Annotated in this window: 107 protein-coding genes, 4 tRNA genes and 1 other annotated feature (2 of these 112 cut by a window edge); of the genes, 88 read left to right on the forward strand and 23 right to left on the reverse strand. The window is 51.9% G+C overall.

Features of this window, described 5'->3' with window-relative positions; all coding sequences use genetic code 11:
- The 34 genes from bshC to PAECUDRAFT_RS01740 form a co-directional block, all read left to right on the forward strand.
- Positions 1 to 1,083 carry the 3' portion of a bacillithiol biosynthesis cysteine-adding enzyme BshC gene (bshC, locus tag PAECUDRAFT_RS01575; RefSeq protein WP_006036336.1) on the forward strand. 576 nt of this gene lie to the left of the window's left edge, so 1,083 of the gene's 1,659 nt are visible here — the last part of the coding sequence; its start codon lies beyond the left edge, outside the window; its stop codon occupies positions 1,081 to 1,083.
- A 50-nt stretch (positions 1,084 to 1,133) separates the two neighbouring features.
- The gene (locus PAECUDRAFT_RS01580; RefSeq protein ID WP_006036337.1) at positions 1,134 to 2,405 is read left to right on the forward strand and encodes an adenosylhomocysteinase; all 1,272 of its coding nucleotides are present in this window, start codon (positions 1,134 to 1,136) and stop codon (positions 2,403 to 2,405) included.
- Between the two features lie 214 nt (positions 2,406 to 2,619).
- Positions 2,620 to 3,057 carry a division/cell wall cluster transcriptional repressor MraZ gene (mraZ, locus tag PAECUDRAFT_RS01585; RefSeq protein ID WP_006036338.1) on the forward strand — a complete coding sequence of 146 codons (438 nt, stop codon included), beginning with the start codon at positions 2,620 to 2,622 and terminating at the stop codon, positions 3,055 to 3,057.
- Positions 3,058 to 3,099: 42 nt separating this feature from the next.
- The gene (gene rsmH, locus PAECUDRAFT_RS01590) at positions 3,100 to 4,053 is read left to right on the forward strand and encodes a 16S rRNA (cytosine(1402)-N(4))-methyltransferase RsmH (protein ID WP_006036339.1); all 954 of its coding nucleotides are present in this window, start codon (positions 3,100 to 3,102) and stop codon (positions 4,051 to 4,053) included.
- 80 nt (positions 4,054 to 4,133) lie between these two features.
- A complete protein-coding gene (locus tag PAECUDRAFT_RS01595) occupies positions 4,134 to 4,547 on the forward strand; it encodes a septum formation initiator family protein (protein ID WP_006036340.1) in 414 nt (137 codons plus the stop codon).
- An 8-nt stretch (positions 4,548 to 4,555) separates the two neighbouring features.
- Entirely contained in the window at positions 4,556 to 6,808 is a 2,253-nt protein-coding gene (locus tag PAECUDRAFT_RS01600; RefSeq protein ID WP_006036341.1) for a penicillin-binding transpeptidase domain-containing protein, read from the forward strand.
- A gap of 75 nt (positions 6,809 to 6,883) precedes the next feature.
- Positions 6,884 to 8,860: a stage V sporulation protein D gene (locus tag PAECUDRAFT_RS01605; protein ID WP_006036342.1), complete on the forward strand. Its 1,977-nt coding sequence runs from the start codon at positions 6,884 to 6,886 to the stop codon at positions 8,858 to 8,860.
- Positions 8,861 to 8,921: 61 nt separating this feature from the next.
- On the forward strand, positions 8,922 to 10,409 hold the full coding sequence (locus PAECUDRAFT_RS01610) for a UDP-N-acetylmuramoyl-L-alanyl-D-glutamate--2,6-diaminopimelate ligase (protein WP_006036343.1): 1,488 nt from the start codon (positions 8,922 to 8,924) through the stop codon (positions 10,407 to 10,409).
- Positions 10,406 to 11,836, forward strand: coding sequence for a UDP-N-acetylmuramoyl-tripeptide--D-alanyl-D-alanine ligase (locus tag PAECUDRAFT_RS01615; RefSeq protein ID WP_040710859.1), 1,431 nt, complete (start codon positions 10,406 to 10,408; stop codon positions 11,834 to 11,836). Before PAECUDRAFT_RS01610 ends, PAECUDRAFT_RS01615 begins: the two co-directional genes overlap by 4 nt.
- 15 nt (positions 11,837 to 11,851) lie before the next feature.
- Positions 11,852 to 12,814, forward strand: a complete 963-nt coding sequence (mraY, locus tag PAECUDRAFT_RS01620; protein WP_006036345.1) for a phospho-N-acetylmuramoyl-pentapeptide-transferase — start codon at positions 11,852 to 11,854, stop codon at positions 12,812 to 12,814.
- Between the two features lie 122 nt (positions 12,815 to 12,936).
- Positions 12,937 to 14,406: a UDP-N-acetylmuramoyl-L-alanine--D-glutamate ligase gene (gene murD, locus PAECUDRAFT_RS01625; RefSeq protein ID WP_006036346.1), complete on the forward strand. Its 1,470-nt coding sequence runs from the start codon at positions 12,937 to 12,939 to the stop codon at positions 14,404 to 14,406.
- A 44-nt stretch (positions 14,407 to 14,450) separates the two neighbouring features.
- Positions 14,451 to 15,548: a stage V sporulation protein E gene (gene spoVE, locus PAECUDRAFT_RS01630; RefSeq protein ID WP_006036347.1), complete on the forward strand. Its 1,098-nt coding sequence runs from the start codon at positions 14,451 to 14,453 to the stop codon at positions 15,546 to 15,548.
- Positions 15,549 to 15,555: 7 nt separating this feature from the next.
- Positions 15,556 to 16,665 carry an undecaprenyldiphospho-muramoylpentapeptide beta-N-acetylglucosaminyltransferase gene (gene murG / locus PAECUDRAFT_RS01635; protein ID WP_006036348.1) on the forward strand — a complete coding sequence of 370 codons (1,110 nt, stop codon included), beginning with the start codon at positions 15,556 to 15,558 and terminating at the stop codon, positions 16,663 to 16,665.
- Positions 16,666 to 16,858: 193 nt separating this feature from the next.
- Positions 16,859 to 17,764, forward strand: a complete 906-nt coding sequence (murB, locus tag PAECUDRAFT_RS01640) for a UDP-N-acetylmuramate dehydrogenase (protein ID WP_006036349.1) — start codon at positions 16,859 to 16,861, stop codon at positions 17,762 to 17,764.
- A 15-nt stretch (positions 17,765 to 17,779) separates the two neighbouring features.
- Positions 17,780 to 19,066, forward strand: coding sequence for a UDP-N-acetylglucosamine 1-carboxyvinyltransferase (murA, locus tag PAECUDRAFT_RS01645; RefSeq protein WP_006036350.1), 1,287 nt, complete (start codon positions 17,780 to 17,782; stop codon positions 19,064 to 19,066).
- 70 nt (positions 19,067 to 19,136) lie between these two features.
- Positions 19,137 to 19,904 carry a cell division protein FtsQ/DivIB gene (locus tag PAECUDRAFT_RS01650; RefSeq protein WP_006036351.1) on the forward strand — a complete coding sequence of 256 codons (768 nt, stop codon included), beginning with the start codon at positions 19,137 to 19,139 and terminating at the stop codon, positions 19,902 to 19,904.
- Between the two features lie 220 nt (positions 19,905 to 20,124).
- Complete coding sequence (gene ftsA / locus PAECUDRAFT_RS01655; RefSeq protein WP_006036352.1) at positions 20,125 to 21,375, forward strand: cell division protein FtsA; 1,251 nt, start codon at positions 20,125 to 20,127, stop codon at positions 21,373 to 21,375.
- A 15-nt stretch (positions 21,376 to 21,390) separates the two neighbouring features.
- Positions 21,391 to 22,515 (forward strand): cell division protein FtsZ, encoded by a 1,125-nt coding sequence (gene ftsZ / locus PAECUDRAFT_RS01660; protein WP_040710893.1) that lies wholly within the window; start codon positions 21,391 to 21,393, stop codon positions 22,513 to 22,515.
- A 207-nt stretch (positions 22,516 to 22,722) separates the two neighbouring features.
- Positions 22,723 to 23,664 (forward strand): sigma-E processing peptidase SpoIIGA, encoded by a 942-nt coding sequence (gene spoIIGA / locus PAECUDRAFT_RS01665; RefSeq protein WP_006036354.1) that lies wholly within the window; start codon positions 22,723 to 22,725, stop codon positions 23,662 to 23,664.
- A gap of 35 nt (positions 23,665 to 23,699) precedes the next feature.
- Positions 23,700 to 24,422, forward strand: a complete 723-nt coding sequence (gene sigE, locus PAECUDRAFT_RS01670; RefSeq protein ID WP_006036355.1) for an RNA polymerase sporulation sigma factor SigE — start codon at positions 23,700 to 23,702, stop codon at positions 24,420 to 24,422.
- Positions 24,423 to 24,647: 225 nt separating this feature from the next.
- A complete protein-coding gene (locus PAECUDRAFT_RS01675; RefSeq protein WP_006036356.1) occupies positions 24,648 to 25,049 on the forward strand; it encodes a GntR family transcriptional regulator in 402 nt (133 codons plus the stop codon).
- Positions 25,046 to 25,738, forward strand: a complete 693-nt coding sequence (locus PAECUDRAFT_RS01680; RefSeq protein WP_006036357.1) for an ABC transporter ATP-binding protein — start codon at positions 25,046 to 25,048, stop codon at positions 25,736 to 25,738. The genes PAECUDRAFT_RS01675 and PAECUDRAFT_RS01680 overlap by 4 nt, the downstream gene beginning before the upstream one ends.
- Positions 25,735 to 26,568 (forward strand): hypothetical protein, encoded by an 834-nt coding sequence (locus PAECUDRAFT_RS01685; protein ID WP_006036358.1) that lies wholly within the window; start codon positions 25,735 to 25,737, stop codon positions 26,566 to 26,568. Before PAECUDRAFT_RS01680 ends, PAECUDRAFT_RS01685 begins: the two co-directional genes overlap by 4 nt.
- A gap of 18 nt (positions 26,569 to 26,586) precedes the next feature.
- Positions 26,587 to 27,879, forward strand: a complete 1,293-nt coding sequence (locus PAECUDRAFT_RS01690) for a hypothetical protein (RefSeq protein WP_006036359.1) — start codon at positions 26,587 to 26,589, stop codon at positions 27,877 to 27,879.
- Between the two features lie 211 nt (positions 27,880 to 28,090).
- Positions 28,091 to 28,873: an RNA polymerase sporulation sigma factor SigG gene (sigG, locus tag PAECUDRAFT_RS01695; protein WP_040711307.1), complete on the forward strand. Its 783-nt coding sequence runs from the start codon at positions 28,091 to 28,093 to the stop codon at positions 28,871 to 28,873.
- A 184-nt stretch (positions 28,874 to 29,057) separates the two neighbouring features.
- Positions 29,058 to 29,351 (forward strand): YlmC/YmxH family sporulation protein, encoded by a 294-nt coding sequence (locus PAECUDRAFT_RS01700; RefSeq protein WP_006036361.1) that lies wholly within the window; start codon positions 29,058 to 29,060, stop codon positions 29,349 to 29,351.
- A gap of 151 nt (positions 29,352 to 29,502) precedes the next feature.
- Entirely contained in the window at positions 29,503 to 30,375 is an 873-nt protein-coding gene (gene pgeF, locus PAECUDRAFT_RS01705; protein WP_006036362.1) for a peptidoglycan editing factor PgeF, read from the forward strand.
- Entirely contained in the window at positions 30,372 to 31,088 is a 717-nt protein-coding gene (locus PAECUDRAFT_RS01710; RefSeq protein WP_006036363.1) for a YggS family pyridoxal phosphate-dependent enzyme, read from the forward strand. The genes pgeF and PAECUDRAFT_RS01710 overlap by 4 nt, the downstream gene beginning before the upstream one ends.
- Before the next feature lie 3 nt (positions 31,089 to 31,091).
- Positions 31,092 to 31,559, forward strand: a complete 468-nt coding sequence (locus PAECUDRAFT_RS01715; protein ID WP_006036364.1) for a cell division protein SepF — start codon at positions 31,092 to 31,094, stop codon at positions 31,557 to 31,559.
- A gap of 7 nt (positions 31,560 to 31,566) precedes the next feature.
- A complete protein-coding gene (locus PAECUDRAFT_RS01720; protein ID WP_006036365.1) occupies positions 31,567 to 31,836 on the forward strand; it encodes a YggT family protein in 270 nt (89 codons plus the stop codon).
- 17 nt (positions 31,837 to 31,853) lie between these two features.
- On the forward strand, positions 31,854 to 32,642 hold the full coding sequence (locus PAECUDRAFT_RS01725; protein ID WP_006036366.1) for a YlmH family RNA-binding protein: 789 nt from the start codon (positions 31,854 to 31,856) through the stop codon (positions 32,640 to 32,642).
- Positions 32,643 to 32,722: 80 nt separating this feature from the next.
- Positions 32,723 to 33,229 carry a DivIVA domain-containing protein gene (locus tag PAECUDRAFT_RS01730; RefSeq protein ID WP_006036367.1) on the forward strand — a complete coding sequence of 169 codons (507 nt, stop codon included), beginning with the start codon at positions 32,723 to 32,725 and terminating at the stop codon, positions 33,227 to 33,229.
- Between the two features lie 49 nt (positions 33,230 to 33,278).
- Positions 33,279 to 33,596 (forward strand) — a binding site (T-box leader).
- 67 nt (positions 33,597 to 33,663) lie between these two features.
- Entirely contained in the window at positions 33,664 to 36,759 is a 3,096-nt protein-coding gene (ileS, locus tag PAECUDRAFT_RS01735) for an isoleucine--tRNA ligase (protein ID WP_006036368.1), read from the forward strand.
- A 110-nt stretch (positions 36,760 to 36,869) separates the two neighbouring features.
- On the forward strand, positions 36,870 to 37,238 hold the full coding sequence (locus tag PAECUDRAFT_RS01740) for a DUF5665 domain-containing protein (protein WP_006036369.1): 369 nt from the start codon (positions 36,870 to 36,872) through the stop codon (positions 37,236 to 37,238).
- Here PAECUDRAFT_RS01740 and PAECUDRAFT_RS01745 read toward each other — a convergent pair.
- Positions 37,235 to 37,990 (reverse strand): TraR/DksA C4-type zinc finger protein, encoded by a 756-nt coding sequence (locus PAECUDRAFT_RS01745; protein WP_040711312.1) that lies wholly within the window; start codon positions 37,988 to 37,990, stop codon positions 37,235 to 37,237. The two genes, PAECUDRAFT_RS01740 and PAECUDRAFT_RS01745, sit on opposite strands and share 4 nt — an antisense overlap.
- A 200-nt stretch (positions 37,991 to 38,190) precedes the next feature.
- Here PAECUDRAFT_RS01745 and lspA point away from each other — a divergent pair, with 200 nt between their 5' ends.
- The 16 genes from lspA (at position 38,191) to PAECUDRAFT_RS01825 (ending at position 59,722) form a co-directional block, all read left to right on the forward strand.
- The gene (gene lspA / locus PAECUDRAFT_RS01750) at positions 38,191 to 38,730 is read left to right on the forward strand and encodes a signal peptidase II (protein WP_006036371.1); all 540 of its coding nucleotides are present in this window, start codon (positions 38,191 to 38,193) and stop codon (positions 38,728 to 38,730) included.
- Positions 38,730 to 39,704, forward strand: coding sequence for an RluA family pseudouridine synthase (locus PAECUDRAFT_RS01755; protein ID WP_006036372.1), 975 nt, complete (start codon positions 38,730 to 38,732; stop codon positions 39,702 to 39,704). The genes lspA and PAECUDRAFT_RS01755 overlap by 1 nt, the downstream gene beginning before the upstream one ends.
- A gap of 134 nt (positions 39,705 to 39,838) precedes the next feature.
- The gene (locus tag PAECUDRAFT_RS01760) at positions 39,839 to 41,074 is read left to right on the forward strand and encodes an LL-diaminopimelate aminotransferase (RefSeq protein ID WP_006036373.1); all 1,236 of its coding nucleotides are present in this window, start codon (positions 39,839 to 39,841) and stop codon (positions 41,072 to 41,074) included.
- Positions 41,075 to 41,581: 507 nt separating this feature from the next.
- Positions 41,582 to 42,136 carry a bifunctional pyr operon transcriptional regulator/uracil phosphoribosyltransferase PyrR gene (pyrR, locus tag PAECUDRAFT_RS01765; RefSeq protein ID WP_006036374.1) on the forward strand — a complete coding sequence of 185 codons (555 nt, stop codon included), beginning with the start codon at positions 41,582 to 41,584 and terminating at the stop codon, positions 42,134 to 42,136.
- Between the two features lie 55 nt (positions 42,137 to 42,191).
- A complete protein-coding gene (locus PAECUDRAFT_RS01770; RefSeq protein WP_006036375.1) occupies positions 42,192 to 43,091 on the forward strand; it encodes an aspartate carbamoyltransferase catalytic subunit in 900 nt (299 codons plus the stop codon).
- A gap of 64 nt (positions 43,092 to 43,155) precedes the next feature.
- Positions 43,156 to 44,445 (forward strand): dihydroorotase, encoded by a 1,290-nt coding sequence (locus tag PAECUDRAFT_RS01775; protein WP_006036376.1) that lies wholly within the window; start codon positions 43,156 to 43,158, stop codon positions 44,443 to 44,445.
- A gap of 104 nt (positions 44,446 to 44,549) precedes the next feature.
- On the forward strand, positions 44,550 to 45,695 hold the full coding sequence (locus PAECUDRAFT_RS01780; RefSeq protein WP_006036377.1) for a carbamoyl phosphate synthase small subunit: 1,146 nt from the start codon (positions 44,550 to 44,552) through the stop codon (positions 45,693 to 45,695).
- Positions 45,682 to 48,894 (forward strand): carbamoyl-phosphate synthase large subunit, encoded by a 3,213-nt coding sequence (gene carB / locus PAECUDRAFT_RS01785; protein ID WP_006036378.1) that lies wholly within the window; start codon positions 45,682 to 45,684, stop codon positions 48,892 to 48,894. Before PAECUDRAFT_RS01780 ends, carB begins: the two co-directional genes overlap by 14 nt.
- Positions 48,895 to 49,022: 128 nt before the next feature.
- Positions 49,023 to 49,760: an orotidine-5'-phosphate decarboxylase gene (gene pyrF / locus PAECUDRAFT_RS01790; RefSeq protein WP_006036379.1), complete on the forward strand. Its 738-nt coding sequence runs from the start codon at positions 49,023 to 49,025 to the stop codon at positions 49,758 to 49,760.
- The gene (gene pyrE / locus PAECUDRAFT_RS01795) at positions 49,757 to 50,404 is read left to right on the forward strand and encodes an orotate phosphoribosyltransferase (RefSeq protein ID WP_006036380.1); all 648 of its coding nucleotides are present in this window, start codon (positions 49,757 to 49,759) and stop codon (positions 50,402 to 50,404) included. Before pyrF ends, pyrE begins: the two co-directional genes overlap by 4 nt.
- Positions 50,405 to 50,612: 208 nt before the next feature.
- Entirely contained in the window at positions 50,613 to 52,355 is a 1,743-nt protein-coding gene (locus PAECUDRAFT_RS01800; RefSeq protein ID WP_006036381.1) for a methyl-accepting chemotaxis protein, read from the forward strand.
- A gap of 186 nt (positions 52,356 to 52,541) precedes the next feature.
- On the forward strand, positions 52,542 to 53,324 hold the full coding sequence (locus tag PAECUDRAFT_RS01805; RefSeq protein ID WP_006036382.1) for an ABC transporter ATP-binding protein: 783 nt from the start codon (positions 52,542 to 52,544) through the stop codon (positions 53,322 to 53,324).
- Positions 53,290 to 54,372: an efflux RND transporter periplasmic adaptor subunit gene (locus PAECUDRAFT_RS01810; protein WP_006036383.1), complete on the forward strand. Its 1,083-nt coding sequence runs from the start codon at positions 53,290 to 53,292 to the stop codon at positions 54,370 to 54,372. Before PAECUDRAFT_RS01805 ends, PAECUDRAFT_RS01810 begins: the two co-directional genes overlap by 35 nt.
- A gap of 3 nt (positions 54,373 to 54,375) precedes the next feature.
- Complete coding sequence (locus PAECUDRAFT_RS01815; protein ID WP_006036384.1) at positions 54,376 to 57,309, forward strand: ABC transporter permease; 2,934 nt, start codon at positions 54,376 to 54,378, stop codon at positions 57,307 to 57,309.
- Positions 57,310 to 57,312: 3 nt separating this feature from the next.
- Positions 57,313 to 58,188, forward strand: a complete 876-nt coding sequence (locus PAECUDRAFT_RS01820; protein WP_006036385.1) for an ABC transporter ATP-binding protein — start codon at positions 57,313 to 57,315, stop codon at positions 58,186 to 58,188.
- A 7-nt stretch (positions 58,189 to 58,195) separates the two neighbouring features.
- The gene (locus PAECUDRAFT_RS01825; RefSeq protein ID WP_006036386.1) at positions 58,196 to 59,722 is read left to right on the forward strand and encodes an ABC transporter substrate-binding protein; all 1,527 of its coding nucleotides are present in this window, start codon (positions 58,196 to 58,198) and stop codon (positions 59,720 to 59,722) included.
- Between the two features lie 85 nt (positions 59,723 to 59,807).
- Here PAECUDRAFT_RS01825 and PAECUDRAFT_RS01830 read toward each other — a convergent pair whose 3' ends face one another.
- Positions 59,808 to 60,353 carry a 2'-5' RNA ligase family protein gene (locus PAECUDRAFT_RS01830; RefSeq protein ID WP_006036387.1) on the reverse strand — a complete coding sequence of 182 codons (546 nt, stop codon included), beginning with the start codon at positions 60,351 to 60,353 and terminating at the stop codon, positions 59,808 to 59,810.
- A 120-nt stretch (positions 60,354 to 60,473) separates the two neighbouring features.
- On the opposite strand from PAECUDRAFT_RS01830, the gene PAECUDRAFT_RS26060 reads away from it, so the two are divergent.
- The 6 genes from PAECUDRAFT_RS26060 to PAECUDRAFT_RS01855 all read left to right on the forward strand — a co-directional run bounded on the left by PAECUDRAFT_RS26060 (position 60,474) and on the right by PAECUDRAFT_RS01855 (position 63,358).
- On the forward strand, positions 60,474 to 60,638 hold the full coding sequence (locus tag PAECUDRAFT_RS26060) for a hypothetical protein (protein WP_006036388.1): 165 nt from the start codon (positions 60,474 to 60,476) through the stop codon (positions 60,636 to 60,638).
- A 102-nt stretch (positions 60,639 to 60,740) separates the two neighbouring features.
- Positions 60,741 to 60,817: transfer RNA gene (locus tag PAECUDRAFT_RS01835), tRNA-Ile, on the forward strand.
- Positions 60,818 to 60,837: 20 nt separating this feature from the next.
- Positions 60,838 to 60,926: transfer RNA gene (locus PAECUDRAFT_RS01840), tRNA-Leu, on the forward strand.
- Positions 60,927 to 61,161: 235 nt separating this feature from the next.
- Positions 61,162 to 61,626: a GNAT family N-acetyltransferase gene (locus PAECUDRAFT_RS01845; protein WP_006036389.1), complete on the forward strand. Its 465-nt coding sequence runs from the start codon at positions 61,162 to 61,164 to the stop codon at positions 61,624 to 61,626.
- A 171-nt stretch (positions 61,627 to 61,797) separates the two neighbouring features.
- Positions 61,798 to 62,616, forward strand: a complete 819-nt coding sequence (locus PAECUDRAFT_RS01850) for a hypothetical protein (RefSeq protein WP_006036390.1) — start codon at positions 61,798 to 61,800, stop codon at positions 62,614 to 62,616.
- 115 nt (positions 62,617 to 62,731) lie between these two features.
- Positions 62,732 to 63,358, forward strand: a complete 627-nt coding sequence (locus PAECUDRAFT_RS01855; RefSeq protein WP_006036391.1) for a nitroreductase family protein — start codon at positions 62,732 to 62,734, stop codon at positions 63,356 to 63,358.
- A gap of 200 nt (positions 63,359 to 63,558) precedes the next feature.
- Here the strand turns inward: PAECUDRAFT_RS01855 and PAECUDRAFT_RS01860 are convergent, their stop codons facing one another.
- A complete protein-coding gene (locus tag PAECUDRAFT_RS01860) occupies positions 63,559 to 64,311 on the reverse strand; it encodes a GTP pyrophosphokinase (RefSeq protein ID WP_006036392.1) in 753 nt (250 codons plus the stop codon).
- A gap of 158 nt (positions 64,312 to 64,469) precedes the next feature.
- Between PAECUDRAFT_RS01860 and PAECUDRAFT_RS01865 the strand changes: the two genes are divergently transcribed.
- Together PAECUDRAFT_RS01865 and PAECUDRAFT_RS01870 are read left to right on the forward strand one after the other, a co-directional pair.
- Positions 64,470 to 65,174 (forward strand): uracil-DNA glycosylase, encoded by a 705-nt coding sequence (locus PAECUDRAFT_RS01865; protein WP_006036393.1) that lies wholly within the window; start codon positions 64,470 to 64,472, stop codon positions 65,172 to 65,174.
- The gene (locus tag PAECUDRAFT_RS01870) at positions 65,161 to 65,976 is read left to right on the forward strand and encodes an SPL family radical SAM protein (RefSeq protein ID WP_006036394.1); all 816 of its coding nucleotides are present in this window, start codon (positions 65,161 to 65,163) and stop codon (positions 65,974 to 65,976) included. Before PAECUDRAFT_RS01865 ends, PAECUDRAFT_RS01870 begins: the two co-directional genes overlap by 14 nt.
- 96 nt (positions 65,977 to 66,072) lie before the next feature.
- On the opposite strand, the gene PAECUDRAFT_RS01875 is transcribed toward PAECUDRAFT_RS01870, so the two are convergent.
- From PAECUDRAFT_RS01875 to PAECUDRAFT_RS01900, 6 genes are all read right to left on the reverse strand, one after another.
- Positions 66,073 to 66,687, reverse strand: coding sequence for a LysE/ArgO family amino acid transporter (locus tag PAECUDRAFT_RS01875; protein WP_006036395.1), 615 nt, complete (start codon positions 66,685 to 66,687; stop codon positions 66,073 to 66,075).
- Between the two features lie 157 nt (positions 66,688 to 66,844).
- Complete coding sequence (locus PAECUDRAFT_RS01880) at positions 66,845 to 67,825, reverse strand: S-layer homology domain-containing protein (protein WP_006036396.1); 981 nt, start codon at positions 67,823 to 67,825, stop codon at positions 66,845 to 66,847.
- 88 nt (positions 67,826 to 67,913) lie between these two features.
- A complete protein-coding gene (locus PAECUDRAFT_RS01885) occupies positions 67,914 to 68,570 on the reverse strand; it encodes a LysE family translocator (protein ID WP_006036397.1) in 657 nt (218 codons plus the stop codon).
- A gap of 66 nt (positions 68,571 to 68,636) precedes the next feature.
- On the reverse strand, positions 68,637 to 68,975 hold the full coding sequence (locus tag PAECUDRAFT_RS01890; protein ID WP_006036398.1) for a L,D-transpeptidase: 339 nt from the start codon (positions 68,973 to 68,975) through the stop codon (positions 68,637 to 68,639).
- A 140-nt stretch (positions 68,976 to 69,115) separates the two neighbouring features.
- Positions 69,116 to 69,188, reverse strand: a tRNA-Val gene (locus tag PAECUDRAFT_RS01895).
- Between the two features lie 768 nt (positions 69,189 to 69,956).
- Positions 69,957 to 70,029, reverse strand: a tRNA-Val gene (locus tag PAECUDRAFT_RS01900).
- A gap of 204 nt (positions 70,030 to 70,233) precedes the next feature.
- Between PAECUDRAFT_RS01900 and PAECUDRAFT_RS26065 the strand changes: the two genes are divergently transcribed.
- From PAECUDRAFT_RS26065 to PAECUDRAFT_RS01910, 3 genes are all read left to right on the forward strand, one after another.
- Entirely contained in the window at positions 70,234 to 70,407 is a 174-nt protein-coding gene (locus tag PAECUDRAFT_RS26065) for a hypothetical protein (RefSeq protein ID WP_006036400.1), read from the forward strand.
- Positions 70,408 to 70,481: 74 nt separating this feature from the next.
- A complete protein-coding gene (locus tag PAECUDRAFT_RS01905; RefSeq protein ID WP_040710904.1) occupies positions 70,482 to 70,766 on the forward strand; it encodes a hypothetical protein in 285 nt (94 codons plus the stop codon).
- A 25-nt stretch (positions 70,767 to 70,791) separates the two neighbouring features.
- Entirely contained in the window at positions 70,792 to 71,028 is a 237-nt protein-coding gene (locus PAECUDRAFT_RS01910) for a DUF3892 domain-containing protein (protein WP_006036402.1), read from the forward strand.
- 106 nt (positions 71,029 to 71,134) lie between these two features.
- On the opposite strand, the gene PAECUDRAFT_RS01915 is transcribed toward PAECUDRAFT_RS01910, so the two are convergent.
- The gene (locus PAECUDRAFT_RS01915; RefSeq protein WP_006036403.1) at positions 71,135 to 71,872 is read right to left on the reverse strand and encodes an MBL fold metallo-hydrolase; all 738 of its coding nucleotides are present in this window, start codon (positions 71,870 to 71,872) and stop codon (positions 71,135 to 71,137) included.
- Between the two features lie 196 nt (positions 71,873 to 72,068).
- Here PAECUDRAFT_RS01915 and PAECUDRAFT_RS01920 point away from each other — a divergent pair, with 196 nt between their 5' ends.
- From PAECUDRAFT_RS01920 to PAECUDRAFT_RS01930, 3 genes are all read left to right on the forward strand, one after another.
- Positions 72,069 to 72,275 carry a hypothetical protein gene (locus PAECUDRAFT_RS01920; RefSeq protein ID WP_040710919.1) on the forward strand — a complete coding sequence of 69 codons (207 nt, stop codon included), beginning with the start codon at positions 72,069 to 72,071 and terminating at the stop codon, positions 72,273 to 72,275.
- 174 nt (positions 72,276 to 72,449) lie between these two features.
- Positions 72,450 to 73,013 carry a stalk domain-containing protein gene (locus PAECUDRAFT_RS01925; RefSeq protein WP_006036405.1) on the forward strand — a complete coding sequence of 188 codons (564 nt, stop codon included), beginning with the start codon at positions 72,450 to 72,452 and terminating at the stop codon, positions 73,011 to 73,013.
- 131 nt (positions 73,014 to 73,144) lie between these two features.
- Positions 73,145 to 73,456 (forward strand): DUF1292 domain-containing protein, encoded by a 312-nt coding sequence (locus tag PAECUDRAFT_RS01930; RefSeq protein WP_006036406.1) that lies wholly within the window; start codon positions 73,145 to 73,147, stop codon positions 73,454 to 73,456.
- Positions 73,457 to 73,522: 66 nt separating this feature from the next.
- Here the strand turns inward: PAECUDRAFT_RS01930 and PAECUDRAFT_RS01935 are convergent, their stop codons facing one another.
- On the reverse strand, positions 73,523 to 73,969 hold the full coding sequence (locus tag PAECUDRAFT_RS01935; RefSeq protein ID WP_006036407.1) for a DUF1885 family protein: 447 nt from the start codon (positions 73,967 to 73,969) through the stop codon (positions 73,523 to 73,525).
- Between the two features lie 127 nt (positions 73,970 to 74,096).
- Positions 74,097 to 75,566 (reverse strand): aminotransferase class I/II-fold pyridoxal phosphate-dependent enzyme, encoded by a 1,470-nt coding sequence (locus PAECUDRAFT_RS01940; RefSeq protein WP_006036408.1) that lies wholly within the window; start codon positions 75,564 to 75,566, stop codon positions 74,097 to 74,099.
- A 148-nt stretch (positions 75,567 to 75,714) separates the two neighbouring features.
- On the opposite strand from PAECUDRAFT_RS01940, the gene PAECUDRAFT_RS01945 reads away from it, so the two are divergent.
- Positions 75,715 to 76,989, forward strand: coding sequence for an MFS transporter (locus PAECUDRAFT_RS01945; protein ID WP_006036409.1), 1,275 nt, complete (start codon positions 75,715 to 75,717; stop codon positions 76,987 to 76,989).
- Positions 76,990 to 77,010: 21 nt separating this feature from the next.
- A complete protein-coding gene (locus PAECUDRAFT_RS01950) occupies positions 77,011 to 78,201 on the forward strand; it encodes a tetracycline resistance MFS efflux pump (protein ID WP_006036410.1) in 1,191 nt (396 codons plus the stop codon).
- A gap of 79 nt (positions 78,202 to 78,280) precedes the next feature.
- On the opposite strand, the gene PAECUDRAFT_RS01955 is transcribed toward PAECUDRAFT_RS01950, so the two are convergent.
- Positions 78,281 to 79,312 (reverse strand): ABC transporter permease, encoded by a 1,032-nt coding sequence (locus PAECUDRAFT_RS01955; protein WP_006036411.1) that lies wholly within the window; start codon positions 79,310 to 79,312, stop codon positions 78,281 to 78,283.
- On the reverse strand, positions 79,309 to 80,064 hold the full coding sequence (locus tag PAECUDRAFT_RS01960) for an ABC transporter ATP-binding protein (protein WP_006036412.1): 756 nt from the start codon (positions 80,062 to 80,064) through the stop codon (positions 79,309 to 79,311). Before PAECUDRAFT_RS01960 ends, PAECUDRAFT_RS01955 begins: the two co-directional genes overlap by 4 nt.
- Before the next feature lie 255 nt (positions 80,065 to 80,319).
- On the opposite strand from PAECUDRAFT_RS01960, the gene PAECUDRAFT_RS01965 reads away from it, so the two are divergent.
- Positions 80,320 to 83,352 (forward strand): efflux RND transporter permease subunit, encoded by a 3,033-nt coding sequence (locus PAECUDRAFT_RS01965; protein WP_006036413.1) that lies wholly within the window; start codon positions 80,320 to 80,322, stop codon positions 83,350 to 83,352.
- A gap of 111 nt (positions 83,353 to 83,463) precedes the next feature.
- Here the strand turns inward: PAECUDRAFT_RS01965 and PAECUDRAFT_RS01970 are convergent, their stop codons facing one another.
- From PAECUDRAFT_RS01970 to PAECUDRAFT_RS01980, 3 genes are read right to left on the reverse strand one after another with little or no spacing between them, the layout of a single operon-like run.
- Entirely contained in the window at positions 83,464 to 84,126 is a 663-nt protein-coding gene (locus PAECUDRAFT_RS01970) for a YktB family protein (protein ID WP_006036414.1), read from the reverse strand.
- A gap of 13 nt (positions 84,127 to 84,139) precedes the next feature.
- Entirely contained in the window at positions 84,140 to 84,802 is a 663-nt protein-coding gene (locus PAECUDRAFT_RS01975; RefSeq protein ID WP_006036415.1) for a response regulator, read from the reverse strand.
- A complete protein-coding gene (locus PAECUDRAFT_RS01980; protein WP_006036416.1) occupies positions 84,799 to 85,974 on the reverse strand; it encodes a sensor histidine kinase in 1,176 nt (391 codons plus the stop codon). Before PAECUDRAFT_RS01980 ends, PAECUDRAFT_RS01975 begins: the two co-directional genes overlap by 4 nt.
- A 173-nt stretch (positions 85,975 to 86,147) precedes the next feature.
- Here PAECUDRAFT_RS01980 and PAECUDRAFT_RS01985 point away from each other — a divergent pair, with 173 nt between their 5' ends.
- The 9 genes from PAECUDRAFT_RS01985 to gndA all read left to right on the forward strand — a co-directional run bounded on the left by PAECUDRAFT_RS01985 (position 86,148) and on the right by gndA (position 95,998).
- Entirely contained in the window at positions 86,148 to 87,089 is a 942-nt protein-coding gene (locus PAECUDRAFT_RS01985) for an ABC transporter ATP-binding protein (RefSeq protein ID WP_006036417.1), read from the forward strand.
- Between the two features lie 26 nt (positions 87,090 to 87,115).
- The gene (locus PAECUDRAFT_RS01990) at positions 87,116 to 88,285 is read left to right on the forward strand and encodes an ABC transporter permease (RefSeq protein ID WP_006036418.1); all 1,170 of its coding nucleotides are present in this window, start codon (positions 87,116 to 87,118) and stop codon (positions 88,283 to 88,285) included.
- Entirely contained in the window at positions 88,278 to 89,429 is a 1,152-nt protein-coding gene (locus tag PAECUDRAFT_RS01995) for an ABC transporter permease (RefSeq protein ID WP_006036419.1), read from the forward strand. Before PAECUDRAFT_RS01990 ends, PAECUDRAFT_RS01995 begins: the two co-directional genes overlap by 8 nt.
- Before the next feature lie 253 nt (positions 89,430 to 89,682).
- Positions 89,683 to 90,495: a hydroxyethylthiazole kinase gene (gene thiM / locus PAECUDRAFT_RS02000; RefSeq protein WP_006036420.1), complete on the forward strand. Its 813-nt coding sequence runs from the start codon at positions 89,683 to 89,685 to the stop codon at positions 90,493 to 90,495.
- Positions 90,496 to 90,528: 33 nt separating this feature from the next.
- The gene (gene thiD / locus PAECUDRAFT_RS02005) at positions 90,529 to 91,374 is read left to right on the forward strand and encodes a bifunctional hydroxymethylpyrimidine kinase/phosphomethylpyrimidine kinase (RefSeq protein ID WP_006036421.1); all 846 of its coding nucleotides are present in this window, start codon (positions 90,529 to 90,531) and stop codon (positions 91,372 to 91,374) included.
- The gene (gene thiE / locus PAECUDRAFT_RS02010) at positions 91,371 to 92,072 is read left to right on the forward strand and encodes a thiamine phosphate synthase (RefSeq protein WP_006036422.1); all 702 of its coding nucleotides are present in this window, start codon (positions 91,371 to 91,373) and stop codon (positions 92,070 to 92,072) included. Before thiD ends, thiE begins: the two co-directional genes overlap by 4 nt.
- Positions 92,069 to 93,397, forward strand: coding sequence for a uracil-xanthine permease family protein (locus tag PAECUDRAFT_RS02015; RefSeq protein WP_006036423.1), 1,329 nt, complete (start codon positions 92,069 to 92,071; stop codon positions 93,395 to 93,397). The genes thiE and PAECUDRAFT_RS02015 overlap by 4 nt, the downstream gene beginning before the upstream one ends.
- Positions 93,398 to 93,744: 347 nt before the next feature.
- Positions 93,745 to 94,341, forward strand: coding sequence for a hypothetical protein (locus PAECUDRAFT_RS02020; protein WP_006036424.1), 597 nt, complete (start codon positions 93,745 to 93,747; stop codon positions 94,339 to 94,341).
- Between the two features lie 244 nt (positions 94,342 to 94,585).
- Complete coding sequence (gene gndA, locus PAECUDRAFT_RS02025; RefSeq protein WP_006036425.1) at positions 94,586 to 95,998, forward strand: NADP-dependent phosphogluconate dehydrogenase; 1,413 nt, start codon at positions 94,586 to 94,588, stop codon at positions 95,996 to 95,998.
- Positions 95,999 to 96,036: 38 nt separating this feature from the next.
- Here gndA and PAECUDRAFT_RS02030 read toward each other — a convergent pair whose 3' ends face one another.
- On the reverse strand, positions 96,037 to 96,336 hold the full coding sequence (locus tag PAECUDRAFT_RS02030) for a hypothetical protein (RefSeq protein ID WP_006036426.1): 300 nt from the start codon (positions 96,334 to 96,336) through the stop codon (positions 96,037 to 96,039).
- A 121-nt stretch (positions 96,337 to 96,457) separates the two neighbouring features.
- Between PAECUDRAFT_RS02030 and PAECUDRAFT_RS02035 the strand changes: the two genes are divergently transcribed.
- From PAECUDRAFT_RS02035 to ptsP, 6 genes are all read left to right on the forward strand, one after another.
- A complete protein-coding gene (locus PAECUDRAFT_RS02035; RefSeq protein ID WP_006036427.1) occupies positions 96,458 to 97,018 on the forward strand; it encodes a shikimate kinase in 561 nt (186 codons plus the stop codon).
- Positions 97,019 to 97,040: 22 nt separating this feature from the next.
- A complete protein-coding gene (gene aroA / locus PAECUDRAFT_RS02040; protein WP_006036428.1) occupies positions 97,041 to 98,333 on the forward strand; it encodes a 3-phosphoshikimate 1-carboxyvinyltransferase in 1,293 nt (430 codons plus the stop codon).
- 59 nt (positions 98,334 to 98,392) lie between these two features.
- Positions 98,393 to 98,824 (forward strand): CoA-binding protein, encoded by a 432-nt coding sequence (locus PAECUDRAFT_RS02045; protein ID WP_006036429.1) that lies wholly within the window; start codon positions 98,393 to 98,395, stop codon positions 98,822 to 98,824.
- 123 nt (positions 98,825 to 98,947) lie between these two features.
- A complete protein-coding gene (locus PAECUDRAFT_RS02050; RefSeq protein ID WP_006036430.1) occupies positions 98,948 to 99,541 on the forward strand; it encodes a hypothetical protein in 594 nt (197 codons plus the stop codon).
- 139 nt (positions 99,542 to 99,680) lie between these two features.
- On the forward strand, positions 99,681 to 101,567 hold the full coding sequence (locus PAECUDRAFT_RS02055; RefSeq protein WP_006036431.1) for a glucose PTS transporter subunit IIA: 1,887 nt from the start codon (positions 99,681 to 99,683) through the stop codon (positions 101,565 to 101,567).
- A complete protein-coding gene (gene ptsP, locus PAECUDRAFT_RS02060) occupies positions 101,564 to 103,294 on the forward strand; it encodes a phosphoenolpyruvate--protein phosphotransferase (protein WP_006036432.1) in 1,731 nt (576 codons plus the stop codon). The genes PAECUDRAFT_RS02055 and ptsP overlap by 4 nt, the downstream gene beginning before the upstream one ends.
- A gap of 56 nt (positions 103,295 to 103,350) precedes the next feature.
- Here the strand turns inward: ptsP and PAECUDRAFT_RS02065 are convergent, their stop codons facing one another.
- Positions 103,351 to 103,878 carry a type 1 glutamine amidotransferase domain-containing protein gene (locus PAECUDRAFT_RS02065; RefSeq protein WP_006036433.1) on the reverse strand — a complete coding sequence of 176 codons (528 nt, stop codon included), beginning with the start codon at positions 103,876 to 103,878 and terminating at the stop codon, positions 103,351 to 103,353.
- Between the two features lie 62 nt (positions 103,879 to 103,940).
- On the opposite strand from PAECUDRAFT_RS02065, the gene PAECUDRAFT_RS02070 reads away from it, so the two are divergent.
- The 5 genes from PAECUDRAFT_RS02070 (at position 103,941) to PAECUDRAFT_RS02090 (ending at position 107,122) form a co-directional block, all read left to right on the forward strand.
- Positions 103,941 to 104,393 carry a VanZ family protein gene (locus tag PAECUDRAFT_RS02070; RefSeq protein WP_006036434.1) on the forward strand — a complete coding sequence of 151 codons (453 nt, stop codon included), beginning with the start codon at positions 103,941 to 103,943 and terminating at the stop codon, positions 104,391 to 104,393.
- 154 nt (positions 104,394 to 104,547) lie between these two features.
- Positions 104,548 to 104,946, forward strand: a complete 399-nt coding sequence (locus PAECUDRAFT_RS02075; RefSeq protein WP_324603654.1) for a hypothetical protein — start codon at positions 104,548 to 104,550, stop codon at positions 104,944 to 104,946.
- 44 nt (positions 104,947 to 104,990) lie between these two features.
- Positions 104,991 to 105,347, forward strand: coding sequence for a bacillithiol system redox-active protein YtxJ (gene ytxJ / locus PAECUDRAFT_RS02080; protein WP_006036436.1), 357 nt, complete (start codon positions 104,991 to 104,993; stop codon positions 105,345 to 105,347).
- Between the two features lie 69 nt (positions 105,348 to 105,416).
- Positions 105,417 to 106,424 (forward strand): catabolite control protein A, encoded by a 1,008-nt coding sequence (gene ccpA, locus PAECUDRAFT_RS02085; protein WP_006036437.1) that lies wholly within the window; start codon positions 105,417 to 105,419, stop codon positions 106,422 to 106,424.
- Positions 106,424 to 107,122: a 5'-methylthioadenosine/adenosylhomocysteine nucleosidase gene (locus PAECUDRAFT_RS02090; RefSeq protein WP_006036438.1), complete on the forward strand. Its 699-nt coding sequence runs from the start codon at positions 106,424 to 106,426 to the stop codon at positions 107,120 to 107,122. The genes ccpA and PAECUDRAFT_RS02090 overlap by 1 nt, the downstream gene beginning before the upstream one ends.
- Positions 107,123 to 107,204: 82 nt before the next feature.
- On the opposite strand, the gene PAECUDRAFT_RS02095 is transcribed toward PAECUDRAFT_RS02090, so the two are convergent.
- Complete coding sequence (locus PAECUDRAFT_RS02095; protein WP_006036439.1) at positions 107,205 to 108,386, reverse strand: acetoin utilization protein AcuC; 1,182 nt, start codon at positions 108,384 to 108,386, stop codon at positions 107,205 to 107,207.
- A 65-nt stretch (positions 108,387 to 108,451) separates the two neighbouring features.
- Positions 108,452 to 109,084: a GNAT family N-acetyltransferase gene (locus PAECUDRAFT_RS02100; RefSeq protein WP_006036440.1), complete on the reverse strand. Its 633-nt coding sequence runs from the start codon at positions 109,082 to 109,084 to the stop codon at positions 108,452 to 108,454.
- A 195-nt stretch (positions 109,085 to 109,279) separates the two neighbouring features.
- On the opposite strand from PAECUDRAFT_RS02100, the gene acsA reads away from it, so the two are divergent.
- A complete protein-coding gene (gene acsA / locus PAECUDRAFT_RS02105) occupies positions 109,280 to 111,004 on the forward strand; it encodes an acetate--CoA ligase (protein WP_006036441.1) in 1,725 nt (574 codons plus the stop codon).
- A gap of 136 nt (positions 111,005 to 111,140) precedes the next feature.
- Here the strand turns inward: acsA and PAECUDRAFT_RS02110 are convergent, their stop codons facing one another.
- On the reverse strand, positions 111,141 to 114,326 hold the full coding sequence (locus PAECUDRAFT_RS02110; RefSeq protein WP_006036442.1) for a transglycosylase domain-containing protein: 3,186 nt from the start codon (positions 114,324 to 114,326) through the stop codon (positions 111,141 to 111,143).
- A gap of 166 nt (positions 114,327 to 114,492) precedes the next feature.
- On the reverse strand, positions 114,493 to 115,343 hold the 3' portion of the coding sequence (locus PAECUDRAFT_RS02115) for a TrkH family potassium uptake protein (protein ID WP_006036443.1). 511 nt of this gene lie beyond the right edge of the window; only the last 851 of its 1,362 coding nucleotides appear in the window; its start codon lies beyond the right edge, outside the window; it ends in the stop codon at positions 114,493 to 114,495.

A 115,343-nucleotide genomic window follows, 5' to 3' on the forward strand; every position in this document is an offset into this window, starting at 1 on the left:
CTTACAGGCACGGAATTCAAAGAACCGTTGCTGGAGAAGCTTCGCGCATGGATCGGCGATGGCGTTTCGCTAAGCGACGTCTTCGCGCGAATGATCGCATGGCTATTCGGCCAAGAGGGCCTTGTCCTGCTGGACGCCGACGATGCGGCGCTTCGCCGGGTAGAGGCGCCGATGTTCCGCCGGATGTTAGGCGACAACGATGCGCTCGAAGCGGCTTATGCGGAAGCGGGCGCTCAAGTGCAAGCGCTAGGCTACGCTACGCAAGCGGCTGCGACTTCAGGGTGCGCGAATTTGTTCCTGTTCCGGCCAGAGGATCAAGCGTTTGGCAAAGCGGGCGACCGCGTGCTGCTCTACAAACGGGACGGCGGTTACACGGATAAGAAGGGAGATGCCTTCTGGAGCTCCGATGAGCTGCTGGCTTGGACGGACACGCATCCTGAGCGATTCAGCAACAATGTGCTGACGAGGCCGATTATGCAGGATTACGTGCTGCCTGTCTTAGGTGCTGTGCTCGGTCCCGGCGAAATTGCCTATTGGGCGCAGACAGGCGAAGCGTTCCGCCGATGCGGGATGGAAATGCCGATTCTTGTGCCTCGCATGTCATTTACGCTGGTCGAAGGCACGGCAGCCAAGCACATGGACAAATACGGGCTCACATTCGAAGACATCGCTGTTCGATTCGAAGAACGCAAGCAGGCGTGGCTGGCGGAGCAGGATCGGTTCGATATCGCGAATCGGTTTGCTGAGGTGAAGCGGGAATTTACGGCGTTGTATGAGCCTGTCGTTGAGCTCGCAGCAGAGGTTCAAGCAGGACTTAAAGCGCTTGGCACGACGAATATGAACAAAATCCTTGAACAAATCGCGTTCTTGGAGGCGCGAACGTCGGACGCGTTCCGTAAGAGCAATGAAGCGTCCCTGCGCCACTGGGATCGTATGGAGGCTGCATTGTGGCCAGCCGGGAAGCCGCAGGAGCGCATATTGAACATGACGGCTTATTGGAACCGACACGGCTCCAGTTGGCTGGAGAAGCTGTTGGAGCTGCCGTACGACCCGAATGGCGGTCATCGCATCGTGTATTTATAACGTTATCGTTATTTCTTTAATCCTATAAAAGATGAAGGGCAGTGGAATCATTGAGTATTGATGCTAAACAAACGAGTATTGTAGCAGACATGGCGCTTGCGCCAGAGGGACATTTGAAAATCGACTGGGTTAGCGCCCATATGCCGGTATTGAACCGGATCCGCGAGCAGTTCGAGAAAGACCAGCCGTTCAAAGGCTTGAAAGTAACGATTGCGCTCCACCTGGAGGCAAAAACAGCTTATCTGGCGAAGGTTGTCAAAGCCGGCGGCGCAGATGTGACCATCACGGGCAGCAACCCTTTGTCCACACAGGATGATGTGTGTGCAGCGTTGGTGGAAGACGGCGTAACCGTATTCGCGAAGTACAACCCAGAGCCTGCCGAGTACAAGGCGCTTATGCTCAAAGCACTCGATACGAAGCCGGATCTGATCATCGATGACGGCGGCGATCTCGTCACGATTCTCCACTCCGAGCGCCAAGATCTGATCCCGAACATCCGAGGCGGTGCGGAAGAGACGACGACGGGCATTATTCGTTTGAAAGCGCTGGAGAAAGAAGGCGCGCTGCAATTCCCGATGGTTGCCGTAAACGATGCGTTCTGTAAGCATCTGTTTGATAACCGTTACGGCACAGGCCAATCGGTATTTGATGGCATTAATCGCACAACGAATCTGGTCGTATCGGGTAAAACCGTTGTTGTCGTCGGCTATGGCTGGTGCGGCAAAGGCGTTGCGATGCGTGCCAAAGGGCTCGGCGCTAACGTTGTTGTAACCGAAATCGATGCAATCAAAGCGGTTGAAGCTTACATGGATGGTTTTGCGGTAATGCCGATGATTGATGCAGCTAAGGTTGGCGATATCTTCGTTACCGTAACAGGCAACCGTGACGTGATCCGTGGTGAGCATTATGAAGTGATGAAAAATGGCGCGATATTGTCCAACGCAGGCCACTTCGACGTGGAAGTCAACAAGCCGGAGCTTGAAGCGCTCTCCACGAATGTTCGTACGGTGCGTAAAAACATCGAGGAATACAAGCTGAAGGACGGCCGCAGCATTTATTTGTTGGCAGAGGGACGTTTGGTTAACCTGGCGGCTGGCGACGGCCATCCGGCTGAAATTATGGATATGACGTTCGCGCTGCAAGCGTTGGCGCTTCGTTTCGTGAACGAGCAATATGAGTCGCTGGGCGGCAAGGTAGCGAACGTGCCTTACCATCTGGATGAGCAAGTCGCTCGCTTGAAGCTGGAATCGTTGGGCATTGGCATCGATGCGTTGACGGCTGAGCAGCAATCTTATTTGGACAGCTGGAACGCGCACGAGTAAATTCAAGACCATAGAAGCAGGACTTAAGTCGGATCGTCAATAGACGATCCGATTTTTTGTTGTGACTATCTACGTAATTAATGTTTCATCCCATAAAATTTATAACTTATTCCGTGTTAGCGAGAAGGAATTTTATTTCAGGTGGCGAATAAGTGTGACTTAGTGGTGAAAAGTGGGGCGATGTGGAGGACTTAGGGGAAGAGGTGGAGCGGTCGTGTTCATGGGCGAGCATCAGCACAGCATTGACGACAAAGGCCGTCTCATTATTCCATCGAAGTTCCGTGAATCGCTTGGCGACACTTTCATCGTTACGCGTGGGCTTGATAATTGTTTATTCGTTTATCCTAGAAACGAGTGGAGTGTGCTTGAGCAGAAGCTTAAAGCGCTGCCGCTTATGAAATCGGATGCTCGTGCGATTACTCGGTTTTTCTTCTCAGGAGCTACCGAATGCGAGCTGGATAAACAGGGAAGGGTAAATTTGCCGAAGCATCTTTGCGAGTACGCGAAGCTGGACAAGGAATGTGTCGTGCTAGGCGTTTCGAGCCGCGTTGAAATTTGGAGCAAGGAAACGTGGGCTGGCTACTACGAGCAGTCAGAGGAAGCATTTAACGAAATCGCCGAGAAGCTCGTCGATTTTGATATCAATTTTTAGATGAGCAGCTAGATTTAGCAGCAGGAATGGGAGGTCTACCGCGTGTTTCAACATGTAACAGTGCTCATGGAAGAGGCGATCGACGGCTTAGCCGTTAAGCCGGATGGAATATACGTCGATTGCACGCTTGGCGGTGCAGGCCACAGCTCAGGGATCGTATCCCGACTAGGTGGCGGCGGTCGGTTGATCGCATTTGACCAGGATGATTGGGCGCACGACAATGCGCGTATCAGACTCGCATCCAGCATGGACAAAGTCACCTTGATCAAAAGCAATTTCCGCTATCTGGAGCAGCGTCTGCTCGAATGCGAGGGCGTCCCGCAGAAGGACGGCATTCCACAGGTCGATGGCATATTGTTCGATCTGGGCGTATCCAGTCCGCAGCTGGACGAAGCGGAGCGCGGATTTAGTTATAATCACGATGCCCCGCTCGACATGCGCATGGACAGGGACATTGCGCTCACAGCTGGCGATATCGTCAATACTTGGGACGAGCGCGACATCGCGCGCATCCTGATGGAGTACGGCGAAGAGAAGTTTGCACGGAAAATTGCACGGGAAATAGGTGCGGCAAGAGCGAATGCGCCGATTGAAACGACAGGCGAGCTCGTGGAGTTGATCAAAGCAGGCATTCCTGCCGCTGCGCGCCGAACGGGCGGGCATCCGGCCAAGCGTACGTTCCAGGCGTTACGAATTGCCGTGAATGATGAGCTGGATGCGGAAGAGGATGCGCTGGAGCAAGCGATTCGCTGCCTGAAGCCTGGCGGACGGGCTTCCGTCATTACGTTCCACTCGCTAGAGGATCGCATTTGCAAGCAAACGTTTGCCAAGTATTTGGAGAAGTGCAGCTGTCCGCCCGATTTTCCGTTATGCGTATGCGGGGGGCAAGGCGCGTTGAAGCTTGTAAACCGGAAGCCAATCGTTCCAAGCGAAGAAGAGCTTGAGGCGAATCCTCGCGCGCGATCAGCGAAGCTGCGTGTAGCGGAGAAGCTGTAATTGAACTTTGGACACAATGTTATAAACATATAGAGCAAGTCGTCGATCCAGTTGAACGGGATTTTAAAGGGGGGATCATCATGCCTTACACGAATGGGAATCTGGCTTTGCAGCCCAAACGTAAGCATGAACAACAGAAGCAGGTCGTCCGGGAAACGACACGTACGGTTGTCACGAAACGTACACTGCCAATGGGGGAAAAATTGCGGTATTTGTTAACGATTATCGGTGTTGTCTTCGTCTTGTTTTTCATCGTCTCGCGTTATGCTGATGTGTACAAAATCAAATACGAGACGAAAAAGATGACGGACGCGCAAATGAAGCTGACGACGGACATTCAAGAGCTGCAGCAGCAGGTAGAAACGTTGAAAAGTCCGGATTACTTGGCAAAGCAAGCTGCGAAGAATGGCTATTCTTTTCCGGTAGATGATGCGGGGAAAGAAATAACTGTTCGCAAGAAAAACGCGGAGTCATCGCCGGACGCGAGAAACTAGGTGATACCATGAGAAAAAGAATACAATTGCGCGTGATCTTCATGATCGGAGGGTTTGTTACCCTCCTTTTTGTTATCCTGATCGGGCGGCTCTACTGGGTGCAGGTGGTTAAGGCGGACTTCTGGCTGGGCAATGCTGAGGCTTATTGGTCGGCTTCCGAGAAAATGGTCGCGAAGCGAGGCGAGCTGCTGGATCGTAACGGCAACGTGCTGGCGATGGACGGGAAAGCGTATACGGTGGCAGTTAGCCCGAAGCAGCTAGACAAGCTAGGCATTACAGACAAGGTATCTTCGAAGCTAGCGCAGCTGCTCGGCATGACAGAATCGGATATGAAGAAGATAGCGACGGCCAAAAATGATAAAAACGAGCTATACCCACAGCGCGAGGTTCGTTCGAAAGGCTGGAAGATAGACAAAACGTTGGGCGATAAAATCGAAGCCTACAAGGAAGAGCTGAAAAAAGCGACGAAAAGCGTTGACGTGGGCATTTATTTGCTTGATGAGACGAAACGTTATTATCCAAAAAATATGATGGCCGCGCAGCTTATCGGTTACGTCGATAAAGAAGGCAATGCGAAATATGGGATGGAGTCCTTCCTGGACAAAACGTTGAGAGGCGAGGATGGATATCGAAAGTATCAGAAGGATGGAAACCGCATCCAGATCGATAGCGGAAAGCTTGATTTCAAGCCTTCTCGCGACGGCAAGAACATTACGCTCACGATAGATTCCGAGATTCAGAATTATGTAGAGCAAGCGATCAAGAAAGCGGCTGCGCTCTATCAACCGAAAAGCATCACAGCGATTGCTGTCGATCCAAATACGATGGAGATTTTGGGTTTGGGGAATTTGCCGACGGCGAACCCGAACGTATACTGGACGCAGGATCCAAGCGGGTTCTTTAACCATGCGGCCCGTTCGTTATATGAGCCAGGGTCGACATTCAAAATCGTTACATTGGCTGGCGCAGTGCAGGAAGGGATATTCAACCCGAATGCTACCTACATGTCCGGTCATATCGACATTGGACGCGGCGGCGGTGTTGTTTACGACATCAAACGCGGCGGTTGGGGCCCCATTACGTATTTGGAAGGGCTGAAACGCTCCAGTAACGTTGCTTTCGTTCATCTTGGCTATGAGGGGCTAGGCGAAGAGAAGCTTCGCAGCTATATTACGAACTTCGGATTTGGCGCGAAGACAGGCGTGGATCTGCCCGGGGAGCTCGTTGGATCGATCCGATTCCAATATCCGCGGGAAATCGCAAACGCCACCTTCGGACAGGGAGTTTCCGTAACGCCGATCCAGCAGGTTGCAGCGGTTGCGGCGGTTGCTAATGGCGGCAAGCTGTTAAAGCCTCAAATCATTAAGCAGATTGAAGATCCGGTAACGGGAGCGGTCGAGGTGCGTAAGCCTGAAGTCGTTCGCCAAGTGATTTCGCCGGAAACTTCGCGCAAGGTTGGCGAGTATCTGGAGCAGGTCGTTTCCGACCAAGATATCGGTACTGGTAAAAACGCTTATATCGATGGATATCGGGTCGCAGGCAAGACGGGTACCGCGCAAAAATGGGATAATACGTTAAAAGGCGGCAAAGGGGGCTATTCCAGCGAGAAGTATGTCATGTCTTTCATCGGCTACGCGCCAGTGGAGGATCCGAAAATTCTCGTCTATGTCGTCATCGATGAACCGAATGATAAGAACGCAGGCGGCGGTAAGGCGGCAGCGCCGGTATTCAAAGATATCGTGCAGCAAAGCCTGCGCTACATGGGCGTGAAGCCGCAGTTTCCTGACGGCGTTTCGCAAGAAGCGGTCGAGGCTGGCAAGTCGCCTACGATGTCTATGCCGGATTACAGCGGGATGAATCTTGCCAATGCGAAGTCCAAATTGGACAAAAGCGGACTGCAATACGAGGTTGCTGGCAAAGGAGCGACCGTCCTCCAGCAAATCCCGAGTCCAGGCACCGTCATTTCGTTGTCCCAGCGCGTTTATCTGATTACGGAGAAGCGTGAGCAGCTGACAGTGCCGAACTTGGTCGGCTCATCGCTGCGAGACGCGATGGAAGTCAGCACGCTGCTAGACATTCGTACCGTCACGGAAGGCCAAGGCTACGTCGTTTCGCAGACAATAACGAAGCAGAATGGCGAGCGTGTACTGAAGCTTGTGCTGTCACCGGATGTGAAGGATATTCCAACCAATGGCTCGAATGATGATGGCCAGACGTCTACAGCTGAAGACGATAAATCCAGCAAGCCCGGCAGTCCTTAATCGGACGCGGGCTTGTTCTATTGCTCCCTTGTCCCGAATACGATTTTCGTAAGCGGCGGGAGGAGGGGAACGATAGTGAAAGTATCGAATGTAACGGTGCGTCGGCGCATGTTCATCGCATTGCTATGCGGGATTATCGCATTCGGCGGCTTGATTGGCCGACTAGCCTACGTGCAGCTCGTGAAGGGCGAGGATCTATCGGCAAAAGCGGAAAACTCATGGCGTCGGGAAGTGCCGTTTACGCCCAAGCGGGGCGAGATTTTGGATCGTAACGGGACACGACTTGCTTATAATATAAGCTCGCCGACCATCTGGGCGATTCCTGTGCAAATTAAGGACAAGGAAGGTACAGCCAAAGCGCTTGCCCCTCTGCTCGGCATGACGCCGGAGAGGCTGCTGCCGATGCTCAAGAAGAAAGAAACAAACGTTAAGCTGCAACCTGGTGGACGTAAAGTAACGTTGGATAAAGCGCAGCAAATTCGTGCGTTGGCTTTGCCCGGCATCGTCATTGGCGAAGACAATAAGCGGTATTATCCGTATGGCAGTCTCGCCGCTCACGTTCTGGGGTTCACGGGCATTGACAATCAGGGGCTAACGGGAATTGAAGCGAGATACGATGAGAACCTGAAGGGGATTCCCGGCAACATTGCTTACCTATCGGATGCTGCAGGAAACCTGATGCCAGGCTCAGGCGATACGTATCAAGCGCCTAAGGACGGGTTAAGCCTTCAATTGACCATTGATAAGCAAATTCAGACGATCATGGAGCGGGAATTGGATCAAGCGATGGCGAAGCTGCATCCGGATCATATTATCGCGATTGCGATGAACCCGAAGAATGGGGAAGTGCTCGGCATGTCCAGCCGGCCTACCTACCAGCCGGACCAGTACCGCAACGTGCCTACCGAGGTATACAATCGCAATCTGCCGGTATGGATGACCTACGAGCCAGGCTCTACTTTCAAAATCATCACGCTTGCAGCGGCGATCGAAGAGAAGAAGGTTGATCTTAAAAACGAGCGGTTCTTCGATCCCGGTGCAGTAGAGGTAGGCGGCGCTCGGCTGCGCTGCTGGAAGAAGGGCGGGCATGGCAGTCAGTCGTTTTTGGAGGTCGTGCAAAATTCATGCAACCCGGGCTTCGTCGCGCTCGGCCAACGTTTAGGGAAAGAATCGCTCTTTGATTATATTCGCAACTTCGGCTTCGGCAAAAAAACAGGGATCGATATAAGCGGGGAAGAGAACGGCATCCTGTTTAAGCTGAGCCGCGTGGGTCCGGTCGAGCTGGCAACGACAGCATTCGGCCAAGGCGTATCGGTTACCCCGATTCAGCAGATTACAGCTGTTGCGGCTGCGATTAATGGGGGAACGTTATACAAGCCTCACATCGCCAAAGGCTGGATTAATCCCGATACGGGCGAGACAGTCGAATCGATCGAACCGGAAGCCGTTCGCACCGTTATTAGCGAATCGACATCAAAACAGGTTCGTGAGGCGCTGGAGAGCGTTGTGGCGCAAGGGACAGGCGGGAATGCTTTCATTGACGGGTATCGGGTAGGCGGCAAGACAGGTACAGCGCAAAAGGTTATTAACGGTCGTTATTCGGCGAATGAGCATATCGTCTCGTTCGTAGGCTTCGCTCCTGCAGATGATCCGCAGATCGTCGTCTATCTTGCAGTTGACAATCCGCAGGGCATCCAGTTCGGCGGTGTTGTAGCGGCGCCGATCGTTCGCAATATCCTTGAAGATTCGCTTCATTATCTCGGCGTACCTCCGCGCGCGCAGCAAATCGATAAGGAATATAAGCTTGGCGAGAATAAGATCGTGACGGTGCCGAATTTAATCGGCAAGACGGTTTCGGACCTTTATGAAGATATGAATATGAACTTCAACTTGAGCACGGCAGGCACAGGCACGACGATCATTCGTCAGGCGCCTGCAGCTGGCGCTCGCGTGGAGAAAGGATCGACGATTCGAATCTACCTCGGCAGCGAAGCGAATTTGAGCGAGAGCGGGCAGAAGGAGCAGACGCATCAGCACGAGGACGGACAATAGATTTGAATTTCGGTTCGAATCGCGCATAATAGTGTAATAACGAGACGGAGGGATGCTCATCATGACATTAAATGAAATCGCAAATTGGATTCTTGCCGCGAAGCTTGAGGGCGACGGCAATGTACAAATAACCGGACTAAACAACGATTCTCGCTCCGTTCAGCCCGGTACATTATTTTTCTGTTTGCCTGGCTATAAGGTGGATGGGCATGATTTTGCAGCTGCAGCGGCCTCTAATGGCGCTGCAGCGCTTGTTGTGGAACGCAAGCTGGATGTTGCGATTCCACAATTGATTGTGAAGGATTCGCGCTTGGCGATGGCGATCATATCGGATCGTTATTACGATCATCCGAGCCAAAAGCTTCGTCTCATCGGCGTTACGGGGACGAACGGCAAGACGACAACGACGTATTTGATCGAACGGATTTTATCGGATGCGGGGCAATCTGCTGGCGTAATCGGCACGATCGAAACTCGTTATGCGGGCAATACGCTTCCGATGTCGGGCACAACGCCGGGTGCATTGGAGCTCCAGCAGTATCTAGCGGCTATGGCGGAAGCCGGCGTAGATAGCTGTGCGATGGAAGTGTCTTCCCATGCGCTTGATCAAGGTAGAACGTGGGGCTGCCGGTTCCGCATTGGCGTGTTTACAAATCTGACGCAGGATCATCTCGATTACCACGGGACGATGGAGAAATATGCGGCTGCCAAATCGCTGCTGTTCTCGCGGCTTGGCAACACGTACAGCGAAGCGGAAGCGGAACGCAGCTATGCGGTGCTGAACGCAGACGATTCTGCTTCAGATTTGTTCGCGAATGCAGCGGCAGTGGAGATTCTTACATATGGTATAGATCGTGAAGCGGATGTTCGCGCGAGCGATATTCGGATTACGTCGAGGGGCACGACCTTCCGCTTGGAGACGTTCCGCGGCGGCGCTGACATTTCGATCCGAATGGTAGGCAAGTTCAATGTGTATAATGCCCTCGCTGCCACGTCGGTTGCCTTGCTTGAAGGCATTAGTATCGAAGCAATCAAACAAAGCCTTGAAGCGCTGCCGGGCGTACCGGGCCGCGTGGAATCGGTAGATGCTGGCCAGCCTTACGCTGTCATCGTCGACTATGCGCATACGCCGGACGGGCTGGAGAACGTGCTACGCACCGTTAAGGAATTCGTAGAAGGTCGCATTATTTGCGTCTTCGGCTGCGGCGGCGATCGCGATCGAACGAAACGTCCGATAATGGGGCGCATTGCAGCGAAGTACGCGGATATTTGTGTCATCACGAGCGATAACCCTCGGTCGGAAAATCCGCACGCGATCTTGTTAGATGTAGAAGAAGGGCTGAAGGCGGACGGCATTCCATCCAATCGTTATTTGTTGATTGAAGATAGAAGGCATGCGATTGAAAAAGCGGTTGAAATGGCAAGCCCGGGCGATGTAGTATTGATTGCGGGGAAAGGCCACGAAACGTATCAAATCATTGGACCGAAAACATTCGACTTCGATGATCGGCTCGTGGCGGAAGAAGCGATAAGGGGAACGAAATCGTGATAAGACGAAATTTAGAGCAAATCGCTCGAATGTGCGGCGGAACGCTGGCAAATGAGCAACGAGACTCACAGATTGCAATTAGTGGCATTACGAAGGATTCCCGGGCCGTGGAGCCTGGTCAGTTATATGTGCCGCTCATCGGAGAAAATTTCGACGGGCATGAATTTGCTGCGCAATCCTTAGCGGCAGGCGCAGCCGGATCGCTGTGGGAAGAGGGCTGTCCTGTTCCAGACGAACTGGCCGAAGCGCCGCTAGTGCTTGTGCCGGACACGCTATCAGCGCTGCAGCGGCTCGCATCTGCCTACCGCGAAGAATTAAATGTTCGTATTGTCGGGATTACGGGCAGTAATGGCAAAACGACAACCAAGGATCTGACAGCCGCTGTGCTTGGAACGATTTATCGCGTCCACAAAACAGCTGGTAATTTGAACAATCATATCGGCGTGCCGCTGACGATTCTTCAACTGGACGAAACGATTGAAACCGCAGTGCTTGAGATGGGCATGAGCGACTTTGGCGAGATTGAGCTGCTGTCGACGATTGCTTCGCCAGATGCTGCGATCATTACAAATGTAGGCGACGCCCATATGCTGCAGTTGGGCTCGCGTGCGGGTATCGCGGAAGCGAAGTTGGAGATTGTAGCGGGTTTGCTCCCAGGAGGCGCGTTAGTGTTCAATGGCGACGAGCCGCTCCTGCGGGAACGGCTGGCGCAGATCGAGCTGCCGGAAGGAACGGAGCTCGTGCCATTCGGCGCTGCAGCGGACTGTCAATGGTCAGCTTCCAATGTTCAGATTGGCTCGGACGCCTCTGCGTTTGATGTCGTGTCGCCGTTGTTGAGCGCAGAAGAGGCAGAGCAGCTTCGCGGCATAACGCTGCCGGTTCCGGGCGCCCATAATGTGATGAATGCTTTAGCTGCGATAGCTGTAGCCTATCGCTTTGGCGTGCCAGCCGCTCAAATTCGCGATGGCTTGGCAACCGTCACAATGACGGGCATGCGTATACAACCGGTTGACGCGTTTAACGGCGCGAAGATCCTGAATGACGCATACAATGCGAATCCGACTGCCGTACGAGCAGCAGTCGATCTGGTGGCAGAGCTGACAGGCTACAGGCGGAAGTGGGTCGTTTTGGCGGATATGCTTGAGCTGGGACCGGAGGAGGCAGATCTGCATCGCGGCATCGGGGCATATGTAACGCCGGAAAAGGCGGATGCCGTCCTCACATGGGGACCGCTTGCGCAATATATTGCAGATGGAGCGGCGGTGGCATTCGAAGCTGCTGGCCGTGCGGACGATGTGCGTCATTTTGAGGATAAAGAACAATTAACAGCATGGCTGCGCGAACAGCTGCATGCCGACGATCTCGTGCTTGTGAAAGGCTCGCGCGGCATGCGTATGGAGCAGGTCGTCCAAGCTTTAGAGAATTGACGAGGGGGTGAGAATATGGACATTAAGGTCATTTTGCTGACAATCGGAGCATCGTTTCTACTAGCGGTACTGTTCGGACCTTTGTTCATTCCGCTCCTGCGTCGCCTGAAATTCGGGCAGCAGATTCGGACGGACGGCCCGCAGAGCCATTTGAAGAAGCAAGGAACGCCTACGATGGGCGGCATTATTATCATGCTGGCGCTCCTGCTTGCTTTCTTGAAGTTTGCAGACAAGACAGCCGATTTTTGGGTTTTGCTGGTGGCATCGCTTGGATTTGGACTAGTAGGCTTCTTAGATGATTATATTAAAATTGTGTTCAAACGCTCGCTCGGCTTAACCGCCAAGCAGAAGCTTGCAGGACAGCTGTTGTTTAGCATCATTGTCTGCATTCTGTTTAACCGGATGGGCCATAGTACGGAGATCGGCGTTCCTGGTACGGACTATGCCTTCGATCTCGGCTGGTTCTACTATGTGTTCGTCGTCATCATTATGTTTGCAACGAGCAACTCGGTGAACTTTACAGATGGCCTTGACGGGCTTCTGGCTGGAACAAGCGCTATCGCCTTCGGGGCATTCACGATTCTGGCGCTGAGCGTTAACGAATACGAGTCCGCTGTGTTCTCGGCTGCGATGATCGGCGCTGTGCTCGGATTCCTCGTGTTTAACGTTCATCCGGCCAAGGTATTCATGGGAGATGCGGGCTCGTTAGGCATTGGCGGCGGCTTGGCCGCGGTAGCGATGCTAACGAAGATGGAGCTGATCCTGATTATCGTCGGGGGCGTCTTCGTCCTCGAGATGCTGTCAGTCATTATTCAAGTCGGGTCGTTTAAGCTCAGAGGGAAGCGGGTATTCAAAATGAGCCCGATACACCATCACTTTGAGCTGTCCGGCTGGTCCGAATGGCGGGTCGTTACGACCTTCTGGATCGTCGGATTCCTGCTTGCTGCCGTAGGACTTGTTCTAGGCAACGTGTTCTAACGGTTTGGAATCAGCGATTACGAATGGATATCAAATAACGGCGCCGTCCTTTCGCTTGCCGAGAGGACGGCGAAGCCGTTTTCAGATGATTCTAGAGTTAGCAGAGAGAGAGGTCTTCAGCTATGGAGCATCCGGCATCATACCGGAACCGGCGCGTAGTCGTGCTCGGACTTGCAAGAAGCGGCGTCAGCGTAGCGAAAGTATTTCATGCGCTTGGCGCGAATGTGATTGTGAATGATAGAAAGGAACGGGAGCAAAGCCCGGAAGCGGGCGAGCTTGAAGCATTAGGCGTAACCGTCATTTGCGGCTATCATCCCGAGGATCTTGTTACTGCCGATACGGCCCTGCTGGTCAAAAACCCAGGCATCCCTTATACGGCAAGTCCGGTAAAACAAGCGGAAGCGCACGGGGTTGAGGTTGTTACCGAAGTGGAAGTTGCATATTTGCTTTCGCCAGCTCCGATCATTGGGATTACAGGGTCAAACGGCAAAACGACGACGACGACTTGGATCGGAGAGCTGCTGCAGGCAGCCGGATTGAGGCCGATCGTAGCAGGGAATATAGGGACCCCGCTATGTGAAGCGGCGCAAGAGGCGGATGCCAGTCATACGCTCGTAGCAGAGCTCAGCAGCTTTCAGCTAAAAGGGACGACGTCCTTCCGGCCGCATGTTGCGCTGCTTCTGAATGTCGTCGAGACGCATCTTGATTATCATGGCGGCATGGAAGATTATGTAGCCTCCAAAGCAAAGCTGTTCGCCAATCAGACTGCGGATGATATCGCGGTGCTTAACTGGGACGATGCCATCTGCCGTACGATTGCCGAGCAATTAGAAAGCCAGCTGCTGCCGTTCTCGTTAACCCAGCGTCTGGATAAAGGGCTTTACATTGAACCCCCTTATGAGGTTGAACCTGATCAGCCTGAGCATTCGGCGGCAGGCGCATCAGCAGGTGACGGAGCGTTGGCTGCGCCAATGCGCAATGTCGTATACCGGGATGCGCAGGGAGCCGAGACGGTTGTCATTCCGGTCGATGAGCTGGGCATTCCCGGCAAGCATAATGCGGCGAATGCGATGGCTGCTATTGCAGCTGCCATCGCTTCCGGCGCTTCAATCGAAAGCCTGCAAGCGCCGCTTCGCGAGTTCCGCGGCGTTGAGCATCGGCTCGAATATGTTTGCGAGCGCAACGGCGTCACGTATTACAACAATTCCAAGGCAACGAACCCTGCCGCTACAATCGTTGGGTTGAAGTCGTTCCCGCTGGATCGGATCGTCTTGATCGCCGGCGGCCTAGACCGCGGGTCGGATTATATGGAGCTTTTGCCGTGGTTTGAGCAGCTTAAAGCGGTTGTTTCGCTTGGCGAGACGCGCGGCAAGCTTGCGCATGTCGCGAAGCTGGCAGGTTTAACCGCTGTCGAAACGGTCGAACCTGAAGGTGACGCCGAAGCGACGCTGCAGGAGGCGGTACGGCGCGCATCCGCGCTGGCCGAATCAGGCGACGTCGTATTATTATCGCCTGCATGCGCGAGCTGGGATATGTTTAAATCCTATGAGCAGCGCGGGCGCATTTTTAAGCAATCGGCGCATACCTTGTAATAGGGGGCATGTCCCTACTATTTACGGTTTAGAGGTGTCAGGCGATGGCTAAAGCTCGGTCCGCCCCGGACGTATGGATGATTGGCTCGATTGTTTTGATTTTGACGATCGGAATTATTATGGTGTATAGCGCAAGTGCTGTACTCGCCTTTCATGACTTCGGAGATAAGTTCTATTACGTGAAGCGTCAGCTGCTGTTTGCTGCACTTGGCATCGGCGCGATGATTTTTACGATGAATTTGGACTATACCATATGGAAACGATGGGCGGGCATCGGCTTGCTCATCTGCTTCGGTTTGCTTGCCATCGTGCTTATCCCTGGCATCGGCGTCGTACGCGGCGGCGCCCGCAGCTGGCTGGGCATCAGCTCATTCGGCATCCAGCCCTCCGAGTTTATGAAGCTCGCGATGGTGATGTTTCTCGCCCGCTGGCTGTCGGATAATCATCAGCAAATTACGCAGTTCAAGAGCGGCTTGCTGCCGCCACTCGCCTTTATGGGAACGGCTTTCGGCCTTATTATGCTTCAGCCGGATTTGGGCACTGGGGCCGTTATGGTCGGCGCGTCCTTGTTAATCATCTATACGGCAGGCGCCAGGCTGACCCATCTCGGTTCGCTTGCGCTAGTTGGCGTTGCCGGGCTGGTCGGGCTGATCGCGGTTGCGCCTTATCGGCTGCAGCGCATCACCGCGTTTCTGGATCCTTGGCAGGACCCGCTAGGCGCTGGCTATCAGTCGATTCAATCGCTCTATGCGATCGGCCCAGGCGGCCTTATTGGATTGGGGCTGGGCATGAGTCGCCAAAAATATAATTATTTGCCCGAGCCGCAGACGGACTTTATTTTTTCCATTCTCGCGGAGGAGCTCGGCTTCATCGGCGGATCGCTTCTTATCGGATTGTTTCTTATCCTTGTATGGCGAGGCATTCGGACGGCTATCGCGGCGCCGGATACTTTTGGCAGCCTGCTGGCAGCAGGGATTATTGGCATCGTTGGCGTACAGGTATTAATTAATATCGGTGTCGTCATCGGCATGATGCCGGTTACGGGCATTACATTGCCGCTAGTGAGCTATGGCGGCTCATCGCTAACGCTGCTTCTGACAGCGCTTGGCATTTTATTGAATATATCCCGTTATTCGAGGTGACTCATACATGCGTATCGTTTTGACCGGAGGAGGGACGGGCGGACATATCTACCCGGCCGTCGCCATCGGACGGCAAGCCCAAGAGCAAGCGCCTGGAACGGAGCTGCTCTACATCGGCACGACGCGGGGGCTGGAGAACCGCATTGTGCCTAAGCTTGGCATTCGGTTCGAAGCGGTGGAAATTACAGGATTCAGACGGAAGCTGTCGCTGGAAAATGTAAAAACCGTCGTCCGCTTTCTGAAAGGCGTAAAACGCGCCAAGCGGCTATTGCGAGAGTTTAAGCCGGATGTAGTTGTAGGGACGGGCGGATATGTATGCGGACCTGTCGTATATGCGGCAGCGAAGCTAGGCATTCCAACGCTCATTCATGAACAAAATGTTATTCCTGGCTTAACGAATCAATTTCTAGCGCGGTATACGGATTCCGTTGCGGTAAGCTTCCCGGATTCGGAGCGCCATTTTGCAAAAGCAAAACGGACCTTCTACGCTGGCAATCCTTGCGCGACGAATGTCATGCGGGCGCAATCGGACAAAGGCAGCGCATCGCTTGGCTTGCAAGCTGGAAGCCGCATCGTGCTTGTGTTTGGCGGAAGCCGAGGCGCGAAGGCGATTAATGAAGCAATGCTTGATATGGCGCCGCAGCTCCATAAGCTGGCGGGCGTTCATTTTGTATTTGTGCCCGGCGAGGTTTATTACGAGGACGTGAAACGGCGTGCAGAGCAGCTTCCCGCCTATAAGTCGGGGCAGCTGCAGGTAGTTGCCTATTTGCACAATATGCCGGATGTGCTGGCAGCGTCGCAGTTGGTCGTCAGCCGATCTGGGGCGTCAACGATTGCGGAGATGACGGCGCTCGGCGTGCCTTCTATTCTCATTCCTTCGCCGAATGTAACGAACAACCATCAGGAAGCGAACGCCAGAAGCCTCGTAGAGGCGGGCGCAGCTACGATGGTGCTGGAGCGGGAACTGAGCGGCGATCGATTGTTCGAGGCCGTCTCATCGATGCTGAATGATGAGAAGAAGCTTGCGCAGACGGGGAAAGCGGCTTTAACGCTCGGCATGCCGGACTCCGCCGTCACGATTGTTGATGAACTGAAGCGAATAAGCAAGAAGAAATAACGAACGACAAATTGAACCGCGACAGGTCGTTTAGGCATCTGTCACACTCCATACGCCGGGGGCATAGGATACGTTATAAATCGCGACCGTCACCCATCGGGACGATTTTACGATATCCGAAGCGTCCGGCGGCGCTGTGTCTACGCTCTGGCGTAGGATGCGGTTCAACTGACAGAAGGGGAGGTACGACTTGATGGAAGCCATATTGGCGGAAATACAACGGAACGATTGGGGTCAGGTTCTGTTGCAGGAGCCGCTTGCAAAGCATACAACTTGGAAGATCGGCGGACCAGCCGATTGTCTCATTATCCCACGCGGCAAAGATCAGCTAGTATCGACCATCCTGCTGCTGAAGGAACATGGCATCCCATGGACCAGTCTGGGACGCGGCTCGAATATGCTTGTATCTGACAAGGGCATTCGAGGCGTTGTGATCAAAACTGGAGCAGGGCTGGACTACGCGCGGTTCGAAGGCGCTACAGTCGTTGCAGGGGCCGGATATTCGTTTATCAAGCTGGCAGTCATGGCCGGCAAGGAAGGACTGACCGGATTGGAATTCGCGGGGGGAATTCCAGGAACGGTTGGCGGTGCCGTCTATATGAACGCTGGCGCGCATGGGTCGGATGTGTCGCGCATTTTCAAATCGGCTGTCATTGTTCGGGAGACAGGAGAATTGGTAACCTACGGTCCGGAGGACATGGCGTTCACGTACCGACATTCTGTCCTGCATGAAGAGCGGGGCATCGTCGTCGAAGCGACGTTCGAGCTGGCAGAGGGAAACCGTTCGGAGATCGAATCGGTTATGGCTGCTTACAAAGAACGCAGGTTGAATACGCAGCCTTTGCAGCTTGCATGTGCGGGCAGCGTGTTCCGTAATCCGGCTGGCGATTTTGCCGCACGACTCATCCAGGAAGCGGGATTGAAGGGACTTCGCGTTGGTGCCGCCGAAGTATCGCAGCAGCATGCCAATTTTATAGTCAATACTGGGCAAGCGAAAGCTGAAGACGTCCTCACCTTAATGGCGCAAATCAAGCGCACCGTCAATGAACGCTACGGCATCGAGCTGGTGCCGGAAGTATTGGTGGTGGGTGAGCGGTAATTCGGAGGTGATACATTGGACAAATTGGTGATTGAAGGCGGGAAACCTCTCTCAGGAACCATTGCGATCCAAGGAGCGAAAAACGCCGCTTTGCCTATACTGGCTGCAAGCATGCTAGTTTGCGGTACCGTTACGATTGATTCCGTGCCGAAGCTGCTCGATATCGAAGTGATGCTCAACATCCTTCGCGAACTCGGGTGCAAGGCCGATCATATCGGAGATACGGTCGTTCTCGACACGACGCTGGCGCATTCGCCGCACGTGCCTGAGACGCTCATGCGCCAAATGCGTTCTTCGATTTTCCTAATGGGACCGCTGCTCGCACGTTTCGGCGAAGTTCATGTCTATCAGCCTGGCGGCTGCGCAATCGGCGAACGCAAGATTGATTTGCATTTAACCGGTCTGCAGGCGCTCGGCGCAACGATTACGGAATCGGGCAACCGGATTATTTGCAAAGCCGATAAGCTCATTGGAGCCGATGTGAATCTAAGCTTCCCTAGTGTGGGAGCGACGGAAAATATCATGATGGCTGCTGTGTTAGCGGAAGGCCGGACAACGATCAGCAACGCAGCGAGAGAACCAGAAATTCAGGATTTGCAAAATTACTTGAATGCAATGGGCGCACGAATCATCGGTGCTGGTACGGATACGATCACAATCGAAGGCGTCGAGTCTCTCTCGTCTTGCCGATATAAGGTGATTCCGGACCGCATCGTTACGGGTACATTAATGGTAGCGGCTGCGGCTACTCGCGGGCATGTCGTTCTCCAGAACACGAATCCCGCTCATGTCTCGTCCCTCATTCATGTATTGCGTCGTGCCGGTGTTCAGATTACAGCTGACGGTGATATAATCAAAGTCAACAGCGTTGCACGGCCTAAAGCGATCGAACGAATCGTAACCTCGCCATACCCGGCGTTCCCGACCGATCTGCAATCATTGGTTATGGTACTCCTGACGTTAGCGGATGGCGTAAGTATTATGAAAGAAACGATCTTTGAAGGTCGCTTCAAGCATGTCGGCGAACTGTCTCGCATGGGAGCGGATATTCGAGTCGACATGAATGCTGCGTTTATCCGCGGCGTGCCTAGATTGTACGGAGCAACAGTGGAGGCGACGGACTTGCGGGCGGGTGCTGCGCTTGTTGTCGCAGGCTTGGCTGCGCAAGGAAGAACCATCGTGGAGCAGGTGCATCATATCGATCGCGGTTATGACCAGATCGAGCAAATGCTCAGCCGACTCGGTGCTCGAATTAGCCGCTATACGCCGGTTCCAGACGATCGTGCCGTACCGAATGGTTAATGCTGTAAGACGCCGGCGCTCGCATCATCTATGCGGGGGCCGGATGCTTTTGACGAAAGTAGGGACAAGCATGAAGCAAACGATGCCCGTGCTGCGGGAACCGCAACGCAAGCTTCGCAGCAGCCGCAAGCTGAAAATCGTTCTATTGCTCTTATTTATCGTAGTATTATCGGTTTTGTTTTTTAATTCATCAATTAGTGAAGTATCAACGGTGACCATTGACGGCGAACGTTTTGTAACGGCGGATATGATTCGCAAGACAGCAGGCGTATCGGCTGGCGACGCCTACTTCGGCTTTACGGAGCGTTCGATTGAGCGTAAGCTGCTCGCCAATCCAGCGATCGAGCAGGCGGAGGTGACCAAGCGTTTTCCAGGCGAAATCCATATTCATATTCAGGAGTTTCCAACCGTAGGCTATGAACTTTCTCCTCAGGGGCAAATGACGGCAATCCTTTCGAACGGTTTGGGTATTCAAACGACAAAAGGCGACTTTGTTGTCGATAAGCCGCTGCTCTCGGGCTGGAAATCCAATGATCCGGTCAAAGCAGAGCTCTCCAAAGCGCTTGCAGCGATTCCTGCGCAGCAGCTGTCTGACATCTCGGAAATTCGCCCGGACCCGTCCAAGGCGTATCCGGATCGCATTCGGTTGTATACACGGACGCGATTCGAGGTCATTACAGCCGTTTCGGTGTTTGCGGATAAACTGGAAACGCTCAACGCTGTGACGGAAACGCAGCGGCCAGGTAAAGTGACCATGCTGTTGACCGATACGTATGAGCCTTACGAGCCAGATTCAACAGAAAACTTGGAAACTACTGAAAAAGAGTCTACTCAATAGCAACAAACGATGGTAGAATTTTAGTTATGGATTCGTGAACTAGGGTAGTTTGTTGATCGTCGTATGATGCGATGATTGACTGTTCTTTTGCTGGAAATTGGAAACCGGTATACGGTCGAAAATTTTGTAGAAAAAAGAGGAAAGCAGTCAATTATGTTGAATATGTAGTTTGTTAAGGACTGAAATTCATACTTTTAGTTGGGAATGGAGGTGCCGCACGATGAGCAACAGCGATATCATCGTTAGTTTGGACATCGGTACATCCAAAGTTCGTGCTATTATTGGTGAAGTGACGAATGGAGCCATTAATATTATTGGAGTTGGATCTGCCGACTCGGAAGGAATCCGGAAGGGTGCTATCGTCGACATCGATCAGACGGTACGATCGATCCGCAGTGCGATCGATCATGCTGAACGGATGGTCGGCATTCAAATAAGCGAAGTATTTGTTGGCATCCAGGGCAGTCACATTGCACTGCAAACGAACCATGGTGTAGTCGCCGTATCGAACGAGGATCGCGAGATTGGCGAGGAAGATATCGAACGTGTCATGCAGGCAGCGCAGGTCGTTGCACTACCGCCGGAGCGTGAAATTATCGATGTTGTACCTAGACAATTTTTGGTTGACGGTCTGGAGGGAATTTCTGACCCGCGCGGAATGATTGGCGTTCGGCTTGAGGTGGAGGCTACGATTGTAACGGGGACCAAAACTTCCTTACATAACTTAGCGCGTTGCGTTGAGAAAGCAGAACTGCATACTTCCGGCCGAATTTTAATGTCTCTTGCTTCAGGCTCGATGTCGCTTACGAAGGACGAGAAAGTAATGGGTACAGCACTGGTCGAGATTGGTGCAGGCTCCACGACGATCGCAATATTCGAAGGCGGCGGACTCGTTGCAACGTCTACGCTTCCAGTAGGCGGCGAGCATGTGACGAATGATATTTCGTACGGTTTGCGGACGCACACGGAGCAAGCGGAGAAAATCAAGCTTAAATTCGGATGTGCGCTCGTCTCAGACGCAGCGGAGGACCAGAAGTTCAAAGTGATGCGTATGGGCAGTAATGTCGAAAAAGAATTTTCTCAAGTGGATTTAGCTAATATTATTGAGCCTCGCATGCAAGAAATTTTCCATTTGGTTAGGCAAGAAGTCAGACGCCTTGGTTTTGGCGAGAAGGTAAACGGTTATGTGTTAACAGGCGGTGCGGTATCCTTGCCGGGCACGCTCAGCTTAGCGCAACATGAACTGGAATCTTCGGTACGCATCGCCGTACCTGACTTTATCGGCGTTCGTGACCCTGCTTTCAACAGCGGAGTCGGAATGCTGCAATATGTGCTGAAAAATACACGCAGGGGAAGCACGACGCCTGTTGTGAAGAAAACGGCAAGTCGCAAAGCAAAAACGCCTGCCGCAGCATCGCCGAAACCCGGAATGTTCGAGCGACTCAAAAATTATTTCAGCGAATTCATTTGATCGGGGGAAACGGAGATGTTGGAGTTCGATATGGATATGGAACAACTAGCACAAATTAAAGTCATCGGCGTGGGCGGCGGCGGAAGCAACGCAGTAAACCGAATGATTGAGAACGGTGTGAAGGGTGTAGAGTTTATTACGGTGAACACCGATGCGCAAGCTCTGCATCTGGCACACTCGGAACATAAGCTTCAAATTGGGGACAAGCTGACCCGTGGCCTAGGCGCAGGTGCAAACCCTGACGTAGGTAAGAAGGCGGCGGAAGAATCCCGTGAACTGATCAGCAATACGCTTAAAGGCGCTGACATGGTATTCGTAACGGCAGGCATGGGGGGCGGCACCGGGACAGGAGCTGCGCCAGTCATTGCCGAGATCGCTCGCGAGTGCGGCGCGTTGACTGTTGGCGTCGTGACGCGTCCGTTCACGTTCGAAGGCCGCAAGCGTTCGGGACAAGCCGAGCACGGCATCGAGGCGTTGAAAGAAAAGGTAGACACGTTAATTGTCATTCCAAACGATCGTTTGCTTGAGATTGTTGACAAGAAAACGCCAATGCTCGAAGCTTTCCGCGTAGCTGATACCGTATTGCTTCAAGCTGTTCAAGGCATTTCCGATCTGATTGCTGTTCCGGGTCTCATCAACCTCGACTTCGCAGATGTTAAGACAATTATGACGGAGCGCGGTTCCGCGCTGATGGGCATCGGCACGGCAACCGGAGAAAATCGCGCAGCGGAAGCTGCTCGTAAAGCGATTATGAGCCCGCTGCTTGAGACGTCGATTGATGGCGCACGAGGCGTTATTATGAACATCACAGGCGGAGCGAATCTGTCACTCTACGAAGTGAACGAAGCGGCAGAGATCGTCATCGCAGCTTGCGATCCAGAAGTAAACATGATCTTCGGCGCAATTATTGACGAAGACCTGAAAGAAGAAATTAAAGTGACGGTTATTGCGACTGGATTCGAGCATAAAGGCGCGCCTGAGCCAGTTCGTCGTCCGAGTCAACCGACAGCAGAATCGACGGAATCGCGCAGTACGACTTCTACTGCAGCGTCCAATCTGAAGTCGTTTGGCTCCACGACTTCTAGCGATCAGCTTGATATTCCTGCATTTTTGCGCAATCGTCCGCGCGGCGACCGCTAGGCTGATCCTAACATCGGCTTTTTGAACCGCCCACCATTATTGGTGGGCGGTTCTTTTGCGTGCTAGAAAAGACTGCATTGCTCGACAAAAAAAGATCGTCTCGGGCGTCATGAATAGACAGACATCGAAATACGATTATCCTATACTAGTCTCAATCGTTCCTACCGGATACGGACGTACGGCCGTACAGCAGGAACCGGCGGGCAGGTGAACGTCCTGGCGATCTATGTTGACGTCTTATTCATGAAAGAGTTGTTGATTGACGGAGCACTGCTGCTCGTCACGGCTTGGGTCAGGGGCATTCGCGCTGTCTGGTATCGAATACTAGGAGCGGGCGCTATCGGCGCCCTATATGTCGCTCTGTTGTTTGTTCCGCCGTTGTCGTTTCTGTATACGTTCGTGTTTAAATTTGGTATTTCGTTAATGATGTTGTTCGTTGCATTTGGATTTGGCGGATTACGCGCTTACGGTCGCAATTTAGCTGCATTTTATGCAATTAATTTCATTGCGGCAGGGGCAGTGCTCGGTTTTTATTACCTGATTATGCAGCAGGGCTCACTGGCATTATGGCATGGATTGCAGTTTATTGAAGGCGGCGTACGTACCGAATTCAAGACAGGATTTATTTTCGTAGGGTCAACTGCTTGTATCGGGCTGTACATTGCCCGTTCAGTCGTCGTACAGCGTCGTGAGAAAGCGCTTATTCGAGCGCATGTCGCTCAGATCAAGGTTACGATTGAAGATCGCGAATATGAATGTGAAGGTCTCATTGATACGGGCAACCAGCTGTATGATCCGCTGACGCGGACGCCGGTGACGATCATCGAGGCGTCGCTGCTGGAAGCGGATTTGCCGTCTACATGGCTCAAGCGCATTCGGGAGTCAGAGGTTGATAAGTTGATCGTCGGTGATTCAGAAGAAACATTCGTCTGGCAGGACCGGCTTCGGCTGGTGCCTTACCGGGGCGTGAACCGCGGAACGCAGTTCATGCTCGCATTGAAGCCAGATGCCGTTACGGTTCAGTTTAATGGGGATACCATCGTCACCCGTAAAGCGCTGGTCGGGCTGGATGGCGGACAGCTGTCATCGGACCGCGCATATCGGGCAGTAATCCATCCGTCCATGGCGGAGAGGAGCGGCGGCGCGTAACGGCGTATTTCATCTTAACGGGGAGGCATGAGGCCATGCTCGGTAAATGGAGACTTATACTTCAGTTATATTATTATCGTGTTCTGTTTTTATTCGGGATGAAGAGCGAAGAAATTTATTATATCGGTGGAAGCGAGGCGCTGCCGCCGCCGCTTACGCGAGAAGAAGAAGAATATTTGCTGGAGAAGCTGCCTTCGGGCGATACGGCGATACGCGCCATGCTTATTGAACGGAATCTTCGGCTTGTTGTTTATATCGCTCGTAAATTCGAGAATACAGGCATCCATATCGAGGACCTAGTGTCCATCGGCGCGATCGGCTTGATTAAGGCAGTTAACACCTTCGATCCGGAGAAAAAGATTAAGCTGGCTACCTATGCATCCCGTTGTATTGAAAATGAGATCCTGATGTATCTTCGCCGCAATAGCAAGACGCGGACGGAGGTTTCATTCGATGAGCCGCTGAATATCGATTGGGACGGCAATGAGCTGCTGCTGTCGGATGTGCTCGGAACAGAGAATGATACGATCTATCGCAATATTGAAGAGCAGGTCGATCGCAAGCTGCTGCATAAGGCGCTCGATAAGCTGACGGAACGCGAACGCATTATTATGGAGCTGCGGTTTGGCCTGGCTGATGGCGAAGAGAAGACACAGAAGGATGTTGCAGATCTGCTAGGCATCTCGCAATCGTATATTTCGCGGCTGGAGAAGCGGATTATTAAGCGGCTGCGCAAAGAGTTTAACAAGATGGTATAACGAACGGTTCATAAATATCTCATTCATGTAAAAAGGCTGACTCTTGTCGGGATCGACAAGAGTCAGCCTTTTTTATTGCGTTAACCACTCGTCAGCTTTTTCCAATTAAGGGTTGACGTTGAAGCGTATTAAGGGCATAATACACCTATAGTGTATGAACCACTTAGTACATACAATAAATATTGGAAAATGTTAAAACGAAATAGTCAGGAAAGGGAGGTGCGGATGACGTTGATCTTTAACAATCGAGATCCAGTCTACCTGCAGGTCGTGCGTCATTTCAAGGAACGAATCGCAACAGGGAAGTTAAATGCTGGAGAAACGATTCCATCAAGGCGTGAACTCGCTAGCCAATTGAATATTAACCCGAATACCGCGCAGAAGGCGTATAAGGAAATGGAGGAGCAGGGCTTGATTGTAACAGAAGGAAATTCACCGAGCCGGATTACAGGGGATAACGTTATTTTGGGCCGTATTCGCGAGGAGCTATTGACGGAGGCTGTAGACTCCTTCCTTGCTTCTGTAAGCAACATTGAAGTGCCGATCGAGCAGTTGCTCACGATTATTCGAATTCGTCATGAGAAAGCGGAATCAGCAGGGACAGAAACGGAGGGAGGCATCTCGTGATCGTATTAGACAATGTCACCAAAAGATTCGGCCTTCGCAAAGTGCTGAGCGGTGTCAGCTTCCATGCCCCTCGTGGAGCGATTACCTGCTTAACAGGGATGAACGGAGTTGGCAAGACGACGATCTTGAAGGCGATCATGGGCTTGACGCCAATTCAAGGCGGGAGCATTACGATTGATGGCCGAACGCCGCATCCTGCAATGTATGAAAGGGTCGTTTTTGTTCCGGATCACTTGCCGATGCCAGGCAGCATGAAGGTAGCGGAATGCTTATCCTTTATGAACGATTTCTATCGGAATTGGAATCCGGAGCGTGCCCAATCGCTTATGAAGATGTTTAAGCTGAATCCGAAGGATCGCGTACGCGCGTTGTCCAAGGGAACGGCGGCCAAGCTTAATCTCGTGCTCGGACTGGCGATGGATGCGGAATATATGCTGATGGACGAGCCGTTCTCAGGCATTGATATGTTTAGCCGAGAGCAGATTGCTTCGGTGTTTTCCAGCGAGCTTATTGAAGGACGCAGTGTCATTCTCACCACGCACGAGGTGCGCGAAGTCGAGCATTTGCTGGACCATGTCGTCATGCTTGATAACGGGAAAGTGACGCGGACGTTCGATTGCGAAGAGGTTCGGATTAGAGAAGGAAAGTCGGTCGTTGACGTGATGAGGGAGGTGTATACGACACCATGAGATTAGCACAACTCATTCAGTTTGAACTGAAAAGACTGATGATTCCGTTCGTTGTTATGCTGGCGGTAACGGCAGCGCTTCAGCTCATTGGCGTGTATATAGAGGCCAAAGACTATGTCAGTGGCGTTAAGCAAATAATGGAGTCGCAGCATATTACGAGCTTCGAGCAGTTTACTCAGCTTATTGGAGAAAACACGTATTCGAATGTGATGGGACAGTCCATGTGGATGATCGCTCCGATGCTGTTATGCGCTGCCTTCATGATCCTCTATTTGTTTTTTAGCTGGTATCGGGAATGGCTGGGCCGTAGGCCCTTCATCATTCGGCTTCTATCGTTGCCGGCCTCGAGGATGAATATCTATTTTGCCAAGCTAATCTCATTCCTCATGGTCCTATTCGGCCTTGTGGCGGCACAGCTGCTGCTGCTCGAGCTTGAGCAGGCGTGGTTCTACCAGCTTGTACCGGATGTGTTAATGAGAAAGGTGCCGCTCGATATTGCAATTTCCAGCAATATGCTGCTAAACATGCTCGTACCGCCTGCATTTGTCGATTTTGTATTGTTCTACGGCGTCGGCATTGCGGCAGTTATTGTGCTGACGACGATTATTCTGCTTGAACGCAGTTATCGTATTGTTGGCATTGTTGTTGGCTTTGTGTATGGGGCGGGTATTGTTGTCCTATTTTCGATCCCATTTGTTATGTTAATCGACCGCACAAGCCGTTTCTATCCGAAAGAGCTGTTGGCAATGGGGATCGGAATTGTATTACTCGTAACAGCTTTGTCGATCTGGTGGAGTTCCTACTTGCTTCGCAAAAAAATAACCGTATGATCAGGAGGGCAAGCATTCATGGCGATCGTTAAAAAGTATGGGCTATCACTCCTGCTCGCCGGCATGATCATAGCCTGCATTGGCACATATTATGGCGTTGGTTGGGATAATAGCAAGCGCCCCTCGTTTAAGCTGGTTAATATAGAGGGGGATGCAGGTGCCGTTTCGGAGCTGTCGGTGGTATCCAACTATAATTATTTAGATGAAGGGACCGCGGAACAATCCGAGCAAACCGGTGTGTCATATAGCTACAACAGGTATGTGCGTGATCAAGTCACCATTACGCCAAATGGCAGTACATATGGGATCAAGCAGCCGTACATTACGCGACGCTTGCTTGTCTCGCCGTACGAAGGCGAGGAATGGAAGTTGTTTAAGGCGAAGTATGCTGCGTTCGCACGTGGGAAGTTGAATGCTGGCAATTTTTATGCCGATGAGCACTCCGTTGCTTATGTTGCATTAAGAGTGCCAATGCTTCACGGAGCATGGAAGTTGGATGTATTCACCGGCCAGCCTGATACAAACCACACGGATACGTTCACAGTCGAACTTCCGACAAGTCCAGATACGACAGGCTGGGATGTTTCGGATGTGCAGCGTACTTCGAACGGGCAAATTGCCGTTATGTTGGGAAGGACAAAGAAAACTGCGCAAACCGAGTACACCCGCGAATTTGTAACACTGCGAATCGATGCCAGTAAGCGGTCGATCGTCAGCGAACAGACTATTACAGCCGAATGGGCTGGGAATATGACTTCTAATATTCAGCTTATAAATCGACTAGTTAATTCGCCGCGAAAACAACCGTATTACCTTTTTGTATACAACGAAAACGTGATGAAAGAAACGTCAGCTGATAATCAGTCGCCAAAGCATGTCATCCAGCATTATTACGTGTATGAGGTGGAGAGCGGGCATCTAGAGCCGTTCCCTTTTACGAATGAGACATGTTCCTTCGCAAACACCGTCGGCAGCCACATGAGCTGCGTGAAGGCAAGCAACAGTGTGCTGACGTACCAGTCGTTTGATCTTGCCAATGGCATGAAGCTCGATCGCTCGCTCAAAATCGATGGCTCAGAATGGGGGGCCGTAGTCGTTTATCTTTCAGACGAGAATGAAAAGCTCTTGAGCGTTGTGTATCGCACTGGTCAATCAGGCAGTCAAGCGGTCAAAAACGGCGTTGCTCTGATCGATCGCGCGACAGGTAAAGTCGTCTATCGTGGAGAAGTTGAAGCATCCGGGAATGCTGCGAAGCAGCAGGAGGCTTTACAGAAGCTACAGATCCACCAAGGCATTAACCTCGCATCATAAACATGGCTGTTGCAAGAATCAGAAGATAGCAAGCATCCTGTCATTCAGGGGCTTGCTACTTTTTTTTTGCCGATTAAAAACGTTGCCATTCCTTTCCTGGCCTACGATTAACCGCTTTCACATAATATGTCGAACAATGTCGCGGGGAGGAATATTTCGGGGGGGCGGGGAGATAATGAACATTAATGTTTCTCCTTGGGAGGTAATCACGTTGACCCGAAACAAAGTCGAGATCTGTGGTGTGGATACGTCGAAACTGCCCGTCCTTACGAATGCGGAAATGCGCGAGCTATTCACGGCGCTGCAAACGCGTAATGAGCGGGCAGCAAGAGAGAAATTGGTGAACGGCAATCTGAGGCTCGTGCTCAGCGTGATCCAGCGGTTCAACAACCGCGGCGAATATGTAGATGACCTGTTCCAGGTCGGCTGCATCGGCCTTATGAAGGCGATAGATAATTTCGACCTTAGCCAAAATGTAAAGTTCAGCACCTATGCCGTTCCGATGATTATCGGAGAAATCCGCCGTTACCTGAGGGATAACAATCCGATTCGTGTATCTCGCAGCTTGCGGGATATCGCTTATAAGGCGCTCCAGGTTCGTGACAGCCTGACGAATGCAAACTCACGGGAACCGACGATTTTTGAGATTTCCGAAGCGCTAGGCGTGCCCAAAGAGGATGTTGTATTCGCGCTGGATGCCATTCAGGATCCGGTATCGCTCTTCGAGCCGATCTACCATGATGGCGGAGACCCGATCTATGTGATGGATCAGATCAGCGACGACAAAAACAAGGATATTTCCTGGATCGAGGAAATTGCGCTTCGTGAAGCGATGCATAAGCTCAATGATCGGGAAAAAATGATTTTGTCGATGCGCTTCTTCGAAGGGAAAACCCAAATGGAGGTCGCCGACGAGATTGGCATCTCGCAGGCGCAGGTGTCGCGCTTGGAGAAATCGGCGATCCAGCAGATGCAGAAGCATGTGAAAACATGAATGCACGACTTGCGTCGCCGAGCAGACGGCATGCCGAACATCGCGCAACACCATAGAGAGAAGAAACGGCGCACCGCGCCGTTTTTTTGCGTAAGCAGGACATTTTGCCAAGGCTGGTCATATAGTAATAACAGAAGCCTATAGGCACCTGTCTTCCATCCGGTGTAGAAAGCGGTGAAGCAGCTTGAAAATATCTGACTTTCAGACGAAAGATGTAATCAACATCGTGGACGGGAAGAAGCTCGGCCAAGTTAGCGATCTGGAGCTGGACCTGCGGGCAGGCCGAATTGATTCCATCGTCGTGCCGACGTTTACGCGATTTTTCGGGATGTTCGGAGGCGGCACGGATGTCGTTATCCCTTGGCGGAATATCGTCAAAATCGGCGCGGATGTCGTGCTCGTTCGGCTAGATGAAGCGAAGACGGCGGCATATCGTACGGAAAATGCGGAAGAAGAAGAGCTTCAGGCACGCAACTAACAGCCCCGGCCGCCCTGCGCGTGCCGAGGCCTTTTTTTAATCGGGCGTGGCAGTACCTTATGAGATCGGTTGGATTGCAGGATATCCTTGGATGTTCATCCTTCACCCCCTATGGTAAACTTACGAGAACAGATTAAAGAGGTGAATGGGTATGGAACCGTTTGTATGGGATCAAGCTGCTGGGAGCGGCGTGTCGGCATTCGCGCTATCAAGTTGGACAGCAAGGGACAGCGGGCTGACTGCCGGCTTTACGACCCGTCTTGGCGGCGTAAGCCAAGCGCCCTGGGCTTCCTTAAATATGGGGTTGCATGTCAGTGATCGTGATGAGGATGTCGTCGCGAATCGGCAGCGGCTCGCGGAATCGCTGGGCTGGCCGTTCGAAGCCTTTACCTGTGCAGAGCAGGTGCATGGTGATCATGTCCATGTCGTCACTGCCGCTGATGCTGGACGGGGGCGCGATTCGCGTGCTTCGGCGCTTCAAGATACCGATGCGTTGATTACGAATGAACGCGGCGTTCTGCTGGCATCTTTTTATGCCGATTGCGTGCCCCTGTATTTCTGGGATCCCGTCCATGGCGCTATCGGGCTTGCGCATGCGGGGTGGAAAGGAACGGCCGCCGAAATAGCAGCACGAACAGTGGAAGCAATGCATGCCGAGTTCGACTCGGAGCCTGCTCAGATCAGGTGCGCGATTGGCCCGTCGATCGGCAGCTGCTGTTATGAGGTGGACGGGGTTGTCATCGAACGGATGGAGCAGTTATGCAGCAGCTTCGCAAGCTTGAGCGACACGGACGGAGCACAGCTTGCAGCGGCTGATCTCGTTCGGAAGAAGGATAATGGCAAAGCGATGCTTGACTTGAAAGAAATCAACCGACACATTATGATAAAAGCAGGAATTTTGCCGATCCATATCGAATTATCCAAATGGTGTAGCAGCTGTCGCACCGATTTGCTTTTCTCCCATCGCGCGGAGAACGGATCGACAGGACGGATGGCGAGCTGGATAGGCATGGAGAAGAGGTGAACCTCTTGTCGACGTTAGCAGAACGGATACAAGAAGTAGATAAACGAATTACAGCAGCGTGCGAACGAAGCGGGCGCGATCGGCGCGACGTTAACGTCGTAGCCGTAACGAAGTATGTGTCACTGGAGACGGTACGGGATGTCGTAGCGCATGATGTTCTGCATTTGGGGGAAAACCGGTGGCAGAACGCGAAGCCCAAGTGGGAAGCGTTCAATGAACAGCCGGCAAATGAACAGCCAGTGTGGCATTACATCGGGTCGCTGCAGTCGAAAAAAGCAAAAGACGTCATCGGGAAATTTACATACATTCATTCCCTAGATCGGATTTCCCTTGTAGAGGCTATCGCGGATCGTGCGGATAAGCTTGGACTGGTCGTTCCTTGCTTTATTCAGGTGAACGTGTCTGGCGAAGCCAGCAAGCAAGGCTTGGAGCCGGAGGAGCTGGAGTCGTTTATTCGAACGCTGAAGCAGTTCCCTTCCATTAAGCCAATCGGCTTGATGACGATGGCGCCTTTCGAAGCTGAGCCGGAGGAAACGCGGCCAGTGTTCCGGGAGCTTCGGTTGTTAAGGGACAAGCTGAACGCGCAAGGCATTTTGGACGAGCCTTTGACGGAGCTGTCGATGGGAATGTCCAACGATTTTGAAGTCGCAATCGAGGAAGGCGCGACTTGGGTAAGATTGGGCACAATATTAGTAGGAAAAGAGGAGGCATGAGGCATGAGCGTGATGAATCGCTTTATGAACTTTTTTGGTCTTCAGGAAGAAGAAGAGGTTATCGAGCATGAGAAGGTGACTCACACCCAGCAGACTGCAGACGAGCCGGAGCAAGAATTTGAAACTTCGCCATTCGAAGCGCGTAAACAAGCCAAAGGATCCAATATTGTGAGCATCCATTCGCAGAAGAACATGCGAGTCGTCTTGAATGAGCCGCGCTCGTTCGAGGAAGCGCAAGAAATCGCCGATCATTTGCGCGCGCGCCGCGGTGTCGTCGTCAACCTGCAGCGGGTACCGAACGATGTTGCCAAACGGATTTTTGATTTCCTGCTAGGTACGTTGTATGCGGTGAGCGGAACGATGAATCGGATCGGCCCCGGCATTTTCTTCTGCGCGCCCGAGAATGTGGAAATTCAAGGCACCATTTCTGAGATGCTAGTGGACGAACAGGATTACAAAAGAATGAGGTGACCTCGCGTTGTTAACGACGATTAGTTCTTATGTTTATAATTTGGAACAAATTTACTCTTACATGGTAATCGGGTATGTCCTGTTGTCATGGATGCCGAACGCACGAGACAGCTTTATCGGACAATGGCTTGGTAAGCTTGTGGACCCATACCTTTCGATATTTCGGCGATTTATCCCGCCGATTGGCGGGATGCTCGATATTTCGCCGATCATTGCTTTGTTTGCGCTGAACTTCATCGCGCGCGGCATCGTGTTTGTATTTGACCTATTCATTTAACATGAAGGATTGACGGCATGACCCAGAAGAAAAATATCTATGATCATTTTCATCCGGATGAACGTTCGTTTGTCGTCAAGGTGGAGGAGTGGATCGAACGCTGCTCCGAGCGCCATGAGTGGAAAAGAACCGATTATTTGGATCCGCGCCAAGCGGAAATCGTTCGCGCACTTGCTTCTCGGAACGGGGAGGTGGCGATACGGTTCGATGGCGGATATGAGGAAGCGGAGCGCCAACGCGCTGTAATCGCACCTGATTATGCCGTTCTGGATGATGAGCCGATGGGCGTCCAAGCGATTGCAGTAACGGCGGATTCGCAAGGCCATTTGGATCTCGATCATGGCGATTACCTGGGCGCGCTGCTCGGGCTAGGAGTCAAACGGGAATTGATTGGCGACATTCATGTTCATGAGGATGGCTGCCATTGCATGGTAACCGAAGAAATTGCGGATTATGTCAACATTCATCTGAGGCAAGTTCATCGCGTCCACGTGCTGACGGAGCTCATCCCCTTGTCAGCGCTGCGCGTAGTAAAGTCGAAGCTGGAGGAAATGAGCCTCTCAGTAGCTTCTTTACGGCTCGATGGCGTTGCAAGCGATGTGTATCGATTGAGCCGAGCGAAGATTGTAGATCCGATTCGAGCCGGACGCTGCCGCGTTAATTGGAAAGCGGAGGAAAACCCATCCGCTTTGCTGAAAGCCGGGGACGTCGTTTCGATGAAGGGGCTAGGCCGGTTCAAGGTGCTTGAGGTGGAAGGCGTGACGAAAAAAGGCAGATTCCGCGTCTCAATCGGTAAATATATTTGATGTGATGCAGGATTTTGGACGGTTCTGTCGAAACATTCCAATACTATCAACAAAGAACCGTATCCATAGGAGGTGCGCCAATGCCGCTTACGCCATTGGACATACATAACAAGGAGTTCGGAAGAAGACTTCGCGGTTACGATGAGGATGAGGTCAACGAATTTCTGGATCAAGTCATTAAAGATTACGAGACACTGATTCGCGAAAATAAAGAAATGCAAAATCAGTTGTTAAGCCTGCAAGAGAAATTGAACCATTTCTCGAACATTGAGGAAACGCTTAGCAAAACGATTATCGTTGCGCAAGAAGCGGCGGATGAAGTGAAGCACAACGCGAAGAAAGAAGCGCAATTGATCGTGAAGGAAGCGGAGAAGAACGCTGACCGCATCATTAACGAATCGTTGTCGAAGTCGCGCAGAGTGGCGCTGGAAGTCGAAGAGCTTAAGAAACAAGCTTCGATCTACCGCGCACGCTTCCGCACGCTCGTTGAGGCTCAACTGGAACTGCTCAGCCAGGATGGCTGGGAGGCGCTGGATTCGAGCGCAGCAGCAGCAACTGAAACACTTCAAAAGAGCAGCTTCGAATAGGCGTTTGCTCATTTGACAATTGTGGCAGGTTCGGCTATAACTAGTTATAATAACTTCGTTGACGAGAACAAGTACATCGCGATATCGTTCCTCAGAGAGCTGGCATTTGCTGAAAGCCAGCGTCCGATTCGTTTTGGAATATCCTCTCCGAGAAGCAGCGCAGAACACGCACAGGCGACCAGCCTTATGCCAGTAAGCGTTGACGGACGTCCCCCGTTACCGGGAACGCGATTAGACTCTCTATTACGGAGTTGATCGTGATGAAGGTGCTATTGGTACACCATGGCGATTGCCGATGAGTCGACCGTATGGTTGAAGGTGTGCGGATAGAACAAGGGTGGTAACGCGAGCACGACTCGTCCCTTATGGGGCGAGTCTTTTTTGTGTTTATTTGAACAATAGCAACGTACTGGATATTTGGAAGGGGTAATGATATGCAACGCGTAGATGTCAAGGAGAAGGCGCGGAGCCGCGAGCTTCGCATCCTCGAGCAATGGAAGAAAGACGATACGTTCAAGAAATCGATCGACAATCGGGAAGGCAAACCGAATTTCGTATTTTATGAAGGACCGCCGACAGCGAATGGCGCGCCGCATATCGGGCACGTGCTTGGCCGTGTCATTAAAGATTTTATTTGCCGCTATAAGACGATGTCGGGCTACCGCGTCGTGCGCAAAGCAGGCTGGGATACACATGGATTGCCAGTCGAGCTCGGCGTTGAGAAGCAGCTCGGAATTTCGGGCAAGCAAGAGATCGAGAAATACGGCATCGAAGCTTTCGTGAAGAAATGCAAAGACAGCGTATTTGAATATGAGAAGCAATGGCGTGAACTGACGGAAGGCATCGCTTATTGGACCGACATGGATAACCCATACATCACGCTGCAGAATGAATATATCGAGAGCGTGTGGCATATTTTGTCCACGATCCATAGCAAAGGCCTGCTGTACCGTGGCCACCGCGTCAGCCCTTATTGCCCTTGCTGCCAGACGACGCTTAGCTCGCATGAAGTGGCGCAAGGCTATGAGGACGTGAAGGATCTTAGCGCGACAGTGAAATTCAAGCTCGCAGCATCGAACGAGTATGTGCTCGCTTGGACGACGACGCCTTGGACACTGCCAGCGAACGTTGCGCTTGCAGTTAACCCGACGCTGACGTATGCCAAAGTGAAGCGGGACGAGGAGACGTACATCGTTGCGAAAAACCTGGTGGAATCCGTGTTCAAGGACAGCGCTTATGAGATTGTAGCGGAAGTGCAAGGCGCTGAGCTGGTCGGCTTAAGCTACGAGCCTCCATTCCGTTATGTACCGGTGGAGAAAGGCCATGTTGTCATTGGCGCCGAATTCGTAAGCGATACGAGCGGTACCGGTATCGTTCATATCGCGCCTGCTCATGGCGACGATGACTACAAAGCTGCACGCGCTAACGACATCAGCATGCTGAGCGTTGTGAACGGCGCAGGGCGCTACATCGATGAAGTGACCGATCTGGCAGGGCGTTTCGTCAAGGATTGCGACATCGATATCGTCAAAATGCTGAGCGAGCGCGGACTGCTGTTCAGCAAAGAAAAATACGAGCATAGCTATCCGTTCTGCTGGCGCTGCAAATCGCCGCTGCTCTATTACGCAACGGAGAGCTGGTTCATCGAAACGACGAAAATCAAGGATCAGCTGATCGCCAACAACAACGGCGTAGAATGGTATCCGGGCCATATTCGGGAAGGCCGCTTCGGCAAGTTCCTGGAAGATCTCGTCGATTGGAACATTAGCCGCAATCGTTACTGGGGTACGCCGCTTAACGTTTGGATTTGCGAAGCGACAGGCAAGCAATACGCGCCGAGCAGCATTGCGGATCTCCGCGCACGCGCGGTAGATTTTGTGCCGGAAGATATTGAGCTGCATAAGCCTTACGTTGACGAAATCAAGCTGAAATCGCCGTTCGCTGAAGGCGCCGTGATGACGCGCACATCGGAAGTCATCGACGTTTGGTTCGACAGCGGTTCGATGCCGTTCGCACAGCAGCATTATCCGTTCGGCGACCAAGAGAAATTCGCCGATCAATATCCAGCGGATATTATTTGCGAAGGCATTGACCAGACGCGCGGCTGGTTCTTCAGCCTGCTGGCCGTATCGACGCTGTTTAACGGCAAGGCGCCGTACAAAGCGGTTATTTCGACGGGACATATTCTCGATGAGAATGGCCAGAAGATGTCGAAGTCCAAGGGCAACGTTATCGACCCGTGGGAAATCATCAACGAGTTCGGCACTGACGCATTCCGTTGGGCTTTGCTTGCGGACAGCGCGCCGTGGAACAGCAAACGATTCTCGCGCGGCATCGTAGGGGAAGCGAAGTCGAAGGTCATCGATACGATCGTCAACACGCATGCATTCTTCGCGTTGTATGCTTCGATTGATGGCTACAAGCCAAGCGAGCATACGTATCAGCCTTCGGAAGCGAAGCTGGACCGTTGGATCGTATCCCGCTTGAACAGCTTGATTGCGCAAGTGTCCAAAGGGCTTGAGGTCAACGACTTCCTGAATCCGGCTAAATTGATCGAGACATTCGTCGATGAGCTTAGCAACTGGTACATTCGCCGTTCGCGCGATCGGTTCTGGGGCAGCGGACTGACAGCGGATAAGCTGGCCGCTTACGGTACGTTGCAGCACGTGCTGCTGACGCTCTCGCGCTTAATCGCGCCTTATGCGCCGCTCGTGGCCGAGGATGTGTATGGCAACCTTGGCGGCGAGGGCAGCGTGCATCTGGCGGATTATCCGACAGTGAACGAAGCGCATATTGACGAGCAGCTGGAGCGCGATATGGAGACGGCTCGCCAAATCGTTGAGCTGGCGCGCAACGTGCGCAACGAAACGGGCATCAAGACGCGCCAGCCTTTGTCGGACTTGATCGTATCGTTGGATCGTGACTTTGATGTTGCGGCGTACGAGGATATCATCAAAGAAGAGATTAACGTGAAAGCCATCGTGATTGAAAATAGCGACAGCGGCTTCGTGGATTTCACCTTCAAGCTCAACCTGAAGGTAGCAGGCAAGAAGTTCGGCAAAAACGTCGGACCAATCCAAGGCTATCTCAAAAGCCTGACTGCGGATCAAACGCGTGCCGCGGTTCAAAGCGGGGAATTGACCTTTACGACGCCAGAAGGCGAGGCGATCGTAATTACGATCGATGAGCTGCTCGTGGAGAAGCAAGCGAAAGAGGGCTTCGCTTCAGCGTCGGGCTACTCGCTCACGATTGCGCTCAATACGGACATTACGCCGGAGCTTGAGCAAGAAGGCTGGGTGCGCGAAGTGATTCGTGCCGTGCAGGATACGCGCAAAAAGCTTGATTTGCCGATCGAGAAACGGATCGATCTTGTGTTGGATGTGGATGCGAAACTCCAAGCAGCGCTGCAGTCGTTCGACAACGTGCTGCGTGACAACGTGCTGCTGAGCACGGTTTCGTTCGAAGCTGCAGAGGGCATGGAACGCGTTGAGCTTGGCGGCAAGACGATCGGAATTCAAATTCGCGATTAAGGACAATCTAATACAAACGAAATGAAAAAACGAGCGTAATTTCGATGTGCTTGCCGCATCGAAGCTCGTTTTTTTGTTGATAATCGGATGTAGAAGGGTGTGCCTCTAATATGGATGAGCGAGGAATAAAGGAGTATGGCGCAGCGTCGGAGCCTGAGGAGTCCCAAGAGAATATGACAGCGCTGCGGTATTCCTTGAATGCGGTCGATAAACAGCTTCAGAAGGTTGCAGCGGATATGGAGCGGACGCAAATGGCGGAGTACGTGGCGCTGCTTAATCGACCGCTCAAGCTCATTTGGCGCAATTTCGTCTCCGGGACGGCGCGCGGCGTCGGCATCGCTTTGGGCTTTACCGTTTTCGCCGCGACCATCCTGTATGTGCTGCGATTGCTCGGCGCTCTGAATTTGCCCATTATTGGCGATTACGTCGCTGACCTCGTCCGAGTGGTACAAGCGCAGCTGGAGGGCAAAGCTTATTAGAACAAAGACTGTGAATTCCCATCATCATCATCAAGGGCGGACTGCGTTTCCAGCTCATGATCGCCCTCGCCATGCGATAAATATTCGTGGTATTGGCGATTGCGGACGACGGATACGACGCGTCCTGTAATATCTGTTGCAAGGAAGCTTTCGAGCGGCTCGACGAAACCGTCATTTTCATCCGCTTCGGAGAACATTTCATTGTAGGAGTCAACGTCTCGATTGTCAGACATCGCGGGGGAATTGGAATTGCCCCAATGCTCAACAATCTGCCAAGCGTCTTCGCCATCGAAGCCGTTATACCCTTCATCGTCGTCGCGGTTGCTGCGGCCAAATGCAGGCTTCAGGAAGTCCTCCTCTACAGGCCGTTGGTTGGTCAAATGCTGCCTTGGCGCGTGATCAATGCAATAGGTGGATTCAGGCAGGGCATCAAGCCGGTCCGTCGGGATCGGTTGGCCGCAAGCTTGACATACGCCGTATTTGCCCTCGTCGATCGCTTTGAGCGCCGTATCGATCCGTTCGAGATGCAAATCTTGCTGCTCATGCAGCGCCATGTCCTTGCTTCGCTCGAACATTTCAGTTCCCATGTCACCGGGGTGATTGTCGATAGGAGAAAGCTCGCCGGTTTCATCTTTTAGAGAGAAAGCAAGCCCGTTATGCTCGTTTTCTTGCTGCGCTTGCTCGATTCCCTGCTTCATATCGATCAGCGTCTTGCGGTAATGGCTTACCTGCTGCGGTGTTAGCGGCGTCAAGTTCAGCACCATCCTTTTATCTGCAATACCTATAGGTTGAACCGAGGACGGTTGTTTTAACAGCTGCAAGCACGGAGGATTTCCTCCTGTTTTGGGGGAACTTGTCACGCCACAATGGCACGCAGGTCGGTCTGTGGTCGCTTATTCAACGTTTGTGATACAATAAGCTAGACTGTCAATAAGGGGGAATCAGGGAATCCATGAGATCGATGCGATTATGGTTTTATTTTGTACTTAGTGCGGTAGTGTTTTTTGCGGATATGGCAACCAAAAGAATCATTGTCAAAGAGCTGAACATGAATGAACAAATAAGCGTAATAGGCGATTTTTTCTTGATTACGTCTTATCGGAATACAGGCGCGGCCTTCAGCTTGCTTGAGGATCAACGGGTCTTTTTCCTAATCGTTACAGTCATCGTTACGACAGGTCTCATATGGTATATGGCCAAAATGAGAAAATCGGGCAGGGCGATTTTGTTAACCGGACTCGGAATGGTGCTTGGCGGGGCGTTAGGCAACTTCAGCGATCGTGCTCGCACGGGCGAGGTTGTCGATTTTTTGCAATTTAATTTTGGAAGCTATACGTTCCCAATATTTAACGTTGCAGACATGGGGATTTGCATTGGCGTCGGTTTAATTTTACTTGATGCATTTATTGGTGCACGTGAAGAGAAAGCAGCACAGCTATCGAGCAGCCTCGCGGCTGGTCCAGATTCAGATCGGAAGGAAAGAATAGAATAATGACGGATTTGAACGAATCAACAGAAGTTGAGTACATCATGGAAAATGAAGAGGACAACGCCTCGCTGGAATGGGTAGTCGAGGTAGATGAAGCTGGCGAGCGTCTTGATAAATACGTCACGGAATCGTTCGCTGATTCCGCCGTTTCGCGCACCCAAATTCAAGAGTGGATTAAATCCGGAGCGGTGCTTGTGAATGGAACAGAGGCAAAGGCGAAGCATCGGCTTGAAGCGGGGGACGTCATCACCGTTGAAGTGCCGGAGCCGGAGCCGGCAGAAATTATTGCAGAGCCAATCCCGCTTAACATTGTGTACGAGGATGAAGATGTCATCGTCATCAACAAACAGCGAGGGCTTGTTGTTCACCCTGCGCCGGGACATCACTCAGGCACTGTCGTAAATGCGCTTATGTATCATTGCCAGGATCTGTCCGGCATCAATGGCTCGATTCGTCCAGGCATCGTCCATCGAATCGATAAGGACACGTCGGGGCTGTTAATGGCCGCTAAGAATGACGCTGCGCATGCCTCCTTATCCGCACAGCTGAAGGAGCATACGGTAACGCGCAAATATATCGCATTGGTCCATGGCAACTTGCCGCATGACCGCGGAACGGTTGACGCGCCAATTGGCCGCGATTCTCGTGATCGAAAAATGTTTGCCGTCACCGATAAAAACAGCAAGCATGCGGTTACGCATTTTTCTGTAATCGAGCGGTTGGATGACTATACGGTACTGGAATTGCAGCTTGAAACAGGAAGAACGCATCAAATTCGCGTACACATGAAGTATATTGGTCATCCGTTAGCGGGTGATCCGATGTATGGCAGAAGCAAAACAGTTGCATTGAACGGACAAGCGCTGCATGCCGCTATTCTCGGGTTTAACCACCCGCGAACGAATGAATATTTGGAATTCGAAGCGCCAATTCCGGAAGATATGGAAAACGTTCTGCACAGCCTCCGTCAACGATAGTAACGTAAAAGTACAAATTTTTTGCGTATTCGTATATTTATGTGTTGGTACGCCATACGATATGCTGAATACATTACTATCAATAGGCTGGTGGAGCTTGCTCCAGTAGCTTTCACGGAAAGGTGATTATCGTAATGACGCAAATGAATCCATACTACTCGGAGCTTCAAGGCAGCTATTTGTTCTCCGAAATTGCTAAACGCCGTACCAAATTTGTGCAAGAGAATCCTAACGCTGAAATTATTAGCCTAGGAATCGGCGACGTAACGCGCGGCCTTCCAGAAGCGATCGTTAAAGCGATGCATGCTGCAGTGGACGAGCTTGCTCAACCGGAGACGTTCCGCGGTTACGGCCCGGAGCAAGGCTATGACTTCCTGATTCAAGCCATTATCGAGAATGATTACAAAGCGCGCGGCATTGACATCCAATCGAACGAGGTATTCCTCAGCGACGGATCCAAATGCGACGTAGGCAACATTCAAGAGATTTTCAGCCAAGATAGCATTGTAGCTGTACAAGACCCGGTATATCCGGTTTATGTCGATACGAATGTCATGGCTGGCCGCTCCGGTAAGTTCAACAGCGAGACGAACCGTTATGAGAACATCGAGTACCTCGACTGCACAGCCGAGAACAACTTCAAACCGAGCTTGCCAAAGCGTAAGGTTGATATTATCTACCTGTGCTACCCGAACAATCCGACGGGCATGACGCTTTCGAAAGCAGAGCTTAAAAAATGGGTAGACTACGCGAAAGAAAACAATTGCATTATTTTGTATGACTCGGCTTATGAGGCGTTCATCACAGAATCGGACGTTCCACGCAGCATCTATGAGATCGAAGGGGCGAAGGAAGTCGCTATCGAGTTCCGCAGCTTCTCCAAAACAGCTGGCTTCACAGGCGTTCGCTGTGCTTATACAGTTGTGCCTCGCGAGCTCAAAGGCTTCGATAAAGACGGCAAAGAGCTGCTCGTTAACGATTTGTGGAATCGTCGCCACACGACGAAATTCAACGGCGTATCGTATGTAACGCAACGCGGCGCTGCGGCAGTTTACTCGCCAGAAGGCAAAGAGCAAATCAAAGCGCTTGTTGATTTCTACATGACGAATGCTCGTATCATTCGCGACGGTTTGGCTTCGATCGGCATTGAAGTATTCGGCGGCGTTAACGCGCCTTACATCTGGCTGAAAACGCCAAACGGCATGGATTCATGGGCATTCTTCGATAAATTGCTTTCCGAAGCAAACATTGTCGGCACGCCTGGCGTAGGATTTGGCCAAAGCGGCCAAGGCTACTTCCGCCTGACGGCATTCGGCACGCGCGAAAACACGGAAAAGGCAGTCGAGCGTATTCGCAACATGTCTTTGTAATAGATCTCCGATGTATGTTAAACCGCTCTCCATTACGGAGGGCGGTTTTTTCGTCGATTTCATGTGGGAAAATGCGTATTGGCAGCGCCATATTGGCTAATTCCATTCCGGTTAAAAACATGCCGAATCATCAATAGTAACGATATAGAAAAAGCGGGCGATTCGCGTGGCGGAAGGGGCTGCAGGTATTGACATCTCGTGTCGAACATGGGATAATTCCTTTGATACAGCAGTACCTTTAAATCAGCCCTGTGAGGCTGGCAAGGTAGCGTGATAACATGAAGTCTCAGTCGGCCCGCAGCCGGCAAGACAGGGTGTCTGCATATGCCAATTCCTTAGTACGGAGTTTGGGTTGCGGATGGCTTGTCTTCGCTGACGGAGCCACTGGGTTATCAGCTAACTCCTTGCCCAACAGGCAAGGAGCTTTTTTATGCGCTCACCTGTAAAAACATACGATAAAGACGAACGATGTCGTCTGATGCGGTATGAGAGGGGGAAACGGTTTCCATGATGGCCGAACAGCGGATTTTGATGGATGAAACAGCGATACGGCGCGCATTAACGCGAATCGCCCATGAGATTGTCGAGAAGAACAAAGGGATCGACAATTGCATGCTGGTCGGGATTCGGACGAGAGGCATTTACTTGGCTGAACGTCTTGCGGCTTTGATCGAAGAGATTGAGGGAAAGCCGGTGGAAGTAACGGATCTGGACATTACCGCTTATCGGGATGACCGCAGATCGAACGCTTCAAGCCAGGCACGCAACGAAACGGCAGCTGCCAAGCAGGAATGCAATCACCTCAACGTCGAAGGGCGCCGAATTATTTTGTTCGATGACGTCTTGTACACGGGCAGAACCATTCGAGCAGCAATGGACGCTGTCATGGACCGTGGGAGACCGGAAATCATTCAACTTGCCGTACTCGTCGATCGCGGGCATCGCGAACTGCCGATTCGACCGGATTATGTCGGGAAGAATGTGCCAACCTCTAAGCAGGAGCAAATTGATGTTTCGCTGTCCGAAGTGGATGGCGACGATAAAGTGACGATCATCCATTAATTACGGCAGCAGCCTAAGCGACTTGTAAACATGCAATAATAAGGGGGCAAGCCGGATGATGACAACGGCATTGAAGCAACGCAGCTTACTCGGATTGAAAGATCTCGACGCGGCGGAAATCGAATCGATTCTCGATCGAGCGGCTTATTGGGAAGGACAAGCGGAGAAGCTTACGCCAGTCCTGCAAGGAAAGTTTGTTGCGAACATGTTTTTCGAGAACAGCACGCGTACGCGCTTCTCGTTCGAAATGGCGGAGAAGCGGCTTGGCGCGGAAGTGATGAACTTTGCAGCGGCAGCCTCCAGCGTAGAGAAAGGCGAATCCATCTACGACACGGTACGGACGCTCGAGTCGATGGGCATCGATGCAGGCGTCATCCGATTGAAGCCGATCGGCATGCTGGCAGAGATTGCTTCGAAGGTGAAGGTGCCGCTCATTAATGCAGGGGACGGAAACAATGAGCACCCAACGCAAGCGCTTCTGGACTTGTTCACGATGCGCAAGCATTTTGGCCACCTGAAAGGTTTGTCGGTTTCGATCATTGGCGACATTCTGCACAGCCGTGTAGCACGTTCCAACCTGTGGGCGCTTCGCAAGCTTGGCGCAGACGTGAAATTCTGTGCGCCAGCCGAGATGCAAGCACCTGAACTGGACGCGCCTTACATCTCCATGGACGAGGCAGTGAAGGCAGATGTTGTCATGATGCTTCGCGTACAGCTGGAGCGGCATGCTACAGGAATGATGAAATCGGCAGCGCTCTACCGCGAAAGCTACGGACTGACGGTTGAACGTGCAGAACGCATGCAGTCGAACGCGATCATTATGCACCCGGCTCCCGTTAATCGGGATGTTGAGATCGACAGCGACCTCGTGGAGCATGAGAAGTCCCGCATCTTCCCGCAGATGGCGAACGGCGTACCGATTCGAATGGCGGTTATGGAACGAGCAATGAGCTAACGGACAAACGACATAATCAAGATCAGCAAGAACATTCGGCAACGACGAAGGGAGATTCGCAACAATGTCAGTATGGATTCTGAATGGCCTCGTTTGGAACGAAGAAGCGGGCACGCTGGTAAAGCAGCATGTGCGCACGGAAGGCGGCAACATCGCAGAAATCGTGGACGGCTCCCAGCAGCCGGATACAGCAGGCAGCGAAGTCATTGATGCAGCAGGCAAGCTTGTGAGCGCGGGCTTCATCGATATGCACGTCCATCTTCGCGATCCAGGCTTTGAATATAAAGAAGACATTGCAACAGGTACTCGCTCGGCAGCAGCAGGCGGTTTTACGACAATCGCATGCATGCCGAACACGCGTCCGGTTACGGACACAGCCGAGACAGTAAAGTACATTCTCGACAAAGCAGCTAATGAAGGCATCGTACGCGTACTGCCGTATGCGGCGATTACGAAAAACGAGCTCGGCCGCGAGTTGACTGACTTTGCAGCATTGAAAGAAGCGGGCGCGATCGGGTTCACCGATGACGGCGTCGGCGTTCAGAACGCGCAAATGATGAAAAACGCAATGGCGCTGGCTAAATCGCTCGATATGCCGGTTATCGCGCACTGCGAGGACGATTCGCTGGTTGAAGGCGCTTGGGCTTCGGAAGGCAACTTCGCGAAGAAGCATGGGCTCAAAGGCATTCCGAACGAGTCGGAAGCCATCCATGTAGGCCGCGATGCGCTGCTTGCAGAAGCAACGGGCGTTCATTATCACGTATGCCATGTCAGCACAGAGCAATCGGTTCGCCTGATTCGCTTGGCTAAGTCGATCGGGGTCAGCATTACTGCCGAGGTTTGCCCGCATCACTTAGTGCTGTCGGACGAAGATATTCCGGGCCTCGATGACGCGAACTGGAAAATGAACCCGCCGCTGCGTACGCCGCGCGACGTTCAAGCGGTTATCGAAGGTCTCGAGGACGGAACGATCGACATCGTCGTAACCGACCATGCGCCGCACAGTGCAGAAGAGAAAGCACGCGGGCCGCAGCTCGCGCCATTCGGTATCGTAGGTTTCGAAACAGCGTTCCCGCTGCTGTATACGAAGTTTGTTCGCACAGGCCAGTGGACGCTTGGCTTCCTTCTGAAGCGTATGACGTCTGATCCAGCTCGGGTGTTCAACCTGCCGACCGGCCGCTTGGAAGTTGGCGCGCCAGCAGACTTGACGATTGTCGATCTGGAGAATGAACGCGAAGTTCGTCCGGAGACATTCGCTTCGAAGAGCAACAATACGCCATTCGGAGGTTGGAAGCTGTACGGCTGGCCAACGGCAACGGTCGTTAACGGCAAGCTCGTGTGGACAAAAGCGTAAGCGAAGCAGCTCCCGAACGAACGTTTAACCCGAATCAAAGCATGACCATTATAAGCAATCGCAGTTATTTCATTAAGATTCAGAACTTCTGAGGAGTGATACGGATGCAAGCGAGATTGTTGTTGGAAGACGGAACGCTATTTACAGGACTCGCCTTCGGCGCTGAGGGCCAATCGACTGGCGAAGTCGTATTTAATACAGGGATTACAGGTTATCAAGAGGTACTCTCCGACCCATCCTACTGCGGTCAAATCGTAACGATGACCTACCCGCTCATCGGCAACTACGGCATCACGCGCGATGACTTTGAAGCAGTTCGTCCTTACATTCACGGCTTCGTCGTACGCCGTCATGAGCCGGTGCCAAGCAACTGGCGCGGCGAGTATTCGCTGGACCGTCTGTTGAAGGAATACGGCATTACAGGCATCAGCGACATCGATACGCGTATGCTGACTCGTAAGCTTCGCAACTTCGGTACGATGAAAGGCCTTCTGACGACTGGCAGCGAACGCATCGAGGAGCTGCAAGAGCGCCTTGGCGTGGCACAATTGCTGCATGATCAAGTGGCGCGCACATCGACGAAGAACATTTTCTCGGCTCCAGGCAACAAAGAGCGCGTCGTGCTGATCGACTTCGGCGCGAAAAGCGGTATCGTAAAAGAGCTGTCGAAGCGCGGCTGCGACGTCATCGTCGTTCCGCATGACACGACTGCTGACCAAATCCGTCGCCTGAACCCGGACGGCATTCAGTTGTCCAACGGCCCTGGGGATCCGAAGGATGTTCCATATGCAGTTGAGACGGTTAAACAGCTGATTGGCGAATTCCCGATTTTCGGCATCTGCCTTGGTCATCAATTGTTTGCTCTGGCAAGCGGCGCTGACACGACTCGCCTGAAATTCGGACATCGCGGCGGCAACCACCCGGTGAAGGAGCTGGCAACAAACCGCTGCTACATTACATCCCAGAACCATGGCTACACGGTACTGGAAGATTCGATCGCTGGCACGGACCTTGAAGTGACGCACATCAACAACAATGATGGCTCGATCGAAGGTCTTAAACATAAGAAACACCCAGTATTCACTGTACAATATCATCCAGAAGCTGCGCCGGGTCCTCACGATTCGAGCTACCTGTTCGACCAATTCCTGGACATGATTCGCGACCACAAGAAGAACAACCCATTGAAGCCGCTTCAAACACGGCTGCAGGAGACGTTGAAGGGAGAGCTGCAGTATGCCCAAAAATAATGAACTCAAAAAAATTCTCGTGATCGGCTCCGGTCCGATCGTTATCGGACAAGCAGCTGAATTCGACTACGCTGGCACGCAGGCTTGCCAAGCACTGATGGAAGAGGGCTTTGAAGTCGTCCTCATCAACAGCAACCCAGCAACGATCATGACGGATACGAACATGGCGCACAAAGTATACATCGAGCCAATCACGCTTGAATTCGTATCGCAAATCATTCGTCAAGAGAAGCCGGACGGCTTGCTCCCGACGCTTGGCGGCCAAACTGGCCTCAACATGGCGGTTGAGCTTGCACGCGCAGGCGTTCTCGAGCGCGAGAACGTGAAGCTGCTCGGTACGCAGCTTGATGCGATCGAGCGCGCGGAGGACCGCGACCTGTTCCGTGAGCTGATGCGCGAGCTGGAACAGCCGGTTCCAGAATCCGTAATCGTCACGACGGTTGAAGAAGCGGTTGACTTCGCCAATGAGATTGGCTATCCAATCATCGTTCGCCCAGCTTATACGCTCGGCGGCACGGGCGGCGGCATTTGCGCCAATGAAGAAGAGCTTCTGGAGACGGTTGCTTCGGGTATTCGTTACAGCCCAATCAACCAATGCTTGATCGAGAAATCGATCGCTGGCATGAAGGAAGTTGAATATGAGGTTATGCGTGATGCGAACGATAACTGTATCGTTGTCTGCAACATGGAAAACTTCGACCCGGTAGGCGTGCACACAGGCGATTCGATCGTCGTAGCGCCAAGCCAAACGCTGTCGGACCGCGAGTACCAAATGCTCCGTTCGGCATCGCTCAAAATCATTCGTGCGCTGAGCATCGAAGGCGGCTGTAACGTACAGTTCGCGCTTGATCCTCACAGCTATCAATACTACGTAATCGAAGTTAACCCGCGCGTAAGCCGCTCGTCGGCACTGGCTTCCAAAGCAACGGGCTACCCGATTGCGAAGATGGCAGCGAAAATCGCAGCAGGCTACACGCTGGACGAAATCGTAAACCCGGTTACGGGCCAAACATACGCTTGCTTCGAGCCTACGCTCGACTACATCGTATCGAAAATCCCGCGTTGGCCGTTCGATAAATTCACGTCGGCTAACCGTAAGCTCGGAACGCAAATGAAAGCGACTGGCGAAGTCATGGCGATCGGCCGTACTTTCGAAGAGTCGATTCATAAAGCGGTTCGCTCGCTTGAAATCGGCGTACACCGCCTGCACCTGAAGGAAGCTTCGTCGCTTGACGACGAGACGCTGACGGCTCGCCTGGTTAAACCGGACGACGAGCGCATGTTCTTGATCGCAGAAGCGTTCCGCCGCGGCTGGAAGCTGCTCGACATTCAAGATCTGACTAAAGTCGACTGGTGGTTCCTTGACAAAATCGAAAGCCTGATCGCATTCGAAGACCGCATTCGCAAGGAAGCGACACTGTCCCGCGAAACGCTGTACGAAGCAAAACGCAAAGGCTTCTCCGACCGTTCGATCGCAGAACTGCGTCGCGAAGGCGCTGCAAAATCGCATACGCATGAAGATGAAATTCGTGCGCTGCGCGTAGAGCAAGGCCTGAAGCCAGTATATAAAATGGTTGATACGTGTGCGGCTGAGTTCGAAGCAACGACGCCATACTACTACTCGACTTATGAAACGGAAAACGAAGTTATCGAAACGAGCAAACAAAAAGTGCTCGTGCTTGGCTCGGGCCCAATCCGGATCGGCCAAGGCATTGAGTTCGACTACTCGACCGTACACGCTGTCTGGGCAATCCAGAAAGCAGGTTATGAAGCGGTTATTATCAACAACAACCCAGAGACGGTCTCGACAGACTTCTCGACTTCTGACCGCCTGTACTTCGAACCGCTCTTCTTCGAGGATGTTATGAACGTTATCGAGCAAGAGCAGCCAATCGGCGTAATCGTGCAGTTCGGCGGCCAAACGGCAATTAACCTTGCAGCTCCACTGGCTAAAGCAGGCGTGCGCATTCTCGGCTCGAGCCTTGAGAGCATCGATGCAGCGGAAGACCGCAAGAAATTCGAAGCGATGCTTCGCAAGCTGAACATTGCACAACCGGAAGGCAGCACGGTAACGAATGTAGACGAGGCTGTAGCGGTTGCTCAAGGCCTTGGCTATCCGGTGCTGGTTCGCCCTTCGTACGTACTCGGCGGACGCGCGATGGAAATCGTATACTCTGACACGGAATTGCTTCTCTATATGAAGGAAGCAGTCAAAATCAACCCTGAGCATCCGGTTCTTATCGACCGCTACATGCTGGGCAAAGAAGCGGAAGTTGACGCGATCTGCGACGGCGAGACGGTTCTGATCCCAGGTATCATGGAGCATGTCGAGCGCGCTGGCGTTCACTCCGGCGACTCGATCGCGGTGTATCCGCCACAATCGCTGTCCGATGATATCAAGCAACAAATCATCGACATTACGATCAAGATTGCGAAGGAACTGCAAGTTATCGGTCTCGTAAACATCCAGTTCGTCATCCATGAAGAAAAAGTTTACGTCATCGAAGTTAACCCGCGCTCCTCGCGTACGGTTCCGTTCTTGAGCAAAGTAACGAACCTGCCAATGGCGAACCTGGCGACGAAAGCCATTCTCGGCACGAAGCTTGCTGAGCTGGGCTACACAGACGGCCTGTGGCCAGAAGACGAATTCGTCTCGGTCAAAGTGCCAGTGTTCTCCTTCGCGAAGCTCCGCCGCGTTGACCCTACGCTGACGCCAGAGATGAAATCGACGGGTGAAGTTATGGGCCGCGACGTGCAATACGAGAAAGCATTGTACAAAGGTCTGATCGGCGCTGGCATGAAAATCCCGACAACTGGTGCAATCGTGGTTACAGTTGCGGACAAAGATAAAGAAGATGCAGTTGATCTGATGAAAGGCTTTGCAGCGCTCGGCTACAAGCTGATTGCTACGGGCGGCACGGCAACTGCGCTTGAAGATGCTGGCTTGCGCGTCACTCGCGTGAACAAGCTGAGCGAAGGCGCGCCGAACATCCTCGATCTGATCCGTACGGGTCAAGCGAACTTCGTAGTGAACACGCTGACGAAGGGCAAAACGCCTGAGCGTGACGGATTCCGTATCCGTCGTGAAGCAGTTGAGAATGGCGCAGTCTGCTTGACTTCGCTGGATACGGTTCGCGCATTGCTCCGCATGCTCGAGACGCTCAACTTCTCCTCGCGTTCGATGCCAGTGTTCAAATAATAGCTAATAGAAGCGGCCAACGGCCGTACAGCCTTGCTTCCAGACGGAGCAGGAATGTACGGCGCGTGGCCGCCTTCCATGTCCGGGTATGGCCAGGATTAGCGAAGCAACGGAGAGGGGAATGAACGATGGGCTTAACGATGGAGCAAGCAGCAGGGCGCGTCATGGTCGCTCTTGATTATCCAAACGCCGAAGCAGCAGAGCGTTTGCTGCAGGAGCTGAACGGAATCCCTTGTTATATGAAAGTGGGGATGCAGCTGTACTTTGCAGCTGGACCAGCTTTTGTCCAAGGGCTGAAGGAACGGGGCTATCATGTGTTCCTCGATCTGAAGATGCATGACATTCCGAATACGGTCAAAGGCGGCGCCAACAGCATTACGAAGCTTGGTGTCGACATGTTCAACGTACATGCCGCTGGCGGTAAAGCGATGATGGAAGCAGCAATGGAAGGCGTAGAAGCTGCGCTTGCAGGTGCTGCCGGCGCTAAACGTCCAACCGTTATCGCCGTAACGCAGCTTACTAGCACAAGCCAGGCGGTGCTGAACGAAGAGATTGGCATCGCTGGGCCGATTGATCAGGCTGTTCTTCGTTATGCAAGACTTGCGCGCGAAGCAGGCCTTCAAGGCGTGGTGGCATCGCCACAAGAGGTGCAAGCGATCAAAGAAGCATGCGGACAATCGTTCCAAACGGTCACGCCAGGCATTCGGCCAGCAGGAGCAGATATCGGCGATCAATCTCGTATCATGACGCCTTCGCAGGCGATTCAGGCAGGAACGGATTTTATGGTAATTGGCCGGCCGATTACTGCAGCGCCAAGCCCGCGTGCCGCGCTCGAAACGATTATTGAGGAGATGATGAGTGTATGACAACGGTATCCGTCGAACAATTGCCGCGTGAAATTGCCAAAAGCTTATTAGAAATTGAAGCGGTTGCGCTTCGCCCCAACGAGCCATTCACTTGGACTTCGGGCTTGAAATCGCCGATCTATTGCGATAATCGCCTGACGATGACTTATCCTGCGATTCGCGATCTGATTGCAGAAGGCTTTGCTGCCGTGATCCGCGAGCGTTACCCGAATGCTGAGGTAATCGCGGGAACAGCGACTGCAGGCATTCCACATGCGGCTTGGGTCGCACAGAAGCTTGGGCTGCCAATGGCATACATTCGCGACAAAGCGAAAGGCCACGGCAAGCAGAATCAAATCGAAGGCCGCATTCAAGCGGGTCAAAATGTTGTCGTCATCGAGGACTTGATCTCGACGGGCGGCAGCTCGCTTAAAGCCGCTATCGCCGTTCAGGAAGCCGGAGCGACTGTGAATGCCGTGCTGGCGATTTTCTCGTACCAGTTCGCGCAAGCGACGGAAGCATTCGCGCAAGCAGGCGTGCCGCTTGAAACGTTATCCAACTATACGGCGCTCATTGACGTTGCAGCCGAGATCGGCAAAGTACAGTCCGATGACATCGCAGCATTGAAAGCATGGCGTGAAAATCCGCAAGCGTTCGGTCAATAATCAGCATTCGTACGGAAAGCCAGACTCGCGTGACGAGTCTGGCTTTTTTGTATGTATCTATATTTACATATCCGAAATCGGTTTCGGGAAGAACTTTGCAAAATTCGACACTTTTTCTTTTGTTTTTCGCTATTTTTTCTTCTTTTCTGACATATGTCCGCCGATGAACTAAGTAATCGTATCATGAAGAAAGAGGAGTTGTTGTTGTATGGCAAGAGCGTCAAGCGCAATATTTCGGATGGACTTGAAAAAGAAAATCATTGGCCTGATCGGAATTCCGCTAGCCCTCTATTTAATCACGGCATTTTATTATCCAGAGGATTTCAAGAAAGATGTTAAGCAAATAACGTCCGACATCTATGATTTAGCCTATATGACAAACAACGATGTAATGAATGCGGATCGAGATCTCTATCAGTCGCGGATGTTTTATGAGCAGCTTCAGGGGGACCGATTGAAGGGAAAAGCGCGCGAGGATGCTGTGAAAGCATTCGAGGAGAACCTGAACCAAGCGACAGAGCGCGTTCAAGCAGCGAAGCAGCTCGTTACGGCGGCTGGCCTTATCAATGTGCAAGCGACGGAAGGCGTTGTGGTCAGCGACCTGTTCAAGGCGTATGAGGGCTTAATCCCACAGTGGGCCGATCAAGCTCGCCAAGTCATTAAGGCCAAAGGCTATGGCACGGCTGCAATGGACAAAATGTTTGATCAAGGACGTGAAGGGCTTAACGCATTTAGCGACCTGGTCGATGCGTACACTAAGCAATCCATTGACGATGTGCGTGCTGAAAATGAAAAAATGACAAAAGTGAACTATAGCGTAACGGTTGTTTTGGTCGTTCTGCTCTTTATTTTGATTTTTGTATCGATCCGACAAATTAATCGAAACGTGACAATTGCAGCGAGCAAGATGTCGAGCGTCATGAACGGCGATTTGACGCCGCCATCGGAAAGCAAGTATGGGAAAGATGAGCTTGGCCATATTCTGAAGGACGCGGATGTGATGATCGAGCGATTGAAAAGCATCGTAGGCATCATTCTCGTAAATACAAAAAAGGTTGCTGCTTCCTCCGAAGAGCTCTATACGGCTTCCAAGGAAACCTCAGACTCGGCCAAGCATGTGGCGGAGCATATCCAGGACGTAACGTACGGCACGGAAGTGCAGGCGAAGAGCGCAGAAGAAACCTCGCGCGCCATTGAAGAAATGACGGCTGGCATCATGCGAATCGCCGATAACACGACCTCGATGGCGGATCATTCGGCAGAAACGACGGATATCGCGGCAGAAGGAAGGCAAGCGTTGGATCTGCTCGGCGATCAAATGCGTGAAGTGGTTAACATCATTACCGAGCTTTCGCATACGATTGAGACGTTGTCCCACCGCTCCGGCCAAATTAACCAGATTGCGGATCAAATTACGGCGTTTTCGTCGCAGACGAACATTTTGTCGCTGAACGCGTCCATTGAGGCAGCGCGAGCGGGCGAGCATGGCAAAGGCTTTGCCGTCGTTGCAGACGAGATTCGGAAGCTGGCGGCACAATCGATCGAATCGGCGGATACCATTCGCGAACTGGTTGATCAGACGCGCAATGATATTACAGGCGCTTCGCATTACATGGGCCAGACGATGCGCGAAGTGGAACGCAGCAGCGAAAGAATGGTTTCGCTTGATGAGAAGTTCAGCGGCATCGCGGGTTCGGTACGTGTTGTAGCGGAGCAGCTTCAAGAGAACGCGGCGATTGCGGAGCAGATGTCTGCTAGCGCACAGCAGGTCAGCGCATCGATGGAGCATTCCTCGGCCGCCGCTGCCGATAACCTTGGCAAAGTGCAATCCGTTGCAGCAGCAACGGAGGAGCAGATGGCGCTGATGGGCAACATGGCCGAGTCAGCGGGGCAGCTGCGCATTATCGTACAAGATTTGAATAACGTCGTTTCCAAATTTAAAGTGGAATAGCACACAAGATAACTTCCCCCTAACGGTTTCGAATGATTGGTTCGATAGCGTTGGGGGGATTTTTTGCTCATTTATAGAATCTTTAACAAAAATGCTGTCGAGAAGCGTAACTTTTCTCCACCATCAGCCGTCTATAGGTTAAATGAGAAAAATGAACGTACATAGGGGGGAGGTGTCCACACACCGATGGGGATGTGGACTGCATTCAAGCGTAAATCCAAAACGTCGGAAGAGGAAATTGCCGCAAGCAATGAGCCGACATTAGAAATTGCTCATCGATCCATTACCCCCCAATCAAGCGAGCCGCTATTAACGGTTAAGGGCGTTGAACGAACGTTTCAAGTTGGGGGGCAGCCGTTGCATGTGCTGAAAGGCATCAACATGGAGCTGCTGCCGAATCAGCTTGTAATGCTGCGGGGACGATCCGGTTCGGGCAAGACGACGTTGCTGAACATGCTGGGCGGGTTGGATCAGCCGAGCAAAGGCGAAATCTGGTTTCATAGCCTCCCGTTTCATGATCTGGGCGATAACGACCGAACGCTGACGAGGCGGAAGGAAATGGGCTTTATTTTCCAAGCGTTTGCCCTTATGCCGCTGCTCTCGGCTTGGGAGAACGTGGAGCTGTCGCTCCGAATGGCTGGCGTGCCGAAGGGGGAATGGAAGCAGCGCGTCGCGCATTGCTTACGATTAGTTGGGCTGGAGAAGCGGATGCATCATCGTCCGTTCGAGCTGTCCGGCGGCGAACAGCAGCGCGTTGCGATAGCGAAGGCGATTGCCCATAGGCCCCGATTGTTATTGGCAGACGAACCGACGGCAGAGCTGGATTCCCAGATGTCGGCGCAAATCATGGCGGTATTTCAAAATATTATCGCAACAGAACAAGTGACAATATGCATGACTACACACGATCCTACGATTTTGGAGGTTGCCGACCATGTTTACGAGATGGTGGACGGGAAATTTGTTTAAGCGATCCGCGGCTGTAGTGCTAAGCGTATCGTTATTAACAGCAGGAGGATGCGGCCTGCTGCCGAAGGAGGCGGAAGAAGAGAAGCTGCCTTCGATTACGCCGCCTACGATATCGAAGAAACCGGAATATGAAGTTACGACGACAACGCTGGAGACGAAAGTTTCGGCGATTGGCAAAATGCTTTCGCTTCAAGAAGAAACGATGTATTTTACGCTCGACGGCAAACGGTTGAAGGAGCTTTATGTGAAACCGGATGGCAAAGTAAAAGCCGGCGATGTCATCGCTGAGCTTGACGTAGATGATCTGCGAAAGGATTTGCGCAACAAGCAGCTTGATTTGCGTAAGCAAGAAGTCGCTATGAAGGAAACGCTTCGTAAGAAGGACGAGATGACGCCGGTCGAATTTGAAGCAGCCGTCATCGTATTCGAGGAATTCAAGCAAGGATTGGCTGACATTCAGACGGAGATCGATAAAGCGACACTGGTTGCGCCATTCTCGGGCAGCATCGTAGGCTTGAACGTGCAGAAGGGCGATCTGATCAAAGCATACGACCCGATCTGCATCGTGGCTGATAATGGCAAACTGACTGCGGCGGCGAAATTGGATAAGGATGAGCTTGCGCAAGTGACGGTCGGCATGCCGGTTATTGCAGATGTGAACGGCGCTGGTCAAGTGAAGGGCGTCGTGAAGCAGCTGCCTTCGCCAAGCGAAGAGAATGGCAACGGCAATGGCAACGGCGGCAATCCCGGCCAGAACGGCGAACGTCCGGAGCGTCCAGAGGATTTCTTGACCGTGCAGCTCGAGAAAATGCCGAAAGGCGCCGTCCGGGGCACGCTGCTGTCGATGGATATTATTATTAAGCGCAAGGAGAACGCCATCGTCATTCCGTTGTCTGCGCTTCGCAGCATTGGCTCTCGCAATTACGTGCAGGTCATCGAAGCCGATGGCACGAAACGGGAGGTTGATATCGAGCTCGGTCAACAGACGGCGACGGAAGCGGAGATCCTGAAAGGGTTGACCCCCGGGCAGAAAGTCGTAGGGCGATAAGCTATGGGGATCCCGTTGTTTCGATTTATTTTTCGCAAAATGTGGAATACGCGCTGGCTGACGATCAGCACGTTCGCCGGTCTAGTACTTGCCGTTGCTTTTGCGACTAGCATTCCGATGTATGCGGATGGCGCGCTGAAGCGCGTTGTCGCTCAATCGCTGCAAGAGAAGAGCGATGGCCTGCCGGCTGGCTCCCTCTTGATTCGCAATCAAGCTGCCGCTGGCGGCAAGACGGATCTGAAGGCGCTGGGCACTGTCGACGAATTCATTGACAAGGATGTGCCTAGACATATCGGATTCCCAGCGAATACGAAGGTGAAGACCTATTCGATCCGCAGCACCGAGATCGTGCCTGTCGACAGCTCTAAGGTCGATGCGAGCCGCGTACGCCAGATGTCGTTAATGACGATGGCGGGCTTGAAGGATAAGGTGGAGCTCACGCAGGGCCGATGGTTTGTGGATTCATCTACGAGCAGCGATGGCGTCATCGAGGCTGTCATGCTGGAAGAAGCGATGTACCGCAACGATATTCATATCGATGATGTATTCGAATATCCGGTTTATGGCGGTTTGGACTTGACGCTTAATGTCAAAATCGTAGGCGCCTATAAGCCGTTATCCGACACCGATCCGTATTGGTACCAAGGCATCGAAAGCTTGATGAGCGGCCTCCAAATTGGCGGCGAGACGTTCACGAAGCAGCTGATGGAGCAGCAAAGCATCCCGCTGCATACGGCAAGCTGGTACTACGCATTCGATCTGAAAGAGATCAAAACGAGCCAGCTGACGCCGCTTGGCCATACGCTTGAACGGTTGAATATTGATTTGAATCAGAAAATGAAGAACACGAAGATTGAAATCTCGTTCGCATCGACGTTAACGGAATTCCGCAAGCAGAGCTTGCAGCTGCAGACGCTGCTCTTTACGCTGGCAGCGCCGATGATCGCGATGGTCTTCTATTTCATTGCAATGAATGCGCGCCAATCGCTCGACAAGCAGCGCTCTGACATTGCTGTGCTCCGCAGTAGGGGGGCCAAGACACGTCAAATTGTATGGATTTACTTGCTTGAAGGGTTAATGCTCGGTGTAGCGGCATTGATTGCGGGGCCGCTGCTGGGCTGGTTCATGGCCAAGAGCATCGGCTCAGCGAATGGCTTCTTGGCGTTCGTGGAACGCAAGTCGATCCCGATCGGCTTCTCGACAGATGCGATGATTGCTGGCGGCGCGGCGGTTTTGTTGGCCATTTTGGCGACAGTCATTCCTGCCGTCATCTACGCACGGTCGTCCATCGTCGGCTATAAGCAGCAGCTGGCGCGATCGGATCGCCGTCCAGGCTGGCAGCGGTGGTTTTTGGATGTATTGCTGCTCGGGGTTGCTGGATATGGCTGGTATCTGTTTAATGAGCGCCAAATGATTACGTTCCAAACCGGCATGACAACCGATCAGCTGAACGTTCAGCCATTCTTGTTCTTCGTGCCAGCTATTGCGATATTTGCGCTTGGGCTGTTCTTCCTGCGCATATTCCCATGGCTGCTCAAGCTGTTTAATTGGCTGGGACGCAAGCTGCTGCCGGTACCTTTATATTTGACGCTTACGCAATTATCTCGCTCTTCCAAGGGCTACTATCCGTTAATGATTTTGCTCATTCTGACGCTCGGCCTTGGTGTTTATAATGCATCTGCCGCGCGGACGATCGACCTGAACTCCACCGAGCGGATTCTCTACAAATACGGGACGGATGTCAAAATCCAAACCGTCTGGGAGGGACGCGCCGAGCTCGTTGACAACGGCCAAGGCGGCAACGGCGGGAACGGCAACGGCGGAGGCAATCAAGGCGGCGGGAATGGAGGAGGAAACGGAGGAAATGGGGGCAACGGCGGAAACGGCGGAAACGGCGGTGGCAACCCGAATGGCGGAGGAAACAAGACGCCAACCCGTATCAACTACTCGGAGCCTCCATTCGAGGTATTTAAGGAATTAGAGGGTGTAGAAGCTGCGGCTCGCGTGCTTCAGACGAAAGGCAATGTAGTCGTTGCGACCCGGTCGATTGGCCAAGGTACGCTGATGGGCATTGATAATGTTGATTTTTCGAAGGTGGCCTGGTTTGGCGAAGGGTTATATCCCGTTCATCCTTACTACTATCTGAACAATCTCGGCTTGTTCGAGCAAGCGGCGTTAATTCCATCCTCTGTGGCGAAAAAATATCAGCTCAAGCTCGGAGACACGATTGAAGTAGGGCTGCAGGACGGCATGATTGAATTCGCTGTCGCGGGCATTTTGCCATACTGGCCAAGTCAGTATCCTGACAAATCGCCGTTCATTATCGCGAATTTGGATTATATCTATGATCAAATGCCGGTCGTTCCTTACGAGGTATGGCTCAAGATGAAGCCGGGAGCGAAGGTGGCGCCAATTATGACGGCTTTGCAGCAAAAAGGGATCGAGCTCGCATCCGTCGAAGACTCGCGCGCGGAGCTGCTCACCCAGTCGAAGCTGCCTACGCGCGGCGGCGTATTCGGTATTTTGAGCCTCGGCTTCCTCGTATCCGTCGTTGTATCTTTAACGGGCTATATTTTGTATTGGTTCTTCAATCTGTCAGGGCGGGTCGTGCAATTCGGCGTCCTGCGGGCGATGGGACTGTCGAGGCGCCAATTGACGGGCATGCTGCTGCTGGAGCAGCTGTTCACAGCGGGCCTATCGATTGGGCTTGGCATTGTAATTGGCAAGATCGCAAGCTTGCTGTTCCTGCCGTTCCTCCAGACGACAGACAATGTTGCGGGCTCTGTGCCGCCGTTCCGGGTCGTCTTCGACTCCAAGGATACGACGCAGCTGTACATTGTCGTGTCGGTGATGATGCTGATTGGCGCCTTGCTGCTGCTTACGCATATTCGCAGGCTGCGCGTCCATCAAGCGGTCAAAATGGGAGAGGAGCGGTAAGCGATGATAGAGTGCGAAGGCTTGGTCAAAATTTACAAAACCGACGATTTGGAAGTCGTCGCGCTGCAAGGCTTGAACCTGCGCGTCGAAGACGGCGAGATGATGGCGATCATCGGCAACAGCGGCAGCGGCAAGTCGACCCTCTTGAACATATTGGGGGGACTTGACCGCCCGTCAGCCGGCTCGGTATCCGTCGGGCCATGGGATTTGCTGAAAATTACGGAAGACCAGCTCGTGGAATACAAACGGGATACCGTCGGCTTCATCTGGCAGAACAATGCGCGCAACCTGCTGCCTTACTTATCGGCGCTCGAGAATGTGGAGATGCCGATGATGCTGGCGGGCAAGGCAGATCGCAACTATGCGAAGCAGCTGCTGGAGTGGGTCGGCCTGAAGGACCGAATGTACAACAAGCTGCATCAGCTCTCGGGCGGCGAACAGCAGCGCGTCGCGATTGCGATCTCGCTGTCCAATCGGCCGAAGATGCTGCTGGCGGACGAACCGACCGGCTCTGTCGATACGCGAACGGCAGACCTTATCATGGATATTTTCCGCCGGATGAATCGCGAGCTTGGCGTAACGATCGTCATCGTCACGCATGACCTTACGCTGGCAGGCAAGGTTGACCGGGTGGTCGCCATTCGAGATGGTTTAACGAGCACCGAGTTTATCAAACGCAATCCGAATCTGGATGATGGCGTAGTAGTTGGCTTGAGTGGGCTGCAAGAGGTTCATGAAGCTTATGTCGTCGTGGATCGCGTTGGGAGGCTGCAGGTGCCCAAAGAATATTTGTCGGCGCTCAACATTACAGATAAAGCTACGATTGAGTTTGATGGCGAACGCATCGTAATCATGCCGCCGAAATCATTGGAGGGGTAAATACAAAATGACAAAAAGAACATGGTTTACACGCGTTGCATCCGTATCCGTCGCATTGACACTGATTGTGCCGATGCTCGCAGCTTGCAGCGGGGGAGACAAGGATACGTCGGCGGAACGCCGCGTACTCCGAATTGGTACGCTGTATGGCGGCAAGGACAATGAGCCTTGGTTCCGCCAGCAATATACCGACACGTTCGAGTTCACGCATTCGAATATCGACCTGGAGATCGTAGGCGCGATCAACTCGGATAGCCAGCGCTACGAGCAGTATGATCCGAAGAAGAAGCAGCCAGACGTATACGAAGAGCTTAAGAAGATGCTGACGGGCCAAAATCCCGTTGACGTCGTCGTAATCGACTATACGCAGCTGAAACGTCTGATCCAAGACAACCTGCTTCAGCAGCTTGATCCGCTTATCACTAAAGATAAAATCGATTTGACGGACTATGTTCCAACCGTAATTGACGGCATCAAACAGATTGGCGACAACAACATTTATGCCCTGACGCCAACCTTCAGCAGCTCGGCCTTATTCTATAATAAGAAACTGTTCAAAGATGCTGGCGTGCCTGTCCCGACGGACAATATGCTCTGGCCTGACATTCTCGACCTTGCGCGTCGCGTATCCAAAGGCGAAGGAAAAGACCGCAAATACGGCTTTACGTTCAATCGCTGGCCGGGAAGCAACGGCATCTGGGACGTTCAAAACTATGCAAGCGCACTTCAGTTGAAAATGTGGGATGACAAGGGCGAGAAAATGCTCGTCAACAAGCCAGGCTGGGAGAAAGCTTGGACGACGGTTGCCGGCTTGTACAAGGACGACATCATTCCGGATCAAGACGATGTGAACAAGGTCAATGAGAGCAAGAAGCCAGCGGCTTCGGATTCGTACAATCCGATGGATGGCGACTGGTTCATGAATGGCAAAGTGGCAATGACGATTTCCGATTTCAGCTTTGTTAACGAGCTGAACGGCGCCAAAGAAAATGCTTCGAAAATTAAAGGCTTCACGCCAGTCGACTGGGACGTAGTAACAGTGCCGCAGCATCAAGAGCAAATGGGCGTTGGCGGCAATATCGGGCTTAACCAACTGATGGGCATTAACGCAAATGCACAAAATGCGGACGATGCATGGGAGTTTATTAAATTCTCGAACAGCCGCGAATGGGCGAAGCTCAAGTCGCGCAGCCAGTACGAGCTGACTTCGCGCAAAGAGTTCCTCAAGGTACCGGACGGCTCCACGCCATTCAACATCAGCGCGTTCTACACGCTGAAGCCTGTGCCTCCGACTTCGACTGACATGGATTCGCTCTATCGCGATAAGCCAGGCATCTGGGAAGCGCAAAACCCTGGCAACGACCTGTTTAATGAAGTGGTCAAGGGCACGAAGACAACGAAAGAGGCGCTCGCCGAGTGGGAAACCAAAGGCAACGCGGTTCTGGAGAAGCTCAAGACGAACCCGACCGGCCAAGCCGAAGGCGGCAGCACGGTTGAAGTGAAGCCAATGGTGAAAGAAGCAGCAAAGGGTTAACTTCTAGTTGCAGCAAATCAAAGCCTCTTGCAATGCACCGTTATCGCGGTGCATTGCAGGAGGCTTTTTTCAATGGTGGAGATACTTAATCATCCTCGTTCGTAGCTGCAGGCTGCCCGCCGAGAAGGGGGAAGGATTCATATAACGTCCAGATTCCGTGATCGGTGCGCTGCAGGAGATGAATTGCCCTGATTTCCATAGGAAAATCAAGGGTGTGCATGCGTAATCCGCCATAGGCGTCGTGAAGCTCGTCAGGCGTCATATTTTGCCCAAGCGTAATGTGCGGGGTAAACGTGTAAGGCGTTGGGCTTGGCAGCGCTAGAGGCCCTGTACAGACGGCGTGACGTAACGCGATCACCGGCTCTGGCTTTTCGAGTGCAAGATAGATGACATTGGACGCCGGGAAAAACGTCGACACCCGATTGATGCGTACCGTTACAGGCGCAAGCTGAGACGTACATTGGCCGAGATGGGCGCGTACAGCCGTCAGCTGCTCGGTGTTCCAGCTCTCGCTTTCGCGAATCGTCATATGCGGCGAGATGTGCTCGTATTTCGGATCCAGCCTTTTACGCCAGCTGTTCGCAAACTGCTGGATAACCTTCGAAGGAAAGAGCGCAAGTCCGTATTCCATCGTAACACCTCCACCTTACAAATTACTCCTTATCTTATTGTATGCGCACTGCTTGTTTTCGCTGATTATGGGTACATTAAAAACAATCTCACATGAGATCAAACATTCGGAGGGATTGCAATGAAATGGATTTATTGGGGGCGGCTTTACGAATCGAAGTTTCAAGCAGGCTGCTTGGTGCGACGCATGGAGAACGATTGGTGGATCTATGGTTATGAGAGCCCGACAGAGGTTGAAGTGTTCCGTTCGCGCAAAGGAAGATACGGCGTCCGCTATTTGCCATAACCGGAAAAAACAAATTCTAAAAAAATGATTGACTTACAAATATAAAATATAGTATATTATTATTTGTCTCGGTCGAGCAATTGCGGAAACGCGATGTGAGAGGGGCCCTTAGCTCAGTTGGTTAGAGCGGTCGGCTCATAACCGATTGGTCGGGGGTTCGAGTCCCTCAGGGCCCACCAGATTTTCTTTTGTTAAACGTGCCGGGGTGGCGGAATTGGCAGACGCACAGGACTTAAAATCCTGCGATGGGTGACCATCGTACGGGTTCGACCCCCGTCCTCGGCACCACTTTTTTTTTATTGAGTATATAAGCAATCGGAAAATAGATTTGATTGTATGGGCGACTTCCTAAACTGGAGGTCGTCTTTTTCGTTGTTCCCGCCCTCTGAACGAAGCTGAGAGATACGACATACAGAATACGAACTTGTGTAGGAGTGGGGTTAACAAGGATAATGGTTTATTGATATAGTAGCTTGAAGCGATTGCGTCTCGTGCTTATATAATGAAAGGAGAGGGTTAGGTTATGGCTTTGTATCATATAAAGAAATTAAATCTCGAAGAATATTATAAATGCAATAACATATGGGATATGGGCAAGCAACCGAAAATGGTGAAGATGTTTTATGATGAATTAGTAACCGGGAATAGAATTACCTTTATTTGTTTAGGAGATAATGAAGAGTTTATTGGTGAAGGTTCATTGGTTTTTAGAAACGATGATCCCGATTATACGATTCCAGATAAGCGAATTTATCTATCTCGTATGATTGTAAAAGAAGAATATCGCAATCGTGGAATAGGTAGCAGTATTCTTGATTTTTTGATTGACTATGCTGAACAACTTGGATATGAGGAAATAGCGCTTGGTGTAGATACAGGTAATTTAAATGCAAGGTATCTCTATGAAAAGAAGGGATTTACAACTGTATTGTTTATCGGAGAAGATGAATATGGTGAATATACAAAACTCCTAAAAAAATTAAGATAGTGTGGGGGATATTGTTGTGGAATCGCTTAGTACGGTATTTGGAATTCTGTATTTAATTTTGTTCATCGCATTTATTATTGGGCTATTTCGCCCTTCGCTCGTTATTCGGTGGGGAAAGCCTGAAACCAGAACTCGTAAAGGGCGGCTTTATATTACTTCCCAACGTTTATCTTGTTCTTTATTCTCTGTGGTGTAGCAAATCCCGGACCAACTCCTGAAGAGAAAGCAGCAATTGCCCAAAAAGCGGCAGCTAAAGCCGAGGCCAAGGCCGAATCAGAGGAAGCTAAACTCGCTAAGAATAAGGCGGAGGAGGCTGCTGATCAGGAAGCAGAGCGTAAGAAGCAAGAGCGGGAGCAGATAGCTGTGAAAGAAGCGGCAGCCAGGGAACAGAAAGATGAGCAGAATGCGGAGGGGCAGCAGAAAGCACAAACACCAGAACAATGGACGGTAGATAACGTAGTTGAGCATTTGAACAAGCTGGATGCATTAAATGGAAAAGGGAAGTTTACGGACCAATACGATTTCCCTTCACAAATTGTTAAGCATGACAAAAGTGCTCATGGAAAGACAAATCTAAGAGACGCCTATGTGGTGCAGCTCTCTATCGTTGATTCTAGTGATGGTTCAATCACTAACGACGAGACGATTAAGGACATGGCTTTTCATATTGTGCAAGAACTACATAACCATCAAAAGAATATAGCTTTCAATATAAGCTTAGTTGAGCTTCATTTTCCGAACACAGACAATGAATATGGTGCTGGAGGAGTCAATTTTATTGTCGGCATGAATGTGGTGCAAGAGTATTTTAAGAAACCACGAACGAGTATGGTAAGTGTAGATAAAGCTACGGGTGAAACGGTAGAGCTTCAGTTTGATGCAGCAAGTTTTTATGAATGGATCGAGGTTCACTTCACAATGCCGGAGGATGAGCGTGTGCTAGCTGAGGATACGGCATGGACGCTAATAAGTGATAAGGCCAAGCCTTAATCGCATTGCTCTAGAGCGAATATGCTTTCGTATCGTGTGTTTATATATTATAATTACCTCAGAGTTATACATAAATTAAGTAAATTATTTTTTTATAGTGTGAGGAGATGTTTAAATGAGTGAGTTTGTATCGATTGTTAAGGATAGAAGATCGGCTAACCGTTTTGTTGAAGGGGTGAAAATACCTCGGGATCAACTGGACGAAATATTGAATTTAACGAAGTATGCGCCATCCGCTTATAACTTGCAGCATACGCATTATTATGTCGTGACGGATCGTGAGCTGATTGAGAAGATTTACGAAGCAGCCTATAAGCAATATAAAGTGAAAACCGCTTCAGCTGTTATTTTCGTTTTTGGCGATACGAAGGCACATTTACAAGCGGCAAGTCTCAATGAAGGTATGAAAACATTAGGCATTATAAGTGAAGAAGAGTACGATCGGACAGTGAATAATACGATTCAATTTTATGAAAGCCGCGGAGAAGCTTTCCAACGCGAAGATGCATTACGAAATGCAGGTCTATCGGCTATGCAGTTTATGTTGATCGCAAAGGAAAAGGGTTGGGATACTTGTCCAATGCATAGTATCGATGAGAGCATACTAAGGGGTTTATTGGATGTGCCTGAACAGTTCGTTCCCGTCATGATGATTACGATTGGCAAATCGGCAACCGAAAGCTTCCGCCCTCGGGGTTATCGTAAGCCTGTTAATGAATTTGTACGGTATTTTGGAGAATAATCGTACGGTTTACAGGGGTTGAATTTCAAAAAGCGTAAATAAACTCCTTTTCATCACTTGCCACAACGAAGTGATTAAAAGGAGTTTTTTTGCATACCCAGGTGATGTGGCCTTCGGACAAGAAAAATGACACTCAAACTCGTTCCGTTTGAGCGCCATATTTTGTCGACCCTATAATGTGTTTCCGTTACACCGAAACTTTACTTCTCATTCAACTTATTCTCACCCATCAAGCTGAGCAGCGCTGAGGGGATCGAAAACTGCTGATTACTGATCATCAGCTTCAGCTGCTCTTCTTCCTCGGCCGCGTTCGCTTCCTTGATCTCGGAGATTTCGCGGTGGAGGCGTTCCATCTGTTGGTCCAGTGCGGTAGCGGAGTTGGCAGCGGCTTTGAGCTCCTGAAGAAGATGAAGCGGGACGGCTTCGTTATATTTGTAGAAAATTTTGTGCTCGAGGCTTGCCCAGAAGTCCATGGCGATCGTACGAATTTGCACCTCTACACACACATGCTCAAGTCCGTCGGACATGTAGATCGGTACTTCAATCAATAAGTGCAGGCTTTGGTAGCCGTTAGGCTTAGGGTTCTTTATGTAATCTTTTACCTCAAGAATTTTGAGATCGTGCTGGTGATGCAGCATGTCGTTGATGCGATAAATATCGGAGATAAACGAGCAGGTAATGCGCAGGCCGGCGATGTCCTTAATGTTATTCCGAATGTTTTCGAGCGACAGGTCGCAGCCTTTGCGGATTAGCTTGTTCATCATGCTTTCAGGCGATTTCAAGCGGGATTTCGTATGCTCGATCGGGTTGTATTCGTGAAGCAGATGAAATTCTTCTTTCAGAATTTCAATCTTCGTTTCCATCTCGTCGAGCGCAAATTTGTACACCATTAAGAAGCGAGTAATTTTATTTTTAAACGTTTTAAAATGATCCATCGGATATTGCGCGTTCATCTCTCTATCTCCCTCCGTCTCCCGTGATGCGCAGCGATAAGCGGCATCACTTCATGAGCATATTACAAGTGATGGTCGTAAAGCAAATCTGCTGCCTCTCGTTGTCACCTTAGAACGTGTCCGGTATACTGAACGGTAATAGAAGATGAGGTGAGAGGATGAGCAAGTTACAGCAGCAAGATTGGTTGGAGAAGCTTGGAGATGAGCTGCTGCAGCCCTACTATGAGCAGCTTCAGCAACGATTAGATGAGCAGTACATGACGGAGACGGTATTCCCGCCGCGCGAGCATGTGTTTAATGCGCTGGAGTATACCTCTTACGCGCAGACTCGCGTTGTCATTCTCGGACAGGACCCTTACCATGGCGAGGGGCAGGCGAACGGCCTGAGCTTCTCCGTGCGCCCTGACGTGAGGATCCCGCCGTCACTGCGAAATATTTATAAAGAGCTGCACGAGGATATCGGCTGTCCGATTCCGGATCATGGATCGCTGGAGTCGTGGGCGAGACAGGGCGTCCTTCTGCTCAATAGTGTATTAACCGTCCGAGAGGGGCAGCCAAACGCGCATAAGGGTCTCGGATGGGAGAGATTTACGGATCGCGTCATTGCAGCGTTGAACGAACGGGAGACGCCGGTTGTTTTCGTGTTGTGGGGCGCACACGCGCAGGAGAAAGCGAAGTCGATTCAAGTGGAAAAGCACGGCATCATCGCTTCTGTGCATCCGAGCCCGCTTGCTGCGCGCAAAGGCTTTTTCGGCAGTCGGCCGTTCAGCCGAGCGAATGAGCTGCTGGAGAGCTGGGGGCTAGCGCCTATCGATTGGCGAATACCGATGAAAGCGGATTTGTCGGAAAATGAGCGAGCCTAAACGTCCGAGCGTGCGTTGGCTAAACCCGGCATCGGGTTTTCTGAATGGCTACAGCCACACGGTGAACCCGTATGTCGGCTGCACCTTCGGCTGCTCGTACTGTTACGTACGGCGAATGCCGATCGGGCTGTTTCATTCTGAGCCATGGGGCGAATGGGTAAAGGCGAAGCCGCTCGATGAGGACAAATTCAGGCGAGAGTGGCGGCGTGAAGCGAGCAAAGGGCCGCTGCGCTTGTTTATGGCTTCAGTGACGGATCCGTATCAGCCGATGGAGCATGAACAGCGGCTCACTCGCCGGCTGCTTGAGCTAATGGCGGAGCAGCCGCCGCACTATTTGCTTCTGCAAACGCGAAGTCCGCTTGTGATGCGAGACATTGACATTCTGCGCGAGTTAGGGAGTGCAGTTCGTGTGAGTATGACGGTGGAGACGGATTTGGAGCCTGTACGGAAGCTGTTCGCACCGCATTCCCCGCCGCTTGCAGCCCGCATGCGAGCGCTTCGCGAGCTGACAGCTGCGGGAGTTGCTGTGCAAGCAGCGGTGTCGCCGCTTTTGCCGGCTTCGCCGGATTTTGCAGAGAAGCTGGGCGAGCTAGCGCCCCGTATCGTCGTTGACGATTTTTTTCGAGGGGACGGGAGCGGGGGCAAGCGAACTTCGCAGCTCAAAATCCGCCAGCTCTATGAGCAAGCGGGATTACAGGAGCGTTATACGGCTGAATATGCCGACCAGTTTGTGCTGGCCTTGCAAGAGAAGCTGCCCAGGCACGAGATCCGGTTTAGCCAGGAAGGGTTTGGGCCGGATTGATGAATGCGAGGCAACGGCCCAGAAACAAGGGAGAAGGAGCATGCCAACAAGGCGTGCTTTTTTTTATGACAGGTTGTTATTTAGGGAGAAAGACATTCAATTGTTCAATAGGTTCTGTGCAATATATAAGGCAGAGCCCCACAGCAAGAAGGCAGATCCTTTATTGGCATATCGCGCCCAGCGCGCAGTCCCTCCGAGTCTAGCGAGCATGCGGCCGATAAATAGCAGCCCTATAAACCAGCTCCAGGATACAGCAATACATGCGATAAGGAACATCCATTTTGCCCCGCCCTCGTAATGCAGTGACGCGGTGCCGATTACCAGCAAAGTATCCATGATGGCGTGGGGATTGAGCAACGAGATGGAGATTGTAAAACCAATTTGCTTTTTGACGCTGAAGTCGCTTGTTGAGCTTGCACTCGCGGTCGATGACTGACGCCATGTCTTGATGCCCATGTAACCCAAGAAAACAATCCCGATGATGCTCATAATCGTTTTCAGTTGAGGGATGGCATTGAAGGTAGCGTTTACGCCCGCCACGGAAAGAAGAATGAGGAAGGTGTCGCATAGCGAAGCGGTGATTGCGGTGGGCAAGCCCTTGGAAACCGAGGGCTGCAGCATGCCGTTGCTCAATACGTACAAATTTTGAACGCCAAGCGGAAGGATGAGACCGAGCGCTAGGGTGAATCCGGCTAGCAAAGCAAGTGTCATGATGGCCCCCTTTAGTTTTTATAGAAAGTTGAAAAAGATATATTACGCTCCAGTATAATCGTCGCTAAGCAGGCACTCAATGAAAGATTGAAACAAAATCAAATTCCGGAACAAAAAAAAGAGAAGGAGCCGTAACGGCGATCCTTCTCTTTTTGCACTAGCTGGCCTTACCTGCAGCGGAGCCTGAATTGCCATCCGAGCTTACCGCGTTATCGCCATCATCCTGTACCTGAAGCTTGGGCTTATAGTCTGAGGATACATATGTTTTGATCGAAACGGTCGTAATGACCTGCGCATAGACGCGATCAGGGTCCGGCGGGATCGCTGCAATCGAAATGATGGCTTGATCGCCCTCGAACGTAATCGATTGAACGCGAATGCCATAGCCGGGATTGGGCACGTCGGCTGTGATCGTTACTTCGTTAACGGCTTTCGTAACCGGCGTTACGGTTAGCTTGGCATCATAGATGGAAGCAGGCCCGTTGTCCACTCCACCTGTCGTTGGCTGCGAATGCTCTTTGACGAATGCGATGCCATCATGCAGCCAAGCTGCGGCTTCGCCGCGTTTGATCTGCTTGGTCGGATAAAATTTTTGGTTGTTATCTAATGCGACAATATGCGTATTCAGCAGCTTTTGAATGCTGTCCATGTAAGCAGGAGTGACGTCCTTCTCGTCCTTGATCATCGTATAGATATCGGTAAATGCGAAATCATGGCCATGCGTGATCGCTTTAAACAAAGGATGAGCGAATTGCTCTCTCGTCATGGCGGCGTTCGGATCGACATCCTGCGGAATATCAAGCCCTGTGTACTCAGCAATGATGAAAGCGGAGGAATACCATTGGTCGTCCTTCACGTTAGGGAAGTGATCGCTGGCTTTAGGCGCTTTGATAAAGCGGATGTTGTCGATGTTCAGCCCGAAGCCTTTGACGAGCAGGGAGACGCCTTCTGCATAGGTCAGATTGCCGTTTGGACGGTACTTGCCGCTGTGCCCGGAGAGTATGCCTTGCTCCTCTAGGGAATTGATTTTCGCCTCGTTCGGATCGCCCTTGGTATCGGAGAAGGCGTACACGGATTGCCCGATCAACAGCAAGCCAGCCAACAGCACCAAGGTAAGGAGGGACATTTTTCTGTTCATTAGTTCATCATCCTTTCTGGAATAGGTATGTACTGTCCTAGACGGCGTAATTGCGATAATGTTGCAGCTAGAGTGTATAAAAAGTTGATTAACCTAGCAGTTCGTGAAGAGCGTTCGTGATAATATGCCATGCAAAATAGAGCAGCAATACCGCAGCGCCTCCCGAAATGATGCGAACGAAGGTTTGTCCGAACGCGGCGCCAGACCACGCGCTTAACGCTGCGATCGTTGCCGACCAGGCTAGTCCCGCACAGAAAAATCCGGCTATGAACCATTCCAGTCCATAACCGAATGTGTATTTCATTCCTCCGGCAATCGGTCCGGCGATGAGCGCGAACCACATGATGGAGGTGGGGGAGGAGAGGGCGAGCAGAAGGCCCGTCAGCCAGTGCTGTTTCAGGCTTTTAGCTGCTGTGCGGGATTGAGCTTGCTGTCCAGTCGACGAGGTCGGCTTTGGCCGAAAGGCGTCCCGTGCCATTTGAATAGCTAACCATATTAAATAGATTGTGCCCACGGTCCAAAGCGGCCATCGGATGAATGGATACTCGAATAAGAAGCCGATGCCGAGCAGCGCTAACGTCAGATAAAGCAAGTCGCCGAAGCAGGAGCCGAATCCGACCATGAACGACCTGCGGAAGCCTTGCTCGACACCAACCTTAATGATCGCGACATTCACGATGCCAAGGTCAAAGCATAAGGATAACGAGAACAAAAATCCTTGTCCGAAAGGGATGAAGCTAGCCATGTCAATTGCTCCTTAGATGATGAATGCAGCGATGTAAGCTGTTGGAAATGAATGGATGAGCTGCGGTTAGTTGCGAATCGTGACCCGCGTTCCGACCGGAACGAGCGCGGAAAGTGCCAGTACGTCATTATTATACATACGGATGCAGCCATGGGATACCACCTTGCCGATAGAGGCAGGCTCGTTGGTGCCATGAATGCCATAATGAGGCTTGGAAAGTCCCATCCATAACACGCCGAACGGTCCGCCGGGATTCTCTTGTTTGTTAATGATGCGAAATTCGCCAGTCGGCGTGCGAGTCAGCATCTTGCCAATCCCGACCGGGTAAGCATTCACCACGATATCGCCATCAAGCAGGTAAAGCTGTCTATCGGATAAGTCGACGATAATTCGGTAATTGGGCATGAGGATCCCTCCGAGTTTATCGTATGCGGTGGTGAGTTGGTTTGACTGGGAGGAGGGGAGAGAGGATAGGATGCCTATGTAATCAGAAAAAACGCGCCAGATGCAACGTTTCCGTTGATCTGACGCGTTTTTTAATGTAATGATCTGTAGTGGGCTCGAACCACTGACCCCTACCCTGTCAAGATAGTGCTCTCCCAGCTGAGCTAACAGATCAAATCGAAGGTACTTGCTATGTCATGCGAAACAAGATAAGAGTGCCTAACTACTATAACATCCTGTAAGGTCCTTTGTCACGTATTTATTGAGATTTTTTATTTTTTCACGTTATACTCTTCTCTATTCTTCTGGTATTTATGATTGTGCTATGCGGATGAACGCAGGTTGAATACGGAAGGACACGATGAGCAATTCGAAAAAAAGGTTGACCCCATGTGAGTCAACCTTAAGTACAAATTATCGAATGTTTCCTATGGAATTTTTAGCGGTATCGTGTCTAGTCTTCAAAACATTAGATTCTGCGAATGCTGATCCAGCGAAAACGGCAATTGATAGTGTTAAAACAAAGACAGTACAAGCAATCTTCTTCAAACTACTCACCCCCCTTAAGGGATATTATACCATGGGCTGCTCAGTTTTTTACTAATACAACTGAATACGGAAGAACCTGAGGAGGCTTTGGCATGTGGGTAGTTTGGGAAAGCGATGAAGTGCGATATGTATTGTCGATGATCAGAAACAGGCATTTTTTAAAGAGTATGAGGATCAAGTTGTGAGAGTAAGGATAATGTTCAAGGCGAGGGTGAGATGCTGCTACAGTGTGGGAGAACAACAAACGGATTGCCGAGCGTATGGGCTGGTCTAGTTTTTCTGCACCAAATCCGCACCAACAGCTAAAATTAATAGAGCTACACATCTGTTCGGAAGACAAATAAAAACCGCAAGCCCCGTAGTATCAAGGCATTGCGGTGTATTGTTTAGGAATGATCTGTAGTGGGCTCGAACCACTGACCCCCACCCTGTCAAGATGGTGCTCTCCCAGCTGAGCTAACAGATCACAATTGAAGCGACGTTTATTAATATAGCATGATGGGGGTGAGATGTCTACTCTTTTTAACGAAATGATTCAATTTAATTTATTCGCCGGTTTTCATTTGATGCGATTAATGGATTAGGGAGTTAATGGTTAAGGGGAAAAATGGTCTAGTTCCAGCTGTCCCTGCATACCGTAGTACAAAGCTAAGAGGAGGCGGATGCTTGGATGGCGGCGGAATACGCCAATTTGGTCGTCTGGTTAATCGGCTTGTTCGGTATTGTCGGGATCGTACTAGTGAACGTCGCACGGTTCGTAAACAAAGATTCTTTGGCTTATGATGAGGCGTTTGTATGGAGACGAAGGCTTCCCAAGGAGGCGCGACCCAAGCGGAACGGTTAGCAGGACTGAATCTCGCCATAAGTGGTTACACTATACAGGAAAGCGTAATGTTGTCACTTAATGGAGGAGTCAAGTTGAAGTTCTCATGGTCGGCATGGGCCGGCGCAGCTGCAGGAGCTCTGGCTGCGCTGCTTCTATGCGTATTGGCATTTGGTGCGGCGCATGAGCAGAGCTGGTTCGGGCAATCCAAATCGGCGCGTGCCGTGCTGTCGGATGTGTACTCGAACAATGTGACGGACAGGGTCTACGGAGAGCCCTCCAGTGAGCAAGGGAACGGGCCTCAATCACCTTCTAATCGGGTGGACGAGCTCTATTCCCCGACGGTTACGGATGAGCAATCCGAGGATTCTACCGACTAACTACGAATGATAAGGGGTAATCATCATGGTACAAGACAACCGGGAAACCTTCGTTGCAGTTCAAAAAAATGGCGATGGCGATTTAACTGGCTTCAAAACCTCAGCGGGACGTGAGCTGGCTTACGCCGAGGCGCTGGAGCTCGTGCAAGCTGGGCAAATTGCAGGCGTCAACGCGTTCAAGGGACGCGACGGTGAAACGTATATTCGCGGAGACGCCGACGGCGATCCAACGAACAATTTGGATCAGCTTCCGCTGTTCTAAATGGCATAAACAATCAAAAGCGGCAGCTGGGCTGCGTGCAATGGACAGGCATTTGACCTAATCCAACACGCGCCCAGGCTGCCGCTTTTTTATGTTTTCAACCGTTTTAGGTAACTTCGTAGGTCTTTCCTTGCTCAATGAACGACATGCTTCCCGTGCGGCCAATGAAATCAGGCATCGTATCACCGTAATGCATAAGCTTCGTAATCGCCTGAATATGCTCCGGAAGCGTCAGCAGCTCGTCGATGCACGCGTGAACAACGCCGGGGGCGATGAGCTGGCAATCGTGGAAAATAAGCTGGACGCCGCGTTCGTCGACAAGCTGCTGCAGCAGCTCTGGATTGAATTTCATATCAGCGCTGTAGAAGAATGTGCCGTTGATAAGGAAGGAATAGCTGAGCCGTCCCTCGATATGCTCCGTCTGAATCGGCTCTACGACGAGGCCGGGCGCGATGGTCGTCGGCTCGCCGACCGGCATTTCACGGACGTCGAAGAAATCATCCAGCGATTGCAGCGGTCCCTGTGTCAAGCCGCCCTTAAGCGTGTGCTCCCACAAGGGCTCCCGCAGCGGCTGCGGGAGGTAGAGCACAGGCTTGCGCTGATGGACGAACATCATTTGGAACGCGAGCTCCTCTAAGCCGCCCACATGGTCGCCGTGGGTGTGGCTGACGAGCACGGCGTCTAAATCGCCAAAACGGATGCCGAGCTGGTGCAGCGCAGCGGGTCCCGTTATGCCGCAATCAAGCAATAGTCGAAAGCTATCGGCGTCGATAATGGCATTGTTATTGTAATAGCGTTTGGCGAATGCGCTCCCTGTGCCGATCATCGTAATGGAAGTGGTCATCGGTCAAGCTCCTTTCAGTCTCGTTTGCAAATCTTGTATATGGTTCACATTAGCATGGACAATATTGCACGCGCAATGTGGCAAGCTTCTTAAAATTAGAGTCTCCTTGTGGCGCTTCAGTGGGTACGCGTCCGCACTTTCATTCATATCATGGGAGAAAAGCTTCATGATACTGCGAATAAAGGTGTGGACCTCCATGAGCAAGGGGAAATCGAAAGCGTCGAAGAAGAAGAAAAAATCAGCATCCGATCGGCGCCAAATGTTTATGAAGCTAGTATTGTCAGACACCTGTGCCGTATGTAAAACGCCATGCGCGCGCGGCATGCAATATTGGGAGCATATGAAAGAGCCGGGATCGATCGGCAAGGGCATTCCTTGTCCCCTGACGAAGACGTACCGCTAGTTCAGCGTTAAGCTTCAGGAAATGAATTGGGCAATTTCCCGGGGAAGCGCACAGTTCTACATGAAATGACAGCGCATGTTTAATGTTGCGTAAAACATTTCATGCATTGGCGCAACTTTGGTTCGTAAGGGGAGTATAACCTTTCATCAGAACTGCGATGGAGGGTTGGCGACCATGAAGTTTAGTAAACTAATCATTGCGACACTGCTGCTGTCCGTATGGGGCGGAAGCATGATTTTTGCTGATAGCGTTGCCCAGAAGGTACGTGTAGTAGTGAATGGCAGCGAGCTCGATGACGCGGGCTTGCTGCAGGACGGCAAAACCTATTTGCCGCTTCGCCAAATTGCGGGAACGCTGCAAGCGCTCGTTTCATGGGATGAGAATTCGAAAAAAGTTACGGTGTATAAGCCAAACGTTCATATGTTCTTATTCCAGGACAATGTCATCTTTGGCAATGTAAATAAAAATAATCGTTACACGTTTAAAGTTTTTGCGCAGATTGACAATTTGCTCACCGATGTTGCGGCCGTGAAGGTATCGATCTCTGACCCGTATGGCTCCGAGAAAGTAATCCAGCAGCAAACCGTTAACGTCACGAAAGACAATTTCTGGTTCCGTACGGAAGATATCAAATACAACTTCGATGCAGCAGGCAAATATTCGGTTCGTTTCTATATGAAAGCGGGCGATTCGGATGAATGGCGTCAAGTATCGGAAAAGCTGATTACCGCACAATAGCGTACAAATGGAGAGCTCTGTCAGCCTTGCAACTGATAGAGCTTTTGGTTTGACCGGATTCCATGAACATGATACGATACGATGGTGTATGTGTATAACAGCGCATTAATGAACGAAATGGGGTAACGTAAATGAGCGAGCATGAGCATCAGCATGGCGATGATTGCGGTTGCGGCCATGATCACGATCATGAAGAGCATGTATTTGTACTGACGGACGAGGAAGGCCAAGAGCGTGAGATGGTAATGGTTTACACGTTCGAGTCCGAAGAGAAAGTATATGCGGTACTGATCGACCGCAACGATCCAGAAGCTGACGGTATCATCTTCCGTATCGAAGAAGAGAACGAGGAAGCATTCCTCGTTGGTATCGAAGACGACGCTGAGTGGGATCGCGTAACGAAAATCTACGAAGAAATCGCAGCTCAAGGCAACGAGGGCTAATTGTGATTTCGTAAAGCCAATAAGACCGCCGCGGAATGCTCCGCAGGCGGTCTTATTTTTTTTATCTTATTTGCGAGGGTTATAGTACATAATGCGGCCATTGAAAAGCTGCAATTCAGCTTTCAGCCGTTCTGCAATGAAACGGCAAAGCTCATTAGCCTTGGCGTGATCGGCATGCGTCGATCCGTCCGGCAGGACAACTTGAATGTAAGGCGTGCTGTTAACCGTTTCGAGGGAAGGGCTGGTATCGGCCGTGCCCACGCCGATGGCAATGTGTCGATATCGCGAAGCTTTGCCGCGCAAGTACAGCCACTGCGGTATTGATTCGTTCGGTGGAGTGACAGGTTCGATCGAATAAGGGAAGGCTGCTTCTTCGTAGTTCCAGTCGAGCTGAAAGCCAGTACGACGTACTGCATCCTGATAAGCGTGCAGCGACAGCTGCAAGTCATCCAGCGTCAATCCATCGGGTGCGGTGGAGCCTTGCACCAAGCGAATGTAAGCGGTCTTGCTCATTCGGACACACCTCCGCCCTCATCATAGCATGGGTGGTAACCCTTTACAATTGGCGCGGTATTGGCACATAGAAAAAAACGACGGCTGTTCGCAGCGCTCACCGCGTGCGAATCAAACCGTCGTCCTTTTAAAAGATAGCTTCTTCCTCAACGATAACTTTAACGAATTGGATGCTGCGATCCTCAGGGCCTTTGACTGGCAGACCAACTTCGACATGATCAACGATATAGTCGATGTTCTGCTGCGAGATCACTTCGCCTGGCAGCAAAATCGGAATGCCCGGCGGGTAGACGTAAATGAACTCGGCGATGATGCGGCCAGCAGATTCTTTGAATGGTACGAGCTCAGTTTCTGCATAGAACGCATCCCGTGGGGTAAGCGAAAGCTGCGGAATCTCGGGAATTTTGACCACGAGCTCTTTTACTTCGCCTTTCTGATGGAACTCATCGGACATGGTCCGAAGCGCTTCAAGCAGCTTGTCCACCGTCTCGCGTGTATCGCCAGTCGTAATCAGGCAAAGAATGTTATACATATCGCTCATCTCGACCTCGAGATTGAAGCGGTCGCGCAGCCAGTTCTCAGCTTCATATCCGGTAATGCCCATATGGCGAACGTGAATCGTTACTTTGGTCGGGTCGTAGTCGTACGTAGCTTCGTCGCCCAAAATCTCCTCGCCGAAACAATATAAATCTTTAATACGGTTAATCTCAACGCGTGCATATTGCGCAAGTTCGATCGCGCGCTCTGCGAGCTGATGGCCGTTTATCGCCAGATGTCTGCGCGAAGTATCGAGCGATGCGAGCAAGATGTAGGAGGTTGACGTCGTCGTCAGCATGCTGAGAATGGTTTGCAGTCGAGTCGGATTCACTCGGCCAGCGCGAACATTCAGAATCGAGCTTTGCGTCATCGATCCGCCTAGCTTATGTACGCTCGTTGCAGCCATATCTGCGCCTGCCTGCATAGCGGACATCGGCAGTTTCTCGTGGAAATGAATAAGAACGCCATGCGCTTCATCCACAAGAACAGGCACATCATAGCTATGCGCAAGGTCGACGATTTCCTTCAAATTGGCGCAGATGCCGTAATACGTCGGGTTAATGACAAGCACGGCTTTCGCATCAGGATGCTTCTCAAGCGCCCGTCGAACGGAGCGGGTCGTAATGCCGTGGTCGATACCTAGGTTGCTGTCGCGTGCCGGCGAGATGAATACGGGCCGTGCGCCGGAGAAAATAATCGCCGCCATAACCGACTTATGGACGTTGCGGGGGACAATTATTTTTTCGCCAGGGCCGCAGACGGCCATGATCATCGTTATGATTGCACTGCTTGTGCCTTGGACGGAAAAAAAGGTATAATCGGCTCCGAAGGCATCCGCTGCCAATTTTTGCGATTGTTCGATAACGCCAGTCGGTTGATGCAAATCATCGAGCGGCGCGATATTAATCAAATCGATTGATAGGGCGTTTTCGCCGATAAATTCCCGGAATTCAGGGTCTGTGCCCATCCCTTTTTTATGTCCAGGAATGTGGAATTGCAAAGGATTGTGCTCCGCATGGCGGCGAAGCGCGCTGAAGAGCGGAGTATTGTGATGATCCATCGCTTCATCCCAGCCTTTCGTGTAGCTTCTAATTAACAAACAAGGTTGAGTATAGCAAAAACAGGGGGGAATGCAAGCGTGTTTTTGGCCTGACAGCAGGTCGCTTCCGGCATTGCATCTCGAACAGCGCTTTCGAAAGGAGCAACACATGTCTATTGGGACCGTAGTAGCGGGGAGAAGAAAGGTGCTTACGTCTCCGTTCGTCATTCAATTGCTTATCATTATGTTTTTCGTGGAGTTCGTCAAAGGGGCGTTGATCGTCTCGATCCTGCCCGTCTATATGGGCACGGTGCTCGGTTTATCCGCTTATGCGATTGGCTGGGCGCTCGCGCTTCAATATATTGGTGACAACGCCTTCCGAAGTCCGCTCGGCTGGATTATCGATCGCGTCGGCTATCGCACGGTTATGCTGTTTGGCGTCCTGCTGACCTTCGCCTCTGTCATTATCGTGACCGTGACGGACGATCTGCCTTGGATTATTTGTGCTTGCGTGCTAATTGGCATGGGGACGTCGCCGCTCTGGCCCTGCGTTATAACGGGGGCGACTGCTGTTGCAGGCAACGAAGCCGGAGGCACGATCATGGGCGTCGTGTATATGGCTTGGCTGACAGGCGTTGGTGCTGGCCCGATCGTCATTAACTTTTTCATCGCCAAATCGAATGAATCATCATCCTCGTACGATACGGCGTTCAAGCTGCTCATTGCGTTAATGGTGATCGTCCTGTTCGTTGCGCTGTTCCTTCCCGGACGAACGAAGTCTCGCGAGCTGGAAGGCAAGGAAGAGCAGGCAAATCCGGAGGAGCACGAGCATCTTCCGCTTGGCGAACGAATCCGAGCTTATCTGGCTAAAGTAAGCAGCTCGATGCATGCGAGCAAAGTGCTGTATCCGGCTATGTTTTTGCAAAATTTTGCGCTTGGGCTTCTTGTCCCGATCCTGACGCTGTATGCGCGCACGGTGCTCCATTTGACCCCGCAGCAGTATAGCTATTATTTGCTTGCAGGCGGAGCTTTCACGGTGCTGGGGCTTATTCCGATCGGAAAAGCGGTCGATAAGTACGGCACGAGCCGGTTTTTACATATCGGATTCCCTGCTGCTGCCATCTCATTGCCGCTGCTCGGCTATACGCGCGATCTCGTTCTCGTGCTGCCGATTGTCGCGTTGGTTGGACTCAGCTACGCTTTCATTATCCCTGCGTGGAATGCGCTCATCGCAGAAGCGATTCCGAAGGAGGAACGCGGCGCGGTGTGGGGCTTCTTCCTCACGATTGAAGGGCTCGGCATGGTGCTCGGATCGATTATGTCGGGCAAAATGTGGGACAGCTTCGGGCCGCATTCGCCATTCCTGGTAAGCGGCGTCGTATTGATTACGCTGTTTGTTCTCCATTTGTTCATCACAAGAAAGCCGAAAGTTATGGTACGATAGGCAAATGGAGGGATTGTCGTTATGAAAGACAAACGTTTGCTAATCGTTATGGCGACGCTGATGATTACGTTCGTCGGCTTCGGCATTATAATTCCGGTTATGCCGGAGCTCATTTTGAAGGTGAGCGCTGGAGATGCGGAGACGCATACCGGATGGATGCTCGCGCTTTACTCAGCGGTATCGTTCCTATTATCCCCGTTATGGGGCGGCTTGTCTGACCGGATCGGTCGGCGGCCCGTTATTCTGATCGGCGTGCTTGGCTTCGCCGTCAGCTTCCTGTTGTTCGGCTTGGCATCGGACAGCCTGCCGCTCATGTACGCTTCTCGCATTTTGGGCGGGTTGTTCTCAGGCGCAGTCACGTCGGTAATCGTCGCTTATGTGGCAGATATTACGCCGCCTGAACAACGGACCAAAGGGATGGGGCTTGTCGGCATGTCCATCGGCCTTGGCTTTACGATCGGCCCTGGCTTCGGCGGATTGCTTAGCCAAATCTCGCTCGCAACGCCATTCTATGTAGCAGCGGCGTTGTCGGGCGTAACCTTTATTCTCGCATTTACGAAATTAACGGAGTCGCTGCCGCCAGAACGCCGTCGTTCGTCGGCAGAGAAGCGGCCTTCGCGCTGGAGCGCCTTTACGGGACCGCTCAAATATTTGTATGTGCTCGCGTTCTTCGTTTCCTTCTCGCTGGCCGGCATGGAGGCGACGCTGCAGTTTTTTGGCATCAAACGATTTGACGTAACGCCAGGGCAAGTCGGCTTCATGTTCTTCGTCTGTGGCCTCGTCGGCGCGCTGATCCAAGGCGGCGTCGTTCGCAGGCGAATCAAGAAAGGACAAGAGCCGGTGTACATTATGCTCGGCCTTACGATTTCGGCGGTCGGATTTTTCCTGCTGCTATACGCGCATTCGCTCGCATGGGCGACGATGGCGCTCGCTGTATTCGGTATTGGCAATGCGCTGATCCGGCCATGCGTCACTTCGCTTATTACGCAGAAGACGCAAGTGGGACAAGGCGTCGCATCGGGCTTGAGCTCGTCGATGGACAGCCTCGGCCGAATTCTCGGACCGCTGCTCGGTGCGTATTTGTTCACGGTCGATATGCAGCTGCCTTACGTGGCAGGCTGTGTCATCTCGCTTGCGGCATTGCTGCTGTTAGCGCAGTTCCGCCGCTTGGATCGGCATTCCGCCGTTAGCAATGAATCGAAGTCGGTTTAACAAGTGAAAAAATGCCTCAGCCCCGTCCTTACGATGGGCTGAGGCACTTTTTAGTTTGATCCTCCGCTTGCTCGATGGCTTACATTCGGCGATGCTTGCGCAGCGCCAGCACATTGAGGATGGCGAATAGGGCAGAAAAACCTAGCAGCACATAAGCATCGGCTTGAATATCCGTCCAGCCTTCGCCCCGAATCATAATGCCTCTCATCGCGTCAGCGCCGTAATACAGCGGCATGATATTGCTTAACTTTTGCAGCCATGGGTTCATCGCATCGAGACTAAACAGACCAGAGAAAAACGCCTGCGGCACGATCACGATTGGAATGAATTGAATGATCTGAAATTCCGTGCTGGCGAACGAAGATAGCAGCGTGCCTAGCGTTAGAGCCGTCAGGGAGAGCAGCAGGTTGATCAGCAGCATGTAGCCGATCGAGCCCGTCATATAAAGTCCGAGCACCTCGACGGAATACCACGCAATCAAGGTTGCTTGCAATAAAGCGAAAATGCCGAAGCCTGCCAAATAACCGGCAACGACCTCATGCCGCCTGATCGGCGAAGCTAGCAGCCGTTCGAGCGTGCCGCTCGTTCGCTCCCGCAAGAAGGAAACTCCCGCTAGGAGGAATACAAAGAAGAAGGAGAAGAAGCCGATCAGCACGGGACCAAAGGAGTCGAACGGCGCCATGTCGGCGCTTCCATGCAGGTAATGGACGGCCGGTACGGCGGCAGGCTGAGCAGACTGGCTTTGCAGCGTATCTTGAAGCAGCAGTAGGACAGCTCGACTAGTGGAAGGGTCGCTTCCTTCTAAGGTGATGCTAGGCTGCGATCCGCTGCCGCCAATCGCGATTACCGCGTCCAAGCTGCCGTTTTGTAGCGCATCCAAGGCGTTCCCCTCATTTGAAAATGAAATAACTTCAGCACCCACATGCTCAATCTGTGCTTGAAGGCCCGAAGGCAATCCAACAACACCAATGGCTGGGGATGTCGATTGGCCATCGAACACTAGCTTCATTAATGTCAATACAAGCAGCGGCGCGAGCAGCAGCAGCGCCAACGTTCGGCGGTCTCGTGCAAATTGTTGGATAATTCGTAAGGCTAACGCACCGATTCTCATGCCCGAGCACCGCCTTCCGTACGTTGGCTGAGCGTGATGAACGCTTCCTCAATGCTGGCAGCCCCTGTATGCTGCAAAATGCCTGCCGGCGTATCGGTCGCGATAAAGCGCCCTTCGCGAATTAAACCCAAGCGGTCGCATTGCTCCGCTTCATCCATCACATGCGTCGTCACGATGATCGTCGTTCCATTGCGGCTAAGCACATGCAGCTCTTGCCAGATCGATTGGCGCAGCACAGGGTCGATGCCGACGGTGGGCTCATCAAGCACGAGAATTTCCGGTTCATGCAGCAAGGCGATGGCAAGCGACAGCCTGCGTTTCATTCCGCCCGAATAGGCGGCGACCGGGTTGCCAAGATGCTCAGCGAGGTCGACGAGGGCTGCGGTTTCCTCGATCCGACGGTTAAGAGCGGAGCGCCGAAGGCCGTAAAGCTTGCCGAAGAAAGCCATGTTCTGCCGTCCAGTCAGCTCCATATAGAGCGCGTCTGATTGCGCCATATATCCGAAGCGGTGAAGCATTTCGAGCTTCGGCATAGGGACGCCCAGCATATGCACCTCGCCGGCATCGGCACGATCAATGCCAGCCATAATTTTGATCAGCGTTGTTTTTCCAGAACCGGATGGCCCTAGCAGGCCGAACAGCTCGCCTCGATGAATCGTTAGCGAAGCACGGTCAAGCACGGTTCGGTGCCCGAATGCCCGTGTCACATTCTTGAGCGCTACAGCGGTGGAATGCTGCGAAACGATGGTCATTACGGTCACTCCTTTATTATAAGAATGTAGACTCACAAGAATTATAAGATGGAAGCGATTACTTGAGAAGGGCATGGATTCGCCTTTGATCGAACTAGACTTTAGTCTAGGTATTTGTCCTTCTATAGACTGAGAGAAACTTCCATCTGAAGGCGAGTTTTAAATACCGACCTTGGACGTTTTCGTCCGTATGCTCCGGCAGGTATGATTACGAAGGGTAGTTGAGAGACGGAAATAAAAGGAGACGGATGGAGAATGAGTAGATTGACGGAGTGGGCATTTCGCAATCGAGCGGCTGTCATACTGTTAATTATTATGGCGCTCGGAATGGGTGCAATGAGTTATGCAAGATTGCCAATGGAATTCCTTCCTAAGATGGATCAGCCGCAGGTTCAAGTGACGGTTATCGCGCCTGGATACGATGCGAAGTCGGTGGAGAAGCTGGTTACTGGCCCGCTAGAGAACGCGGTTCAGTATGCAAAAGGGAAAAGCGATATGTTCTCGACGACCGGCAACGGTTACGCGAGCGTTCAGATCGCATTTGATTCCAAAACAAACATGAAGGACGCGAAGGCTGAGGTAGAAAAAAGCGTTGCCGCTGTACAGCTTCCTGAGCGGGTAATGAAGCCGTTCGTCGTCCAGTTCGATACGTCGATGATCCCGATTTCGTGGGTTGCAATAACGTTCGATGCCGGCATGAGCGATGCGGCTAAAGAACAGCGTGTCAAAGAAATCGAGGCAGAGATCAAGAAAGCGGAAGGCGCGGGCCAAGTATCGGTTAGCGGCCGTTCGGCGCCTGAAGTGAGCATTACGCCAAACGCGAGCAAGCTTGCCGAGAAGCATGTGACGACGCAAGCGATTATGGGCCTGCTGCAGAGCAGAGGCGTTGCCGCTTCGATCGGCGAGCAAAACATCGCAGGCGCAGCGAGCAACGTGAATGTCGATGCAACGATCGGCGACTTGGATACGCTTCGCAAGCTGCCTGTTGCACCGGGTGTAGCGCTTAGCGATGTCGCAACGGTTGAGCTGTCCAAGAAGCAAGAGAGCATTGGACGCGTGAACGGCAAGGATACGATTATGATTACCGTATCGAAAACGGCGAACGCGAATGCCGTTACGGTCGGCAAGAATGTCCAAAAAATTGTCGATGACATTAACAAGGAAGGCAAAGGCGTCGAAGCTTCCGTTATGATCAGCACATCGGATCAGGTCGTCAAATCCGTTAACAGCATGCTGCAAGAGGTGCTGATGGGCGCATTGTTCGCAACGGTTGTTATCCTGCTGTTCATGCGCAATATCAAAGCGACGTTGATTACGATCATCTCGATCCCGTTGTCGCTAGGCATTACGTTGTATTTGCTCCAAATTTCGGGCGTATCGCTTAACATCATTACGCTCGGCGGCGTTGCGGTAGCTGTCGGCCGTTTGGTCGACGATAGCATCGTCGTTATCGAAAATATTTATCGCAGGCTGCAAAAAGAATCGTTCTCGATGAAACTGATCGTAGATGCGACGAAAGAAGTATCGACGGCAATCACATCGTCCACATTGGTTACAGTTGCCGTATTCCTGCCAATGGCGCTGCTTCGCGGCTCCCTGCAGGCGCTGCTGCTGCCATTTGCACTGACGGTCGGCTACTCGCTGCTCGCATCGCTTATCGTCGCATTGACGGTAGTGCCAGTTCTTAGCGCAGTACTTCTGCGCGGTACGAAAATGAAAGAGCATGAAGGCTCCAAACGCTTCGCAGCGTTCCTTGCTTGGAATTTGAAGCACAAATGGGTAACAATTCTCGTAGCAATCGTATTGCTCGTCGGTTCCGTAAGTGCTTATTTCGGAATGCCGAAGGGCGCTTTGGATGCTTCCAACGCAGAAATGCTTAATGTCACGCTGGAATATCCGAGCGATACGACGACGGATAAAGTTCTCGCAAACGGTACGAAGCTGGAGCAATACCTTTCGAAGCATGAAGCGGTTAACTGGGTGTTCATGCAGTACGGCAACAGCGCAGACGGCGCGCAATACGGCAATGTATCCTCGCCGACTGTTGTAACGTACATGATTGACGTGAAGGACGGGGCAGATGCTGAGAAGCTGATGTCGGATACGAAGGCACAGAAAGCAAGCCTGGAGGGCGGCGAAGTTGAAGCGAATGCGACGAGCCTCATGTCCGACGGCGGCGGTTCCTCGGTATTCGTCGACATTACGGGCGACGACGTTGCTCAGCTCGAAAAAACAGCAGGCACGTTGATGGCATCGATCAAAGATGTCGATGGCATCCTCAAAGTATCCAGCAACCAAGAACAGAAGAAGCCTGTTTACACGTTCCAAGTTGATCCGCTGAAAGCGCGCGGTCAAGACGTTGCAATGCAGCTGCAAGGCATGCTGAACCCGATTCCGGTCGGCAGCATTAGCTTGGAAGGCCGTGACTCATCGGTTGTGATGCAGCCAATGATCAAGACAGATTCCGAGCAAAGCTTGAACGGCTTGACGGTCATGACGGACGCTGGCCCTACGCCAATCACGCAAATCGCGAAGCTCGTTAAGAGCGAAGAGCCTAGCTTGTACTACCATAAAGACGGCAAGACCTATGTTCGTGTAACCGCACAAGTGGATTCCGATAAGCTGTCTGTTGTCGGCAAAGACATTCAGACGAAGGTTGATGGCTTGAAGGTTCCTGAAGGCGTGAAAGTTATTGTCGGCGGCGCATCTGTTGATCAATCCGGCGACATGGCAGATCTGGGAATGACGGCGTTGATCTCGATCTTGATCGTTTACTTGATCATGGTTGTGACATTCAAGACGCTCCGCGCTCCGCTCGCTATTCTGGTATCTCTGCCGCTTGCGGCAATTGGCGCGGTCATTGGTTTGATCGTATCCAATGTTACGCCTGATTTTACGGCCATGTTCGGTGCGCTCATGCTCATCGGTATCGTTGTGACGAACGCGATCGTATTGATCGACCGTGTGAAACAAAACGAAAAGACGATGTCGATTCGCGATTCGTTGATCGAAGCAGCGACCACTCGTATGCGTCCAATCGTAATGACGGCTATCGCAACGGTATCGGCGATGCTGCCTCTTGTATTCGGCTCGCACGAAGGCGGAAGCATCGTGTCCCAAAGCTTGGCAATCGTCGTTATCGGCGGCTTGACAGCGGCAACGCTGCTCACATTGGTAGTCGTGCCTTGCGTTTACGAGCTGTTCTTCTTCCGCAAATCGCGGAAGCAGCGTCGCGACGCTTCCACGAACGTGGTGACCGATACGCGCAGCAAGCCAGTAACGCAATAAAATAATGGGAGGCAGATGCGGCGCTAGTCGCCGCATCTGCCCCGAAACTAAAAAAGACCGTCTTAGCGTAACTGCTAAGACGGTCTTTTTGCTCTTAATAAAGGCGATCTATTATTGCTGTACAGCAAGGCGATACAGCGGCATCAACGCCTCATACGTTTTGAGAGCTTCTTCGAAAAGCGACTCGCCATCTTGCAATAACGCTTCTTCGAGCGGGAAGTGGCGACCGATGAGGAGCTCGGCGGACTTTACGTCGCGGAAGCGCACGAGTGCAGCCTGCCAATCCTGCTCGGACATTGTTTTTACAGGCGCAGCCTCTTTTTTCATATGATCCATCGAGATGACATAGTCGGAAGGGACGGTGCTTCGTACCGTATCCAAATGATTCAGCAGCGTTGTCGCCACTTGCGGCTTGGACGGGAGCTCGTAAATAAACGCCAGCCACATAAAGAGATGATCATCGAACAAGCCAAGCTGGAAGTGAGGATGCGCTTTATAGCCGCGCTTGTTTTCGCAGAGCGACATCCAGGTGTCCTTCGGCGGATTTACGGTGCGGCGGGCATGCTTGGCGATATGCAAGAACAGCTCGCCGCCTGCGGCTGGCGCCAATTCAGCGGTGAGCTTTTCGCCAAGCGCGCGGAATTTGGGTTGGATCCGGGATTGAATGGCAGCCATTCGTTCGTCGAGACCGTTCAAATGAAAAACGTTAAAGTCATCGCGAACAAAGCCGGCCTCCTTGATTGGCAGGGTAGGGAGTATCGTTGTATTCGTCATTAGCAGTCGCTCCTTAAGGAAGTTTCAAGTAGAAGATAGCAATTTGCGTTCGGTCGCGCAGCTCAAGCTTATTCAAAATGTCGGAAATATAGTTTTTGACGGTACCTTCGCTTAAGAATAAGGAGGCGGCGATTTCTTTATTGGACAATCCGTCCGCAATATGGCGGACGATCGATTGCTCGGCGGCGGTTAGGCCAAAGGGGGCGAGCTCTCGCTTCGGTTCGACGGCTTGCGCCTCAGGCGCCGGCCTGCTTGCTCCATTGCCGATCATGCCGGCAAGCTTGCGAGCGACGTCGGGGTGGATGAGCAGCGTTCCTTCATGTATCGTTTTGATCCCGCTGACGATTCGGCTCGGCGACACATTTTTAAGCATATAACCGTTAGCGCCGTTCCGGATCGCGGCGGCGATATATTCATCATCGTCGAACGTCGTGAGTACGAGCACCGCGGGCGGCCGTTCCATCAACTTGAGCAGCCTAGTGCCCTCCACGCCGTCACAGCCAGGCATGCGCATATCCATCACAACGACGTCGATTTCGTTCTGTAATGCCATCTCATAGGCAGCACGCCCATCCGCGCAAGTGCCGACCACCTCTAGCTCGGGGTCGAGCCCGAGTATGACTTGCATGCTTTCTCTTATAAAAGGATCGTCATCGACAAGCAGCAGTCGAATCATGAGTTCGTTCTCCTTTCCGCTTCCTCCGATACGTGCAGGGCGCGCTGGAGGGCTGGCAGCCTTGTCATGACGGCAAACTGCTCGTCAGCATGCCAAGTGACGGTTCCGCCGACAAGCGCTGCACGCTCGGACATGCCTCGCAGGCCTAAACCTGATTTGATCGCGCCGCCCGGGATGGCGCCATTATTGGAAACCGTCAGCTGAATGCCCTCGTCCCCGCAAAAACGCAGCAGCACCTCGACGAAGGTGGCGCCGCCATGCCGGACGGCATTCGTGATCGCTTCTTGTGCGTTGCGATACAAAATATACTCCATGCTAGGATATAGCGGTGCCGGATTTCCGTGCAGTGTGAAGCTGACGTCAATGCCGAGCAGATCGCAGGACTCCTGTACGAGTCGATCGATCGCATAGATGCGGCTGTCCTCTTCGGGAGCAGCCAGCTTTCTAACGGTTTTGCGCATCCGTTCCATGCTCTCCTGCAGCTGATCGCGTATTTGCTCTACCGTATGACGTGCCCGCTGCGTATCGATGTCGAACAGGTGCAAGGTAGCTTCCGACATCATTTTGACGCGAATTAAGCGATGGCCCAGATCGTCATGAATATCTCTTGCGATCCGATTGCGCTCCTCGGTCTGAGCATATTGCTCAATTTGTGCCGCATAATCCAGCAAGCGGCGGCGTGCGCCCTCCAGCTCTTCATGCTGGCTAGCCAAGCGCTCATAGAGCAGCTCCGCCCGTTGATGCTTCTCGTTATTCTGTCTTGCAGCGATGAGAATCGCAGCTAGCATAAGCCATAGCAGCGAAGCCGCGGCTATCAATTCCGCTGGTCTCTCGCTTAAGGAAGCGAGCTGAACCGCCAAGCCGCCCATTGTCCATAAGGCAAGGACGGCAGGACGGGCGCTCCTGGAATAGATCGCAATCAAGGTCGAATAGGGGAGCAGGAATAAATAACCTTCCCATCGCTCGGATATGGCGCCAAAGCCGATAAGCTCAACGACAAGCAGCGGCACCGTTAATTTAGGGATGAGCTCGCTTAGCTTCACGGCCAGCAGGCCGAGCAGGATGGAGCTGATGAGTCCGTCGGCAGCGAAGCCAAGCGGCTGCGCGACAAGGGTAAGAATAGCTGGAATCACGATAAACAAATGGCGGAGCCATTTCATTAGGCTGCTCATGCTATGGCGTCTCCTAAGCAACAGTTTGTTTCATTATAGCATAGGAATTCAGCTCGGGCGGCGAATGAAAATGACTTTTGTCACCTCATTCCAATGACTTGAGAGACCTGTTATTCCCTAATGATTCCCTTACAATGAGTACAGGAAGCAAGTTCAGAAGGGATGGATGAGAGATGAAGCTGGTGGAGCTGCGTGAGGTTGTCAAAAAATATGAAGAAGCCGTGACGGTGAATCACCTGTCGCTTGATATTGAGGAAGGCGAGATTTTCGGGCTGTTGGGGCCTAACGGAGCAGGCAAAAGCACGACGATCGGAATGCTGTCTGGCTTGATCAGCGTAACGAGCGGAGACATTCAAGTTGGCGGGCATTCGATCAAGCGCCGTCCGCTTGACGTGAAACGGCAAATCGGGCTGGTGCCGCAGGATCTTGCGATATACGAGTATTTATCCGCTCGCGAGAATGTAACGTTCTTCGGAAAGCTGTACGGCCTTCGGGGCAAAATGCTCCGGGATCGCGTAGATGAGGCGCTCGCATTCGTCGGCTTGCTGGACCGCGCCAAGGATAAGCCGTCTACCTTCTCAGGGGGAATGAAACGTAGGCTGAACATCGCTTGCGCAATCGTTCATCGGCCGAAGCTCATTATGATGGATGAGCCGACGGTTGGCATCGACCCGCAATCCCGCAATCATATTCTGGAGTCTGTCCGCGAGCTCAATCGCCTAGGCTCGACCGTCATCTATACGAGCCACTACATGGAAGAGGTTGAAGCGATTTGCTCGCGAGTCGGCGTAATGGATCATGGCAAGCTGATTGCCTGCGGCACGAAGGAGCAGCTGCTCAGGCAGGCTGGGCAGGAGGAGAAGCTGCTGCTTGAGCTGGATCAGGAGTCGACTGGCGCGATGGACGAAATTCGCAATCATCCGCGCGTAAAACGCGTGACAACAACAGGCGAGCGGCTGCTTGAAGTGTTCGTGAAGGAGTCGACTACCGTCCTGCAGGATTTGTTGTTCATTCTGAACAAGCATGGCATTGCGCTTCGAACGCTGACGCGAGTCGAGCCGGATTTGGAGTCGTTATTTTTGCATCTGACGGGCCGCACGCTGCGCGACAGCTAATTCAAGCGAGAGGGGAGAAGTTCGTAATGGGCGTATGGTGGACGTTGGCTCGATATGAGCTGTTGAAATATAGCCGGATGCGCAGCGTGTTAGCCATTCTGTTTGGCTTGCCGCTCCTGATCATTCTATTGCTGGGCAATGCATTCGGAGGCGAGATGAAATCGGCGAAGGTAGCGCTGGCGATTCAGGATCAGGGTGAGCTCCGCGAGCAGGTCCAAACCTATTGGCACTCGGATGCACTCGGCAAATTCGTGGAAATTGAGGATGCGGCGTCGGAGGAAGAGGTCAAGTCGCTGGTCGAATCGGGCGGAGCCGATTATGGCGTCGTCGTACCAGCAGCTTTCTCCAAAAATGTGATGGCAGCACAGCCAGCGCATTGGGAGCTGCTCCCAGGCAGCAAGGTAGAGAAAAATATAGCGGTTGAGGCGGTCGTCGAGCGTTTCTTGGCCGAGGCGGAATTACGCCAATCAGCAGCGATAGCAGGCTATCCATTGCCCCAGCAGGGAGGGGCAGCTGAGGCGGAAGAAACCCCGAGTGACGAGTCGCTTGTTACGATAGGGACGCTTGGCGCAGGTAGCGATGAAGCGTTCGGCTCCGTCTCGCCCATCCAGTATTATGCGGGCGCTTATCTGATCATGTTCCTTCTCTACGCAGGCATGTCCGGCACAACGGCGCTCATGACCGAACGAGAGCGGGGAACGCTTCAACGGATTTTCTCGCAGCCGGTATCCGGCATTAGCGTGCTGTGCGGCAAATTAGGCGGTGCTTTCTTGTTGGGCATTTTGCAAGCTGTTGTTATTGTAGGCTTTACAGCTAACGTATATGGCGTACACTGGGGCGCTCACATGGAGCTGCTTGCAATCGTCTGCATTCTGACCATCGTGGCAGGCATCGGGCTGGCACTGATCATCGCATCGATTGTACGAACGGTGAAAGCGATGCAGTCCGTGTTCTCCATTTTCTCCTTCGTTGCGGCGTTCGTAAGCGGGAGCATGGTTGCAAACATTGGCGGCATCATCGATAAGATCGGCCGCTTTACGATTAATTTTTGGGCAATGAAAGGATTGAGGGGGATTATGATGGGGACCGGCGGTGCGGAAGTATGGGGACAAATCGGCGTATTGGCTGCGATTGCTGCCGTTCTAATCTCGGTAGGAGCATTACGATTGTCCAAGGTGGTGAACCAGCATGTCTAGTCTCGTTATTGCAGGTCAACTGGTTCGCCGGATGCTGGGCACCCGCAAAGATATATTTTTTTCGCTGCTCCTGCCCGCTATCGTGCTAGCTGTCATCATCGGCTTTGTCGCATCCCAGCAAGATCGCGCTGCTGTGATCGAGGTGACGAATAAGGATCAAGGGTCGTTCGGCAAGGCGGTCGTCGAGCGGCTTCAGCAGGAGAAGAAGTTTACGATCAAATGGCTGAATGACGAAACGGAAGAGCAGCGCAAGGAAAGCGTAATGGACGAGAAAGCAGACGCCGCCATCTTCATACCGGCTAATTATTCCAGCCAACTGCTTAGCGGCAAGCAGCCGAAACTAGCGATGTACCGCATGAATGAGCAATTATGGAATGCGTCGCTTGCCTTGTCGCTTCAAGCCGAGACGGCTCGGCAGCACCATGCTGCGCTGCTGCTGCAGTCCTCCCATGCGCTGAACGAGCATCATTTGACGGCATTGCTGGATAAAAGGGAGCAGCTCATTCGAGCGGACCAAACGCCGACAGCGCTAGGCATTGCCAAAGAACAGCCGATTACAGTCGGCATCATGCTGCTGTTTGTTTTGATCCTTGCTACGCGCTCCATTAGCCTCGTCATGGAGGATCGCGAGAAACGGACGATGGCGCGCATGTTCGCTGCTCCTGTCCGAGCAGTTGACATCGCAGTCGGCAACTTCTTGGGCAGCGTAGCTACTGGAACGATGCAGCTGTTGATCATGGTCGGCTTGTCGTGCTACGCATTCGGCTACGATCCCGGATTTTCGCCAGCGATGCTGTTCCTTGTGCTGGAATGCTTCTTGTTCGCAGCGGTTGGACTGTGCTCCGCGATAGCTGGTTTAGTGCGCAACGGCATTCAGCTTGGCCAGATCAGCAATTTGATCATTACTCCGACTTGCATGATCAGCGGATGCTTCTGGCCGGTTTCGTTTATGCCGGACTATATGCAGAAGCTTGCTAATGCAACGCCGCAGCTGTGGGCGATCGAAGCGATCAATCGCCTGTCGATGGGCCATGGACTTCATAACGCGGTGATGCCGATCCTCATTTTGGTGCTGTTTGCCGCTGTGCTGCTTGCGTTCGGCGCTGTCGTCCTTCGGCCGAGCCGGGGAGCAATTGGAAGCTGATGGCTGCGTCCTCCAGCAGAAGATATGCATTGTAATTTATGGCGAGATGTAATACACTGATCGCAATTGCATATCTCGGGAGCTTGTGGAAGCAGGCTGAGAGTACGGCTAATCCGTCGTAGACCGTTGAACCTGTTGGATAATGCCATCGTAGGGACGCGTATCACGCTAAAGTGATGATTAATAGCGCTTTGCTTGCACCTGCAGGCAAAGCGTTTTTTTGTATTTATATACATAGGGAGAGTTAAAAGAGATGGATATACAGCATGCAGCGGAGCTGCTAGGGAAGGTCAGAGCGCTAAACCCGCTTGTAACGAGCATGACCAACGTCGTCGTGACGAATTTTACAGCGAATGGCTTGCTTGCGTTGGGAGCGTCGCCGATCATGGCCTATGCGAAGGAAGAAGTAGCCGATATCGCACGCATATCGAGCGCACTCGTTCTCAACATTGGCACGTTGAATGAAACGGATGTTGCAGCTATGAAAATCGCAGGCGCTTCGGCGAATGCGCATGGTGTTCCAGTTATTTTTGACCCGGTAGGCGCAGGAGCAACGGCATATCGGACACGCGTATCGCAAGCGATCATGAGCGAGCTGAACGTTGCCGTCATTCGGGGCAACGCGGCGGAGATCGCGAACGTGATCGGCCGCGAATGGCAAATTAAAGGGGTAGACGCAGGGACCGGCGAGGGCAATGCGGCAGAACTGGCGCAGGCAGCGGCACGCCAGCTGAACACAGTGGCGGTTATTACCGGCAAAGACGATGTTGTTTCCGACGGGACGCGGACGATCACCGTCCATAATGGCGATGCGATTTTGACGCGCGTTACAGGAACAGGCTGCTTGCTCACCTCTGTCATTGGCGCGTTCACGGCCGTGGAGCAGGATCGCGTGCAGGCTTCAGCTGCTGCATTGATCGTTTATGGCGTTGCAGCGGAGATTGCGGCTAGCAAGACCAAGGAGCAAGGGCCGGGCAGCTTCCAGATCGCGTTTTTGAACCAATTGTCGCTAGTATCGCCGGAAGATGTGCTGCGGCTTGGCAAGCTGACGAGCCAGCACGAATAGGGCATTGATTTTGCATAGAGTAGGAGAATGGGCATGGCAGCAATTGCAAGAGCATTAACGATAGCGGGCTCTGATAGCGGCGGGGGAGCGGGCATTCAAGCCGATTTAAAAACCTTTCAGGAGCTAGGCGTTTACGGAATGACGGCTTTAACCGCCGTGACGGCGCAGAACACGCTGGGCGTTCAAGGGATCTATCCGATGTCGGTGGAAGCGGTGCAGCAACAAATGGATGCGATCGGCGAAGATATCGGCACGGATGCAGTGAAGACGGGCATGCTGTTCAACAGCGACATCATTCGCGGCGTTAGCGAGAAGCTCGTGCAATATCGTTGGGACAAGGTCGTTGTAGATCCCGTTATGATTGCAAAAGGCGGCTCCGTGCTGCTGTTGGAGGAGGCCGTTCGCGCGCTGCGCGACATCCTTCTGCCGCTGTCGCTAGTCGTGACGCCTAACGTGCCAGAAGCTGAATTGATTGCGGGCATTTCGATTCAAGGGCTCGACGGGCGAAAAGAAGCAGCGCGCATCATAGCTGATCTTGGCGCGAGGCATGTCGTGATGAAGGGCGGCCACGATGAGTCGAATCCGGATGAAGTGATCGACTTGTTGTTCGACGGACGGGACTTTTACGAATTCTGCGGGCCGCGGTTCGTCACTCGCCATACCCATGGCACAGGCTGTACGTTCGCAGCAGCCGTTACGGCGGAGCTGGCCAAAGGGCGCACGGTCGTGCAAGCCGTCGAATTGGCAAAGGCGTTCATTCAGGCCGCCATCGCAGAGCCGCTGCGATTAGGACAAGGCCATGGCCCGACGAATCATTGGGCCTATCGGAAGCAGCACGGATTCGCGCATCCCACTCATGAAAGCGGTGCGGGCGAATGAGTGCTTCGCAATGGCAGCAGGAGGAGCAGCTTCGCCGGCTCCTTTCGGTCTATTTGATCATGGGCAGCAACAACTGCCTGAAGGATCCGATGGTGGTGTTGGAGGAAGCGATACAGGGCGGCATCACGATGTTCCAGTATCGCGAGAAGGGGAGCGGCGCGCTGGCAGGCGACGAGCGTTTTTCCCTTGCAAGCAGGCTGCGCGGCAAATGCCGGGAGCATCATATTCCGTTCATCGTGAACGATGACGTTGATCTTGCGTTGGCGCTTGATGCAGATGGCGTGCATGTTGGGCAAGAGGATGAGAATGCCTCAGCGGTTAGGCGGCGGATCGGCGCCGATCGGATATTGGGCGTGTCTGCTTATGACTTGCCAGAAGCGGAAGCTGCGATTCGGATGGGTGCCGACTATTTGGGCGTGGGACCGCTGTATCGCACGCAAACGAAGGAGGATGCCAAGGCGGCATCCGGCCTTGACGTTATTGCGTCGATGCGAATGCAGCATATACGCATTCCAATCGTAGGCATTGGCGGCATTAGGCCAGACAATGCGGAGCAAGTCATTGGGGCGGGAGCGGATGGCGTTTCCGTCATTACGGCAATCACGCATGCCGGGGACGAACGGTCAGCGACGAAGGCGCTGAGCGATGCCGTTGAGCGAGGCCTTCACAATCGCGCGAAAGGAGGGTATTTCTTATGAACGAGCCAACTTCTACAGCTTCTAATACAGAGGAGCCTGAGCGAAAGCTGGAAGTGGAGCAGCGCATTGGCGGTACGCAGAGCTTCCTTCTAGGTCTGCAGCATGTGTTCGTCTCGAACGTCTGGCTGGACCCGCTCTTCATTGCCGTTATGATCGGCATGACGCCTTTTATGACATCTGGGCTCATTAATGCGGTATTCGTAGTGGCGGGGTTAGTTACGCTGACCCAAGCGACAAGGCTGGCCAAGCTGCCGATCGTGCAGGGGCCGTCCGCTTCCTTCGACGCGCTAATGATCTCAACTGGCAAAACATCAGGGCTGGCAGCCGCTTCTGGCGGCATGCTCGTGAGCGCCATCGTCGTATTCATCCTGTCAATTACAGGCTGGATCAGCAAGCTTCGAAGCTGGTTTACGCCAGCCGTGGCCGGCACGGTCATATGCGTAGTCGGTATCGCCTTATCGCAATTTACGATGTATGAATTTCTTGGCGGAGCACCGGGGGAACCGGGTTTCTTGGCATCGCCTGTCCTCATTTTATCGATTACAACCGCAGCCATCGTCGTTATCCTTGCGAATTTCGGCCGAGGCTGGCTTCAGCGTTATGCGTTTCTTATCGCGCTGCTTGTTGGAGACGTTGTCGCATGCTGCATGGGCAAAATTGATTTTAGCACGGTGGGCGCGCAGGACTGGTTTGCTTTGCCTAAGCTGCTGCCTTACGGTGCCATCAAGTGGGATATGAGCATCATCGTTTCGTTTTTGATCGCTTATTTGGCTGCTATTATGGAAGCGATGGGCGTCTATCAAGCCGCTTCGGAGGTCACGGACGTCAAGCTGGATGATCGCCGCATCCGCCGAGGGTTTGTTGGCGAATCCTCAGGCTCGATCTTATCCTCATTTTTGGGCGGCTTGCCTACAACGGCTTATGCGCAAAATGTGAGCCTGCTTCGACTGACCCGCACAGGCTCCCGATACCCGATTATATGGGCTGGCGCGATTTTTCTAGTGCTGGGCTTCGTTCCCAAAGCAGGAGCGGTGCTTGCGCTAACGCCATCACCGGTAGTGGGCGGCTTATTCCTGCCGGCAGCGGCAGGGCTTATTATGTCGGGCGTATCGCTATTGACGAAAATGGAAAAAACCGAAGCGAACTTTACGATTGTCGGCCTCGCGATTGTGCTGGCGATTGCATTGCCGGGCAACATGTCCGGCGTTTCGGGATTCTGGGGAACGGTACTGACGAACCAAGTGCTCGTCGGCGCGCTAAGCGTACTGCTGCTTCAGCTTCTGCTCGTTTCCATTCCCAAGCGAATTCGCAAATTGAATAAGTAAGTTGATTTCAAGCTGTGCAGCGCCTGCTGCATGGCTTTTTTTGATGCTGGATGCCGCGGCGGACGCGCAGAGCAAGAACTTTTTTGCAGATGATGGATATTGGCATGGGGGGCGTGAATAGGATGACAATACCCCTCTACTTCAGCACGAAGCTATCGCAGCTGGCGCAGGGCGGCCGATCCGTCTACGGCCGAGACAAATCGGGCGCGCTCGCGTTCAAAAATAGTCAATAATCCAAGTTGCCAGAACATAAGATGAAGTATAAACTAGATACAAGAACTAATTGTCAGAACATTTCGTCATTTCGTAAAAAGGATCGCTATTATCGCTGCAAGGGAGGGATTGCCGTGAACAAGAGCCACGAGGTAGAGTATTGTAATTTGGAGCTGCGATTCGACCGCCGGCAAATCCAGAATCTCATTCGGGACCTTATCCAAGAAGGCTACTCTTTGTATTGGAGCGAAACGGAATATCAATTCCTGATCTCGATCCGCACTGGGCGGAAGCTTGTTAAGCTACGCTTCCAACGAATCAAGCAGCGTTACAAAATCGTAGGCGATTATTTGATTAAAGACGAGAAGCTGTCTGAACTGATTGAAAAGCTGATTAATGACACACGGGGCCACGCAGTTGTTAAGCGGATAAAAGACCGTCAAATTGTCATCGAGAACATTATGTTCGGTGAAATTATACGTTTAGTGGAGGTGTCCGGCATGGAACATCGGATTATTTATCAAAAAAAACCTTTTGTAACGATCGAGGAAATGATTCAGGCGTTCCAATCGAAGAGGGCGGAGGAACGGGCTGCGGTGCTGCGTTACGAGCTTGATTACGAGCTGTCGGTGCTTTACGAGGCGTTAACGAACAATGACGAGGAGACGATCGCAGGCTCCAAGGAAAAGCTGATCGGGCTTCGTTCCGAAATGCTGCAGCTTGAGCTTTAAGGGCACTCTCGACATCACCATAATACTGCCGAATAATCGGCTAACAGGAGCGGGATTCGTCGCCAATAAGGGATGAGTCCCGTTCTTTTGGCTGCTATTATAAAAAACCTTTACGGGTATGATTAGAAATTGTGATGAAAGTGTGGCGGTTTTTTCCTTGTCGACAGTTTTCTTCCGTTGCCAAAAAGAGTACAATAATAATTATTACGAACAAACTACCAGAGAAAAGGGATGGAAGAAACGAATGTCTAAACAACAAATCGGCGTAATCGGCCTTGCTGTAATGGGTAAAAACTTGGCCCTCAACATTGAAAGCAGAGGCTTCACAGTATCGGTCTTCAACCGTTCACGCGAGAAAACGGATGATCTCATCCAAGAAGCAGCAGGCAAAAACCTCGTTCCTACGTACACGATTGAAGAATTCGTCGCTTCCCTCGAAGTGCCGCGCAAAATTTTGATCATGGTACAAGCTGGTGCAGGCACTGACGCAACAATCGACTCGCTCGTTCCGCATTTGTCGGAAGGCGATATTATTATCGACGGCGGCAACGCATACTTCCCTGACACAGTTCGTCGCAGCAAAGCGCTTGAGGCGCAAGGCTTCCGCTTCATCGGCACGGGCGTTTCCGGCGGTGAAGAGGGCGCACTGAAGGGCCCTTCCATCATGCCAGGCGGCCAAGAGTCCGCATACAAGCTGGTTGAGCCAATTCTGACGGCAATCTCGGCTAAAGTAAACGGCGATGCATGCTGCACGTACATCGGACCGGACGGCGCTGGCCACTATGTCAAAATGGTGCACAACGGCATCGAGTACGGCGACATGCAGCTGATCTGCGAAGCCTACAACCTGCTCCAATCCGTTCTTGGCCTGGACGCTAAAGAACTGCATGAAATTTTCACAGAATGGAATAAAGGCGAACTCGACAGCTACCTGATCGAGATCACGGCTGATATTTTCTCCAAATACGATCCAGAAACGGGCAAACCGATGGTTGACGTTATCCTGGACTCGGCTGGACAAAAAGGCACAGGCAAATGGACGAGCCAAAGCTCGCTCGACCTGGGCGTTCCACTGTCGATCATCACGGAATCCGTATTCGCTCGCTTCCTGTCGGCAATGAAAGAAGAGCGCGTAGCAGCTAGCAAGCTGCTCAAAGGACCGAAGCCTGCTCCATTCCAAGGCGACAAAGCAGCATTCATCGAAGCGGTTCGCAAAGCACTGTTCGCGAGCAAAATTTGCTCGTACGCACAAGGCTTCGCACAAATGCGCGCAGCATCCGACGAGTATAGCTGGAACCTGCGTTATGGCGACATCGCTATGATCTTCCGCGGCGGCTGCATCATCCGTGCGCGCTTCCTGCAAAACATCAAGGACGCTTACGATCGCGATCCGAACCTGAGCAACCTGCTGCTTGACCCTTACTTCCAAGAAATCGTCGAGTCGTACCAAGGCGCTTGGCGTGAAGTGGTTGGCACGGCTGTTGCACAAGGCATTCCAGTGCCATCGTTCGCAAGCGCAATCGCATACTTCGACAGCTACCGTACAGAGCGCCTGCCAGCAAACCTGCTGCAAGCGCAACGTGACTACTTCGGCGCTCACACGTTCAAACGTCTGGACAAAGAAGGCTCGTTCCACCACAACTGGATGGGTAACTAATACGCTTAACATGAAGAAGGGTTGTCCTCTAGCGAAAGCTAGGAGGACAACCCTTCTACTGCGTCTGTCAGCCATCGGCGCAGGCGGTCGACCTCATGGTCGCCGTTTTTGCGTTGGATCAGGCTCATGGATGCTTCAGCGAAAGAATGGAATGCTTTAATAAGATTCGGCTGCGAGCTATCCATCAATGTAGGATCGATGTCAGCCACTTTCTTTTTGATATATTCAAGCACCCAGATGACATCTTCCCGGCAAAGCGGATAAGAGGGGTCAAGCAGCCGGTTTAATCGTTTGGAGGCAGGGCTGTCCAGTGGCAGCGGACGAGTTGGTTCATACATAGGCCAGTTCTCCTTCATGTTTTTCTCTACTCTCATCCTTACGGCAAAATGAAGATTTTTATACCAGTTTGTCCGGAAAAAATGGTATGATAAGGCGGTATGTAAAGAGGAGGGTTTCATGATGAGCGAATCAAACCATCCTCATTCGGGCGCTTCGAATACGGGAATCACCGATAAAATTGTTCTAGTCGGATTTATGGGAACGGGCAAATCGACAGTTTCCCGGCTGTTAGCCGAGCAATTGGGCTGGCGTCGAATCGATTCGGATGAAGAAATCGTTCGAGTTACGGGCAAAGCGATTAAGGACTTGTTCGCAGAAGGCGGCGAAGCCCATTTTCGCAGCATTGAGACGGATACGCTGAGGAACATTCTGCAGTCGGATGCGCCGGCAGTTGTTGCGACAGGGGGAGGCGCAGTTCTTCGCGAGGAGAATCGCAGCGCGATGCTTGCACATGCGCTAGTCGTTGCGCTTAAAGCGGACGAAGCCCATATTGTAGAGCGGGTTTCTAGCGATTCATCGCGGCCTTTATTGCAAGGGGATACGGCGGCTAACGTGCGCCGATTGCTGGAGGAGCGGCGGACCGCTTATGATTTTGCACCGCTAATTATCGATACGACAGGGCTAACCCCTGAAGCGGTATGTAAAATAATTGTGGAACAGCGATATCAACTACATAAATAATATAAAAGGGGACTCAACAAACATGGACGTTATCGTAACGCCTACACCGAGATTGCAAGGCGACATTCAGGCGCTTTCTTCCAAAAACTACACAACTCGCTACCTGCTCGTAGCTGCACTGGCTGAAGGTACGAGTACGATTTATTATCCTGCACACAGCGAAGATAGCGATGCTATGCGCCGTTGCATTCGCGATTTGGGCGCGGTTGTCGAAGAGGATGAAGAGAAAATTACGATCACAGGCTTCGGCAGCCGTCCAAGCGACGTGAAAGAGCTGAATGTAGGCAATGCTGGCGCAGTTCTTCGCTTCTTGATGGCGATCGCTTCCCTGAGCCCGGAGGTTACATTCGTTAACACGTATCCGGATTCGCTCGGCAAACGCCCGCATGATGATTTGATCGTATCGCTCGAGCAACTGGGCGCATCGATTGAGCATAATGAAGGCAAGCTGCCGATCACGATTCGCGGGGGTCAACTAAAGGGCGGCAAAATTACGGTGTCCGGCAATATCAGCTCGCAGTTCCTTAGTGCGCTGCTCTTCCTGACGCCAATGCTTGAAGAGGATAGCGAGATTGAAGTGCTTCATGATCTCAAATCCAAAATCGTCATTGGCCAGACGCTGGAAGTTATCGAGCAAGCAGGCATTGTGATCCACGCGAGCGAGGATCTGATGCACTACCGCATTCCAGGCCGCCAGAAGTACGAGGCGAAAACATACCGTGTGCAAGGCGACTATCCGGGTTCGGCAGCCGTTCTTGCGGCAGCAGCCGTAACGGAGTCCGATGTGACGCTGCGCGGGCTGGAAGAGAAGAGCAAACAAGGCGAGCGCGCGATTGTAGATGTGCTCCGCATGATGAATGTGCCATTGACGCACGATAATGCTGTTGTGCGCGTACAGGGCAACGGCAAGCTTAAGGCGCTGGAGTTCGACGGCGACGTGGCGACAGATGCTGTGCTTGCAATGGTAGCTGCCGCTGTATTCGCCGAAGGCACTTCCCGTTTCTACAATGTTGAGAATCTCCGTTATAAAGAGTGCGATCGCATTACCGATTACTTGAACGAGCTGCGTAAAGCAGGCGCTAACGTGGAAGAGCGTCAAAGCGAAATCATCGTCCATGGCCGTCCAGAAGGCGTTGAGGGCGGCGTCGAGATCGATGCGCATTACGATCATCGCGTGATTATGGCGCTAACTGTTGTAGGCCTGCGTTCGAAGCAGCCGATCCGGATTCGCGACGCGCATCATGTAGCAAAATCGTATCCGATCTACTTCGATCATCTGAAGGCGCTCGGCGCGCAAGTCGAGTGGGTTGAATAACACTGTGCCGCCCTATTCAGGGCGGCCAGTCTATTTTAGACTACAGGGAGGTTACATTGATGGCATATACGCATCCATCACGCGACGAAATCCGCACCATCTTGGAGCAGTCGAACACGATTGCGGTTGTCGGGCTGTCAGATAAGCCGGACCGGACATCCTACATGGTTTCCGAGGCGATGCAGGCGAAGGGCTACCGGATTATTCCGGTGAATCCGAATGCGCAAACGATTCTGGGCGAGAAATGTTATCCTTCATTGGCCGATATCCCTGAACCTGTTGATATTGTCAATGTGTTTCGCCGCAGCGAGCACACGCCTCCTGTAGCTGAAGAAGCGGTTGCCATCGGAGCGAAAGTATTGTGGCTTCAGCTTGGCATTGCCAATGAAGAGGCGGCAGCGATTGCTACCGCTGGCGGCGTAACCATCATTATGGATCGCTGCATCAAGGTGGAAGATTCCATTTTGCTGCCGGGCGGCAAATCCAAATAGTGTCAGGATAAAATGCGGTGTCGTTTCCTACAATAAGTGAGGTTTCCGATCGTCATCATAGGCAATTGCTTAGGTAACGATCCGGAGCCGAACTACGTAAGCATCCAAGGAGGACGACATCGCATGTATCAAGGGAACCAGCAAGGAACGACGTTTTCGCAGAACGCACAACAGCCATATCATGCAGGCGGCTATGTGCAGTCGCATTATCAAGGCCAACTTAGCCAACCAAGCTTTGGGCAGCCAGGCGTTCTTCCGGGGAGTTACCAAGCCTCCAGTCATCAGTCCTATGCTGCTCCTCAGGCATATAGCAGCACCCAGAACTTCACGCCAGCATCGCAATCGCTTGGTCCTGTGATTTCTCGCGTAGGCTGGCAAGCAGGCCCTGACTTGCACCAGCAGCCAATGCAGCATAGTTTCACACCTAATCAAACATTCAACCAACAGGCGTCGTCCCATTCGTATACTGCAGGTCCTGTCATTTCCCGATACGGTTATCAAGCTGGCCCTGATTCGTTCGGTCCTGTGAACCAATCGTTCCAGCAACAACAGCATGCGTATCAACCGTCCATTCAACAGGCGCATCAGCCAGTATTCTATGGGGCGACTGCAACATCTGCAACGCATCAGCATCCCGTGTATCAAGCGACGAATGCATATGCCGAAGCGGGTCCTGTCATTCAACATTTTGGCGGATGGGAATCCAATCAACGCTAAACGTGTTTTATTGTAAGAAGCAGGGCTGTTTCCGGTCGAATGACCAGAGGCAGCCCTCCTATTGCGTACACGTTATTTTTTGACAAAATACATAATAGCGCTTACGATCGTACTAGATATCGAGGGGAGGACACAGCAATTGAACGTGCTCGGTAGGATGCAACAGCTAGGTAGATCGGTTATGCTGCCCATGATCGCATTGCCTGCAGCATCAATATTTCTTAGCTTGAGCACTCTGCCATGGGAAAGCGTCGGTTTAGGCAATATGGCTCATTATTTAGCTTTGGCGGGCCATGCGATTTTTGCCTTTCTGCCCTATGTATTTGCGCTTGGCGTAGCTGTCGGCATGTCTGGTAATGCTGGATCGGCCGGAATGGCTGCTCTAGCAGGGATGTTTATCTATGTAGGCATAACGCAGACCAGCAATCCCGATATTCAGCCTACCGTATTTATTGGTGCCATCATGGGGCTTGTGTCAGGTTTAAGCTATGAGCGATTCAAAAATATTAAATTGCCGGAGTATATCCAATTTTTCGGCGGACCTCGTTTTGTTCCGTTATTTGTCAGTGTATTCGCCGTTATCTTCTCCGCTATGATGGTAGGAGCAGCGCCGCATATCCAAGATGGATTGTTTCGCCTTGGAGAAATCGTTAGCTCGGCTGGCGGGTTTGGCGTGTTTTTATATGGGTTTATTCATCGAATACTGGTTGTGTTCGGTTTGCATCATTTATTGAATCATGTTTTCTGGTTTCAAGTGGGCGGGTACACAGAGCCTGATGGGACTGTCGCTTATGGCGATCTTCCGCGTTTTTTTGCTGGAGATCCGACGGCGGGCGCTTATATGGCGGGGCTCTATCCGACGATGATGTTTGCGCTTCCTGCAATTGCGTTTGCTATTATTCAAGAAGCGCGCGAGGATTTGAAGCCCAAAATTCGCAAAACCTTTTTGTCCGCTGCGCTTGCGTCATTCCTTACAGGCGTAACGGAGCCGGTAGAGTTTGCGTTCCTATTCGTCGCGCCTTATTTGTTCGTCATTCACGCTTTATTGTCAGGCGTTATGATGTGGGTTACATACGAGCTAGGCATTCGGCACGGCTTTTCGTTCTCGGCCGGTGCGATCGATTATATTTTGAACGAGCATCTTGCCACGCGAGGACTGCTTATTATCCCGATTGGCCTCGTATTCGGAATTATTTATTACGTACTATTCCGATGGGCCATTCGAAGGTTCCGCATTCCGACGCCGGGACGCGAAGAGGGCTCTCAGCTCGATGAGTGGGCAGGCGATATTCCATATCGCGCGCCATTGATTCTGGAAGCGATCGGCGGCAAAGAAAACATCGTACAGATGGAGGCATGCATTACGCGCCTTCGCTTGAAGGTTGCCAACGAGAAGCTGCTTGACATCAATTCGCTCCGAAATCTCGGTGCTGCCGGGGTAATCCGGCTTGGCGGCGGTCATGTACAGGTCGTATTCGGCACCTTCTCTGAACTCATACGCGAAGAGATGAACAAAGTCATTCGCAATGACCAGACACAGCTGCTGTTCTGTTCGCCAGTCCAAGGCCGGATGATGCCGCTGGAGGAAGTGCCTGACCCGATTTTTGCAGGCAAGCTCGTCGGTCAAGGCGTTGCGTTCATGCCGGATAAAGGCGAACTGGTTTCTCCGGTTAAGGGGACCGTTATTCTCATTTATCCGACGATGCATGCTATCGGCATTCGAACCGAGGAAGGAATCGATGTTCTGCTGCATATCGGCATCGATACGTCGAAGCTTACGGATCATGGCTATTTTCAATCGGTTGTCAGCGAAGGGGAGACGGTTTTGCCAGGTCAGTTGCTTATTCGGTTTGATTTGAATCGGATCCGCAAGGCGAGCAAATCGTTAGCGACACCGATGATCATAACGAACTCCGAACTGGTCAAAACCTGGCGCTTCGCTCCGTTCAAAGCGGTGAAGAAAGGCCAGGCATCGGTCATGTCGGTCGTACTACTAGAGAGAGACGCTGGGGGGGAGAAGCGATGATAAACGGGATCGGCGCATCACCGGGAATTGCAATCGGCAAATCATTTGTTCTACCCAATTGGGAATGGGAGCTAACGGATCAAAAAATCGACGTCGCAGATCTCGCGCGCGAGTTCGAACGTTTATATGAGGGCATTCGCACCTCTAAGGTTGAGATCGAGCAGATGAAGGATGAGCTGCGGGAGGTCGTGGGCACGGAGGAAAGCACAATATTCGATGCTCATCTCGCAATCCTTGATGATCCTGCCTTCATGAATGAAATTCAAGGGATGATTCAACGCCAGTATAAAGCGGCTGAAGTTGCCGTGAAGGAAGCGATCGACCATTTTGTGACGATGTTCGATCTGTTGGATGACGAGTACATGAAGGAACGGGCACTGGATATTAAGGATGTCGGCAATCGCTTGCTTAAACATCTGCTGGGCGCCCCAGAGATCACGTTGCCTTCTGATACGCAGCCCTTTATTCTCGTGGCCAAAGAGCTGTCTCCATCGCAGCTGGCGCATTTGAACCCGCAGCATGTACTGGGCATCGTTACGTTGTCGGGCAGCACGACCTCGCATTCCGCCATTATGGCGCGCGCTCTGGGCATCCCTCTCGTCGTTAGTCTGGTCGTTGAAGAGGCGCCGGAAGATCCGATTCAAACGGGCGAAATGCTCGTTATTGACGGCAATGAAGGCATCGTGCTGATCGAGCCGACCATCGAGGAGATCAAGCAATATGCAGAGCTGCAGCGTGTGCAGCGGGAAGCGCGCCAACGGCTTCGCGGCTTTGCCGATGTATTGCCGGTTACGCCGGATGGCAAGGAATTAGGGCTGGGGGCGAACATCAGCTCGCTGAAGGAGCTCGAAGTCGCATTAAGCAGCGGCGCTTATGGCGTCGGGCTGTTCCGAACCGAATTTTTGTACATGGATCGGCAGCGGTTTCCGCGCGAAGACGAACAGTTTGATGTCTATCGAAGTGTGGCTGATCGCCTTGGCGGCAAGCCGCTTATTATTAGAACGTTGGATATTGGCGGCGACAAACAGTTGGACTATTTCGAATTGCCGGAGGAAGATAATCCGTTTCTCGGGTATCGGGCGATTCGCATTAGCTTGGATCGCACAGACTTGTTCAAGACGCAGCTTCGGGCTATTTTGCGCGCAAGCCATTATGGCCAGGTCAAAATCATGTATCCGCTTATTAGCTCTGTCGAAGAAGTGCAGGGGGCGAATCGCCTCCTTGAGGAAGCGAAGCAAGAGCTGTTATTGGAAGGGATTCCATTCGATTCGCAGCTGGAAACCGGCATCATGATTGAACTGCCAGCGGCGGTTCAAATCGCTGAGCTGCTCGCGGAGGAAGTTGATTTCTTCAGCATCGGAACGAATGATCTTGTCCAATTTACGTTGGCAGTCGATCGGATGAATGAACAAATTTCGTATTTGTATGAGCCGTTCCATCCAGCCATTCTGCGAATGCTGAAGATGACGGTAGAAGCCGCGAAGAAAAACGGCATTAAAGTCAGCGTTTGCGGCGAAATGGCAAGCGATCTCGATGCGCTGCCGATATGGCTTGCGCTGGATGTCGATGAGCTTAGCATGTCGGGGCATTCCATTTTGGAAGTCAAAGAGCGGCTGCTTCGCACGAATCAGTCAGAAAGCCGTGAATTGTTCGCTGAATTGCTGCGCTGCAGAACGAGTGCCGACATTCACGACAAGCTCAAGTCGTTCGTCAAAGCGGTTCATTAAAAAACCGGCTGCCCGTTTAACGGACAGCCGGCTATCTTTTATTACGGTACAGAAGGCTAAGCTCTCGCGCGCAACGCTTCTACGAATGCTTGTCCGTATTCGGGCAAGTCGGGCGGTCTGCGAGCGGAAATCAAGTTTCCATCCACAACGACAGCCTCGTCAAACCACTCGGCACCTGCATTTTCCATGTCATCCCGAATGCCTGGCGTAGAGGTTACTTTACGGCCGTTCAAAATCTTAGCAGATACGAGCACCCAGCCCGCATGGCAGATTTGGCCGATCGGCTTATTCTGGTCGTTCATCTCGCGAACGATATCCAATACTTTCGGATAGCGGCGAATTTTGTCGGGCGCCCAGCCGCCTGGCACGAGAAGGCCATCGATTTTTGCACTGTCCAGCTCGTCATAAGACAAGTCAGCTACAGCGGGAACGCCGTATTTGCCGATATGCTTCTTGCCTTTCTCAGGTCCTGCATAAAGAACAGTCGCGCCTTCCTCGCGAACGCGATAAACCGGGTACCAAAGCTCCAAGTCTTCGAATTCGTCATCAAGCAAGCAAATAATCGTTTGGTTATTCAGACTCATAAGTGCTCCTTTCCAATGCGAAAAATCAGTTTTTCTTACCTTATTGTATCGAAGGTGACGTAATGAAGCAAACCGTATATAAAGCCGATCCTCGCGCAAACCAATGGAGAAGCAGCCGATGGATTCGCGTCTTGCCCGCTATTACATGCATGATCGTTATCTTCATTCTGTCGGCACAGCCGGGAAGTGAGCTGGACACTGTATTTTTACCTTGGTTTCAACAGCTGTTTCCTGCGATGGAAGGCTTTGATTGGGGACATTATATTGCTTATTTTGGTTTAGGCGTCACGTTTGATTGGATGTTCGGGTCTAAATACTCGCGATTGGCTGCATGCTGCTTGATCGTTCTGGCATGCACGTTATATGGGCTTACAGACGAGGTTCATCAGCTGTTTGTGAAAGGCAGAACCTTTGATTTGCATGATTTGCTTCATGATGCGGTCGGCGCTGCGGCAGCAGCTTTATTGTTAAGCATTCCAGCGATTCGAAGCGTGTGGAACAGCCTGCTGCGATAGCAAAAATTACAAAGCGATTTGAGAAGGAATTCAGGCGAACGAAGTCGAAACAGTATCCGATAAACCGCCGTTTAGACGGCTTAACGGACTGCCCTTCAGGCGAAGGAGTGACTTTAGTGTGCAAAAGCTGTGTATGTGCGGAGAAATGATGAAAATGAAACTGCGCACAGTCATTTATTCTGGTAAAGTAGAGATTGATAATGTACCTGTCTATTCATGCAAAGTGTGCAGCCGCAGCGAAGTGTTTCCTGTCGTAAAGCCGGATTTGACCGGCCTGATCGGCAAACTTGGCGCGCATCCGGATAAACAAATATTCCGGTTTAACGAATGGAATGAGTGGGCAAATTTATTAGTGGAGGCATGCAACGGGAAACGAAAAGAACCGGATACCTCGGCCGTCGACAAGCTTGTCGCAGAGCGCATCGATATGCTGCTCGATTTGTACTCGCTTGCCGAGAAGCTTGGGGATGCCGACTGGAAGGAAGATCTCGCTAAGCGATTGGCTCAAATTAGCCATTCTGCCTCCTTACATAGACGTGTGCCCACGTTATAACATTCGTTTGATGAATGACTAATTAGAATGGGGAGGAAACGATAATGACTTTGTACGAAACGTTAACTACAGTTGAGCAATGGGAGGGTGCGGAAGCATCTTCCGCTGAGAAGCCGTTATTCGTTTTCAAGCACAGCACGCGCTGCTCGGTAAGCGCAGAAGCAATTGAAGCATGGACCAAATGGCTGGAAGAAAACCAAGATGCAGGCATTCGCCAAACGCTTGTGAACGTCGTTGAGGATCGGCCAGTGTCCAATGCAATCGCAGAAAAAACAGGCGTGACTCATGCATCCCCTCAAGCGCTTCTCATCGTGAATGGTGAAGTCGTGTGGAATACTTCTCACTGGCATATTACATATGCTTCGCTGGAGGAACATCTTCGCGAACATTGCGGAAAGTAAATTTTTGTCGTATCATTACGTTAACATGAAGCGGTGCGATAAAAATTCGGAGCAATGGAGAGAAGGAACGTGACGGTAACCATTTATGATGTAGCAAGGGAAGCAGGCGTGTCCATGGCAACGGTATCTCGGGTTGTCAACAACAACCCGAACGTTAAGCCTCAGACACGCAAGAAGGTATACGAAGCGATTGAACGCCTCGGCTATCGTCCGAACGCGGTTGCACGCGGATTGGCCAGTAAAAAAACGACGACGGTTGGCGTCGTAATTCCTGATATTTCAAACGCTATTTTTGCTGAAGTTGCGCGCGGAATTGAAGATATTGCCAATATGTATCATTATAATATTATTTTGTGTAACGCAGATAAACGGAAAGAAAAGGAAATCCGTGTCATTAACACGCTACTCGAGAAGCAGGTTGATGGCTTGCTCTTCATGGGCGGCGCTGTTACCGAGGAGCATTTGCAAGCGTTCAAAACGGCTAACGTGCCTGTTGTGCTTTGCGCAACCTCCGATGAGAATGGCCAGATCCCAGCGGTAGATATTAATCATGAGGAAGCTGCCTTTGATGCGGTGAAGACGCTTATCGCCAATGGACATCGCAAAATTGCGATGATCAGCGGCACGCTGCAGGATCCATCGAATGGCTATGCCCGTTTCCATGGGTACAAGCGTGCGCTTGAAGCGGAAGGCATCGCGTATGACGAAGATCTTGTCCGCATTGGTAACTATCGTTATGAATCCGGCGTTGAAGCGGCTAAATATTTCTTAGAGCTCTCTGAGCGGCCTACTGCGATCTTCGCAGCCACGGATGAAATGGCGATCGGCGCGATTCACAGCATTCAGGATGCAGGCCTAAAGGTACCGGATCACGTATCTGTCATCAGTGTCGATAACAGCCGGATGGCATCGATGGTCCGTCCTCAGCTGACGACCGTCGCGCAGCCGATGTATGATATCGGTGCGGTATCCATGCGTTTGCTGACGAAGCTGATGAAGAAGGAAGCGGTTGACCAAGCAAAAGTTATTCTGCCGCATGAAGTCATTACTCGTAATTCGGTAGGAGGACTTGCTTAATGGCTTTTGAACGAATCGGTATTATCGGGGCAATGGTGGAAGAGATTGAGCTCTTGCACCGCCATGTTGAAGTGAAGTCTGAGCAGGTACGAGCAGGCATCACTTATTACGAAGGTACGCTCCATGGAAAAACGGTTATCTACTGCAAATCGGGCGTTGGCAAAGTAAATGCGGCGGTATGCACGCAATTGCTCATCGACCAGAAGGTAGATTCCATTCTGTTTACTGGCGTGGCAGGCGCTGTTGATCCGGCACTGAATATCGGTGATATCGTCGTGTCGACAACATGCCTCCAGCATGATATGGATTGCACGCCGCTTGGATTCGCTCGGGGCCAAATCCCGTTCCAAGAGGTATGGGAATTCCACGCTGACGAGCGCCTCGTAGGCTTGGCGTCCTCCGCTGCTGAGAAGCTGTTCTCCGGCCATCACCGGACAGGCAAGGTGTTATCGGGCGATCAGTTCATTGCGAGCCGTGAGGCTGTTCAAGAGCTGTTTGAGAAGCTGGCTGGAACGTGTACGGAGATGGAAGGCGCAGCAGTTGCACAGGTTTGTGCGATGAATGAAACGCCATTTGTTGTTATTCGTTCGATGTCAGACAAGGCGGACGGTTCAGCTCATGTTAATTTTGCAGAGTTTACGATCGTTGCTGCCAACAACTCTTTCGGAATCATCAATGAAATGATTAGCCAAATGTAGCTTAAATAGCAGAAGGACAGATGCGATGCGAATCGCCATCTGTCCTTCTTTGTCGTACCGCCGCATCATGTATTTCTAGCGTCTAAATACGCTGCAAAACACGAGCCTGCGTCAGCCGATTGGATTCCTCGATCTGGCTGCGGCGAGGCATAGGCTCCCACTTGACCATATCGTCGTGCCAATGAGCAGGCAACTGATCGATCCCGCCGGCGCGTTCTGCCCAAGCTTCCTTCCAATCTTCTGCAATAGGGGATGATGGGCCTGATTCATGATGCGTCAACGGGTGACCAATCATCGTCATCCAAACCAGCGACCAAGCGCGAGGGACAACTTTCCAAATGTCATAGCCGCCTCCGCCTAGCGCGACCCATTTGCCGCCGGTGTAGCGGTCCGCGAGACTTTTAATGATGGCAGGCATTTCATGATAAATGCGCATGCTGCAATGCATGTGAGACAACGGGTCGTATGCATGCGCGTCGCAGCCATGCTGGCTGACGATTAGATCCGGCTGGAACATCCGAGCAGCTTCCTCTACGGTCGCCTGGAAGCACTCTAGCCACGATTCATCCTCGGTGTAAGGCTCAAGCGGAACATTCATACAAGCGCCTATACCTGCGTCAACTCCGCGTTCATGCACGAAGCCTGTTCCAGGGAACAGAAATTTGCCGGTCTCGTGAATGGAATAAGTAAATACATGCTCATTGCTGTAGAAGGTCCATTGGACCCCGTCGCCATGATGGACATCGGTATCGATATATAGGATGCGCGAGCCGTATTTGCTGCGTATATGCTCGATTGCGATTGCGGCATCATTATAAATGCAGAAGCCAGTTCCGCGGTCGGGAAAAGCATGATGAAGCCCGCCTGCCATGTGAAAGGCTCTTGTCGCGAGGCCGCTCATAACGGTTTCAGCTGCATGGACGGAGCCGCCTACGATGGCAGCAGAAGCCTGATGCATGCCTTCAAAATAAGGCGTATCATCCGTTGTAAATCCATATTTAGCTGCTGCAGCAACTGACGCTTCGCTAGGTGTTGCTTCGCTTAATTCCTTAACGGCTTGCACATAGTCTGGACGATGAATGGATAAGATCAGCTCATCATCCGCTGGTGTCGGGACGATGATGTCAGTGCCTTGTAGAGCATCGCTTCGGATCAGCAGGTCTGTGGTTGTTATTAAGCGTGTAGGATCAAAGGGATGATGCTCATTAAACCGATAGCGCTCTGAATCGGGATGATGGATAAATACGGCGTTAGCCGTTGGCATATAGACAAACACCCTTCCTAAAATACGGCGGTTACGATGTGAGATGTGGTGATGCCGCCGATTGCTTAATACATGAATCGTTGCCTGAATCGAACCCGATCAAACTGCTCAACTGAAGCGAGCGGAACGTCTGGCCCTACGCGAACCATTAAGCAATTCGCTGGATGCGAACAGATTTCGGGATCATCCGTTGCGAACCAGATCATGCCAATCGACTGCATGACCCGTTCCATCATTCCGCGATATTCCCACACGCTCAGCTTCATTCCTTCTAAGTCCCAATGCCAGTAATATTCCGTCGTATAAACGATCATTCGGTCGAGCTGACCGTCTGCAAACGCCGTTTGAATCATCCGTTTGCCGATGCCGCCCGATCGATATTCGGCTGCGACCTCGACAGCTCCTAGCTCGATGAGATCGACCATGCCAGCATCCGACCAGCGCTCGAGCTCGTCGGGATAATGGAAGGTGACATAGCCAATAATGGTTTCGCCATCTCGGCAGACGATAATTCGGCCTTCCGGGAGCGCCGCGATTTCGATTAGCGCGGCTAATTGATCGGCAGGGCGGCGGAAAGCGTGGAGTCCTGCATGCATGTGGTATGCTTGCAAGCGTTCGGGAGGTACAGGGCCTTCAATGACGAGTTCGCGGTTGCCTTGGGTTACGGAGATGCGTTGATATCGCTTTATATGCTCCAATGCCAGAATTCCCCCTTTTTCCGTCAACAAATGCGGCAATGGCCTAATTACACTTATAGCAAATCGAAAGTCATTTGAAAAGGATAGTGTCGTTTGTAGGCTCTATGGTATAATATCATAGGTAGAAATGAAAACGCATACTTGCTTGCGCCTTCCAATAGATGAAGGTCGCGATTCGACGGGAGGATGATAAGCATGATCAACTTACATCAAGAACGTATACCGGCAACAGCAGAGCGCACGAACCTTGGAGATTATGATACCGCCCGTGCGCAGTTTGATTGGGAGCAAGTAGAAAGTCACTTCACATGGCATAAGACCGGCAAGGTCAATATGGCGCATGAAGCAATCGATCGACATGTATTGGAAGGCAAAGGCGATAAAGTTGCGCTCCATTATAGCGATGCTGCTCGCGATGAGAGCTGGACATATGGTCAGCTGAGCAAACAATCGAATCGGTTCGCCAATGTTCTGCGCCAGCATGGCGTTGCCAAAGGCGATCGCGTGTTTATTTTTATGCCCCGCACGCCAGAGCTTTATGTCAGCCTACTTGGAGCGCTGAAAGTAGGCGCTGTCGTTGGTCCGCTGTTCGAAGCATTTATGGAAACGGCAGTGAAGGACCGGTTGCTCGATAGCGGCGCTTGTGCGATTGTAACGACGCCGGCATTGGTGCAGCGCATAAAGCGGGACGAATTGCCTAATCTGAAACATATTATTCTCGTTGGCGGTACGGACCCTTCACAGGAAGGTGCGCTGAACTACGAGCAAGAGATGGCAGGCGCTTCAGAAGAGGCAGAGGTAGAGTGGCTTGACCGCGAGGACGGGCTGATTTTACATTATACATCGGGATCGACAGGAAAGCCGAAAGGCGTATTCCATGCCCAAAATGCGATGATTCAGCATTATTATACCGGCCGCGTTGTTCTCGATCTGCGTGAGGATGACGTGTACTGGTGCACAGCTGATCCGGGCTGGGTGACTGGGACGTCCTACGGCATTTTCGCGCCATGGCTTAATGGTGCAACCAATGTGGTGCGCGGCGGCCGCTTCAGCCCGCAGGATTGGTACAGCACGCTTCAGCGTTATGGCGTTACCGTGTGGTACAGCGCTCCAACGGCATTCCGAATGCTGATGGGAGCTGGGGAGGATGTCGTATCAAACTTTGACCTTTCCAGCTTGCGTCATGTGCTAAGCGTAGGTGAGCCGCTTAACCCTGAGGTTGTGCGGTGGGGACTTAAAGTATACAACCAACGCATCCATGACACATGGTGGATGACGGAGACGGGCGGGCAGTTAATCTGCAACTACCCATCCATGGATATCAAGCCAGGTTCCATGGGCAAGCCGCTGCCGGGCGTACGCGCTGCGATCATTGATGATCAAGGCAATGAGCTTCCGCCTTATCGGATGGGTAACTTGGCTGTAGCTGCTCCTTGGCCGTCGATGATGCGCCGCATTTGGAATAATGATGCGAAGTATGAGGAGTATTTCCGAATTCCGGGCTGGTACATTTCCGGAGACTCCGCTTATATGGATGAGGATGGATACTTCTGGTTCCAAGGCCGTATCGACGATGTTATTAATACGTCGGGCGAGCGTGTTGGTCCATTTGAGGTTGAGAGCAAACTGGTTGAGCATCCCGCCGTTGCAGAAGCAGGCGTTATTGGTAAGCCTGATCCAGTGCGTGGCGAAATCATTAAAGCATTCATTGCACTTCGTGAAGGCTTCACGGCTTCAGACGAGCTGAAGGAAGACATCGCGAAGTTTGTCAAAATCGGATTGTCTGCGCATGCATCTCCGCGTGAGATTGAATTCCGAGACAAGCTTCCAAAAACGCGAAGCGGTAAAATTATGCGTCGCGTATTGAAAGCATGGGAGCTCAATTTGCCAACAGGCGATTTGTCGACCATAGAAGATTAAACGAATCGAGCTGCGTTTGGGAGTCAGGGGACCTCCAAACGCAGCTTTTTTCATTTTATTGAAAAAAAGAAGGGCTATTCCGGCGGTCATCTTGACCTTACCGGAATAGCCCTTCACGCGTTTATGCTCTTATTGGCTAACCGCCATATATGAGCGAAGCGGAACTCGATGATTCCCCGCGATCATTAATAGCTGTAACCTGGTAAGCGCCCCCAGTCATCACTGAGACATATTCGAATCGTGTCTCGCTCGTTGAACCGAGTCTTACATACTTGCCATCGTTATTGGCGCTATAATATACATTGTATTTCGTTACTTGATCAGAAACCGCATTCGAGCTCCATGTAATCCGGACGCCCATATCAGTCGCTTCTACAGCTAATCCTGTTGGCGCGGAAGGTAATGGGATGGAGCCTTCCGGCGTTTCCGGTTCAGTTGGTGTACCGCCAGAGTTGGAATTTCCGGTGGACGTGCCGCCGGATGTTCCTCCTGTATTGTCTGTCGAACCGCCTGGCTTCGTGCCCGGCGTTGGGACGCCTGATCCTAAGTCTGGCGTTGTCGGCGGCGTTACAGGATCACTAGGCCCGCTAGAACCGCCTACAGAACGGCTAGGTGCTGATTCATGACCGACAACGTCTACTGCTGTTACGTAATAAGTGAAGGCAGCGCCAGCTGGCGTTGCCGTCGAGAAGACGGTTTTTTCGCCGACTAAGATTGAATCGCCAATTTTTTTGAATGGCGCCCCCGGCCGATCAGAGCGATATAGGCGATAGCCAACAACGTCTGCTTCTGGGCTCGGATTGAATGTCACATTCGATGCAGAAGCACTTACTGATGCCAGCCTAACATTAGCAGGTGCGCTAGGCGCGCTGCCGTCGTCTTGTCTTGGATCCGTTTTGGATGGTGCATTGTTCTCCGCATCCTCTGGCAAGAAGAATGACATTGGCCGGCGTTTGCTGGAAGGCAATGCCGATTGTGCATGTTGAATTTCTTCCATCAACACATCGAGCGGATTTTTCCGTTTGACGACGATCTGCTCGCGAACCATATCGGACGGCGTAGCAATATTCGGGACGTAATTCACACCGTTATAAGGGATGAATGCCATCTTAACGAGTGCGTCATCAGATGTTCTCGGCAAATACTTTTTGTTAAACCAGTCCGTTACCAGAAGTCCGGCTTGTCTGGTCAGATCTGTCGGAAGCTTCCCGCTGACGCTGGACACGGTAGCTCGAACGATTCCGTCAGGCTTGGACCATGACTTGGTCGGGAACAATTCGGGCTCGGCAGCAGTCACTTCGTTCATGATGAGCGTCCAGATCGAGCGAGCGCGCGAGCGTCCGTCTTTAGACAAGGTGTGAATGGATTTCTCGTAGCCAGCCCATACGCCAAGTGTAATGTCAGGTGTGAATCCCATAAACCAGACATCGCCATAATCCTGTGTAGAACCGGTCTTGCCGGCAACTGGAATTTTGCCATATTGCTTAAATTTAGATTTTACAGAGTGAGCGGTACCATTCGCATCGGAGATAACAGTGCTGAGCATGTCTGTCATCAAGAATGCGGTTTGCTCGGAATAAACCCGTTTTGGCTGAGCCTTATGCTCGTAGACGACTTTGCCTGTAGAATCTGTAATCTTGGAAATCATGTATGCGTCATTGAAAACGCCTTTGTTCGGAACCGTGCCGTAAGCATTGGTCAGCTCTTCAACCGTTACGCCTTTGCTTAGGCCGCCGATAACGCCAGTTTGGGCATGATCATCCTCAGGCTGCAAGGTTGTGATGCCTAATGAACGAGCGAATTTCCATGCGTTATCGATTTTGACGTCGTCAAGGAAAAGCTTAAGCGCTGGCAAATTGAGCGAGCGGTTCAATGCTTCTCGCGCCGTAACGAGGCCGAGATAACGATTGTTCGAGTTTTTAGGAATATGATAGCCCTTCTGTCCGTCTTTCAGAACGATAGGGGCATCGTCCAATACGCCAGCTGGCTGGATATAACCGTTCTCTAATGCTGGCAAGTAAGCGGCGATCGTCTTCATCGTCGAACCAGGCTGACGCGTCATTTGAGTCGCGAAGTTCATTTGCTCTTCGTAGAAATCGCGGCCCTCTAGCATGCCAAGAATGGCGCCTGTCCGATGATCAATCATAATGCCGGCGATTTGCTCGATTCCTTTTTCCTTGCTGTCTGGCGCAAAGTTTTCTGGATTCTCGCCAATCTTATGCATGAGGTTGTAGATTTTCTTATCAATCGTCGTATACACGCGATATCCGCCGCGCTGAAGCTGCTCGCGTGCTTCCTCAAGCAGGCTTGGATTTTCTGCGATTTTCTCTTTCGTCAAATCAGGATCCTGCTGCAAAAGCAAAATCTCGGCTGCTTCGCGCTCAGATTCCAGCATGAGATAAGGGAAGGTCGCGTACGCTTTCTTCGTTGGCTTCGCCATTGAAGAGCGAATGTCGAATTGCAATGCTTCATCGTATTGCTGCTTCGTAATCCGGCCTTTGTTCAGCATGTAATTAAGCACGTTATGCTGGCGTTCAATCGCGTATTTGAGCCCTTTCTCGTTCCATTCGCCCTTGCCATTATAGGCGGTATAGGCGGATGGACGCTGCGGCAAACCGGCAAGATAGGCCGACTGCGCAATGTTCAGCTGATTTAAGTCGGAAATATTAAAAATGCCTTTGGCTGCTGCTTTAATGCCATATAAATTGTAGCCGCTTGAGCCATTGCCGAAAGGCACCTTGTTCAGGTAAGCCGTTAGGATCTCATCCTTGGTGATGAAACGCTCCATGCGAATGGATAGGAAGATTTCCTTTACCTTACGGCTGTCTGACTTGTCTAGACTGAGGAACATGCGTCTGGCGATCTGCTGCGTCAGCGTACTGCCGCCAGTCTGCGTTTCTTTGTTCATTACCTTCTGTAAAACTGCCCTCGCGGTACCCTTCAAGTCTATGCCAAAGTGCTCATAGAAGTTATTATCCTCCGTGGCAAGCACTGCATCTATGACTTGCTTCGGAACATCCTTGAGCTCGACTACGCGTCGATCCTCTTCCGTTCGCAATTGCCCGATCGGCGTAACGTTATCGTTAAAATAAACGAAGCCGGTTTCTGAATTGTCAACGAGCTTCTCTTCAATGAGCGCTCGAGGACGAACAGGCTCGTCCTTTACGAATGATGCGACATAGCCAGTTGCAATGCCTCCTGCGAATAAGCCGATCATAAGTCCGAAAATGAACATCCATTTAAAGGTGATCCAAACGACGAGACCGAACGTTCGCCATTTGCTATGTACCGCGGGTGATGATGACTTCGGTTCTTCTGCCATACAAGCCAATTCCTCCTCCGATTAACAGACCTATTATAGCATAATTCGAGCCCGATCGGCACCCTTTGATTGGGGGGGATTCCCAGTGTCTCCACTGCGAGCCAGCGCATCGTTCATAAAAAAACAAGCATTCCAATTAGCGTGGAATGCTTGCTGATAGGCTGGATCAACCAATTGTGATGCGGCCCTCCGGCCGCCTGAATTTGTCCTTCTCTGGCTTGCGGGCCAACGCGAACGCTAGTGTGACAGGGCCCAGACGACCAACGAACATCAGCACGATGAGAAAGGCTTTGCCAAAAGAGCTAAACTGATCCGTAATGCCCGTCGACATGCCAGTCGTCGCGAATGCGGAAGTTACCTCGAACAAGAGGGGGAGGAACGGGGCTGACTCCGTCGTTGTTAGCACCATCGTCGCGATGACGATAAGGAAGAACGAGAGGAGCGTGAACGTAATCGCCTTATGAATGCGCTCCTGATCGAGACGTCTCCGGAACAGCACGACGTCTTCGCGTCCTCTGAGCATGGCGATCACAGCAAAGATAAGCACGACTAACGTCGTCACTTTGATGCCTCCTCCAGTGGAGCCAGGCGCGGCGCCTACGAACATTAACAGCAGAATGGCGAATTGGGATGCCTGACGCAATTCGCCTATATCGACTGTGCTTAAGCCAGCGGAACGGGAGCTGACCGATTGCAGCATCGCATTAAGCAGCTTATGGCCGAAGGATAATGGCTGCAGCGTGTTTGGGTTGGTATATTCGAAAATAAAAATGATGATCGTGCCGAACACAATAAGCGCAACGGAGGCTGATAATACGACCTTGGAGTGAAGCGTCAGCCGCTTATTTTGGCGATAGGTAATAAGGTCGGACAGCACGATGAAGCCGAGCCCGCCAAGAATAATGAGAATGATCGAGACGATCATAACGAACGGATCCTCGACGTATTCAATCAAGCTGGCGGAACGATCGGGATACATCCCGAATAAATCGAACCCTGCATTATTAAAAATGGAGA

This window comes from Paenibacillus curdlanolyticus YK9 (assembly GCF_000179615.1).
GTDB classification, from domain to species: Bacteria; Bacillota; Bacilli; order Paenibacillales; family Paenibacillaceae; genus Paenibacillus_T; species Paenibacillus_T curdlanolyticus.

Coding starts and splice junctions, on each gene's coding strand:
- PAECUDRAFT_RS01595 (WP_006036340.1), top strand. CDS start 4,134: ATGCCTTACACGAATGGGAATCTGGCTTTGCAGCCCAAACGTAAGCAT.
- PAECUDRAFT_RS01600 (WP_006036341.1), top strand. CDS start 4,556: ATGAGAAAAAGAATACAATTGCGCGTGATCTTCATGATCGGAGGGTTT.
- PAECUDRAFT_RS01610 (WP_006036343.1), top strand. CDS start 8,922: ATGACATTAAATGAAATCGCAAATTGGATTCTTGCCGCGAAGCTTGAG.
- mraY (WP_006036345.1), top strand. CDS start 11,852: ATGGACATTAAGGTCATTTTGCTGACAATCGGAGCATCGTTTCTACTA.
- murD (WP_006036346.1), top strand. CDS start 12,937: ATGGAGCATCCGGCATCATACCGGAACCGGCGCGTAGTCGTGCTCGGA.
- spoVE (WP_006036347.1), top strand. CDS start 14,451: ATGGCTAAAGCTCGGTCCGCCCCGGACGTATGGATGATTGGCTCGATT.
- murG (WP_006036348.1), top strand. CDS start 15,556: ATGCGTATCGTTTTGACCGGAGGAGGGACGGGCGGACATATCTACCCG.
- murB (WP_006036349.1), top strand. CDS start 16,859: ATGGAAGCCATATTGGCGGAAATACAACGGAACGATTGGGGTCAGGTT.
- PAECUDRAFT_RS01650 (WP_006036351.1), top strand. CDS start 19,137: ATGAAGCAAACGATGCCCGTGCTGCGGGAACCGCAACGCAAGCTTCGC.
- ftsA (WP_006036352.1), top strand. CDS start 20,125: ATGAGCAACAGCGATATCATCGTTAGTTTGGACATCGGTACATCCAAA.
- ftsZ (WP_040710893.1), top strand. CDS start 21,391: ATGTTGGAGTTCGATATGGATATGGAACAACTAGCACAAATTAAAGTC.
- sigE (WP_006036355.1), top strand. CDS start 23,700: ATGCTCGGTAAATGGAGACTTATACTTCAGTTATATTATTATCGTGTT.
- PAECUDRAFT_RS01675 (WP_006036356.1), top strand. CDS start 24,648: ATGACGTTGATCTTTAACAATCGAGATCCAGTCTACCTGCAGGTCGTG.
- PAECUDRAFT_RS01685 (WP_006036358.1), top strand. CDS start 25,735: ATGAGATTAGCACAACTCATTCAGTTTGAACTGAAAAGACTGATGATT.
- PAECUDRAFT_RS01690 (WP_006036359.1), top strand. CDS start 26,587: ATGGCGATCGTTAAAAAGTATGGGCTATCACTCCTGCTCGCCGGCATG.
- pgeF (WP_006036362.1), top strand. CDS start 29,503: ATGGAACCGTTTGTATGGGATCAAGCTGCTGGGAGCGGCGTGTCGGCA.
- PAECUDRAFT_RS01715 (WP_006036364.1), top strand. CDS start 31,092: ATGAGCGTGATGAATCGCTTTATGAACTTTTTTGGTCTTCAGGAAGAA.
- PAECUDRAFT_RS01725 (WP_006036366.1), top strand. CDS start 31,854: ATGACCCAGAAGAAAAATATCTATGATCATTTTCATCCGGATGAACGT.
- PAECUDRAFT_RS01730 (WP_006036367.1), top strand. CDS start 32,723: ATGCCGCTTACGCCATTGGACATACATAACAAGGAGTTCGGAAGAAGA.
- ileS (WP_006036368.1), top strand. CDS start 33,664: ATGCAACGCGTAGATGTCAAGGAGAAGGCGCGGAGCCGCGAGCTTCGC.
- PAECUDRAFT_RS01740 (WP_006036369.1), top strand. CDS start 36,870: ATGGATGAGCGAGGAATAAAGGAGTATGGCGCAGCGTCGGAGCCTGAG.
- lspA (WP_006036371.1), top strand. CDS start 38,191: ATGAGATCGATGCGATTATGGTTTTATTTTGTACTTAGTGCGGTAGTG.
- PAECUDRAFT_RS01755 (WP_006036372.1), top strand. CDS start 38,730: ATGACGGATTTGAACGAATCAACAGAAGTTGAGTACATCATGGAAAAT.
- PAECUDRAFT_RS01760 (WP_006036373.1), top strand. CDS start 39,839: ATGACGCAAATGAATCCATACTACTCGGAGCTTCAAGGCAGCTATTTG.
- pyrR (WP_006036374.1), top strand. CDS start 41,582: ATGATGGCCGAACAGCGGATTTTGATGGATGAAACAGCGATACGGCGC.
- PAECUDRAFT_RS01770 (WP_006036375.1), top strand. CDS start 42,192: ATGATGACAACGGCATTGAAGCAACGCAGCTTACTCGGATTGAAAGAT.
- PAECUDRAFT_RS01775 (WP_006036376.1), top strand. CDS start 43,156: ATGTCAGTATGGATTCTGAATGGCCTCGTTTGGAACGAAGAAGCGGGC.
- PAECUDRAFT_RS01780 (WP_006036377.1), top strand. CDS start 44,550: ATGCAAGCGAGATTGTTGTTGGAAGACGGAACGCTATTTACAGGACTC.
- carB (WP_006036378.1), top strand. CDS start 45,682: ATGCCCAAAAATAATGAACTCAAAAAAATTCTCGTGATCGGCTCCGGT.
- pyrF (WP_006036379.1), top strand. CDS start 49,023: ATGGGCTTAACGATGGAGCAAGCAGCAGGGCGCGTCATGGTCGCTCTT.
- pyrE (WP_006036380.1), top strand. CDS start 49,757: ATGACAACGGTATCCGTCGAACAATTGCCGCGTGAAATTGCCAAAAGC.
- PAECUDRAFT_RS01800 (WP_006036381.1), top strand. CDS start 50,613: ATGGCAAGAGCGTCAAGCGCAATATTTCGGATGGACTTGAAAAAGAAA.
- PAECUDRAFT_RS01805 (WP_006036382.1), top strand. CDS start 52,542: ATGGGGATGTGGACTGCATTCAAGCGTAAATCCAAAACGTCGGAAGAG.
- PAECUDRAFT_RS01810 (WP_006036383.1), top strand. CDS start 53,290: ATGTTTACGAGATGGTGGACGGGAAATTTGTTTAAGCGATCCGCGGCT.
- PAECUDRAFT_RS01815 (WP_006036384.1), top strand. CDS start 54,376: ATGGGGATCCCGTTGTTTCGATTTATTTTTCGCAAAATGTGGAATACG.
- PAECUDRAFT_RS01820 (WP_006036385.1), top strand. CDS start 57,313: ATGATAGAGTGCGAAGGCTTGGTCAAAATTTACAAAACCGACGATTTG.
- PAECUDRAFT_RS01825 (WP_006036386.1), top strand. CDS start 58,196: ATGACAAAAAGAACATGGTTTACACGCGTTGCATCCGTATCCGTCGCA.
- PAECUDRAFT_RS01830 (WP_006036387.1), bottom strand. CDS start 60,353: ATGGAATACGGACTTGCGCTCTTTCCTTCGAAGGTTATCCAGCAGTTT.
- PAECUDRAFT_RS26060 (WP_006036388.1), top strand. CDS start 60,474: ATGAAATGGATTTATTGGGGGCGGCTTTACGAATCGAAGTTTCAAGCA.
- PAECUDRAFT_RS01845 (WP_006036389.1), top strand. CDS start 61,162: ATGGCTTTGTATCATATAAAGAAATTAAATCTCGAAGAATATTATAAA.
- PAECUDRAFT_RS01855 (WP_006036391.1), top strand. CDS start 62,732: ATGAGTGAGTTTGTATCGATTGTTAAGGATAGAAGATCGGCTAACCGT.
- PAECUDRAFT_RS01860 (WP_006036392.1), bottom strand. CDS start 64,311: ATGAACGCGCAATATCCGATGGATCATTTTAAAACGTTTAAAAATAAA.
- PAECUDRAFT_RS01865 (WP_006036393.1), top strand. CDS start 64,470: ATGAGCAAGTTACAGCAGCAAGATTGGTTGGAGAAGCTTGGAGATGAG.
- PAECUDRAFT_RS01870 (WP_006036394.1), top strand. CDS start 65,161: ATGAGCGAGCCTAAACGTCCGAGCGTGCGTTGGCTAAACCCGGCATCG.
- PAECUDRAFT_RS01875 (WP_006036395.1), bottom strand. CDS start 66,687: ATGACACTTGCTTTGCTAGCCGGATTCACCCTAGCGCTCGGTCTCATC.
- PAECUDRAFT_RS01880 (WP_006036396.1), bottom strand. CDS start 67,825: ATGAACAGAAAAATGTCCCTCCTTACCTTGGTGCTGTTGGCTGGCTTG.
- PAECUDRAFT_RS01885 (WP_006036397.1), bottom strand. CDS start 68,570: ATGGCTAGCTTCATCCCTTTCGGACAAGGATTTTTGTTCTCGTTATCC.
- PAECUDRAFT_RS01890 (WP_006036398.1), bottom strand. CDS start 68,975: ATGCCCAATTACCGAATTATCGTCGACTTATCCGATAGACAGCTTTAC.
- PAECUDRAFT_RS26065 (WP_006036400.1), top strand. CDS start 70,234: ATGGCGGCGGAATACGCCAATTTGGTCGTCTGGTTAATCGGCTTGTTC.
- PAECUDRAFT_RS01910 (WP_006036402.1), top strand. CDS start 70,792: ATGGTACAAGACAACCGGGAAACCTTCGTTGCAGTTCAAAAAAATGGC.
- PAECUDRAFT_RS01915 (WP_006036403.1), bottom strand. CDS start 71,872: ATGACCACTTCCATTACGATGATCGGCACAGGGAGCGCATTCGCCAAA.
- PAECUDRAFT_RS01920 (WP_040710919.1), top strand. CDS start 72,069: ATGAGCAAGGGGAAATCGAAAGCGTCGAAGAAGAAGAAAAAATCAGCA.
- PAECUDRAFT_RS01925 (WP_006036405.1), top strand. CDS start 72,450: ATGAAGTTTAGTAAACTAATCATTGCGACACTGCTGCTGTCCGTATGG.
- PAECUDRAFT_RS01930 (WP_006036406.1), top strand. CDS start 73,145: ATGAGCGAGCATGAGCATCAGCATGGCGATGATTGCGGTTGCGGCCAT.
- PAECUDRAFT_RS01935 (WP_006036407.1), bottom strand. CDS start 73,969: ATGAGCAAGACCGCTTACATTCGCTTGGTGCAAGGCTCCACCGCACCC.
- PAECUDRAFT_RS01940 (WP_006036408.1), bottom strand. CDS start 75,566: ATGGATCATCACAATACTCCGCTCTTCAGCGCGCTTCGCCGCCATGCG.
- PAECUDRAFT_RS01945 (WP_006036409.1), top strand. CDS start 75,715: ATGTCTATTGGGACCGTAGTAGCGGGGAGAAGAAAGGTGCTTACGTCT.
- PAECUDRAFT_RS01950 (WP_006036410.1), top strand. CDS start 77,011: ATGAAAGACAAACGTTTGCTAATCGTTATGGCGACGCTGATGATTACG.
- PAECUDRAFT_RS01955 (WP_006036411.1), bottom strand. CDS start 79,312: ATGAGAATCGGTGCGTTAGCCTTACGAATTATCCAACAATTTGCACGA.
- PAECUDRAFT_RS01960 (WP_006036412.1), bottom strand. CDS start 80,064: ATGACCATCGTTTCGCAGCATTCCACCGCTGTAGCGCTCAAGAATGTG.
- PAECUDRAFT_RS01965 (WP_006036413.1), top strand. CDS start 80,320: ATGAGTAGATTGACGGAGTGGGCATTTCGCAATCGAGCGGCTGTCATA.
- PAECUDRAFT_RS01970 (WP_006036414.1), bottom strand. CDS start 84,126: ATGACGAATACAACGATACTCCCTACCCTGCCAATCAAGGAGGCCGGC.
- PAECUDRAFT_RS01975 (WP_006036415.1), bottom strand. CDS start 84,802: ATGATTCGACTGCTGCTTGTCGATGACGATCCTTTTATAAGAGAAAGC.
- PAECUDRAFT_RS01980 (WP_006036416.1), bottom strand. CDS start 85,974: ATGAGCAGCCTAATGAAATGGCTCCGCCATTTGTTTATCGTGATTCCA.
- PAECUDRAFT_RS01985 (WP_006036417.1), top strand. CDS start 86,148: ATGAAGCTGGTGGAGCTGCGTGAGGTTGTCAAAAAATATGAAGAAGCC.
- PAECUDRAFT_RS01990 (WP_006036418.1), top strand. CDS start 87,116: ATGGGCGTATGGTGGACGTTGGCTCGATATGAGCTGTTGAAATATAGC.
- PAECUDRAFT_RS01995 (WP_006036419.1), top strand. CDS start 88,278: ATGTCTAGTCTCGTTATTGCAGGTCAACTGGTTCGCCGGATGCTGGGC.
- thiM (WP_006036420.1), top strand. CDS start 89,683: ATGGATATACAGCATGCAGCGGAGCTGCTAGGGAAGGTCAGAGCGCTA.
- thiD (WP_006036421.1), top strand. CDS start 90,529: ATGGCAGCAATTGCAAGAGCATTAACGATAGCGGGCTCTGATAGCGGC.
- thiE (WP_006036422.1), top strand. CDS start 91,371: ATGAGTGCTTCGCAATGGCAGCAGGAGGAGCAGCTTCGCCGGCTCCTT.
- PAECUDRAFT_RS02015 (WP_006036423.1), top strand. CDS start 92,069: ATGAACGAGCCAACTTCTACAGCTTCTAATACAGAGGAGCCTGAGCGA.
- gndA (WP_006036425.1), top strand. CDS start 94,586: ATGTCTAAACAACAAATCGGCGTAATCGGCCTTGCTGTAATGGGTAAA.
- PAECUDRAFT_RS02030 (WP_006036426.1), bottom strand. CDS start 96,336: ATGTATGAACCAACTCGTCCGCTGCCACTGGACAGCCCTGCCTCCAAA.
- PAECUDRAFT_RS02035 (WP_006036427.1), top strand. CDS start 96,458: ATGAGCGAATCAAACCATCCTCATTCGGGCGCTTCGAATACGGGAATC.
- aroA (WP_006036428.1), top strand. CDS start 97,041: ATGGACGTTATCGTAACGCCTACACCGAGATTGCAAGGCGACATTCAG.
- PAECUDRAFT_RS02045 (WP_006036429.1), top strand. CDS start 98,393: ATGGCATATACGCATCCATCACGCGACGAAATCCGCACCATCTTGGAG.
- PAECUDRAFT_RS02050 (WP_006036430.1), top strand. CDS start 98,948: ATGTATCAAGGGAACCAGCAAGGAACGACGTTTTCGCAGAACGCACAA.
- ptsP (WP_006036432.1), top strand. CDS start 101,564: ATGATAAACGGGATCGGCGCATCACCGGGAATTGCAATCGGCAAATCA.
- PAECUDRAFT_RS02065 (WP_006036433.1), bottom strand. CDS start 103,878: ATGAGTCTGAATAACCAAACGATTATTTGCTTGCTTGATGACGAATTC.
- PAECUDRAFT_RS02070 (WP_006036434.1), top strand. CDS start 103,941: ATGAAGCAAACCGTATATAAAGCCGATCCTCGCGCAAACCAATGGAGA.
- PAECUDRAFT_RS02075 (WP_324603654.1), top strand. CDS start 104,548: ATGAAACTGCGCACAGTCATTTATTCTGGTAAAGTAGAGATTGATAAT.
- ytxJ (WP_006036436.1), top strand. CDS start 104,991: ATGACTTTGTACGAAACGTTAACTACAGTTGAGCAATGGGAGGGTGCG.
- PAECUDRAFT_RS02090 (WP_006036438.1), top strand. CDS start 106,424: ATGGCTTTTGAACGAATCGGTATTATCGGGGCAATGGTGGAAGAGATT.
- PAECUDRAFT_RS02095 (WP_006036439.1), bottom strand. CDS start 108,386: ATGCCAACGGCTAACGCCGTATTTATCCATCATCCCGATTCAGAGCGC.
- acsA (WP_006036441.1), top strand. CDS start 109,280: ATGATCAACTTACATCAAGAACGTATACCGGCAACAGCAGAGCGCACG.
- PAECUDRAFT_RS02110 (WP_006036442.1), bottom strand. CDS start 114,326: ATGGCAGAAGAACCGAAGTCATCATCACCCGCGGTACATAGCAAATGG.